Raw genomic sequence first — 110,238 nt, forward strand, 5'->3', positions numbered from 1 at the left:
GCGCGCGTCGAGCCGCAGGGCGGCGTGCTCGACCAGGCCGATCAATATGTTCACGCCCAGCGAGAAGTTGCCGCTCATGACGATGGCGATCTTCTCGGCGGCGGCCTCGATCTCGGCCTCCTGCTCGGGCGCCAGCCCGGTGGAGCCGATCACCAGGGCCGGACCGCCCGCCTCGGCGCAGGCCTTGGCCAGAGCCACCGAGGCCTCGGGCGTCGAGAAGTCGATGATGACGTCGCACAGCTTCAGATCGACGGTCTCGCCGCGATCGAAACGGGCGGCGACCACCACGTCCTCGCGGGCGTCCAGAACCTGAGACACGGCGCGGCCCATGCGGCCCCGGGCGCCGGAGATGCCGGCGTGGAAGATGTCGCTCACGCGGTCTCTTTCGGATTGTCGGCGTCGCCGCCCAGGATGTCGGCCCAGAAGCGCTTGGCCTTGCCGGCGAAGCTGGTGTTGCGCGGGGTCTGGCTCTCGCCCAGCGACGCGGCCAGTTCAGCCAGCAGCTCCTTCTGGCGGGCGTTCAGATCCGTCGGCGTCTCGACGAACAGCTCGACCACCAGGTCGCCGCGGCCGCGCCCGTTCAGGTGCGGCATGCCCTTGCCCTTGATGCGGACGGTCTTGCCGGTCTGGGCGCCCGCAGGCACCTCGACCGGGGCCTTGCACTTCCCGTCGCAGGCGTCCGAGATCAGGCAGGGCGCGTCCACAACGCCGCCCAGGGCCGCCACCGTCATCGGCACCGGCACCGTGACCAGCAGATCCAGGTTGTCGCGCTCGAACAGTTCGTGCGGCGTGACCGACAGGAAGACGTAAAGGTCGCCGCGCGGCCCGCCGCGCTGGCCCGCCTCGCCCTCGCCCGACAGGCGGATGCGCGAACCGTCGTCGACGCCCGCCGGCACCTTGAGGCTGAGCTTGCGGGTCTTGCGGACCTGGCCGTGGCCCCGGCAGGTGGTGCAGGGGTCGGCGATCATCTCGCCCGAGCCGCCGCAGCGGGGGCAGGTGCGCTCGACCTGGAAGAAGCCGTTGGCCTGACGCACCCGCCCGGCGCCGCCGCAGGTGTTGCAGATGGTCGGCTTGGTGCCCGCCTTGGCGCCCGAGCCGTCGCAGACCTCACAGCTCATCAGGGTCGGGATGGCGATCTCGACCTCGGCGCCCTGATAGGCTTGCTCCAGCGTGATCTCAAGGTCGTAGCGCAGGTCCGAGCCGCGGCGCGGCCCGTGGTTCTGGCGTCCGCCGCCGCCCCGGCCGCCGAAGGCGTCTCCGAAGGCGTCGCCGAAGACCTGGGAGAAGATGTCGTTGATGTCGTGGAAGCCCGCGCCGCCCTGGCCGAACGGGTTGCCCCCGCCCGCGCCGCCACCGTTGACGCCGGCATGGCCGAAACGATCATAGGCCGCGCGCTTCTGCTCGTCGGACAGGACGGTGTAGGCCTCGGAAATCTCCTTGAAGCGGGCCACGGACTCTTCAGAGCCGCCGTTGCGGTCAGGGTGGTGTTCCATCGCCAGCTTGCGATAGGCGCTCTTGAGCGCGGCCGCATCGACCGTCTGCTCGACCCCCAGAATCTCGTAATAGTCACGTTGCGCCATCAGGCGTTCGTCCTCTTACTTTCCCGCCGCTTCAGGCCTCTCTTGATCGGAGGCGCTCCGTTTGCGGATGACCGGCAGCCTGCCTGATGACATGGGCGCCCGGTCCAATGATGCAAGTTTCATGAAACGGCCCCGCCTGCCGTCTGACAAGCGGGGCCGAACATTAGCCAGGCGCCGTCTTAGGCGTCCTTCTTCTCGTCCGCGTCCGAGACTTCCTCGAACTCGGCGTCGACCACGCCGTCGTCGGCCGGTTGGCCCTCGGCGCCGCCTTCAGCCCCGCCCTGCTGGGCGGCGTACATGGCCTCGCCCAGCTTCATCGAGGCCTGAGCCAGGGTGTTGGTCTTCTCGCGGATGGCCTCGGGGTCCGTGCCGTCCTTGGCCGACTTCAGATCGTCCAGGGCCGACTGGATGGTCGCCTTGGTCGCTTCGTCGATCTTGTCGCCGTGCTCGGCCAGGGCCTTCTCGGTCGAGTGGACCAGGCTGTCGGCGCCGTTCTGGGCCTCGACCAGCTCCTTGCGGGCCTTGTCGGCGGCAGCGTTGGCCTCGGCTTCCTTGACCATCTGCTCGATGTCCGCGTCCGACAGGCCGCCGTTGGCCTGAATGCGGATCGACTGCTCCTTGTTGGTCGCCTTGTCCTTGGCGGTGACGTGGACGATGCCGTTGGCGTCGATGTCGAAGGCGACCTCGATCTGCGGCATGCCGCGCGGCGCCGGCGGGATCCCCATCAGATCGAACTGACCCAGGATCTTGTTGTCGGCGGCCATCGGACGCTCGCCCTGGAAGACGCGGATCGTCACGGCCGACTGATTGTCGTCAGCGGTCGAGAAGGTCTGGGCCTTCTTGGTCGGGATGGTGGTGTTGCGCTCGATCAGCGGGGTGAACACGCCGCCCAGCGTCTCGATGCCCAGCGTCAGCGGGGTCACGTCCAGCAGCAGCACGTCCTTGACGTCGCCTTGCAGCACGCCCGCCTGAACGGCGGCGCCCAGGGCCACGACCTCGTCCGGGTTCACGCCCTTGTGCGGCTCCTTGCCGAAGAAGGCCTTCACGGCCTCCTGCACCTTGGGCATGCGGGTCATGCCGCCGACCAGCACCACTTCGTCGATGTCCGAAGCCTTCAGGCCGGCGTCGGCCAGGGCCTTCTTACACGGCTCGATGGTGCGGGCGACCAGGTCGTCGACCAGGGCTTCCAGCTTGGCGCGCGACAGCTTGATGTTCAGGTGCAGCGGGCCCGACTGGTTCATGGTGATGAACGGCAGGTTGACCTCGTACTGGGTCGTCGAGGAAAGCTCCTTCTTGGCCTTTTCGGCCTCTTCCTTCAGGCGCTGCAGGGCCAGCTTGTCCGAGCGCAGGTCGACGCCCTGCTCCTTCTTGAACTCGTCGGCCAGGTAGTCGACCAGACGCATGTCGAAGTCTTCGCCGCCCAGGAAGGTGTCGCCGTTGGTCGACTTCACCTCGAACACGCCGTCGCCGATCTCCAGGATCGAGACGTCGAAGGTGCCGCCGCCCAGGTCGTAGACGGCGATCTTCTGACCGTCGTTCTTCTCAAGACCGTAGGCCAGGGCCGCTGCGGTCGGCTCGTTGATGATGCGCAGGACTTCCAGGCCGGCGATCTTGCCGGCGTCCTTGGTCGCCTGACGCTGGGCGTCGTTGAAATAGGCCGGAACGGTGATGACGGCCTGGGTGACCTTCTCGCCCAGATAGGCCTCTGCGGCCTCCTTCATCTTGCCCAGGGTGAAGGCCGAAACCTGCTGGGGCGAATAGTCCTTGCCGTGGGCCTGGACCCAGGCGTCGCCGGTCGGGCCCTTGACGATCTCAAAGGGCACCATGCCCTTGTCCTTGGCCACCACCGGGTCATCGAAATTGCGGCCGATCAGGCGCTTGATGGCGAAGAAGGTGTTGGCGGGGTTGGTCACCGCCTGACGGCGCGCGGGCTGGCCGACGAGGATTTCGCCGCCGTCCTGAATGGCGACCACCGACGGGGTGGTGCGGGCGCCTTCGGCGTTTTCGATGACCTTGGGGTTCTTGCCGTCCATGACGGCGACGCACGAGTTGGTCGTGCCGAGGTCGATGCCGATGATCTTGGCCATGGGCTTGTCTTTTTCACTCCTTGCGGCGGGCGATGCGGCGGCCTTGGATCAAGCGCCGCGCGTGACCGCCCCCTGATGGGCTTTTGAAATCATGCCGCGCCGGACGCGAGGCCCGGTGCGGCGGTGGACGAGGTCGGCGGACAAACCCCTAACGAAAAGGGGGTTATCGCCGGATTGGCTCGGATATGGGAAAGTCCGCAGGGCCCGCAAGGCCTTGTGTGCGGTTCGGGGCAGATTCCGCGCCTTATGGCGGACAAGGACGCATCGCGCCGCTAAATTCGGCCGATGACCTCGCAAATCCCGCCCCCAGCGCTTCCCGAAACCCCGACCGCCCTGCCCGGCTTTCGGCTGTGGCCCGGCCTGCTGGACGCGGCGGCGCAAGGCGAACTGCTGGCTCAGGTGCAGGCAGGGCTGGACGCAGCCCCCCTCTATCGGCCGACGACGCCCGGCGGACGGCCCTTTTCGGTGCGGATGAGCAACTTCGGCGCTGTGGGCTGGGTGTCGGACCGTCAGGGCTATCGCTATCAGCCCACACACCCGGCGACCGGAGCGCCCTGGCCCGCCATCCCGGCCCGCCTGCTGGACCTGTGGGACGCCCTGACGGGCTGGCCCGACCCGCCCGACGCCTGCCTGGTCAACCTCTATCAGGGCGAGGCGAAGATGGGCCTGCATCAGGACAAGGACGAACGCGACCTGACGGCGCCGGTGCTGTCGGTCTCTCTGGGCGATACGGCGGTGTTCCGCGTCGGCCCGGCCCCCGACGAAACCGGAAAGGGCGGCGCCACCAGCACGGTGCGCCTGGCCTCCGGCGACGTCTGCGCCCTGACCGGACCTGCAAGGCTGGCGCGCCACGGGATCGACCGGCTTCTGGCGGGCTCTTCGCGACTGCTGCCCGACGGCGGGCGGATCAATCTGACGCTGCGGGTCGCGGCCTAGACGGAAAGACTCGACGGCGGAGGGAAAGCCGAGTCACTGTCGCCGCTTCCACAGCGCCGACAGGAGACCCGCGATGACCCTGATCACCCGGCCCGAGGGCCTGAGCCCCGACCAGATCGCCCCCAGCCGCCGCAGCCTGGGCGTGGCGACCGCCGGCGGGCTGTTCTTCGCCGCCTACGCCCCCGCCGCCCTTAGCCAGTCGGCCCAGCCGATCGCCACCGACGCGGCGGGGCTGATCACGCAGGACGCAGCCTATCCAGCGCCTGACGGCTTCAGCCTGCCCGCCTATGTCGCCCGGCCCGAAGGCGCCGGCCCCTTCCCGGTCGTCATCGTCGTGTCCGAGATTTTCGGCGTGCACGAATACATCCGCGACGTCTGCCGCCGCCTGGCCAAGGCGGGCTACGCCGCCGTGGCGCCCGCCTTCTTCGTGCGCGTCCAGGACCCGGCCCCGCTCAGCGACATGCAGGCGATCCAGCGCATCGTCGCCGCCGCCAGCTACGATCAGGTGATGGGCGACATCAGCGCCACCCTGGACTGGATCGGCGCCCAGTCCTGGGCCAAGGCCGACCAGGTCGGCATCACCGGCTTCTGCTGGGGGGGCAAGGTGGTGTGGCAGGCGATGGCCCGCTTCCCGACGCTGGACGCCGGGGTCGCCTGGTACGGCCGCCTGTCGCCCGCCGCCAATGCGAGCGACGAACAGAAGGCGGCGGGCCGCCCCTGGCCCATCGACCTGGCGGGCGAACTTAAGGCGCCGGTGCTGGGCCTTTACGGCGGCCAGGACAGCGGCATTCCCAATGATACGGTCAAGGCGATGAACGAGGCGCTGAAGGCCGCAGGGCGGACCGACAGCCAGATCGTCCTCTATGACGACGCCCCGCACGGCTTCCACGCCGACTACCGCGCCTCCTACCGCGAGGCGGACGCCAAGGACGGCTGGCGGCGGCTGCTCGAACTGTTCGATTCGAAATTGAAGGGCTGACCCTTCTTCCCGCTCACCCCGCGGACGCCGTGGCCCAGTGCTTTGGCCGCAAGCGCCGCGCATGAAGTTCTCACTGGATCCCGGCTTCCGCCGGGATGAGCGGTTTATGTGTTGGCGAATACAAACCGGCCCGACACGCTTGCGCCGGGCCGTCGTCGTTGCAGCAGGCGAAAGCCTCAGGCCTTGGCGTCGAAATTCCCGCCGGTCGTGTTCGGATCGGCATAGGCGCCGCCCGTCGCGGGGCCGGAGCCCTTGGCCGCGACCACCACCATCGCGGCGCGCACGGTCCGGCCGAACAGGGCGTAGCCCGGCTGCAGCGTCTGGATGACGGCGCCGCCCGGCACGGTGTCCGAGGGCTGCTCCATCATCGCCTGATGCAGGTGCGGGTCGAAGGCGTCACCCGGCGCCGGGTCGACGCGGGTCAGGCCGTTGGCCTCAAAGGCCGACAGCAGGGACTTCTGCGTCAGCTCCAGCCCCGTCACCATGGCCGCCGTCGGGCCTTCGGCGTCCTTGGGCGCCGCCGCCAGACCGCGCTCCAGCGTATCGGCCACGCCCAGCAGATCCTTGGCGAAGCGCTGGATGGCGTAGGCGCGCGCGTCGTTCTGCTGCGTCTCGGCGCGACGCTTGGTGTTCTCGGCATCGGCCACGGCGCGCAGGGCGCGGTCCTTCCACTGATCGCGCTCGGCGATCAGGGCGTCGACCACGGCGTTTTCATCGCCTTCAGGCGCAGCTTCGCCTTCGTGGATGTCCTGCTCGAGTTGGTCCCGGGTCTCGTCGTTGATGTCGTTCACGTCTCTTGTCCGTCCAGAATCCGGCCCAGCACCCGGGCGGTATAGTCCACCAACGGTATGACACGGGCGTAGTTCAACCGCGCGGGCCCGATGACGCCGATGGCGCCCAGCACCCGCTGCCGGCCCGACATATAGGGCGCCGCGATCACGGCGGAACCCGAAAGCGAAAAGAGTCGCGTTTCCGCGCCGATATAGATGCGCACGCCCTGGGCCGCGCCGACATCGTCCAGCAGGCCGATCAGCTGTTCCTTCTGCTCCAGATCGTCGAACAGGACGCGCACCCGCTCCAGATCCTCGGCCGCGCGGGCGTCCTGCAGAAGGTTGCCGCGCCCGCGCACGATCAGGTTGCGGTCGTGGCCCGCGCCGCCTGCGCCGCCGCTCCAGGCGGCCAGTCCATCCTCGACCAGACGGGCGGCGGCGGCGTCCAGATCGCGCCGCGCGGCCTCCATCTCGGCCTTCATCTCATGGCGCGCCTCGGCCAGCGGACGGCCCTTCAACCGGGCGCTGAGGAAGTTAGACGCCTCCTGCAGGGTCGAAGGGGTGACGCCCGGCGCCAGGTTCATCAGCCGGTTCTCGACCACCCCGTCGTCGGCGACCAGCACCGCCAGCGCCTGTCCGCCGCCCAAGGCCACGAACTCGACATGGCGCACCCCGGCTTCGCGCACGGGGCTGGCGACGATGCCCGCCCCGCCCGCGAGACCCGACAGCAGCGACGAGGCCGCATCCAGCGCCTCCTCGACATTGCGCCCGCCGCCCTTGGCGCCCAGCACCGCCAGGCGGGCGTCGATCTCGCGCCGCTCCTCCTGACCGATGTCGCCGACTTCCAACAGGCCGTCCACGAATAGGCGCAGGCCCGCATGGGTCGGCGCCCGCCCGGCCGAGGTATGCGGCGAGGCCAGCAGCCCGGCCTGCGTCAACGCCTGCATGGTGTTGCGGATCGAGGCGGGCGACAGGTCCAGCCCGGCGCGCGCCAGGGTGTGCGACCCCACCGGCTCGCCCGTCTCCAGATAGGTCTCGACCACCCGGCGGAAGATGTCGCGCGCCCGCGCATCCAGCGTCGCCAGACCGGGCGAGGGGTAAAGCAGGCTCATGTCGGCGCCCTCCGTCCCGCCGGAACGGACGGGGCAGGCGCCGCAAACAGGTCAGGGCGGGACAGGCTCATGGTTTCAGGATAAGCACGCGCCATCCCGCTTCCAAGGAATTCCCATGCGCCCGTCCGAACGCACCCCTGAACAACTCCGCACCGTCACGCTGGAAACCGGCGTCAACCGCTACGCCGAGGGCTCCTGCCTCGTCTCCTTCGGCCATACCAAGGTGCTGGTGACGGCCTCGATCGAGGAGAAGGTGCCGGGCTGGATGCGCAACAGTGGTCAGGGCTGGGTCACGGCCGAATACGGCATGCTGCCGCGCGCCACCCACACGCGCGGCCGGCGCGAGGCCGCCGCCGGCAAGCAGTCGGGCCGCACCCAGGAGATCCAGCGCCTGATCGGCCGCTCCTTGCGCGCCGTGGTCGACCTGAAGGCGCTGGGCGAGCGTCAGGTGCTGATCGACTGCGACGTGATCCAGGCCGACGGCGGCACCCGCACCGCCTCCATCACCGGCGCCTGGGTGGCGATGGCCTCGGCGCTCAACTACCTCAAGGACGAGGGCGTGCTGACGACTGACCCGATCCTGGACCAGGTGGCGGCCGTGTCCTGCGGCGTGTTCAAGGATCTGCCGGTGCTGGACCTCGACTATGAGGAGGACTCCACCGCCGAGGCCGACAGCAACTTCGTCCTGACCGGGGCGGGCCAGATCGTCGAGATCCAGGCCACCGGCGAGAAGCGCGGCTTCAGCCGGGCCGAGTTCGACCGCCTGTTCGAATTGGCGGAAATCGGCTGCGCCGAGCTGTTCGCCCTGCAGCGCGCCGCCGTCGAAGCCGCCCGCCGATAAGACTTTTCGCGGAGCCGGATCGGGGTCATCGTCGTTGCCAAGGCGAACCCCGATCCGAAAGTCCGCACATGACCCGACTGTCTCTTCTGGCCTGCCTGTCCCTGAGCGGGCTGCTGATCGCCTGCCAGCCGCGCCCCGAACCGGCCACGTCGGCGCCGACGCCAGCGCCCGCCCCGGCCCGCGAACCCGAAGCCCGCCTGCCCGAAGGCCCGGATATGGCGCCCCAGCGCGTACCCATCGACGATCGCCCCTGCCGCGAGACCCTGGGCGAAGCGGCTTCGGCCCGTCTGGTCCAGCGCTGCGTCGCCGTCAGCCCCGCCACGCGCCCGCCCTGCAACGCCGCCAACCCCTGCGACCTGATCCAGAGCGAGATCGACCGCAGTTGCGCGATGTGGACCCGCGACGGCGAAACCGCGCCGAAAGAGTGCAAGAGCTGATCTTCTCCCTCCCCTTCATGGGGAGGGTGGCTGAGGCCGCGAGGCCGAAGCCGGGTGGGGGCGGCTTGGCAAATCAACCGCCGAGGCCAGGATCACCTGGCCCTCCCCACCCGGTCTCCGCTTCGCTTCGACCACCCTCCCCATGAAGGGGAGGAAGAAGGCGCGCTCAAGCAGGGAACCGCCGCGCGACAACCGATAGCGCCCAAAAGAAAAACCCCGGCGGATCGCTCCGCCGGGGCCTTCTTACTTCAGCAATGACGCCGAGGCTTAGTCGCGACGGCGACGGCCGCGGTCGCCGCCGTTGCGGTCGCCGTCACGCTTGGGACGCCCGCCCGTGTCTTCCGACAGCGGAGCTTCGCCGCGCTCAGCGCGCTCGGCGTTGATCTTGTCGGTGATGTCCTCGCCGGTTTCCTGATCGACGACCTTCATCGACAGCTTGGTCTTGCCGCGATCGTCGAAGCCCAGGAACTTGACCTTGACCTCTTGGCCTTCCGACAGGACGTCGGCCGGGTTGGCGACGCGTTCCAGAGCGATCTGGGACACGTGGACCAGGCCGTCCTTGGCGCCGAAGAAGTTCACGAAGGCGCCGAAGTCGACGACCTTCACGACCTTGCCGGTGTAGATCGTGCCGACTTCCGGCTCCGAGGCGATGGACTGGATCCAGGCCTTGGCGGCTTCGATCTTCTCCTGCTCGTTGGCGGCGATCTTGATGGTGCCGTCATCGCCGATGTCGACCTTGGCGCCGGTCTTCTCGACGATTTCGCGGATGACCTTGCCGCCCGAACCGATCACTTCGCGGATCTTATCGACCGCGATCTTGATGGATTCGATCTTGGGCGCGAACTCGCCCAGCTCGGCGCGCGGGGCCTCCATCGCCTTGGACATTTCCTCAAGGATGTGCAGACGGCCGGCCGAAGCCTGCGTCAGGGCCTGCTGCATGATCTCCTTGGTGATGCCGGCGACCTTGATATCCATCTGAAGGCTGGTGATGCCTTCCGAGGTGCCCGCGACCTTGAAGTCCATGTCGCCCAGGTGGTCTTCGTCACCCAGGATGTCCGACAGGATGGCGAACTCGCCCGACGGCTCCAGGATCAGACCCATGGCGATGCCCGAGACCGGACGGACCAGCGGCACGCCGGCGTCCATCAGGGCTAGCGACGAACCGCAGACCGTGGCCATCGAGGACGAGCCGTTGGACTCGGTGATCTCCGACACCAGGCGGATGGTGTAGGGGAAGTCTTCGCGCGACGGCAGCATCGGGCGGATGGCGCGCCAGGCCAGCTTGCCGTGACCGATTTCGCGACGGCCCGGCGAGCCCATGCGGCCCGCTTCACCGACCGAATAGGGCGGGAAGTTGTAGTGCAGCAGGAAGGACTCTTTGTAGGTGCCCGTCAGGCTGTCGATGTACTGCTCGTCCTCGCCGGTGCCGAGCGTGGCGACGACCAGAGCTTGCGTTTCGCCGCGCGTGAACAGCGACGAACCGTGGGTGCGCGGCAGGACGCCGACTTCCGAAACGATGGCGCGGACCTTGTCCAGGGCGCGGCCGTCGACGCGGTGGCTGTTCTCGATGATGTCGCGACGCAGGACGTCGGCTTCGCACTCCTTGAACGCGGCCGAGAACTTCGACGAGTCGACGCCGTCCGGCTTCTCGTCGGTCTTCACCAGGGCCTCGGCGGCCTTCTTCTTGGCGGCGTCCACGCCCGAGCGGCGCTCGTACTTGCCCGGGTGGGCGTAGGCGGCCTTGATCTCTTCGCCGACCAGCGACTTGATCGAGGCGACCACGTCCGAGTGGTCTTCGGCCTGGAAGTCGAACGGCTCCTTGGCGGCGTGCTCGGCCAGGTCGATGATGGCGTCGATCACCGGCTGCATGCCCGCGTGCGCGAACATCAGGGCCTCGAGCATCTTCTCTTCCGACAGCTCCTTGGCTTCGGATTCGACCATCATGATGGCGTCTTGCGTGCCGGCGACGACCAGATCCAGGGCGCTCTCGCCCAGGGTGTCGATGGCCGGGTTCAGCACCAGCTCGCCGTCGATCATGCCGACGCGCGCGGCGCCGATCGGGCCCATGAAGGGCACGCCCGAGATGGTCAGGGCGGCCGAGGCGGCGACCATGCCCAGGATGTCGGGGTCGTTCTCAAGGTCGTGCTGCAGCACGGTGACGATGACCTGGGTCTCGTTCTTGAAGCCCTTGACGAACAGGGGGCGGATCGGGCGGTCGATCAGGCGGGAGACCAGGGTCTCCTTCTCGGTCGGACGGCCTTCCCGCTTGAAGTAGCCGCCCGGGATCTTGCCGGCGGCGAACGTCTTCTCTTGGTAGTTGACGGTCAGCGGGAAGAAATCCAGGCCCGGCTTGGGCTGACGGCCGTAGACGACGGTGGCCAGGACCACGGTCTCGCCGTAGGTCGCCAGCACGGCGCCGTCGGCCTGACGGGCGATGCGGCCCGTCTCGAGGGTCAGCGGGCGGCCGGCCCACTCGATCGTCTTGCGTTTGATATCGAACATGTTTCGTCTTTCGTCTCCCGCGGGCGTATTCCCGTCGGGGGTGTGCGGAGCGTCAGGCCGTTCAGTCCTTAACGGTCCCCGTTGACCTGGCCGCGACGTCGCGGCCGGGCGGGTGATTGAGGACCGGATTCAAGGCCCTCGCGTCGGTTGCGCCGGTCAGACCCGCGGCGCGCGGGAAGCTTGCTACTAATAGCGGAACGAGGCGCGGACGTGACCGCCCGCGCCTCGTGGAGATTATCCGATCCGCAACCGGGGCGCCTTAGCGACGCAGGCCCAGCTTGGCGATCAGCGCCTGATAGCGGGCGCTGTCGGTCTTGTTCAGGTGGTCCAGAAGGCGACGACGCTGCGAAACCTGCTTCAGCAGGCCACGACGCGAGTGGTTGTCCTTCTTGTGCGTCTTGAAGTGCTCGGTCAGGTTGGCGATGCGTTCCGTCAGGATCGCGACCTGCACTTCGGCCGAACCGGTGTCGCCCGTCGAGCGGGCGTTGTCGGCGATGACTTCAGCTTTACGTTGAGCCGTAATCGACATCGGAGGTCCTTTCTTGCCCTATCGCTCGCCTCGCGGAGGCTCGCTGCTTGAGGGCGTTGGAGTTCCTGTCGGCAAGCGGTCGGCCTGCTTCAAGGGAGGTTGAAAACACGGTCGGGTTCAAGCCGACCGGCCCTGAGATTGCCGAGCGCGACCAGGGTTCCGCCCTCGAAGACCGAAACCAGCCGCGAGCCGGCGGCGAGCCGGGCCTTGAGCGTTTCAATCTGTCGGGGGAGCAGAACGATCGGCCGTCCCTGCCTCAAAGAGAGGGCGTCCTGATCCGTCACGGCCAACTCCGGGATGTCGTCCAGAGCGGTCGAAACGGGCAGCAAGCCCTCAAAGGCGGCGCCCTTATGCGCCAACTCTTCCAGAAAATCCAGCGTTACGGCGTTGTCGACCGAGAACGGCCCCACCCGCTCGCGCCGCAGGTCCGAGACATGGCCCTCGGCGCCCAGCATCAGAGCCAGGTCGCGCGCCAAGGATCGGACATAGACGCCCTTGCCCGTCCGCATGGTGATCTCGACGTGATCGGCGTCGGGCGCGGCCGTCACCGCCGCCTCATGAATGGTCACGCGGCGGGACTGCAGCTCGACCTCGACCCCCGCCCGCGCCAGATCATAGGCGCGCTCGCCATTGACCCTTACGGCCGAAAAGGCGGGAGGCGTCTGGTCGATCTCGCCGACGAAGGACGGCAGGGCCGCCGTCACCGCCTCCACCGAAGGCCGCACGTCGGAGCGGGCGATGATCTCGCCCTCGCGGTCGATGCTGTCGGTCGAAATGCCCCAGTGGATGGTGAAGCGATAGACCTTCTGCGCCTCCATCATGAAGGGCACGGTCTTGGTCGCCTCGCCCAGCGCGATGGGCAAAATGCCTGAGGCTAGCGGGTCCAGCGTCCCGGCATGGCCCGCCTTCTGGGCGTTGAACAGGCGACGGACCTTCGTCACCGCCTCGGTCGAGCCCATCTCATAGGGCTTGTCCAGACACACCCAGCCGTTGACGAGATCGCCCTTCTTGCGCCGCGCCATGAGTCAGTCTTCGCCCTGGTCGTCAGCCTGTTCGATGTCGGCGCGCACGCGCGGATCATTGAACAGGCGGTCCATGTGGCTGGCGGCGTCGAAGCTCTCGTCGTGGCGGAATTTCAGGTCGGGCGTGAACTTCATGTCGATGCGGCGGCCCAGCTGGCCGCGCAGGAATTTGGCGTGTTCGTTCAGCGCCTTGATGATGGCGCTCTCTTGCCCCGCCGTCTCGGCCGCCTCGACCCCGGCGCCCAGAGGCTCGACGAAACAGGTGGCGTGGCGCAGGTCCGGGCTCATCCGCACCTCGGTCACCGTGACGGAGACGCCCGCCAACGCCTCGTCATGAATCTCATGCTCGCGCATGACATCGACCAGGGCGTGGCGGATCAGCTCGCCGGCGCGCAGCTGACGCTGCGACGGGCCCAGCGGGCCGCTGGCGTTGCGGGTGTGTTGCTTGCGGGCCATCGGGGCTCCTCCTGCTCGCGCCGCCGGGGATCGGACGCCGGCTCTGAAACGCGAAGGGGCGGGGTCTAGTCGTCTGCGCCGCGCAAGTCCAGCTCCGCCGCGCGCTGTTCGGCGGTTCGCGCCGCCCGCATCACCGCGCCAGAGGTCAGGCTGCGCACCATCGGCATGGGCAGGCCGCCCGCGTTCAGCACCTCGGCCGTCCAGTGGTTGCACAGATGGCCGACCCAGAAGGTCTCCTGGCTGGCGTAGAAGACGGCGTCGTCGTCCGGCCTGCGCGCGGCGATGACCGCTCGCCCCTCCGCTTCCCGCTGGAGCGAGGACGCCACGCGCGCGCGCAAGGCGGTAAAGCCGTCGGACGACAGGCTCAGGGTCGTCCGTATCTCGTCGGACAGAAGGGCGGGATCGGCTGGATCCGGGTCCAGCATGACCACGGACGGATTGCCGCCCGGTTTGAAAAGGGCCCGCGCTCCGTCGGGCAGCCGCCGGCTGATCGGCCCTTGTTCGACATAGAAGGCGGCGTCGCCCCAGCCGATCCGCACCCAGTCGCCGGGCGGCAGGGCTCGCACCGCCCGCGCCAGCGCATCGTCTCCGCCCGCCAGCGCCGCGCGCGGGGCGGCCAGATCGGTGTGAAATCCGTTGTCGAGCAGATGGACGACGATCGCCGCCTGTGCGTCCTGGGGCGGAAACAGCGCCGGATCGCCCGGCCGCTGCGCCGTCCACAGACCAGCCAGCAGACCCAGAAGAACAGCGAGGCTCCAGCGGATCAGCACGCCCGCCTCGCCTTTAGTTGTTGCCGAAGGCCGCCGGAACATCGCGCGCAGGCGAAGAGCCCTGCATCGTCGCCCACTCGCCGCGATAGCTGTAGTTCAGGCTGACGCAGTGGCGGAACTGGCCGTCAGCCCAGCGGCCGACCGTCTCGATCGTCAGCGGATGGCCGGCTCGCACCCGGCCCACGACGATGTAGGCCTCATCGGCGCCCGGACACAGGGCGCGCGACAGGGCGCGGCCGTCGCCGTCGGCCAAGATGCTGTAGACGCCGCCGTCGGCGGCGCCCTGGGGCAGGACGCGCCGGACCTGGTCCGGTCCGCCGCGCTCGAACCGGGCCGAGCCGCGCGAGGTCGAGGAGAACAGGTTCCTCACCGAGGTGGCGCCGAACCAGCCGCGCTCCACCTCCAGCGTCACGCCGCGCGTCAGGGCCTGGGTCGGGCGGTCGCTGGCGTCAAACGACAGGAACCGCGTGTCGGCCACGGCGGGGGACGCGGCCGCGCCAGCCAGCGTGGCGATCAACAGAAGAGACGGTCCAGCACGTGACATTTGCGGTCCATTGTTCAGCGCCCCCCGACGCGATGGCCGAACCCTAAGGCCAACGCAAGGCCAGATGAAGCCTTCAATACGCGGCCGCTGGCGAGGCGGGCGTCGGTCCGGCATGATGCGCGCGCGAGCATACGGATCCCTGCCGAGGCATCCTTTCGCCCGTTCCTCCTCTTCATGATCCGAGCGCCGTGTTCAAAGACCCCTTCGACATCGACAACTACGCCCAGGACCCGGACCATTATCTGGCCGTGCCCTTCGTTCCCACGGAGGAAGACACCGTCGCCGCCATGCTGGCCCTGGCCGGCGTAGGACCGAAGGATCGCCTCTATGACCTCGGCTGCGGCGACGGCCGGATCGTCATCGCCGCCGCCCGCGACCGCGACGCCCACGGCATCGGCTTCGACATCGACCCAACGCGCATCGCCGACGCCATGGAATACGCCGGCTGGGCCGGGGTCGAGCACATGGTCGACTTCATCGAGGAAGACCTGTTCAGCGTCGATGTCCGCGAGGCCACCGTGGTCAGCCTGTATCTGCTGCAGTCGATCAATGTGGAGCTGCGCCCGCGTCTCCTCAGCCAGCTGAAGCCCGGCGCCCGCATCGTCTCGCACGCCTTCGACATGGGCGACTGGCCAGCGGATGAGCGGATCAAGGTCGCCGACGGCTACATCTACAAATGGACCGTTCCGGCCCCGGTCGCCGGACGATGGGACTGGACGCGCGAGGACGGGACGGCCTGCCGACTGGAGCTGGAGCAGACGTATCAACAGGTCACGGGGCGCGCCTGGCTGGGCGAGACGGAGGTCTCGATGAGCGCCGAACTGACCGGCGAACGGCTGGAGATCGAGTTGCAGGCCGACGACGCGGCCCCGGTCCAGCGCTTCATCCTGACCTTCTCGGACGGCGCGCTGAAGTCTGTCGTCGAGGACTAACTGCCAACGCAAGCCAAAGACAAAGGGCGCGGCTTCTTTCGAAACCGCGCCCCTCATGTTTCAGGCCGTGAGGCTCAAACGTCCAGATCTAGGCGTCCTAGTCCAGGGTGCGCTTGATCTCTTCGACGGTGAAGCACTCGATGTAGTCGCCTTCCTTGATGTCCTGGAAGCCCTGGAACTGCATGCCGCACTCCTGGCCCGAAGGCACCTCGTTGACCTCGTCCTTGAAGCGTTTGAGCGTGTTGAGCACGCCCAGCTCCAGAACCACCACGTCGTCGCGGATGATGCGGACGCGCGCGCCCTTGCGGACCACGCCTTCGGTGACGCGGCAGCCCGCGACCCGGCCGACCTTGGTGATGTCGAAGGCCTGCAGAACCTTGGCGTTGCCCAAGAAGGTTTCGCGCTGGAGCGGCGCCAGCATGCCCGAGAGCACGCCCTTAATGTCGTCCAGCAGGTCGTAGATGATCGAGTAGTAGCGGATCTCGACGCCTTCACGTTCGGCCAGATCGCGCGCCTGCTTCGAGGCCCGGACGTTGAAGCCCAGGATCGGCGCCCCGGCCGACTTGGCCAGGTTGACGTCGCTCTCGGTGATGCCGCCGGCGCCCGAATAGACGGTGCGGGCGCGGACCTCGTCGTTGCCCATCTTGTCCAGCGAGCCGACGATGGCTTCGGCGGTGCCCTGAACGTCGGCCTTGATAAGGACCGGCAGTTCCGAGACCTTCTTGGACTGCAGCTTGGACATCATGTCGACCAGCGACAGCGAGCCGCCCGAGACCTGCGTCTTCTCGCGCTTCACGCGCTGACGGTATTCGGTCAGTTCGCGGGCGCGGGCCTCGGATTCCACCACGGCGAAGACGTCGCCCGGCGACGGGGCCTCGTCCAGGCCGAGGATCTCGACCGGGACCGAAGGACCGGCTTCGGGCAGTTGCTCGTTGCGCTCGTTCAGCAAGGCGCGCGCCTTGCCCCAGGCCGAACCGGCCACGACGATGTCGCCGCGACGCAGGGTGCCGCGCTTGACCAGGACAGTCGCGACCGGGCCGCGACCCTTGTCCAGCTTGGCCTCGATGACCACGCCTTCAGCCGAACGCTCGGCGTTGGCGCGCAGGTCCATGACCTCGGCCTGCAACAGGATGGCGTCGGTCAGGCCGTTGAGATTGAGCTTCTCCTTGGCCGACAGCTCGATGATCTGGGTGTCGCCGCCCAGGCTCTCCGAGATGACTTCATACTGCAGCAGTTCGTTGACGACCTTCTGCGGATTGGCGTCCGGCTTGTCGATCTTGTTGACGGCCACGATGATCGGGGCTCCGGCCGCCTTGGCGTGCTGGATGGCCTCGACCGTCTGCGGCATGACGCCGTCGTCGGCCGCGACGACCAGGACGACGATGTCGGTGACGTTGGCGCCGCGCGCCCGCATCGCCGAGAAGGCCGCGTGGCCCGGCGTGTCCAGGAAGGTGATGCGTTGACCGTCGCCCAGCCGCACCTGATAGGCGCCGATGTGCTGGGTGATCCCGCCGGCTTCGCCCGCCGCCACGTCGGTGGTGCGCAGGGCGTCCAGCAACGACGTCTTGCCGTGGTCGACGTGGCCCATGATGGCCACGACCGGGGCGCGCACGTCGCCCGTGTCGGCGTCGTCGGCTTCGGCGATGAAGCCTTCTTCGATGTCGGATTCCGAGACGCGCTTGACGGCCATGCCGTATTCCTCGGCCACCAGTTCGGCGGTGTCGGAATCGATCACGTCGTTGATCTTCATCATCAGGCCCTGACGCATCAGGAATTTGATGATGTCGACGCCGCGCACGGCCATCCGGTTGGCCAGTTCGCCAACGGTGATGGTGTCGGGAATGACCACTTCACGCGGACGGTTGGGCGTTTCGGTCGAACCGCCGCGACGCTTTTCCTTCTCGCGTTCACGAGCACGACGCACCGAGGCCAGCGAGCGCATCCGCTCGACGGCGTCCTCGTCGCCTCCCGCCACCGAGTGGATGGTCAGGCGGCCTTCGCGGCGCTTGGGCTCGCCACGCGTGCGGCTGACGGCCTTGCCCGGCGCATTGTCGCCGAAACGCTTCTCGCGGTCGTCTTCCCGTCCGGCCGGGCGGGCGAAGCCGCCGCCGGCGCGGCTGGGACGGGCCACCTCGGGCTGGGCCGGGGGCTGGTTCGGGGCCGGACGACCGCCAGGACGCGCAGCGCCGGCGGCGCCGGTGCGGGCGCCGGGGGCCGGACGCGGGTTCAGAGCCGAATAGCGGACCGTCTGGGCCGGACGGGCGGGACGCTCGCCGCCCTCGCGGCCGGCTTCACGCGGCGCCGGTTCGCTGGCCTGCGGACGCTCGCCGCCCATGGCCTGTTCGCGGGCCGAGCGGCCGCCGAAGGCGGGACGTTCAAGCGGGGCGCGGCCTTGCGGAATCTTGGGCGCGCGCTGGCCGAAGTTGACGGCCGGGCGCTTGGGCGCAGCGGCCGCGGCCGGCTTCACCGGTTCGGGCTTGGCCTCGACCTTGGGGGGCTCGACCTTGGGGGTCTCAACCTTGGGAGCCACAGCCTTGGGCGTTTCGACCTTGGGCGCAGCAGCCTTGTCCGACGCCGGCGCGGCGGCGCCCAGCTTGGCTGCCTCGACGCGCGCGGCTTCAGCGGCGGCCTTGGCGGCAGCGGCTTCGGCGGCGGCCTTGGAGGCGGCGGCTTCAGCGGCGGCGGCCTGCTCGCGCTCAGCGGCCTCGGCGGCGGCCTTGGCGGCTACAGCCTGGCGTTGCTTTTCAGCCGCCTGCTGGGTGGCCAGAGCGATGGCGCGGCGACGCGCTTCCTGCTCCTCGGCCGACAGGCCTCCGCCCATCGGCTGACGCGGGGCCGCTGAACGCGGCGCGCCGCCTTCGGAACGCGGACGCGCGACCTCGAAGCCCTGCGGACGCTGATGCCCGCCCTGTGCGCCCGCCCGGCGCTTGGTCTCGACGACGACGGTCTTGGAACGGCCGTGGCTGAAGCTCTGCTTCACAGTGCCGGTCGAGACCGAACCCGTCGCGCGCGGCTTCAGGCTCAGCGGAGCGCGCGGCCCCGTCTGCGAAGGCGCGTTGGCAGGAGTCTTGCCGTCGTTGGAATTGTTGTTTTCGTCGCTCATCCGGTCGCTTTACTCAGGGCGGAGAATTCCGCCTTCGCCTGTCTCAATCACCCATAGCAGAATGCGGCCCCGCCTCCGTTGTTTCGGAAACAGGCCCGCCGCCGCTCAAACCCTAAGGCTCTCCATCCGGGGCGTCGCCCCGGTCGTCCTCTGCGCCGTGTTCGGGCCCCGCCCGGTTCCAGCTCTGGGGACAGAGAGGTCGAAATCCCGCCAACCGCTGAACCTCCAGGGTCCAGCGATCAGCCCGCCCGCCTTGCAGCAGGACGGCGTGTATCGCATTTTCCAGCCCAAGGGCCAAACTCAAATCGTCCGCGCTGAAAGCCCCGCAGATTTCGGGGGCGGGCGAGGCGTGTCTGGAGAGGGCCAGAAGCTTGCCGCGCCCGTCGGCCGAGCCGTCGGCGGCTTCGATCAGCCATGCGGCGCGGCCGCTGCGGATCGCCGCAGCGCATTTCTCGAAGCCAGAGATAAGCACGCCTTCGCGCCGGGCAAGACCCAGTTGGTCCAGACAGCGCCGAACCAAGAGCTTTTCGACCAGATCGGGCAGGTCGGCGGCGGGTTTCAGCGGCGCCTTGGCGGCGCGCGCGAACAGGTTCTTCTTGATCGCCGCCTCCAGGGAGGCGCGGTCGGCGGCGACCCACAGGCCCCGGCCCGGCAGCTTGCGCGCCAGATCGGGGACCACCGCGCCGTCCGGGTCGGCCACGAAACGGATCAGGCGAGATTCATCGAGGGCCTGGCGCGACGCCAGGTCCTGACGATCCCTATCGATCAACGTCTCGGACGACCTCATGGACAGCTGCGGCTCCCATCACATGTCGCGGGACTGGTCGTCGAGGTCGACGGCGGCGGCTTGCGCCTCGCCGTCGTCGCTCGCGTCGGCGGCCGGGGCGTCTTCGCCCTCGCCGTCGAGGTCGCCATCGAACTCGCCCTCGAACGTCTCTTCCTCGACGTACTCAGGCTGGGGCAGTTCCGAAGCGTCGATCCAGCCGGCGGCCACGCGCGCCTGCAGGATCAGCATTTCGGCGTCTTCCTGGCTCAGGTTGAAGCTTTCCAGCACGCCGGCGACCTTGACCCGCTCGCCGCCGCGCACTTCGTAGCCGCCGCGGATTTCGTCGGTGGCCAGATCGGCCAGATCCTCGACCGTCTTCACTCCGCCTTCGCCCAGCGCGACGGCGATGGCGGCGGTCACGCCCGGAACCTCAAGCACGCCGTCTTCGACGCCCAGAGCCACGCGCTTGGCGTCCAGCTCGGCCGCCAGACGATCCAGGTGCTCGCGAGCGCGGGTCTGCAGTTCTTCGGCGGTGTCCTCGTCGAAGCCTTCGATCTCCGCGATTTCGTAAGGCTCGACAAAGGCCAGGTCCTCGACCGTGGCGAAGCCTTCGGTGACCAGCAGCTGGGCGATCGTCTCGTCCACGTCCAGGGCTTCCTGGAACAGGGTGGTCCGCTCGGCGAACTCGCGCTGGCGACGCTCGCTGTCTTGAGACTCGGTGATGATGTCGATCTGCCAGCCGGTCAGCTGCGAGGCCAGGCGCACGTTCTGGCCGCGACGGCCGATGGCCAGCGACAGCTGTTCGTCCGGCACCACAACCTCGACGCGGTCGGCCTCTTCGTCCAGCACCACCTTGGCCACTTCGGCCGGGGCCAGGGCGTTGACGATGAAGGTCGGCTCGTCGTCGACCCACGGAATGATGTCGATCTTCTCGCCCTGCAGTTCGGCCACGACCGCCTGCACGCGCGAGCCGCGCATGCCCACGCAGGCGCCGACCGGATCGATCGAGCTGTCGTTCGACAGCACGGCCATCTTGGCGCGCGAACCGGCGTCGCGGGCGGCGGCGCGGATCTCGATCACGCCGTCATAGACTTCCGGCACTTCCTGAGCGAACAGCTTGGCCATGAAGCCGGGGTGGGCGCGCGACAGCATGACCTGCGGGCCCTTGGCCTCCGGGCGCACGTCATAGATGTAGGTGCGCACGCGGTCGCCGATGTTGAACACCTCGCGCGGGATCGACTGGTCGCGGCGCATGATGCCTTCGCCACGACCCAGGTCGACGATGGTGTTGCCGTATTCGACGCGCTTGACCGTGCCGTTGACGATCTCGCCGACGCGGTCCTTGAACTCTTCGTACTGGTTGGCGCGCTCGGCCTCGCGGACCTTTCCGGTCACGACCTGGCGGGCCATCTGCGTCTGGACGCGGCCGAACTCGAACGGCGGCAGGACCTCGACGTATTCCTTGCCGACCTCGGCTTCGGCGTCGCGCTTCACGGCGTCGCGCAGGCGCACCATGGCGCTGTCGTTGAACTCTTCCAGCTCGTCTTCAGGCTGCCAGTCGTCGGCGACGATGGTGACGTGACGCGTCAGGGTCAGCTCGCCGGTCTTGTGGTCGATCTTGGCGCGGATGTCGTGGTGCGCGCCATAACGCGACTTGGCGCCCTTCTGGATCGCCTCCTCGATCGCGTCGATGACGATTTCCCGGTCGATGCTCTTCTCGCGCGCGACGGCGTCGGCGATGGAGAGCAGTTCCAGGCGGTTGGCGGAGATTCCGGTCACGGCCATCAGGCGTCGTCCTTGGTGGAGTCTTGAGTGGAGTCGGAGTTTTCAGCGTCGGGCGCGCCCTCAGACGTATCTTGGGGCAGGCCGTCGTCTTCGGGTTCGCCGCGCGCCGCGCGCAAGGCGGCGCCGCGCTTCAGCAGTTCATCGGTCAGCACCAGCTTGGCGTCAGCCAGCCAGGCGAAGGGGATCAAGGCGGTCTCGTCCTCGCCGTCCAGGTCGATGGCGACGTTCTCGCCCTCGGTCCCGGCGACAATGCCTTTGAAGCGCTTGCGGCCCTCGACCATGCGGTCGGTCTCGAGGCGGGCCTCATAGCCCTCGAACAGGCTGAAATCGATCAGGCGGGTCAGCGGCCGGTCGATGCCGGGCGAAGAGACTTCCAGCAGGTATTCGCCCGCGATCGGATCGGCGGCGTCCAGCACCTCGGACACGGCGCGCGACAGGCGGGCGCACTCCTCGACCGAGATGTCATGGTCCGCCTGGCGCTCGGCCATGATCTGCAGACGACGACGCAGCGTCCCGCCCATCAGGCGCACGCGCACGACCGCCAGCCCCAGGCTCTCGGCCACGGGGTCGATCAGCTCAAGCAGAGCACGGTCTTCGGCGGTCTTGGCCCGCAAACGGCTACTCCAGAAAACAAAAGCGACGGTCCATCCGGGCCGCCGCTTGAAACGACGCCGTTGGACGTCGGTCTAACGATGTGAGCGGTCATATAGGCCAAAGCGGGGGCCGTGTCAGCCCCCGCCGTGGCATTGCCGCTAAGACCCGTCGTCAGGCCTGCTTCACGAACTCCAGGAAAATCGGATCGGTGTCGCCGAGCTTCTTTTCCTCATAGCGGGTCACGACGTGGTCTTCGGGCGCGGCGAACCAGTCGGCGCCCGTCTCGAGGCGCGTCAGGCCCGGCGTGCGCGCCAGCCGCTCCAGCGCCCAGTCGGCGTAGTCCAGCCAGTCGGTGACGAAGCGCACCTTGCCGCCGGGCTTCAGCAGGCGGGCGATCTCCACCGCCGTCTCGTCCTGCAGAAAGCGGCGCTTGTTGTGGCGCGCCTTGTGCCAGGGGTCGGGAAACAGGATCATCACCCGGTCCAGCGAGGCGTCCGGCAGGGCCGTCATCACCGCGCGGGCGTCGTCGGCGTGCAGGCGGACATTCTGAAGCCCGCCTTCCTCGACATGCCTCAGGGCCGAGGCGACGCCGTTCAGGAAGGGCTCGCAGCCGATCATCACCGCCTCGGGATGACGCGCCGCCTGGGCCGCCAGGTGCTCGCCGCCGCCGAAGCCGATCTCCAGCCACGCCGCCTTCGCGCCTGGCATCAGGGCCAGGGGGTCGATCAGCCCCTTGGCCGGGTCCGGCACGGCGATGCGCGGCATCAGGGTGTCGAACAGGGCCGCCTGCTTCGCCTTGATCGGCCGCGACTTGATGCGCCCGAAGGAGCGCAGCGGGCCATGCGCCTTGGCCCATTCGGGACGGTCCGCGTCGGACGGCTTGGGATCGGTCTCGTCGGTCATGGCGCGCGCTCTAGCGGCTAATGCCCGCGCACGCAAAGCCCCCTCGGTGCGGAAGGTTCAGCCCCACGGGCCGCGCGGCGGCGATGCACGACCGTCATCGGTCGTGGGCACGCTGGTCCCGCGGATCGGCGCGGCGGAGGGCGAAGGCGCCACGAAGGCCGCCGCCGGGCGCGTCCTCATGCCCATCTTCGCCCCCAGCTCCATCAGGGCGCGGACGCGGTTGCCGGTGGCCGGGTGGGTCGAGAACAGATTGTCCGCCCCCTTGCCGTTCAGCGGGTTGATGATGAACATATGGGCCGTGGCCGGATTGCGCTCGGCCGGGGCGTTCACTGCGCCGCGCGCATAGGCCTCGATCTTCTGCAGGGCCGAGGCCAGGGCCTGGGGGTCGTTGGCGATCTCGGCGCCGACGCGGTCGGCCTCGTATTCGCGCGCGCGGCTGATGGCCATCTGCACCAGACCCGCCGCCATCGGCGCCAGCAACATCAGGGCGATGGTCCCGATCATCCCGCCGGGGCGCTCGCGGTCGTCCCCGCCGCCGAAGAACATGGCGAAGTTGGCCAGCATGGCGATGGCGCCCGCCACCGTCGCCGTGACCGTCATGGTCAGGGTGTCGCGGTTCTTCACATGGGCCAGTTCGTGCGCCATCACCCCGCGGATCTCTTCGCGCGTCAGCATGTCCAGCAGCCCCGTCGTCGCAGCCACCGCCGCGTTCTGAGGGTTGCGCCCCGTGGCGAAGGCGTTGGGCTGATCGTTCGGAATGATGGTGATGTTGGGCAGGGGCAGGCCGGCGTCCTGCGCCATCTGCTTCACATCGGCGACATAGGCGCGCACCACGGCGTTGGGGTGGGTCTCGTCCACCGGCTGGGCGCGGTACATCTTCAGGACGATCTTGTCGGCGTTCCAGTAGCTGAACAGGTTCATTCCCGCCGCCACGGCCAGGGCGATCGCCATGCCCGTGGCGCCGCCGATCAGATAGCCGATCCCCATGAACAGGGCGGTCATCACGGCCAGCAGGGCGAATGTCTTCAGGTGGTTCATGCGAGCGTTCGAGCGAGCTAACGGGCTTCAGGGGTGGCGTGTTCGGCCGGAACGTCTATTTGAGCCCCAGTATCCCCGCTCTCAAGGCAGGCGACCTGTGACCGAACAGCCCACCCCCCCGACCGAAACCTCTGCCGAGGACGTCTTCAACGCCGACGTGCCCCACGCCACGCCGGAACGCCCGCTAAGCGAGGCCGCGCGCCGCGCCCTGCTGGAAGCGGCCGAACGCCGCGCCGCGGAAGACGACGCCGCCTTGCCCAACGAAGTCGGCGGCCGCAAAGGGCCCGAGCCGACCCGCTTCGGCGATTGGGAGAAGAAGGGCCTCGCGGTGGACTTTTAGGGCGCTGCCGCTCGCCGCACGGCGGCTCGCTGCTTGAGTTTTTTAGTGCGCTACCGCTCGCCGCACGGCGGCTCGCTGCTTGAGCTGACTTAAGACGCCATCTTTCGCGACGAGGGCGCGCTTGCTGCTTGAGTCGGCGACCGCGCTGTCGCCCAGTCTGCGGCTGCCCCAACCCGCGCTGGTTCCCTTGACGGGAGAATAATGAACGCTCCGACGAGATCCGCATTAACCTTTGCGGCCGAAACAAGGAGCGCAGCCATGAAGGCTCTATTCTACGCCGCCGCCGGCGCGGCGATGCTGATCGCCGGCGCCGCCGAGGCCCATCAGGCCGGCGCCCGCTATAACGCCGCCGCAGGCTACGCCCGCGGTCCCGTGGTTCAGAGCCGCGCCCAGACCTGGTACAGCGACACCGGCTGGCAGGGCGGCTACGGCCCCGTCGAGAGGTACGGCTATGGGTACGGCTACGGCGGCGCCGGGGTGCGGCCGCCCGTCGTGGTCGCTCCGTCGCAACCGCCGATCCAGCAGGGCGGCTATGGCTATTCCGGCGTCACCCGCTCCATGCCCTTCGGCTATCCGGTCGACGGCTACGGCCGCTATCCGTGGGCGCGCTATGGCTATGGCGGCTACGGCGGCCAATACAGCGGCGGCCATCCACAGCAAGGCTATTACCACCAGGGCCATCACCAGGGCGCCTACGCCGCCCCGCAGCCCTACCGTTCCGAGCCGATCTACGTCAGCCAGCCGCCCGTCTATGTTTCGCAGCCGCCCGTCTATGTGGAGTCGCCGCCGATCTATGTGCAGCCGGCCCCGGTCTACGTCGAACCGGCCCGCGTCCACGTCGCCCCGCCGCCGGTCCATGTCGCCGCCGCTGACGTGCGCGTCGCCCCGGCCCAGGTCGAAGTGGCCCGGCCCGACGTCTATGTCGAACCGCCGCGCGTCGAGACGGCCCCGCCGGTCGTGAACTTCGATCAGGGCTACTACGCCGTGCCGCCCGCCCCGCCGTCTCCGCCGTCGCCGACCGAGCGGCCCTACCGCCAGGAACGCGGCGAGCGCGGCTGATCACGAAAAAGGCGGCGTCTGCGGACGCCGCCCTTTCTGTTTCACGTGAAGCACGATCCCCTTCGGGATCAGTCCTCTAACCATCAGACCAGCGCAATCTCCTGCGTAATCGCCTGAGCCGCCGCGCGCGGATCGGCGACGGCGGTGATCGGACGGCCGATGACCAGATGGGTCGCTCCCGATTGCAGGGCGCTGGCGGGGGTCGCCGCGCGCGCCTGATCGTCCATGGCTGCGCCGGCAGGCCGCACGCCCGGGGTGACGATCAAGAAGTCCTCGCTGCCGGCCTCGACCGCAATCCGCCGCGCCCGCCCCGCCTCGTGCGGGCTGGAGACGACGCCGTGGACGCCCGCCTCCAGCGCCTGGCGCACCCGCAGCTCCACCAGTTCGGCGGCCGACAGGCTGTGATCGTCCGCCCTCAGATCGTCGTCGGTCAGGCTGGTCAGGACGGTCACGCCCAAGATCTTCAGGTCCGAGCCCGCCGCGCCGCGCGCCGCCGCCGCCATCACCTGCGGCCGGGCGTGGACCGTCAGCAGGTCGCAGCCCGCATTAGCCAGCGCCGCCGTCGCCTTCTCCACCGTCGCGCCGATATCGTGCAGCTTCCAGTCGAGGAACACCTGGGCGCCGGACGCCTTCAACTCGCGCGCCAGCGCCATGCCGTCCGAGGCGAACAGCTGAAGCCCCACCTTGTAAAAGCCGACCGCATCGCCGATCCGCTCGACCAGAGCCCGCGCCTCATCGGTCGTCGGCACGTCCAGGGCGCAGATCACGCGCGGATCGAAAGGACGATTGGGTCGGTCTGCGGACATTTCCAGCTCTCGGCGGCTTGCAGGCGCGCGCGGATGCCCCGATAGGTGGGGCAAGGAGTCGCGGTCGCGCGGCGGGTTTTAAGGGCGGGATGGAGCAATGAACGCGGTCGATCTGGGGGTCAACCTGTTCGTGGCGCTGTTCGCCCTGCTGGACCCCATCGGCAATGTGCCGATCTTCGCGGCGGCCACGGCGGGCGCCTCCCTGCGTCAGCGGATCAGCGTCTCGGCCATGATCTGCCTGTTCGCCGTGGTCTTCCTCGGCTTCTTCTTCTTCACCGGCCTGGGCCTGCTGCAGTTCTTCGGCATTTCGCTGGCGGCCTTCCGCATCGCAGGCGGCATCCTGCTGCTGTTGCTCGGTCTGGACATGGCGCGCGAGGACTTCCTCGCCATCTTCGCCGACGCCGACGCCGCGACCGACGCCAAGGACGTGCGCGGCTACGCCAAGCGCCGCTTCAAGCGGCTGATCGTGCCCTTCGCCATTCCGCTGATGATCGGGCCCGGCGCCATCTCGGCGGTGATCATCAACGCCGGCGAGGCGGCCAAGCTGGGCCTGGTCGGCACCGTCTCCTCCCTGGTCGCCATGATCGCCGCCTGCGTGGTCACCTTCCTGTGCTTCTCGGCCACGGGGCCGATCAGCCGCATCCTCGGCGACGTGGGCATGGCCATTGTGGTGCGGGTGCTGGGCCTGATCCTGTGCGCCCTGGCGATCCAGTTCATTCTGATGGGTCTGGGCGAGGCTCTGCCGGGCATGTTCAGCGCCGGCGTCACCGCCCCCTATCCGGCGGGCGGCCAGTAGCCGCTAGAGGCGGTCCAGCCGCCTGGCGTGGCCGCCGACCATCTTCAGCGCCATCGTGTCGGGCAGCATTCCGCCCAGGGCCGCCAGCACATTGTTCATCACGCCCGGCGTCACGCGCGGGCGGTTCGCCTCGACCGCGTCCCAGCCGATGCGCGCGACGCGATCGGCGTCCATCCACATCCATTTCGGATAGGCGGCCGAGACCTGCTCGCGCGAGCCGTTGACGTCGTGGAACTCGGTATAGGTGTAGCCGGGGCACAGGGCGGTGACGTGCACGCCCGTCCCCTGCATCTCCAGCCACAACCCTTGCGACGCTTTGATCAGGAAGCTCTTGATCGGGCCGTAAAGGGTGTCGCCGCCGGTCGCGGGCATCTGCCCGGCCAGGGAGGCGACGTTCAGCACCCGGCCCCAGCCGCGCGCGGCCATGCCCGGCAGCAGCACACGCGACAGTTCGACCGGCGCGCTCAGCATGACGCGGATCATGGCGGCGTGGTCGGCCGGGTCGGTGCTCAGAAAGCCGGTGGTGCGGCTGAAGCCTGCGTTGTTGATCAGGCCGTCGACGGCCAGGCCCCGCGCCGCGATCGTCTCGACCAGACGGCCAGGCGCGTCAGGGTCAGCCAGATCAGCAGGAAGGACGGCGATCGCGACGCTGTACGCAGCGCCCAGTTCCTCGGCCAGGCTCTGCAGCGGCCCTTCGCGACGGGCGGTCAGGATCAGGTCGTATCCGCGCCCGGCGCAGACGCGGGCCAGCGCCGCCCCTATGCCCGCCGAGGCGCCGGTGATCAGAATGGTGCGGCGCCCCTCCCCCACGGACGGCCCGTCAGGCTGCGTCGGCGTTGGGACAGGACGGATGCGGCGCGAAGGCGCGCAACACCTCAGGATCTTCTTCCAGCAGGTCGGCGATGGTGATCTTCGACAGGGCCGCGCCCGCCGCCTGATCCGCCGCCGTCAGAGCCTTGGCGACCTGACGCGGAATATGTTCGCCGATCGGGCAGCCCTTGGCCCCTGCAGGCGGAGAGCCCAGATGGGCGCAACCGTTCACCGCCCGCAGCACCTCGTCCAGACAGATGGTCTCAGGGCGCCGCAGCAGCCACGACCCGCCAGAGGCGCCCGGACGCGTTGCGATCAGCCCCGCCTTGGCCAGCAGGGCGGTCACCCGGCGGATCACCACCGGATTGGTCGGCACCGAGGCGGCCAGGACGGCGCTCGGCTCGGCCTCGGTCGCCGCATAGGCGCCCTTGTGGGCCAGATAGGCCAGGGCGTGGGCGGCGACGGGAAAACGTTGGCTGTCAGACATCAGTGTTCATGCTCCAGACCGATAGGTAGGCCTTCCGCACCCGTTTCACAAATCGATCTGCAATAATAACTGTTCCAAATGGCGACCGCCGCCCGCCTACTCGGGTCGCGCCGCCGCGACGGCCGCCCGCACGGCAGCGCGCCATCCTGTCAGCAGACGCGCTCTTTCCGCTGGCTCCATGCGCGGCGTCCAGACGGCGGGCGACTCAACAGGCGCGGTCCACAGCGCGGACGTCAGGCCCACCCCATAGGCCGCCAGCCGCGCCGCCCCCATAGCCGTCATTTCCTGAAAGGCCGGGCGCTCGACCTCGACCTCGCAGATATCGGCGACGAACTGCATGGCGAAGGCGTTGGCGGTGACGCCGCCGTCGACCTTGAGCCGTTTCAGCGGCGGCGCGCCGTCCTTCTTCAGGGCGTCCAGCAGGTCGCGGGTCTGGTAGGCCAGGCTCTCCAGCGCCGCGCGGACCATATGCGCCGGGCCGCTGTCGCGCGTCAGACCGACGATGGTGCCGCGCGCCTCCGGCTCCCACCACGGCGCGCCCAGACCAGTAAAGCCAGGAACCAGATAGACCCCGCCGTTGTCCTTCAGCGACTGGGCCACGGCCTCGGACTGGCGCGAGTCCGACAGCACCCTCAGCCCGTCGCGCAGCCACTGGATCGCCGAGCCAGCCGAGAAGATGGACCCCTCCAGCGCATAGGCCGCCTCGCCGCCGGCCGCGTAGCCTAGCGTGCCGAGCAGCCGCGAGGTCGAGGCCACCGGCGCCGCGCCGACATTGGCGACCAGGAAGGCGCCGGTGCCATAGGTGATCTTGGCGTCGCCCGGCTTCAGCGCCCCGTGGCCGACCAGAGCCGCCTGCTGGTCCCCCGCCGCGCCGTGGATCGGCAACGCCCACCCGAACAGAGCCGGATCGGTCTGGCCCAACAGGGCGTCGCAGTCCCTGATCTCGGGCAGGGCCCCGAGCGGCACGCCGAACAGGGCGCACAGGTCCGGGCGCCAGGCGCGCGTCGTCAGGTCCATCAGGCTGGTGCGGCTGGCGTTGGTGGCGTCGGTGACGTGGCTCTTGCCGCCCGTCAGCTTCCAGATCAGCCAGGCGTCGATGGTGCCCAGCTTGACCTCGCCCCGCGCCGCCCGCTCGCGCGCGCCGGGCACGGCGTCCAGCAACCAGGCGTATTTCGAGGCCGAGAAATAGGGATCGAGGATCAGGCCGGTCGCCGCCTGGACCATCGCCTCATGCCCTGCCGCCGCCAGCTTGCCCGTCGCCTCGGCCGTGCGCCGGTCCTGCCAGACGATGGCGCGATGCAAGGGCTCGCCCGTCGCCGCGTCCCAGAGCACCGAGGTTTCGCGCTGGTTGGTGATGCCGATGGCGGCGAAACGGCCGACGCCGCCCGCCTTCCTGACGACTTCGCGACAGGTCTGAAGCGTCGCGCGCCAGATCTCGGCCGCGTCATGCTCGACCCAGCCGGAGTGCGGAAAATGCTGCGCCAGCTCGATCTGGCTGACGGCGACGGCGCTGAACGCGCCGTCTTTCTTTGCGCCTATCGGGCCTTGCCCTACTTGAGGCTGTGACACTTCAAACGCGATCGCCCGCGTCGAGGTCGTGCCCTGGTCGATGGCGAGGATCATGTTCGCATGCATGATGGCACTTATGCAGAGCGCGCGTCCGCGCGTAAGAGGGAACCATGCATACGCCCAGCATCGAAGGCGTCGTCGACGCCGCCCGCCAGATCGCCCCCGCCGCCGTTCGCACGCCGCTGATCGAGCATCCGGCCCTGAACGAGGCCGTCGGCGGGCGGGTGCTGCTGAAGGCGGAGACGCTTCAGGTCGCGGGCGCCTTCAAGTTCCGCGGGGCCTATAACCGCATCAGCCGACTGACCGACGAAGAGAAGACGCGCGGCGTCGTCGCCTATTCCTCGGGCAACCACGCCCAAGGGGTCGCGGCCGCCGCCAAGGCCGTCGGGACCCGCGCCCTGATCGTCATGCCGTCCGACAGCCCGGCGGTGAAGGTCGAGGGGGTGCGCGCCTTTGGCGGCGAGGTGCGCTTCTACGACCGCTGGACCGAGAGCCGCGAGGCCATCGGCACCGAGATCGCGGCGGAACGCGGCTGCGTCCTCGTCCCGCCGTTCGACGATCCCTTCGTCATCGAGGGGCAGGGCACCGTCGGGCTGGAGATGCTGGAGCAAGGGGGCGCGCCGATGGACCAGCTGCTGTGCGGCGCCTCGGGCGGCGGGCTGATCGCCGGCATCAATCTGGTCATGGCCGAACAGAGCCCGGACACCCGCGTCATCGTGGTCGAGCCGGAAGCCTTCGACGACACTCGCCGCTCGCTGGCGGCCGGGATGCGCGTCGGCCATCCCGAGGGCGCGCCGTCGATCTGCGACGCCCTGATGGCGCCCATGCCGGGCGAACTGACCTTCCCCATCAACCAACGCCTGTCGGGCGCGGCGACCGTCACCGACGCCGAGGTCGCCGAGGCCATGCGCTTCGCCTTCCGCTGGCTGAAGCTGGTCATCGAACCGGGCGGCGCCGTGTCCCTGGCCGCCCTTCTGTCAGGCAAGGTCGCGGGCGAGGGCCTGACCACCGGCGTCGTCCTGTCCGGCGGCAACGTCGACCCCGGCCTGTTCAGCGCCGTCATCGAGGGGCGGTTCGAGGGATGACCTCGCTGGCGCGGGCGGGAAGATAGCGGCTAAGCTGACGCCCGTCTCTAAGGGGAGCGTCATCCATGACCAAGGCCAGCGAACTTCAATCCATGATCGATCAGGACGTCGGCGTCAGCCGCTGGTTCGACCTGGATCAGGCGCGCATCGACGCCTTCGCTAGCCTGACCGAGGACGAGCAGTTCATCCACGTCGATCCCGAACGCGCCAAGGCGACCCCCTTTGGCGGGACCATCGCGCATGGCTTTCTGACCCTCAGCCTCGCCTCGGCCATGAGCATGGAGGCCGTCGCCCCGCTGGATGATCTGGTCATGTCGGTCAATTACGGCTTCGACCGCCTGCGCTTTCTCGCCCCGGCGCCGTCGGGATCGCGCGTGCGCGGCCGCTTCAAACTGCTGTCAGCGGAAGACAAGGGCGCCCAGGACGGCATGACGCGTTGGCTGCTGAAGCACGAACTGACCATCGAGATCGACGGCGGCGACAAGCCCGCCCTGATCGCCGAATGGCTGACCATGCATGTGGTGAAGTCCTAGGCCTTTTCCCCCAGACACCTCAGCGCCACCTCCAGATTGCGCAGGCCGTCCTCGCCCGAAACCGCCGCCGTCTCGCCGGTGCGGATGGCGTGGAGGAAGGCCTCGTGCTCCTTCTTGAGCGGTTCGGCGGGCCAGGAATTCAGCATCCGCGTCGAGTAGGAGCCGTCCGGCTGCTGGCCGAAATACTCGGTCACCTGGCGGGTGATCAGATCGGCGACGATGAAGCGGTTCTTGGTCGCCACCTGCAGCACGCGGGTCTTGTAGGGCGTGACCCAGTTGGTGGTGATGTGGGCGATCACCCCATTTTCCATGCGGAACTGCAGCAGGGCCGAATCCTCGCGCGAGGCGTGGGCGTGGCCCAGCAGGGACTGGACCTCGGTCATCTCCGAGCCCGTCAGGTGACGGATGATGTCGATGTCGTGCACCGCCAGGTCGATGACCACCCCCACCTCGCCCATGCGCGGCGGGAAGGGGCCGACGCGGGTGATCTGGATGGAGATGATCTCGTCGCCGTCGATGGCGCGCTTGACCGTCTCGACCGCCGGGTTGAAGCGCTCGACGTGGCCGACCATCAGCACGCGGCTGTTGGCCTTGGCCGCGTCGATCATGGCCTGGGCGTCGGCCACGGTGGCGGCGATGGGCTTTTCGACCAGCACGTGGACGCCGGCGTTCAGCAGGGCCACGCCCAGTTCGGCGTGATAGCGGTTCGGGGTGGCGATGACGGCGGCGTCCAGGCCGGCGGCGACGAAGGCCTCGGCCGTCGTCACGGCGGTCGCGCCATAGGCGGCGGCCACGCCCTCGGCCGTCACGGCGTCGGGATCGAACACCGTCGTCAGTTCGACGTCGCGCAACTCGGCCAGGACGCGGGCGTGGTTGCGACCCATGACGCCGGCGCCGGCGACGCCGATCTTGAGGGGGGTCTGGTGGATGGTCATGCGGATCAGGCCTTGAAGCTGGCGACGGCGGCGATGATGCGGTCCTGCGTCTGTGCGTCGAGGTCCGAGTGCATCGGCAGGCTGATGACCACGTCCTTCAGCCGCTCGGTGACGGGCAGGCCCCCGACGCCGCGCGGGAAATGCTCATAGGCGGGCTGCACGTGCAGCGGGATCGGATAATAGACCGCCGTCGGCACGCCTTCGGCCTTCAGGTGCGCGGCCAGGGCGTCGCGGTCGGGATGCTCGACCGTGTACTGCGCCCAGTTGGAGACATTGCCCGCCGGGACGTCCGGAACCTTGGCGACGTGCGGGCGCAGGCCCTCGTTGTAGCGGGCGGCGGCGGCGTTGCGCCACTCGATCTCCTGGCCGAAGACCTTCAGCTTCTCGATCAGGACGGCGGCCTGGATGGTGTCCAGGCGGCTGTTCAGGCCGATGCGCATGTTCAGGTATTTGGGGTCGTGGTCGAAGGTCCGGTCCTTCAGGTCGACGCCGACCGCCTTGCCGTGGACGCGGATGGAATCCATCAGCTGGGCCAGGTCGTCGTCATTCGTCAGCACCGCCCCGCCGTCGCCGTAGCAGCCCAGCGGCTTGGCCGGGAAGAAGCTGGTGGTGGTCACGTCGGCCCATTTCAGCGGGTGCGCGCCGTCGATCGTGCAGCCGAACCCCTGGGCCGAGTCCGAGATCAGTTTCAGATCATATTTGTCGCAGATCGCCTTGATGGCCGGATAGTCGGCCGGCTGGCCGAACAGGTCGACGGCGATGACCACGCGCGGCGTCAGGCGGCCCTCGGCCTTGATGCCCTCGATGGCGCGCTCCAGGGCGGCCGGATCCATGTTGTAGGTGTTCTCGTCCACGTCGACGAAGACCGGCTCGGCGTCGAACCAGGGCACGACCTCGGCGGTGGCGGCGAAGGTGAAGCTGGGGACAAAGACCGCATCGCCCCGCCCGATCCCCCAGGCCATCAGCGGCAGGGCCAGGGCGTCGGTGCCGTTGGCGCAGCCCAGGGCGTGCTTGGCCTTGCCGAAGGCGGCCAGGTCGGCCTCGAACTGGCGCACCTGCGGGCCCATGACCCAGGCGCCGCCGACCACGGCCTCCTGGACGGCGGCCTCGATCTTGCCGGCGAGGCGAAGGCGCTGGGCCTGGAGGTCGATGAAGGGAATGGTCATTGCGATGTCGCTCTCTCGATAGGGCCGGCGCGGCGGGGGATCGTCTTCCGGGGCGCGGACGCGAAGGCGGGTCGTCTGTGTCAGGCTGCGTCCTACCAAAGCGGCGGGGTGCTGAACAAACCCTCCGGGGTCACTTCGCGTTGCGCGATGCAACGAAAGGGCCGCTTGGCAAAGCCATGGGCGCCGCCTAATCCGGGATCATGCGCTTCGACCCCGCCGCCAAGGAACAGGTTCGCGACTGGCTGTTCGGCCAGGCCCTGCCGCTGTGGGCGCGAGCCGGGGTCGACGCCGACGGACGTTTCTTTGAGAAGGTGGATTTCGACGGGCGGGCCGTCACCGGCGTTCCGCGGCGCACACGGGTTCAGGCGCGCCAGATTCATGTCTTCACCGAGGCGTCGGCGCTGGGCTGGAGCGAGGGCGAGGCCATCGCCCGCGCCGGACTGGACGCCCTGATCGACGGCGCCCGGCGCGACGACGGCCTGTGGGTGCGCGCCACGGACGATGCGGGCGCGGTCATCGACGCCACGCCGGACCTGTATGACCTGGCCTTCGTCCTGTTCGCTCTTGCGGGCGCGCATCGGGTGCTGAAGGACAAACGGGCGCGGCCTCTGGCGCTGGCGACCCTGGCCGCCATCGAGGCGCAGATGGCCGACCCGGAATACGGCGGCTGGCAGGAGGCGCTGCCGCCCGTTCTACCGCGCCGCCAGAACCCGCACATGCACATGCTGGAGGCCTTGCTGGCCTGGCAGGCGACCGCGCCTGATCCTGCGTTCGAGACGGCGGCCCGGTCTGTGCTGGACCTGTTCAACCGGCGCTTCTTCGACCGCGAACACCTGATGCTGGGCGAGTTCTATGGGCGCGACTGGAGCGTGCGCCCGGGGTCCGAAGGCCAGTGCATCGAGCCGGGCCATCACATGGAATGGGTCTGGCTGCTGAGCGAGGCGGCGCGCCTGGGCCTGCCCGATCACGGCGCAGCGGCGCGCGCGCTTTACACCAGCGCCCTGACCTGCGGGGTTCGCGCCGATGGTCTGGCCGTGCGCGAGATCGATCGGATCGGCCAGGTCCGCGACGCCGGCGTGCGCCTGTGGGCCCAGACCGAACTGCTGCGGGCCCTGCATCTGCGCGGCGATCAGGAACGAGCGGCCCGTCTGGTCGACCGCCTGTTCGAAACGCACCTGGCGACGCCGCGCGCCGGCCTGTGGTTCGACGCCTTTGACGCCGACGGCCGGGCGCAGGACGCGGCCGTCCCCGCCTCGACCTTCTATCATCTGATGACGGCCTTCTCGGCCCTGCTGACGGAGCCATCATGAGCCGACCCATGAAACGTCCAGGAGCCTTTCTGGATCGCGACGGCGTGCTGATCGTCGACAGCGGCTATCCGCACCGGCCCGACCAGCTGGTGCTGATCCCCGGCGCCGCCGAGGCGGTGAAGCGGCTGAACGACGCGGGCTATGTCGCCGTCATCGTCACCAACCAGTCCGGCGTGGCGCGCGGCATGTTCAGCGAAGAGACCATGCATGAGTTCAACCGCCAGCTGATCCAGCGGCTCGCCGAGGGCGGCGGGCGCATCGACGCCGTCTACGCCTGTCCCTTTCACTCCGAGGCGGCGGATGAGCGCTATCGCCACCCGCACCATCCCGACCGCAAACCCAATCCGGGCATGTTGCTGAGGGCTGCGGCCGAATATGATCTGGACCTGTCCCGCTCGCTGATGATCGGCGACCAGCCGTCGGACATGGAGGCAGCGCGGCGCGCGGGCGTAGCGGGCCATCACTTCACCGAGGGCGACCTGGATCAATTCGTGCGCGATCTGCTGCCCGGCTGATCGCTATTCCGCATCCGATGAATTAACGTCGTCCGCCGTAGATTGACTGTTCGGAGACGCCCCATGTCGATGACCACCCCGTTGGCCGACCGCTATGTCGAGCGCCGCTGGACTTCGCCCGACGGCCTCAGCCTCTACGCCCGCGACTACGCCCCGGCCGAGGGTCCGGCGCGCCTGCCGGTCATCGCCATCCACGGCCTGACGCGCAACAGCGCCGATTTCGGCGTCATCGCCGGGCTGATCGCGCACAGCGGGCGCCGCGTCCTGGCCGTCGACGTGCGTGGGCGCGGCCGGTCGGACCGGGCGCCCGACCCCATGACCTACACGCCGGACGTCTACGCCAAGGACGTCGTCGCCCTGATGGAGCAGACGGGGATCGAGAAGGCGGTCTTCCTCGGCACCTCGATGGGCGGGCTGATCACCATGGCGCTGACGGCGCTGAAGCCCAAAGCCATCGCCGCCGCCATCCTGAACGACGTCGGCCCCGAAGTCGCCGCCGAGGGCCTGGTCCGCATCGCCGCCTATACCGGCCAGCCGGTCGTGATCGACAGCTGGGACGACGCTGCAGCCTACGCCCGACGCATCAATGAGGCGGCCTTTCCCGATTATACGGATGCGGACTGGGCCGCATTCTCGCGCCGAATCTTCCGCGAGGGGACCGAAGGCGCGCCGGTGCTGGACTACGATCCCGACATCGCAGCGCCGTTCAAGGCGGCCGGGTCCAAGGCCCTGGTCCCCAACCTGTGGCCATCGTTCCGGGCTCTGGCGCGCAAAAAGCCGACCCTGCTGGTGCGCGGCGGAACCTCGGACCTGCTCAGCCCCGCCATCGTCGATAAGATGAAGAAGGCCGCGCCCAGCCTCGCCTACGCCGAGATCCCCGGCGTGGGCCACGCCCCCATGCTGGACGAACCCGAGGCGCGGGCGGCCATCTTCGAGTTTCTGGCGGGGGTGGGCTGATCCTGCCTTCCGTCAGCCGGGACCGCCCGAGGCGCTGCCGCCAGCTGTTGAAACTCCGGGCTCCCGGCGGTCCCGGATAGCCCTGCGGGCTTCCGGGACGACGGGGTCACGAGCTCTCGGGCCTCAAGTAGCGCAAAGCGCGATAGGCCCGCTTACAACGAGCCTCAAGTAGCGCGAATGCGCGGTAGGCCTCTTAAATCAAGCCTTCTTGACGAACTCCGTGCGCAGGACCAGGCCGCGCACCTTTTCGACGTTGGCTTCGATTTCATCGGGATCGCCGGTCAGGCGGATGTTCTTGACCATCGTGCCGCGCTTCAGCGTCACCCCGCCCGAGCCCTTGACCTTCAGATCCTTGATCAGGGTCACGCTGTCGCCGTCGGACAGGATGTTGCCGTTGGAGTCCTTGGTGACGTCGTCGCTCATGATCAGTCCTGCCTGCAATAGAGAGAAGGCCGCCGCTTCCGCGACGGCCCGTCCCCTATGGCCTATTCGCCCTGCCGCGCCTGGGCAAGGGCGATGCGCGCCTGAAGCTGCTCATCCTGAGCCGTGGCGGCGGAAATGGTGTTGAAGCGCTCGATCTCGAGACCCGAGTTCTGGATGGCGGCGGCCATCTGAGCCTGCTGCTCCTCATTGGGCTGGGCTCCGTTCAGGGCGCGGGCGATGCCAGAGATTTCAGCCATGGCGGCGGCGAACTGACGGATTTCGGCGTCCGTCACGCCAGCGCCTACCGAGCCAGGCGCGGACGGAGCGGCGCCAGCCACGGCGGCGCGCGCCTGCAGGACCGGATCCGCCGAGACGGCGGCCGAGATGGCGTTGAAGCGCTCGACGGCCAGGCCCGAGTTCTGCACGGCGGCGGCCATCTGGGCTTGTTGCTCCTCGGTGGGCGTTCCGTTCTGGACGGAGGCGGCCACGCTCGAGACCGTCTTCATGGCGGCGGCGAACTGGACCAGTTCGGCGTCGGTGGGCTCGCCCGCGGGCGCGGGCGCGGCGGCGGGCGCCGGTTCAGCGGCGTCCTGCGCCAGAGCGGGCGCGGAGGTCAGAAACAGGGCGGCCAGAATGGCGGTCGGGGCGGCGGCCGTTGCAAAACGCATGGCGTATCCTTCTCCAGTCCCGAACGCTCAGCCCCTAGGCTGACCCGGACAGGTCCGGGCTCTCCCGCACGACCGGGCTATGTCAGTCTCACAGAGGGCGGGGAGGTCGAAACGCTAACCCGCGTGATGCCGGCGGGTAAACCCCGAAACGGCGCTTTCAACCCTCAGGCGTATTGGCGTCCAGTTCGTCCAGCCAAACCCGCGCCGAGGAATCCGACGGCGCGCGCCAGTCGCCGCGCGGCGACAGCGACCCGCCGGTGACCACCTTGGGACCGTTCGGCACGGCCGAGCGCTTGAACTGGCTGGTCTGGAAGAAGCGGACCAGGAACTTGCGCAGCCAGCCCTTGATGGTCGGCAGGTCATAGGCGACCCGCTCGCCCTGCGGCAGGCCGACCGGCCAGCGTCCCGTCGCCGCGTCGCCCCAGGCCTGATGCGCCAGGAAGGCGACCTTAGACGGCTTGAAGCCGAAGCGGCTGATGTAGAACAGGAAGAAGTCGTTCAGCGCGTAGGGACCGACGATGCTCTGCGTCGACTGGATCGCCCCGTCGGCGCCCGCTGGCACCAGCTCCGGCGAGATCTCGGTAGCCAGAATGGCGTGCAGGGTCCGCGTCGCGGCCTCGCCCACCAGACCACGCTCGGCCACCCAACGGATCAGGTGCTGGATCAGGGTCTTCGCCACCCCGCCGTTGACGTTGTAGTGGCTCATGTGGTCGCCGACGCCATAGGTGCACCACCCCAGCGCCAACTCCGACAGGTCCCCGGTGCCCAGAACGAAGCCGTGGTTCTGATTGGCCAGCCGGAACAGATAGTCGGTGCGCAGGCCCGCCTGCACGTTCTCAAAGGTGATGTCGTGCACCGGCTCGCCGTTCGAGAAGGCATGGCCGATGTCGCGCAGCATCTGTTCGGCGGCGGGCCGGATGTCGATCTCGGCGCCCGTCACGCCCAGCGCCGTCATCAACTTCCAGGCGTTGGACTTGGTCCCCTCGGACGTGGCGAAACCGGGCATGGTGAAGGCCAGAATGCCCGTGCGCGGCAGCTCGAGCCGGTCAAAGGCGCGACAGGCGACCAGCAGGGCTTGGGTCGAATCCAGCCCACCCGAGACGCCGATCACCAGGGTCTTGGACCCCGTCGCCGTCATCCGCCGCATCAGCCCCTGGACCTGGATGTTGAAGGCCTCGAAGCAGTCCTGATCCAGCCGCGCCGCATCGTCCGGCACGAAGGGGAAGCGGTCCAGCGGGCGGATCAGTGCGTCGGCCGGCCCCTCCCCCGCCTCGAACGGAACCACCGTCGCGGCCTCGCCCTCGATCCGGGCGCAGTCGGCGAAGGTGCCGTTGCGTAAGCGGTCCAGACCGATGCGGTCCACGTCCACATCGGCGATCGTCAGATGGCTATGCATCGCGAACCGCTCGCCCTCGGCCAGCCGCGCGCCCAGCTCATGGATGGTCGCCTGACCGTCCCACGCCAGATCGGTGGTGCTTTCACCCCAGCCCGAGGCGGCGAAGACATAGGCCGACAGGGTGCGCGCCGACTGGCTGGCGCACAGCAGGGCGCGCTCGTCGGCCTTGCCGATGACGATGTTGGAGGCCGACAGGTTGCACAGGATGCGCGCGCCTGCGAGCGCAGCCCGCGTCGACGGCGGCAGCGGCGCCCAGAAGTCCTCGCAGACCTCGACGGCGAAGACGAAGCCCGGCCGGTTGGTCGCCTCAAAGATCAGGCCCGGGGCGAAGTCGACACGCTCGCCATTGAGGACGACAGCGTCCTCGCTACGGCTGGCGGCGGGCGCGAACCAGCGCTTCTCGTAGTATTCGCGATAGTTGGGCAGATAGGTCTTCGGCACCACGCCCAGCACCTCGCCCCCGCCCAGCACCACGGCGCAGTTGAACAGGGCGTCGCCGTTGCGGATCGGCGCGCCGATGACGGCGGTCACGCCCGCCTCGTCCGCGACCGCCGCCAAACGGGCGATCCGGCGCTCGACCTCTTCCAGCAGGGCCGCCTGCAGGTGCAGGTCGTCAATGGCGTAGGCGCTCAGCGACAGTTCGGGGAAGACCAGCAGGTCCACGCCCTTCTCGCCCGCCTGACGGATCAGCCGTTCATGCTCCTCGGCGTTGGCGGCCGGGTCGGCGATGTGAACCACCGGCGTGGCGGCGGCGACGCGCACGAAGCCGTGGCGGCTGGGGGCGTGGAAGGAACTGTTCGAGGCCATCAATCCATCCGCTCATCCCGGCGGACGCCGGGATCCAGTGAGAGCCGCCAAGCGCGGCGCCCGATCTCTAAGACCGTTCGATCAATATAGGGTTGCGGCCCGAAGCCAAAGCACTGGGTCCCGGCGTCCGCCGGGATGAGCGGCAGCGGGAAGTTCGTGACCTGCGAACCGCCGTCGGCTAAGGCTCACACCATGAGCGATACGCCCAAAAAAGGCTGGTTTCAGCGGCTGAGCGCGGGTCTGTCCCGATCCTCCAAGCAGATGACCGATCAGGTCGTCTCGACCTTCGTGAAGGAGCCCCTCTCGGAGGAGGCGCTGGAGCGGCTGGAGGAACATCTGATCGAGAGCGATCTCGGCCCCGCCGCCTCGGCCCGCATCGTCGAACGCTTCCGCGCCCTGCGCTTCGGCAAGACCTCTGACGAGCGCGAGGTCAAGGAAGCCTTGGCCGAGGCCGTGGCGGCCGAACTGACGCCGCGTCAGGCGACGTTCGATCCCCTCAGCGGGCCCAAGCCCTATGTGGTCCTGTTCGTCGGCGTGAACGGCTCGGGCAAGACGACGACCCTGGGCAAGATCGCCTCGGACCTGACAGGCAAGGGCGCCAAGGTGATGATCGTCGCCGGCGACACCTTCCGCGCCGCCGCCCGCGAGCAGCTGAAGGTCTGGGCCGACCGCGCGGGCGCTCATTTCGAAAGCCGCCGCGACGGCGCCGACGCCGCCGGCCTGGCCTTCGACGCATACGCCAAAGCCAAGGCGGAAGGCTTCGACGTCGTCCTGATCGACACCGCCGGGCGGCTGCAGAACAAGTCGACCCTGATGGACGAACTGCTGAAAATCGTGCGCGTGCTGAAGAAGGTCGATGCGGACGCCCCGCACGAAACCCTGCTGGTGCTGGACGCCACCGTCGGCCGCAACGCGCTGGAGCAGGAAAAGATTTTCGGCCGCACCGCCTATGTCTCGGGCGTGGTGATGACCAAGCTGGACGGCACGGCGCGCGGCGGCGTCCTGGTGCCGGTGGCCCAGGCCTCGGACGCCCCGATCAAGCTGATCGGCGTCGGCGAAGGGGTCGAGGACCTGCAACCTTTCGACGCCCGCGCGTTTTCCCGATCGCTGGTCGGGCTTGAGGACTGATCCATGACTGAAGCGACTCAGAGCAAACGTCCGCAATGGATCCGGCAGGCCGTCGACTTCGGCGCCCTGGTCGCCTTCATGGCCGCCTATTTCATCACCCGCGACATGATCAAGGCGACGTGGGTGCTGGTCATCGCCTCGATGATCGCCCTGGCCGTCGGCTTCGTGCTGGAGCGGCGCCTGGCGCCCATGCCCCTGATCACCGGCGGCTTCGCCCTGGTGTTCGGCGTCCTGACCATCGTCACCGACGACGACCTGTTCGTGAAGCTGAAGCTGACGGTGCAGAACGGTCTGCTGGCCGCCGTCCTGCTCGGCTCGCTGCCGCTGAAGAAATACCCGTTCAAGGCCCTGCTGGGCTCGGCCATCAAGGTGACCGACGAGGCGTGGCGCAAACTGACCTTCCGCTACGGCCTCTACTTCCTGGCCGTCGCCATCGCCAACGAAGTGTTCCGCAGCCCGACCGCCGTCACCGCCATCTGGTCGGCGCTCAACCTGGGGACGCCCGATCCCAACGGCGTCTGGACCGCCTTCCGCGGCGTGCTGTGGATCGCGGCCTCCATTTTCGGCCTGTCGCAGGTGCCGCTGATCCTGAAGAACATGACCAAGGACGAGGAGCCGGGCCCCGTCTCGCCCGACACGGGCCTTTAGGGTTGGGTCTCACTTCTCCCGTCATCCTCGGGCTTGACCCGAGGATCGGATTGTCCGCCTGCGCGACGTCGGAACGCAAAAGCGCGCCGCTAGGCTCGATCCTCGGGTCAAGCCCGAGGATGACGGAGGCATAGCAGGATTCGATCATCCATTTCCGGGCCTCAAGTAGGGCGAAGCCCGATAGGCCCACCAACAAAGGCCTCAAGCAGCGCGAAGCGCGGTAGGCCTGCTTAAATGTCTTCAAACCGTCAGCGTTTGCGTCGTCAAAGCGTTAAGCCAGACTGTTAGCTGTCGCAGCATCATCCGGCCACGGCCGGTATCGGGCTGTTCGGGAACGAAGACGATGATCAAGTCGGGCAAGCAGGCGAAGATCAAGGGCGGGCTGGCGGAATCGCCGAGCCACCTGATTCACCGGGCGCTGCAGCTGGCGCTGGACATCTACGCCGAGGAAGCCGGGCCGGACGGGTTGACCCAGCGCCAGTTCGCCGTGCTGGAGGCCGTGGCCGCCCGCTCGGGCCTGACGCAGACCGACCTGGTCAAGGCGACCGGGATCGACCGCTCGACCCTGGCGGATCTGGTGGCGCGCATGACGACCAAGGGCCTGCTGGAGCGCGAACGCTCGACGCTGGACGCGCGCGCCAAGGCCGTTCGCCTGTCGCCTGAGGGCGAGGCCGCCCTCATCGCCGCCCGCCCGCGCGTCGAGGCCGCCGACAAGCGGATCATGGGCCTGCTGCCCAAATCCAAGCGCGACAGTTTCCTGGACCTGCTTTGCAGCCTCTCCGACGCCGCCGACGCCGCACCCGAACAAGTCCGCGCCGAGGTCAAGGCGGCGAAGAGAGCCGCCAAGGAAGCCAAGAAGGCGGAAAAGGCCGCCCGCAAGGGCGACGACCGGGTCAGGAAGAAGAAGAAGGGCGCGACCGAAGCCGTTTCAGATGAGCCGCAGACCGACGATGCAGCCGATGTCGTCGTGGTCCCGCTCAAGGGCGCCGCTGAGGTCTAAGTTCTTCCTTTCCGCTCATCCGGCGGACGCCGGGATCCAGTGCTTTGGCGGCAACTGCAGCCCTAGCCGAGCAGCCGACTTTTTTCCGCAGAGCGCGTGGATCTTACTGGATCCCGGCGTCCGCCGGGATGAGCGGCAAATTCTGCCCGCGCCCTAAACCCGAATGTCCAGCAGCGAGCCGGGGCGTTGCAGGCGCGAGGGCGCCGCCGTCTGTTCGACCTGGGCCGTGGCCGTAACGCCCGCTCGCGCCGTCTCCTCAGCCGCAATCGGCGCCGCCAGCCCCATGGCCTGACGGAAGAAGGCCGACTGGGCCGTTCTCAGGGCGTGGGCCGCGCCGCCCGCCTGGGGCGGAAAGGCCGGCCGCTCGGACGAAATCGCGGACATGGGCTGAGGATGCCCGCGCTTCGTCTAGATATGGTTAATGCGCAATTCACCCTGTTTCGGGCGGTCGCCTCAACGCGCTGGAGTGTTCAGGGCGTCGGTCAGCGTCTTCAGATCGGCGTCGGTCAGGATCGGCCCCGAGGACTTGGCGACGATGGTCCCATAGGCGTCGACGGCGAAGCTCTCGGGCACGCCCGAGACGCCCAGGTCGAGCCCGGCCCGGCCCTCGCGGTCGACCAGCACCAGACGATAGGGGTCGCCCAGCTCGTCCAGGAAGGCGTCGGTGGCGACGGGGTCGTCCTTATAGGCCACGCCGACCACGGCGATCCCCTGCTCCTTCAGCTCCATCAGCTGCGGATGCTCCAGGCGGCACGGCGCGCACCAACTGGCGAAGACGTTGACGATCATCGGCTTGCCCACGCCCGCCGTCTTCAGGTCCAGAAGGTCGTCGCTGGCCTTGCCGTCCGACAGGATGGGCAGGACCGTCGTCTCGGGGATGAGCTGACCGACCAGCGCGTCGGGACGATAGGTCGGCCCGGCGGCAGGGTCGCCCGCCATCCGGTCCATCTGCGTCATCAGAAAGACGCCCAGCGCGACCAGAACGACGATGGGCAGCAGGGCCAGCCAGCGCTTCATTTGCGCGCCGCCTCCAGCCGCGCCAGCTCCCGCTTCCAACGGCGGGCGGCGATCAGGGCGCGCGCTGACAGGGCGGCCAGCACCACGGCGCTGATCCCCCAAGCGGGCCAGACGAAGGCGCCGTAGGGGCTCATGTCCAGATCAAGCATGAGACAACTCCATCAGGCTTCCAGCGCCGCGCGGGCGCGAAGGGTCAGAACACGACGGCGACGGACCTCGGTGCGGATCGACGTCAGCCAGATCGCCCCGAACAGCACGGCGTAGGCCGCCATCATCGTCAGCAGGGCGGGCAGGAAGACCGGGTCCACGCTGGTCCCGCCGGAGCGCAGCAGCGACGCGGGCTGGTGCAGGGTGTTCCACCAGTCGACCGAAAACTTGACGATCGGCAGGTTGATCAGGCCGACCAGACCCAGCACCGCCGCCGCTCGCGCCGCCTTGGCCTCATCGTCGATCGAGGCGCGCAGGGCCATGTAGCCGAGGTAGAAGAGGAACAGCACCAGCACCGAGGTCAGGCGCGCGTCCCACACCCACCAGGTCCCCCACATGGGCTGGCCCCACAGGGCGCCGGTGACCAGGGCCAGGGCGGTCAAGGCCGCACCCGGCACGGCGGCCGCCCGCGCCGCCGCGTCGGCCAGCGGATGGCGGAACACAAGGGCGAAGAAGCTGGACACGCCCAGCGCGCCATAGGCCATCAGGCCCAGGCTGGCGGCCGGAACGTGGATGAACATGATGCGGACGGTGTCGCCCTGCTGATAGTCGCCCGGCGCGGAGAAGCTGAACCACGTCCCGAGCAGCAGCAGGCCAAGCGCGCAGATCCACAACACCGGAACCAGGGGGCCGGTGAAGCGCATGAAGCGGTCGGGATTGGCGAGGCCGAACATGGGCCGCCGATTACGCGCCCCAGCGCCCCACGGCAAGCGGGCGGCGCCTTCGACCCTTTGTCGCGGCTCTTAGAGGCTCAGGCCGTGCTGCGCCGCCAGGTCTTTCAGCCCCACCATCGGACGCGGCCCCCAGTGGGCGATGACTTCCGACGCGGCCAGCGAACCCAGAGCCCCGGCCTGCGCCAGAGACAGGCCGCGCGACAGGCCCAGCAGCACGCCCGCCGCGTACTGATCGCCGGCGCCCGTGGTGTCGACGACCTTCTCGACCGGATAGGCGGCGACCTCGACCCGCTCGTCGCGGCGGAACAGGACCGAACCGGCGGCGCCGCGCGTCACGGCCGCCACCTCGGCGATGCGGCCCAGGTGGGCGGCGGCGTGGTCGAAATCCTCGGTCTCGAACAGGGCGTGCAGCTCGGCCTCATTGGCCAGGACGATGTCGGCCGAGGTCTCGATGAACTCCAGCAGCTCGGCGCGCCAGCGATGCACGACGAAGCTGTCGGACAGGGTGATGGCGACCTTGCGGCCCGCCGCATGGGCGGCGGCGGCGGCGGCCTCAAAGGCGGCGCGGGCCGGGGCCGGGTCGAACAGATAGCCTTCCAGATAGACGATGGCGCTGTCGCCGATCACACTCGCGTCCACGTCCGCCGTGGTCAGTTGGTTGGCGGCCCCCAGGAAGGTGCACATGGTGCGCTGGCCGTCCGGCGTGACGTTGATCAGGCAGCGGCCGGTGCCGAAGCCCTTGCCTGCGCCGTCTTCCAGCACGGGAGTGTCGAAGTGGACGCCGACGGCGCGGATGTCGTGGCTGAAGACCTCGCCCAGCGTGTCCTTAGCCACCTTGCCGATATAGGCGGCGCGCCCGCCGAACGAGCCGACGCCCGCCACGGTGTTGCCCGCCGATCCGCCCGAGGCCTCGACCCCGGCGGCCATGGCGTCATACAGGGTCGCGCTCTGTTCCTCGTCGACCAGCTGCATCGAGCCGGGGACCAGGCCCTTGGCTTCCAGGAAGGCCGGTTCGCACGGCGCCAGGACGTCGACGATGGCGTTGCCCAGGGCGCAGACGTCGAAGCGGGCGTTTTGGGCGAAGGCGGGCAGGGACTGGGTCATCTTCGCCCCATAGCGGGGCAGGCGGCCGCGCGCCAGAGCGCCGGCCCCGCCGTCGTGCGAAAAGCGGCCCTTCACGCCGATCCGGCAGCGGCCTAAAGCCGATGGACCTGTTGCACACCGCCCTGCCGGGCCATGCGGAGCCGCGCCCATGACCGACGTCGCCGTCCTGACCCCCGACCCGGCCGACCCCACCTATTCGACTCTGTGGCCGGGCGTGCTGGACCGGCTGGGCGAGGCGCTGGCGACGGCGGGGATCGCGGCGTGGCCGACGCCCTGGACCGACCATGTCGAGAACGCCCGGGCCCTGATGGACTTCCCCCTGGTCCTGCCGCTGCTGGTCTGGGGCTATCATCAGGGCCACGACCGCTGGGTCCAGGCCTGCACGACCTGGGCCGAGGCGGGCGCGCCCCTGGCCAATCCGGCCGCGACCCTGCGCTGGAACGCCGACAAGCGCTATCTGGCCCGCCTGGCGGAAAAGGGCGTCGCCGTGCCCGAGACGATCTTCGCCGACCACGTCGACGCTGCGGTTCTGGAAGCCGCCTTCGCCGCGACAGGCGCCGAGACCCTGATCGTCAAGCCGACCGTCTCGGGCGGCGCCTGGCGCACCCTGCGGGTGGCGGCGGGCGACCTGCTGGACGCGGCCCTGGCCGACGCCCCTGTCGGCGGAACGATGATCCAGCCCTATCTCAAGGCCATCGAGACCGAGGGCGAGACCTCCCTGCTCTATTTCGGCGGCGAACTGAGCCACGTCGTGAACAAGCGCCCCGGCGCGGCGGGCGAGTTCCGCATCCAGACCCAGTACGGCGGACAATACCAGGCGCTGAAGGCCGCGCCTCAGGGCGCGCTCGATCTGGCCGAACGCACCCTGGCCGTCATCGACGAAGACCTCCTCTACGCCCGCATCGACATGACGAAGGGCGACGACGGCGACTGGGTGCTGATGGAGGCCGAACTGATCGAGCCGGACTTCTACCTGGCCGCCACGCCTGAAGCTGGCGCCCGCTTCGGTCAGGCGGTGCGGGCGCGGCTGGAGCGCTAGGCCTACACGCCCATGAAGCTGGCCCGCGACGGGCACAGGTCCGAGATCACGCATCCCGCGCACTTCGGCCGCTGCGCCAGGCAGGTGTAGCGGCCGTGCAGGATCAGCCAGTGGTGCGCCTTGGGCAGCCAGGCCTCGGGCACCACCTGGTGCAGCTGGGCCTCGACCTTGTCCGGCGTCGCCGCGTTGGCCAGCCCCAGCCGGTGCGAGACGCGGAAGACGTGGGTGTCCACCGCGATGGCCGGCTCGATGCCCAGTTCGTTCAGCACCACGCTGGCGGTCTTGCGCCCCACGCCCGGCAGAGCCTGCAGGTCGGCGCGGTTCAGCGGCACCTCGCCGCCGTGCTTCTCGACCAGCATCCGCGCGGCGGCGATGACGTTCTTCGCCTTGGTGCGATACAGGCCGATCGACGAGATCAGCGGGATCAGCCCCTCCTCGCCCAGGGCCAGCATCTTCTGCGGCGTGTCGGCCACGGCGAACAAGGCGCGCGTGGCCTTATTGACCCCCACGTCGGTCGCCTGGGCCGACAGGGCGACCGCCACCACCAGGGTGTAGGGATTGACGAATTCCAGCTCGGTCTTGGGGTCGGGCATGACGCCGGAAAGGCGGACGAAGACCTCCTCCACCCGATCCTCATCCGGCGGCCAGGCGATGATCGCCCCGACGGGGGCCGTCTTCGGCTGGCGCGAGCGCTTGCCGGGCGGCGGGGTCAGGCCGGCCTTCTGAACGGCCTTCTTCTGGCGGGACGCGGATTTCAACGGAGCCATGCCCCCGCTTCGCCTCCCCGGCGCGCGGCGTCAACGTCGCCCCCGCGACACGCTGCGACAAAAAGGCGCGGTTCGGGGTTGTATTCTGGACGTCGCCGTCCATTTTACGCGCGAAATTCCAAGCGAGCTGTCTCCCCATGGCCCTCCCCGCCGCGCTCAAGAAGCGTCTGCCCCTGATCGTCGCCGGCGTCGTCGGCCTCGGCCTCATCGCCGGCGGCGTGGTCTGGTGGCAGGGCAAACAGCGCTGGGAAGCCACCGACAACGCCTTCGTCCAGGCGGACACCGTGGCCGTCAGCCCCCGCATCAACGGCGAGGTGATCGAGGTCCTGGTCAAGGACAACCAGCGCGTCGAGGCCGGTCAGGTGCTGGTCCGGCTGGACGACGCCGACGCCCGCGCCGCCCTGGCCCAGGCCGAGGCCAATCTGGCGGCCCTGAGCGCCGCCGTAGCCAATGTCGACGCCCGCGCCGAGCAGGAACGGGCCACCGTCGCCGCGCGCGCCGCCGCCGTGACCCAGGCCGAGGCCCAGGCCAATCTCGCCCGCGCCGAGGTCGACCGCTACGGCAAGTTGGCCGCCCAGGGCTGGGTGTCGCAGCAGCGCATCGAGACCCAGCGCGCCACGGCCGAAACCGCCCGCGCCTCGGTCGCCCAGGCCCAGGCCGCCCTGACCGCCGAACAGCGCGCCGTCGCCGCCCTCGGTTCGTCCCGCCAGCAGAGCGTGGCCGCCGTGGAGCAGGCGCGCGCCCGGGTCGAACAGGCGAAGCTGACGCTTGAGCGCACGGTGATCCGCGCCCCGGTGGCGGGCGTCGTCGGGGCGCGCGGCGTGCGCGCGGGTCAGGTCGTTCAGGCGGGCGGCCAGCTGATGTCGGTGGTGCCGCTGACGGACGCCTATGTGGTCGCCAACTTCAAGGAGACGCAGGTCGGGCGCATGCGCCTGGGCCAGGCGGTCGAGATCAAGGCTGACGCCTTCCCCGGCCGGTCGCTCCAAGGCCGGATCGACAGCTTCGCCCCGGCCACCGGCTCTGAGTTCGCCCTGATCCCGGTCGAGAACGCCACCGGCAACTTCACCAAGATCACCCAGCGCGTCCCGGTCCGCATCGCGGTCGAGCACGACGACAAGGGTCAGCCGATCGCCCTGCGCCCCGGCCTGTCGGTCGAGGTCAAGGTCGATCTGAAGAGCCAGGGCGGCGCCGCCTTCGCCGAAGCCGCCAACCCGAGCCCCACCCCGTGACCGACGCGGCCGCGTCATCGGCCCCGGCAGCCCAGCCCGAGATCAACTGGACGGTCCTGCTGCTCGGCTTCGCCGGCATGGTCATCGGCCAGTTCATGGCCATTCTGGACATACAGATCGTCGCCGCCTCCCTGCCGCAGATTCAGGCCGGGGTCGGCGCTTCGGCCGATGAGATCAGCTGGATCCAGACCGCCTATCTGATCCCCGAAGTCGTGATGATCCCCCTGTCGGGCTATCTGTCGCGGCTATGGGGCACGCGAAAGGTGTTCCTCGCGTCCTGCTTCGGCTTCCTGATCATGAGCGTCATGGTCGGCCTGTCGTCCTCCATCGAGATGATGATCGTCTTCCGCGCGCTGCAGGGGTTTGTCGGCGGGGCGATGATCCCGACCGTCTTCGCGGTGGCCTTCACCGCCTTCCCACCCGAAAAGCGGGTGACGGCCAGCGTCATCATGGGGCTGATCGTGACGCTGGCGCCGACCGTCGGCCCGACGCTGGGGGGCCATCTGACGGAATGGCTCAGCTGGCGCTGGCTGTTCTTCATCAACGTCTTTCCCGGCGTGATCGTCCTGTTCCTGGTCGGGCGCTACGCCCATTTCGACAAGGGCGACCCCAGTCTGGCCAAGGGCTTCGACTGGTGGGGCCTGATGCTGATGGCGGCCTTTCTGATGGGCCTGCAGTTCGTGCTGGAGGAAGGCGCCAAGGAGGACTGGTTCGCCGACGACCGGATCCTGCTGCTCAGCGTCGTCGCCGCCGTCTGCGGCCCGGCCTTCATCTGGCGCTCGCTCAGCTATCGCAATCCGATCGTGGAGCTGCGCGCCTTCGGCAACCGCAACTTCGTGGTGGGGGTGTTGATGACCTTCATCGTCGGCGCGGCCCTGTTCGGCGGCACCTTCCTGCTGCCGCTGTTTCTGGGCCGGGTGCGCGGCTATTCGGCGGCCGAGGTGGGCACCACCATGGTGGTCTCGGGGCTGGCCATGTTCGCCGCCGGCCCCATCGCCGGGCGGCTGGTGCGGGCGGTGGATGCGCGCATCCTGATGTTCGTCGGCTTCATGCTGGCCGCCTGGGGCATGTGGGACGCCCGAGTCGTGACGGATGAGTGGGGCTTCTGGGAGTTCGCCGGCATTCAGGCCATGCGCGGCGCGGGGGTCATGCTGGCCATGATCGCCTCGCAGCAGGTGACGATGGCCACCCTGCCGCCGCATATGGTCAAGAACGCCTCGGGCCTGGTGAACCTGGCGCGCAACGTCGGCGGGGCCTTCGGCCTGGCCATCCTCAACACCTCCCTGACCCAGAACACCGCCCTGCACATGGCCGAGCTGACCAGCGCCATCGACCAGACCCATCAGGGGGTGCGCGACATGATCGCCGGCATGGCCGTGCGCTTTTCAGGCTCCATCGACCCGCAGGCCTCGGCGATGAAGGCGGTCTATGGCCTGTTGCAGAAACAGGCGACGACCCTGGCCTTCGGCGACGCCTTCGCCCTGCTGGCCATCGGCTGCGCCTGCGCGGGCTTCCTGACCCTGCTGTCCAAGCCCGCCAAACCCAACGCCGCCGCCGCTTCTTCGGACGTCCACTGATGCCCCGCGCCCGCGGCCAGATCGACGAGCAAAAAAGCCAGGCCATCCTTCAGGCCGCCGCCAGCCTGTTCGTCGAAAAGGGCGCGAAGGCCTCGATGAGCGAGATCGCCCGTCGCGCCGGCGTCTCGAAACAGACCCTCTACAACCGCTTCGCCTCCAAGACCGAGATCGGCCGGGACTTGGCGGCCCAGCGCTCGGACGCCGTCACCGCCCCCCTGGCCTCGGGCGCCGAGCCCGAAGCGGTGCTGGCCGCCATCGCCGAGACCCTGATCAGCAAGATCTGCACAGGCGGCAAGGGCGCCGCCCTGCGCGGCGTGGCCCTGGTCTCGCCCGAGGCGCCCGAGCTGGCGCGCGTCATCTATGACGCGGGACCGGGCGAGAGCGTCCGGCGCATCGCCGCCTGGCTGAAGGTCCAGGACGAGGCGCGCCGCCTGAGCGTTCCCGACCCTCTGGCCGCCGCCGAAATGTTTACCGGCATGGCCCTGGGCCACGGCCATCTGCGCTCGGTGCTGGGCCTGCCGCATCCCGACATCGCCGACCTGCCCGCCCGGGCGCGCGACGTCGCCCGCCGCTTCGTCCGCGCCTTCGCCCCGGAATAGGCGATTGCGCCGGATTGGACCTGACGGCGGATCAGCGTAAAGCCGCCCGAAATCCCTTCATTCCGCCCGCCGGAGCCGTTTCCCATGCTGATCCACCTGTCGTCCTGGCCTGAAATCGACGAGCGCCTGAAGTCCGGCGCCCTGTTGTCCAAGACGGTGATCGTGCCGATCGGCTCGAACGAACAGCACGGGCCGACCGGCCTTTTGGGCACCGACTGGCTGTGCCCCGAGATCATCGCCCACGCCGCCGAGAAGGGCGACGACAGCCTGGTCGTCACGCCGACCTTCAACATCGGCATGGCCCAGCACCACCTGGCGTTTCCGGGCACCATCACCCTGCGCCCGTCGACCTTTATGGCGGCGATCGCCGACTGGGTGTCGTCGCTGACGCGCCACGGCTTCGAGCGCATCTATTTCCTCAACGGTCACGGCGGCAACGTCGCCACCATCGAGGCCGCCTTCGCCGAGATCTACGCCGACTGGTCCTTCACGCCCGAGCCCTGCGCCGAGCGCCCGCCCTTCGTGCTGAAGCTGCGCAACTGGTGGGACCTGCCGGGCGTGCAGAAGCTGTGCGAGGACATCTTCCCGACGGGCCACGGCAGCCACGCCACCCCGTCCGAGATCGCCGTGACCCAGGCGGGCTATCCCGACCGGATCAAGACCGCCGCCTATGAGCCGAAGATCGCCCCCTTCGGCCCGATCCGCGACGCCAACGACTATCGCGCCCGCTTCCCCGACGGCCGCATCGGCTCGGACCCGGCCCAGGCGACCCCGGAAAAGGGCCAGCGCATCATCGACGCCGCCGTTCCGGCCCTGATCCGCGATCTGACCAACTTCGCACAGGAAGTCTTGCCGGTCGCCTGAAACAGGCTCAGGGTCGCTGCATGAGCCCCATGCAGAAGACCGCCCGCAACGCCCTGCGCAACGCCCAGGCCGGTCAGGAACTGGCCGAGGCCTCGGCCGCCGTGATCACGCGGCGGCTGGGGATCATGGGCGAGGCGATGGCCGATCCGCTGGGCGCCGATCACGCCGAGCTGGGCCGCATGGGCGCCGAGAAGGTCGAGGCCATGGCGGCCTCGGCCGGGGCGGCCTATGCCGGGGCGATGGATCTGGCCGAACGGGCGGGCCGCGCAGCCGCGCGCGAAGGGGCCGAGGCCGCCGACTGCCTGGCCAGACTGGCGCGCGCCGACACCCCCTTCGCCTTCGCCGCCGCCCAGGGCGACTGGGCGATGGGCGCCTGGAGCCGGGCGATGAGCGACGGCTGGGCCTTCTACGGCGCCGCGCTGAAAGCGCAGGGACAGGCCCTGGCGCCGGTCCACGCCAAGGCCACCGCCAATGCGCGGCGCCTGAAACGCTAGTCGTCTTCAGGCTCGCGCCGGCGTGATGGAACGCCCTGCGGCATCCGCGGATTGCCTTTGCATCGCGGCAAAGGAGATCACTATGGCCGAGAAAGACCCTAAGGACCCTCACCCCGGCATGATGGGCGACGGCACCGAAGAACAGAACCTCAACCAGCCGGGCGATCCGTCCAAGCGGATCACCGAAGAAGAGGTCGACGACGCCTTCACCAAGGATCCCAAGCTGGTGCCGAAGGAATAGGCCGCGCTTACGCCGTCCGAATAACCCCGTCCCGCGCCTCGACCGGCCAGGGCGTCAGCTTGCCGCCTGCGCAGGGCCCGGCGACGCAGGACCCTGACAGCGGCTCGAACGCCGCTCCGTGCCAGCCGCACAGGATCAGCGACCCGTCCGGCGTCAGATAGCGGTCCAGCTCCACCGCGATGGGAAAACCCGCGTGGGGGCAGCGATCTACCCAGCCCGCGACCTGGCCGTCCTTCTTCACCACGAAGCCGTGGAAGAAGGCCTCGCCGATCTGCAGCACGAACCCGCGCGAGCCGGGGTCGGCGATGTCGGCCTCCAGACACAGGGCCACGTTCGGCGGGGTCTTCCAGACCCGCTTGCGCTCCTGCGTTTCAGCCGCCGGACCCTCTTGCGCCACTATTCGCGCTCGGGCTTCAGCGGGCGGCTCATCAGGCTCTCGATGGCCTGATCCACGGTCATCTCGCCGGCCAGCACCGCCGCCGTCGCCTCGCAGATGGGCGTATCGACGCCCAACTTGCGGGTCAGCTCGCGCACGGCGGGCGCGCTCTCATAGCCCTCGGCTACCGAGCGTTTGCCGGCCAGCGCCTGCTCGACGCTCAAACCCTGTCCCAGCGCCAGGCCCAGGCTCATGTTGCGCGATTGCGGGCTGGAGCAGGTCAGCACCAGATCGCCGACGCCACACAGCCCCGCCACGGTCTCGGCCTTGCCGCCCAGGGCCGTGGCCACGCGGACGATCTCGGCATAGCCGCGGGTGATGACGGCGGCGTGGGCGCTGCGGCCCAGTTCGCGGCCCTCGACGATGCCGCAGGCGATGGCCAGGACGTTCTTCAGCGCTCCGCCCGTCTCGGCCCCGATCAGGTCATCGGCGAAATAGGGACGGAAGACCGGGCCCGACAGGGCGCCCGCCAGGGCCTCGGCCATCTCCAGGTCGGCGCAGGCCAGGGTCACGGCGCTGGGCAGGCCGCGCGCCACTTCGGCGGCGAAGCTCGGCCCCGACAGCACGGCGGCGGTGGCCGACGGGATCGTCTCGGCCAGCACGTCGGTCATCAGCTTCAGCGAGCCGCGCTCAATGCCCTTGGAGCACAGGATGATCGGCAGACCCGGCCGGGCGTAAGGCGCAAACGCCGTCAGCGTCGCCCGCATATGCTGAGCCGGCGGCACGGCCAGAATCAGATCGCAGTCGGCCAGATCCGCCAGATCCGAGGTGACGTTGATGGCCGAATCCAGCTCAACCCCCGGCAGGAAGGCGTCGTTCATCCGGCGCGCGCGGATGCTCTCGATCACCTCAGGCTCGCGCGCCTGCAGGATGACGGCCAGACCCGCCGCCGCCGCGCTCTGCGCCAGGGCCGTGCCCCAGGCGCCGCCGCCAATTACGCCTGCAGTATGAAATTCCATATCTTCTCCGGTCCCCCGACCCCCGCAGGGCTTCAGGCCGCTTTAAGCCTTTGCGCCCTTGCGGCCCGTTTTCTTGTGAACAGGATCGACGCTCGCGCGCGTCTCGTCCAGTGGCCATCTTGGCCGGGCGGCGACATCGATGTCCGAGACCAGGCCTTTCTCCAGCCGCTCGGCCCCCGCCAGGGCGATCATCGCCGCATTGTCGGTGCAATAGGCCATCGGCGGCGCCAGGAAGGCGAAGCCGTGCTTCGTCGCCAGATCCTCCAGAGTCCGCCGGATCGTCTTGTTCGCCGCCACGCCGCCCGCCACCACGAACAGGCGATGTTCGTGCGCCTCGGCGTAAGCCTTCATCGCCCGTTCAGAGCGCTCAGCCAGCTGGCGCGCGATCGCCTTCTGCACCGCATCGGCCAGATCCGCCCGGTCCTGCTCCGTCTCGCAGGTTTGGGCCAGGCGCGACGCCGCCGTCTTCAGCCCCGAGAAGGAGAAGTCGCAATCCTTGCGCCCCAGCAGCGCCCGCGGCAGATCAAAGCGCGACCCGTCGCCTGACGCCGCCAGCTTCTCCAACGCCGGGCCGCCCGGATAGCCCAGCCCGAGGGCCTTGGCGATCTTGTCGAAGGCCTCGCCGGCCGCGTCGTCGATGGTGGTGCCCAGCCGGCTCATATCGCCGATGCCGCGCACTTCCAAGAGCTGGCAATGCCCGCCCGAGACCAGCAGCAGCAGGAAGGGATAGGTCGTCTCCGCCCCCAGCCGCGCCGACACCGCATGACCTTCCAGATGGTTGACCGCGATCAGCGGCAAGCCCCGCGCCAGCGCCGCCGCCTTGCCGTAGGACAAGCCGACCATGACCCCGCCGACCAGGCCCGGCCCCGCCGTCGCGGCCACGCCGTCCAGCGCGCTCCAGTCCAGCCCGGCCTCGCTCATGGCCCGGCGCGTCACGCCGTCGATCATCTCCACATGGCTGCGGGCGGCGATTTCCGGCACCACCCCGCCATAGGCCGCATGATCGTCGATCTGGCTGTGAATGACGCTGGACAGCACCTGGGCGCCCGCCGGCGACAGACGCACCACCGAAGCGGCGGTCTCGTCGCAGCTGGTCTCCAGACCCAGCACGGTCAAACCGTCCCGCTCCGGTCCGGTTGCCCCGTCCGCCGCCCTGCTATAGTCCGCGTCCATTGTCATCGGGCGGAGTTAGCGGCCCGCCCCCCCTTTCGCAACGGCGTCTCGACGTGACTCAACCTCTCCTGCGCATCGGCACCCGGCGTTCGCGCCTGGCTCTGGCCCAATCCGGCATGATGCAGCGCGCCATCGGCCGCGCCCTGGGCGTGCCCGAGGCTGAGATCGAAACCCTTGTCCCCCTGGTCGAGATCGTCACCACCGGCGACCGCATCCAGGACCGCCGCCTGCTGGAAGTCGGCGGCAAGGCACTATTCACCAAGGAGATCGAAGAGGCCCTGCTGGACGGCCGCGTCGACGTCGCCGTTCACTCGATGAAGGACGTCCCCGCCGAACAGCCGCCCGGCCTGGCCATCGCCGCCGTGCCCGAGCGCGAAGACCCTCGCGACGCCTTCATCAGCGAGCGCTACGCGACCTTCGCCGACCTGCCGCAGGGCGCCCGCTTCGGCACCGCCTCCCTGCGTCGTCAGGCCCAGGCCCTGGCCCTGCGGCCCGACCTGAAGATCGAGATGCTGCGCGGCAACGTCGACACCCGGCTGAAGCGTCTGCGCGACGGCGACTTCGACGCCGTCCTGCTGGCCTGTTCGGGCCTTAATCGCCTGGGCCTGGGCGAAGTCATCCGCCAGCGCCTGCCGCTGGACGCCTTCCTGCCCGCGCCGGGCCAGGGCGCCCTGGCCCTGCAGACGCGCGAGGACGACGTGAACGCCGCCTGGACCCACGCCCTCAACCACGCGCCCACCGCCCTCTGCGTCGCCGCCGAGCGCGGGGCCATGACCGCGCTGGAAGGCTCCTGCCGCACCGCCATCGGCGCCTACGCCCACATCGCGGACGGCCGCCTGCACCTCTGCACCGAAATGCTCAGCCCCGACGGGTCGGGCCGCTGGACGCGCTCGGGCGAGATCGCCGCCCCTGCCGACCTGACCCAAGCCGACCTTTCCGCCGCCCGCGCCCTCGGTCTCGATCTCGGCGGCCAGGTCCAGGCCGTGGCCGGCGATCAAAAGATCGCGCTCTAGAGCCGTGACGCCGATCCGCCGCGTCTGGGTCACGCGCGCCAAGCCGGGCGCCGCCCGCACGGCGGACCGGCTGACGGCGCTGGGCTTCGAGCCCGTGGTCGTTCCGCTCCTGACGCTCGCCCCCCTGCCCGGCGCGCTGAACGCCGCTCCGGAGCCTGAGGCCGTCGCCGTCCTCGCCCTGACCAGTCCCAACGGCGTCGAGGCCTTCGCTCCCCTGATCCCGCGCTTTCGCGACCACCCCGTCTTCGCCGTCGGCGACGCCACCGCCGAGGCCGCCCGCGCCGCAGGCTTCGCCGACGTGCGCTCCGCCGCCGGCGACATCCACGCCCTCGCCCGCCTGATCGCCGCCGAAGCCCCGCCCGGCCCGCTGCTAGCGCCTGGCGCACGCGAGCCGGCCGGCGACCTGCCCGCCCTGCTGCCCGGCCGCCCGGTCCAGCGCCTGCCCGTCTACGCCGCCTTCGAGACGCATGCGCCCGCGCCCGGCGCCTTCGACGCGGTAATGCTGCATTCCCCGCGCGCCGCCCGCGCCTTGGCGACCGACCTGCCCCGCGCCGCCTCATCCGGCCGCCTGGCCGTCTGCATTTCCGACGCGGCCGCCGCGCCCCTACGCCCCTTTGATTTCACGCAAATCCGCATCGCCGCAGCGCCCGATGAACCGTCGATGCTATCGGCTCTTGGCAAGCCCGCCGCGCCCGTATAAAGAGCCCTCCTCGCTCGCTCGCGCCTCCATACGCGGACGACGCCGGGGCCGCTTTAGCTCAGCTGGTAGAGCACCTCATTCGTAATGAGGGGGTCAGGTGTTCGAGTCACCTAAGCGGCACCACTCTCCATTCACCGCTATGCAACCGCCTTCACGCCTTGCGGCGGCCGTTTGGCCGTCACGCCGCCAGGGCGCGGATGGGGCTAGTAGGGACGAGGTCGCTGGGCGCGAAGCTGCGGATCTCGCGATTGCCGCGATAGAGGTCTATGCGCTCCAGACGCGGCCAGTCGCGCGCGACTTCATTGACGCCACGCACGGCCTCGATCTCCGTGGCACCCGACAGGACGCACAGCTCCGGCGTCATGGCCTCGGGCGTGTGGATCAGACAGTAGAAGACGTCCATCGGCGCACTCCCAACCTTCACTCGCCGTCCCTTGCCGAAGACTGATGACAGGGAAGCGGTTGGAAGTGCGACGCTTTGGAGAAACCCAAACCTGCGGCTGAAGGCAGCCTAGCTGGTGAAGAATTGCTGGGTGCCGTGCGCCTCGATCGCGCCCGCCAGACGGCCCAGGGCGTGGATGTAGGCCGCGGTGCGCAAGGTGACCTGTTTGTCCTCGGCGATGGACCACACGGCGTCGCCTTCAGTCTCGATGATGGTCTTGAGGCGCGACTGCACCTCGTCCAGCGTCCAGTAGTAGCCTTGGCGGTTCTGGACCCATTCGAAATAGGACACCGTCACGCCGCCGGCGTTGGCCAGAATGTCCGGCAGGACGATAACGCCCTTTTCGGCCAGGATGCGGTCGCCCTCGGGCGTGATGGGGCCGTTGGCCAGCTCCAGCACGACCCTGGCCTGAACCGAGCCCGCGTTGCCGTCGTGGATCATGTCCTCCATCGCCGAGGGAGCCAGGACATCGCATTCTACAGCGATCAGTTCTTCCGGCGAAATGACCTTGCCGCCGTGTTCGGCCTGCACCACCGAACGACCGGCCGCCTTGGCCGCCAGCAGGGCGTCCACGTCGAGGCCGGACGCTGCGTAGACGGCCCCGCCCGAGTCCGACACGGCGACGATCTTGGCGCCGATGCTGCGGAACAGGCGCGCCACGTGCTGGCCCGCATTGCCGAAGCCCTGAACCGCCACGCGCAGACCTTCGGTCGGCAGGCCCAGTCGTTCGGTCAGGTGACAGATCAGGTAGAAGCCGCCGCGCGCCGTGGCGTCCTCGCGCCCGACCGAACCGCCCAGGGCGATCGGCTTGCCGGTGATGACAGCGGGCGCCGCCTGACCCTGAATGGACGCGTATTCATCGGCCATCCAGCCCATGATCATGGCGTTGGTGTAGACGTCCGGCGCCGGAATATCGCGATCGGGGCCGATGATGCCGGCGAAGGCCTGGACATAGGCCCTCGACAGCCGCTCCAGCTCCGCCTTGGACAGGCTCTTGGGATCGACCTGCACCGCCCCCTTGCCGCCGCCGTAGGGCAGGTTGGTCACGGCGCACTTCACCGTCATCCAGAAGGCCAGGGTCTCGACCTCCTCGGCGGTGGAGGCCGGATGAAAGCGGATGCCGCCCTTGGTCGGGCCGCGCGTGTCGTCATAGCGACAGCGCCAGGCGAGGAAGGATTTGCGCGACCCGTCGTCCATGCGGATCAACAGTCGGACCTTCATGGTCTCGCGCGGATACTTCAGCTTCTCCAGCACATCGCTATCGATCTGCACGTGGCGCGCCGCCTCGTCGAGACGGGTCAGGGCCGCGTCTAGGATGTTTGGATTCGGCATGTTTGTTCCAAATCTATAGGCATAAGCTCGCCCCCACCGTAGAAACGAGCCAGTTTTCTGACCAAGAAAGGATTTTGCTGCCACATCGAATGTTGCAGCGCAATAGTTCGCGTGCGTCTGCGAGACGCGTCACGCCCGGAAAAAGGCGGCGGGGGCCGCCTGGTCGTCAGGACAGATGCCGTCTTGCACGTATAAGCATATCTTTATATGTCTGAGGACATTGTCGTCACGCAGGAGCCTGCCTTGGCCCGTTCGTCGTTCCTCTTCACCTCCGAGAGCGTTTCGGAAGGCCACCCTGACAAGGTCGCCGATCAGATCTCGGACGCCATCGTCGACCTGTTTCTATCCAAGGACCCCGAGGCTCGGGTGGCCTGTGAAACCCTGACGACGACCAATTTGGTGGTGATCGCCGGCGAGATCCGCGGCCAGGGCATTATGGATACGGAGGGCAACTGGGCCCCCGGCGTCGAACAGGAAATCGAGGATACGGTGCGCGGCGTCGTGCGCGACATCGGCTATGAACAGGACGGCTTCCACTGGAAGACGCTGCAGTTCCAGAACCGCCTGCACCCGCAGTCGGCCCACATCGCCCAGGGCGTCGACGCCGGCGAGGACAAGGACGAGGGCGCGGGCGATCAGGGCATCATGTTCGGCTACGCCTCGAACGAGACGCCGGAACTGATGCCGGCCACCCTGGCCTACAGCCACAATATCCTGAAGGCCCTGGCCGAGGCCCGTCACTCGGGCGAGGAGCCGGGCCTGGAGCCCGACGCCAAGAGCCAGGTGACCCTGCACTACGAAAACGGCCGCCCGGTGCGCGCGACCTCCATCGTCGTCTCGACCCAGCACAAGGCGAACCTGAGCCAAGACCAGGTCGCGGCCATCGTGAAGCCCTATGTCGAACAGGTGCTGCCGGACGGCTTCATCACCGCCGAGACCGAGTGGCACATCAACCCGACCGGCACCTTCGTCATCGGCGGGCCTGACGGCGACGCCGGCCTGACCGGGCGCAAGATCATCGTCGACACCTACGGCGGCGCGGCTCCGCACGGCGGCGGCGCCTTCTCGGGCAAGGACCCGACCAAGGTCGACCGCTCGGCCGCCTACGCCTGCCGCTACCTGGCCAAAAACGTGGTCGCCGCGGGCCTGGCCGACCGCTGCACCATCCAGATCAGCTACGCCATCGGCGTGTCCAAGCCCCTGTCGGTCCACGTCGACCTGCACGGCACGGGCAAGATCGACGAGGCGGTGCTGGAGCGCGAACTGCCCAAACTAATCGGCGGCGCCTCGCCGCGCGCCATCCGCGAGCACCTGGGCCTGAACAAACCCATCTATCGCCGCACCGCCGCCTACGGCCATTTCGGCCGCACGCCGGACGCCGACGGCGGCTTCTCCTGGGAAAAGACCGACCTGGTCGACGCCCTCAAGGCCCTGGCCGCCTGACTCTTCTAAACGGCTGAAAATCCAGCCTGAAACGGGGGCGTCGCGGATCAGTTCGCGGCGCCCTCGACGCATTGGCGGGCCGGCGCCCCAATCCCGCGCTTGCATCGCGGCGCGTCTGGTCCTTTAAGCGCGCCGAACGCCTCCCCCAAGCGTCCCCTGACCCTTGCGTCTCCTGAAAGGATTCCCCGACCGATGAGCAAGCCCGCCCCCAAGAAAGTCGTCCTCGCCTATTCGGGCGGGCTGGACACGTCGATCATCCTGAAGTGGCTCCAGGAGGAGTACGGCGCCGAGGTCGTGACCTTCACCGCCGACCTGGGTCAGGGCGAGGAGCTCGCCCCCGCCAAGGAAAAGGCGCTGAAGCTGGGCATCAAGCCCGAGAACATCTTCATCGACGATCTGCGCGAGGAATTCGTGCGCGACTTCGTCTTCCCGATGTTCCGCGCCAACACCGTCTATGAGGGCCAGTATCTGCTGGGCACCTCGATCGCCCGCCCGCTGATCTCCAAGCGCCAGATCGAGATCGCGCGTCAGGTCGGCGCCGACGCCGTCTGTCACGGCGCCACCGGCAAGGGCAACGACCAGGTCCGCTTCGAGCTGGGTTATTACGCCCTGGAGCCCGACATCCGCGTGATCGCCCCCTGGCGCGAGTGGGACTTCAAGTCCCGCGAGGCGCTGCTGGACTTCGCCGAGAAGCACCAGATCCCGATCTCCAAGGACAAGCGCGGCGAGGCCCCCTTCTCGGTCGACGCCAACCTTCTGCACTCCTCGTCCGAGGGCAAGGTGCTGGAAGATCCGGCCGTCGAGGCGCCCGAGTTCGTGCACCAGCGCACCATCTCGCCGGAAGCCGCCCCGGACACGCCGACCGTCATCACCATCGCCTATGAAAAGGGCGATCCGGTCGCCATCGACGGCGAGGCCCTGTCGCCCGCCGCCCTGCTGACCAAGCTGAACCAGCTGGGCCACGACAACGGCGTCGGCCGTCTGGACCTGGTCGAGAACCGCTTCATCGGCATGAAGTCGCGCGGCGTCTATGAGACCCCCGGCGGGACCATCCTGCTGGCCGCCCACCGCGGCATGGAGTCGATCACGCTCGATCGCGGCGCCATGCACCTGAAGGACGAGCTGATGCCGAAATACGCCTCGCTCATCTACAACGGCTTCTGGTTCAGCCCCGAGCGCGAGATGCTGCAGGCCGCCATCGACCACAGCCAGCAGAAGGTGTCGGGGACCGTCCGCGTCAAGCTCTACAAGGGCAACGTCACCATCATCGGCCGCGAAAGCCCCAACAGCCTGTACGACCAGGATCTGGTGACCTTCGAAGAAGGCGTCCAGGCCTATGACCACAAGGACGCCGAGGGCTTCATCAAGCTGAACGCCCTGCGCCTGCGCGTCCTGGCCAAGCGGGACGGCCGCGAGGGTTAATCGCCCTTCCGAAAACCCAAGCCTACCGGGGCCGGGCGATTCTCAGGATCGCCCGGCTTCTGTCATCCGCGACCCAGATGGAGCCGTCCGGCGCCGTCGCCATCGTCACCGGCGAGCCGCGCGGATGGCGCCCGGCGACCTTGTCCCAGCCCGGCGTCAGCACCTTGCCGTTCACGCTGGGCGCCCCGGCCGGATAGGGCAACGCCCCGCGCGGATAGACGGCGTAGCGCCCGCCGATGTCGGTCAGGGGCCGCCCCTGCCCGTCCGTCTCGACCGCCACGATACGCCCGGCCGCGCGGCGGAAGCCGTGCCAGGTCATCAGCAGCCGCCCCTGCAGCTCGGGGAACATCGCCCCCTCGTAATAGATCAGGTCCAACGGCGCCGCGTGCGGCGGCAAGAGGGCGATCGGCCGTTCGCGCTCATTGCAGCGCGCCTGACGCGCGGGCCAGCCCGGCAGGGGCGTGGCCAGATCGACGCAGTAGGGCCAGCCGTAATGGCGCCCCTGGGTCAGGACGTTCACCTCGTCATAGGGGTGGTTCGGCGTGTCCAGATCGACCGAGTTCTCGGCCTGAAGCACCGTGCCAGACGGGTGCCGCACCAGGGCGATGGAGTTCCTCAAGCCTGAGGCGAAGACGGTGCTGTCTTCCGCCCAGCGGCCGTTCTCCAGATAGGCATGGCGACGCACCTGCGCCGTCGCCGCATCTTCCACGCAGGCCCCGCGCGCATCCGTCTTCGGCTTGCCCGCCGCGTCGAGGCAGCGGTCGCTGGGCGCCCCGACATTGACCAGCAGGTCGCCGTTCGCGTCGAAGACGAAGCTGGACAGCGGGTGGCGGTTGTCGTGCAGACGGTTGTCCGGCAGGTCGCCGATGACGGTGCGGACGCTGGCCTGCGCATCGGCCGCATCGGGGTCCAGCGTCAGGATGCGGTTCATCTCGGACACATAGATGCGCCCGTCCGGTCCGCGCTTGACCGTGTGCGGCATGGACAGGCCGCTCGCCAGCCGTCGCCAGCGCGCCGCGCCGTCGGCCGCAAAGGACAGCCGCCACACCGCCCCCTTGCCCGCCTCCCAGGCGCCCAGGTCCGTGACCAGCCAGTCGCCGCCCTCCAACGGCATCAGGCCGCGCGGCATCCGCGGGCCGTCCTGCCCGCCTCCCCAACCTGGGCCCTGCCAGACCAGCCCCAGACAATAGCCCGGCGCCATCCGCACCTGAGTCGCCGGGCGGCCGTCGCAGTCGCCCTGGACCACATAGCCTCGCGCCCCCGACTGCGCCCGGGCGTCAGGCGCGAACGCCGCCAGCGACAACAGGACGGCGGCGGCGATCAGACGGATTTTCATGACGGTCAGGCCAGGTCCTGGATCTCTTCGTCGGTCAGTTCGCCGGGCACGATGGTGACGGGCAGTTTTCGGCCGGTGAAGGCGGCGCCCTGTTTCAGCACCGCCGAAATCAGCGGGCCGGGACCGCGACCGTTGGCCCCGGCGGCCAGGATCAGGATCTTGATGTCGGGGTCGTCGCCGACGGCCTTGCGGATGGCGGCCTGGGGATCGCCTTCCTCAATCAGATAGACGGGCGGGGCGCCCGAGGTTTCGGCGACCTTCTCGCCCAGCCGGGTCAGCAGGTTTTCCGCCTCTTCGCGCTGCTGACGGCGGATTTCATCGCGGACGCCGGACCAGTGCTCGTCCGATCCGCCGGGCAGGGCGCGCAGCAGCACCACATGGCCCCCGGTCGAGCGCGCACGGCGCGAGGCGTAGGCCAGGGCGGCGCCCAGCTCGGGACTGTCGTCGACGACGACGAGGAACTTCCTGGGCATGGGCCCTCCGGTTCACTGAACAGCAAGGCGCCACCTAAACCGACCCCGCCCCAAACGCCAAGGCCCGCCCGCCTCGCCACACGACGAAACGGACGGGCCCTGATTTGCCGCAGCGAATGGTCGCGCTCCGAAAAGCGCTCAAGCAGCGAGCCGCCGCGCGGCGGCCGATAGCGCCAAAAAGGCGCTCAAGCAGCGAGCGACCGCGTCGCGAGCGTAGCGCGTGACGCCGGGCTCTCGCCCGGCATCACCTTGCTTAAGAAGCCGAAGCCAACACCTCGCGGATCGCTCCATTCGCAATGGTCAGCTTGGCGAAGGTCCAGCCGGAGCCCGAGGTCTCGATCTCGTCGACCGAGCCGCGCAGGGCCTCCACCTGATCCATGCGGGCGCCGATCCAGGCGTCGACCGCCTGTTCCGCGCTTTCCTGGCCGACGCCCGCCGCCTGGGCCGAGGCCTTGGCCACGGCGCGGGTCAGCTGCTGCTGCTCGGTCATCAGGTCCTGGATCAGGCGACGCACCGCCAGGCGATCGAAGTGATCGGCCGACGGCACCGACCCGGCCGCCACGCGCAGGCGGTCGAAGTCGAAGGCGGCGCCGACCTGGTGATAGACGCGGGCCATGGCCGGGGCGTCCCAGCCCAGCTCGTTCGCCAGGTCGCCGATGTCGGCCGTGGCCACCATCGGACGCAGCATGGCGATGTCGCGGGCCAACTCTTCGGGCGCGCCCAGGCCGATGAAGGTCTGGACCCGGTCTTCGTAGCGAGCGTGCTCATAACGCGACAGCACCGCGGGACCCGCCGCGCGCAGGGCGTCGGCGGCCGGCTGGTAGGCGGCGATCATGCCGCCGACCGTCGTCTCGGTGCGGGCCGCGCGGCGCGCCAGCCAGAAGGTCTGGCGGCGCAGGACCAGGGCGATCTCCTGATACAGGGCCGTCTGGGCCTCGGCCGGGATCTTCAGGTCCAGGGCCTCGACCGCCTTCCAGGCCTCATCGAGGCGGAAGACGTGACGCGCGGTCTCGAAGGCCGTGACCATGGCGGCGGTGTCGCACTCCGCCGCCGCCCGCAGGCGGTCGGGGAAGGTCGGCCCGGCCATGTTGACGATCTCGTTCGACAGCACGGTGGCTATGATGTCGCGACGCAGGCGGTGACCCTTCATGTCCTCTTCGAACTGGGCCAGCGGGGTGGGGAAGTAGTCGACCAGCATCCGCTCGAAGAAGGCGTCGTCCGGCGCCGCCGAGGCGACGATCTCGTCGAACAGTTCCAGCTTGGAATAGGCGGTCAGGACCGCCAGTTCCGGCCGCGACAGGGCCTGGCCCTGCAGCTTCATCTCGGCCATGCGGGCGTCGTCGGGCAGATATTCCACCGCCCGGTTCAGCTTACCGATAGAGACCAGGTGCTGCATGAAGGCCTGCTGGGCGTCCAGCGCTGCTGCGCCTTCGGCCTGTTGCAGGGTCAGGGCCAGGGTCTGGTCGTAGTTGTGACGCAGGACGTTGTGCGCCACCTCGTCGGTCATCGACTTCAGCAGGGCGTTGCGGTCTTCGGCCTTCAGGTGGCCCGAGGCGATGGCGCCGCCCAGCAGGATCTTGATGTTCACCTCCTGGTCGGAGGAGTCCACGCCGGCCGAGTTGTCGATGGCGTCGGTGTTCAGACGCACGCCCGCGCGCGCCGCCTCGATGCGGCCCAGCTGGGTCATGCCCAGGTTGGCGCCTTCGCCGATGATCTGGGCGCGGATGTCGCCGCCGTTGACGCGGATGGCGTCGTTGGCCTTGTCGCCGACCTGCAGGTTGGTCTCGCCCGAACCCTTGATGTAGGTGCCGATGCCGCCGAAGTAGAGCAGTTCGGCACGGGCCTTGAGGATGGCCTGCATCAGGGTGACCGGATCGACCGTGTCCGCCTCGATATCCAGCAGGTCCTTGATCTGCGGGGTCAGGGTGATCGACTTGGCCGAGCGCGAGAAGACGCCGCCGCCTTCCGAGATCAGGCTCTTGTCATAGTCCTGCCAGCTGGTGCGCGGGGTCTCGAACAGACGCTTGCGCTCTTCCCACGACGTGGCCGGATCCGGGTTCGGGTCGATGAAGATGTCGCGGTGATCGAAGGCCGCCACCACCTTGGTCGCCTTGGACAGCAGCATGCCGTTGCCGAAGACGTCGCCGGACATGTCGCCCACGCCGACCACGGTGAAGGGCTCGGTCTGGATGTCCTTGCCGACCTCGCGGAAGTGGCGCTTGACCGCTTCCCAGGCGCCGCGCGCGGTGATGCCCATTTCCTTGTGGTCGTAACCGGCCGAGCCGCCGCTCGCGAAAGCGTCGTCCAACCAGAAGCCGTAGGACTGGCTCACGCCGTTGGCGATGTCCGAGAAGGTCGCCGTGCCCTTGTCGGCGGCCACGACCAGATAGGGGTCGTCGCCTTCCCAGGCCACGACATTGGCGGGGCGCACCGGGGCGGCGTCGCCGACGATGTTGTCGGTGATGTCCAGCATGCCGGACAGGAAGGTCTTGTAGGCGCGGATGGCCTCGGCCTGCATTTCCTCGCGCGTGCCGCCGACCGGCAGTTGCTTGGGATAGAAGCCGCCCTTGGAGCCGACCGGGACGATGACCGAGTTCTTGACCTGCTGAGCCTTCACCAGACCCAGGACCTCCGTGCGGAAATCGTCGCGACGATCCGACCAGCGCAGGCCGCCGCGCGCCACCGGGCCGAAGCGCAGGTGCGAGCCCTCGATGTGCGGCGCCCAGACGAAGATCTCGCGGAAGGGCTTGGGCAGGGGTAGGTCGGCCAGTTCCTGACCGGCGATCTTGATCGAGATGTGCGCCTTCGGATGACCCTCGGCGTCGAGCTGATAGAAGTTGGTGCGCTTGATCCCGTCGATCAGGGCCGCGATCCGGCGCAGGGCGCGGTCGTGATCCAGGCTCTTCACGTCCTGCAGCAGGGTCTCGATCTTGGCGTCCAGTTCGGCGACCGAAGCCTCGCGCTCGGCCACCGAACCGCCGTGGGCCGGGTCGAACTTGGCCTTGAACAGCGACAGGATGGCGCGGGCCACGTCGGGATATTCGCGCAGGGCCGCTTCCTGCACCGCCTGCGACGGGTCCAGTCCGGTCTGCTGACGATAGCGGGCCAGGGTGCGGATCAGGGCCGCCTCGCGCCAGTCGACGCCCAGCTCGAGCACCAGACGATTGAAGCCGTCGCTCTCGGTGCGGCCGTTCCACACGGCCTTGAAGGCCTCTTCGAACGGGGTCTTGAGATCGGCGAACACCAGGTCGGCGCCGCGCGGGTCTTCCAGCAGGAAGTCGTGGATGTAGATCGGCTCCTGACCGATCGTGCGCACCACGTGGTCGGATTCCTCCAACGTCTTCAGGCCCATGTCGGCCAAGATCGGCAGGACGTCCGACAGCGGCACGGCCGAGCCGCGACGATACAGCTTGAAGCGGAACTGCAGGTTGGTCTCGTCGGCGGTGCGGAAGGCGCGCACCGCTACAGGCTCGGCGTGGACGCCATCGGCGGCCGCGCCGTCGTTGAGACGGTCGAACTGCTCCAGATCGGCCACGGCCTCGGCCGCGTCATAGCGGTCGCGGAAGGCGACGCCGAAGCCCTCGGCCCAGCGGGCGCTGGTCGGGCCGACGGCGGCCTCGTCGACCCCGGCCTGGCGCAGGGCGCGCTCGAAGCGGTCGATCCAGCTGCGGCCGGCCTCGGCCACCTCGGCTTCCAGCGCCTTGAGGTCGGGGACCGGATGCTCGCCCGGCGTCACGCCGATGATGTAGTGGACGCGGGTCAGCGGCTGGTCCGACATCTGCGGATAGGCGGCCGACACCCGGCCGCCCCAGGCCTGGGCCAGGATGGCGCCGATACGCTGGCGCAGGCCGGCGTCGTAGCGCTCGCGCGGGACGAAGCACAGCACCGAGACGAACCGGTCGAACGGATCGCGGCGCGTGAACAGGCGGATGCGCGGGCGGTCATACAGGTGCAGGATGCCCAGCGCCGTATCCAGCAGCTCGTCCTCGCCGATCTGGAACAGCTCGTCGCGCGGATAGTTTTCGAGGATGGTGCGCAGACGCTTGTGGTTGTGGCTGCCCGGCGCCTTGTCGGCGCGGGCCAGGGCGTTCTCGACCTTGCGGCGCAGCAGCGGCACCTCATGGGCCATGACGTCGTAGGCTTCATGGGTGAATAGGCCGACGAAGCGCGTCTCGCCCACGGCCCGACCCTGATCGTCGAAACGCTTGACGCCGATGTAGTCCATATAGGCGCGGCGGTGCACGCGAGAGCGCATGTTGCCCTTGGCCACCGTGACCGGCTCGCTCTCGTTCAGCTGGGCCTGCATGGCGGGCGTCAGCACGGCCGGCTCATTGGCGCGGCGCAGGACGCGGCGCTCGGGGTCGCTGAGGACGCCCAGACCGTCGGTGGACTGGTTCAGGGGCGCCTCGGCCTCATAGGTTCCGTCGGGGCCGCGCGGATAGTCGTACTGGCGCGCGCCCAGGAAGACGAAGTGGTCGTCCTTGACCCAGCGCAGGAAGGCGAGATTTTCGGCCAGCACCTCGGCGGCCACGCCCACCGGCGGATGGGCTTCCAGGCGGGCGATCTCGGCGCCCATCGCCTCCAGCATGGCGGCGTGGTCGCGCACGGCGGCGCGCACGTCGGCCAGAGCCGCGGCCAGGCCTTCGCCCAGGGCGTCGCGGCGCTCCTGCGGCAGGGGGTCGATGACGACGATGATCAGGGAGTCGCGGCGTCCGGCCTCGACTTCGACGATCGGGTGGAACAGGGCGCGGACGGTGACGCCCGCCTCAGCCAGTTCGCCCAGCACGCTGTCGACCAGGAAGGGGCCGTCGTCCTGCAGGATCAGGACCTGATCATAGCCCGTGTTGACGCCGTGTTCGTCGACCAGAGGACCGACGGTGATGCGGGCGGGCTCGCCTGCCTTGCGGGCCTGGGCGCCGCGCCAGGCGCCGGCCAGCAGGACCGCCAGATCGTCGCCGCCCAGTTCGGGCGTCTCATCGGCGGCGTAGTCGTCGAAGGCCTGGGCCAGCAGCGCCTTTTCGGGCGCTCCCGGCGGCGCCGCAATCCGCGCATAGGCCGCTTCCAGCGCTCCCAAGTCAGCGGGAACGGCGGGAACGATGCGCGAAGCAGCGGACATGACGACAGTCTCAAACGGCGCGGTGGAAAACCGCTGGGGAAAACCGCGGCACCTTAGCGCGCCCGGCGAGAACGGCTAGGCCGCTTGAGCCCCGAAACGCATGGATTTTCAGTGTGCAGCGCACCATGTGGCGCAAGAGGCCCAGTTGTGGACGATTTTGCGAGCCACCCCCACGCAGCGCAGCAGCAAAAGCCCCATTTCCGCCATCTTCTGACGGAAACCGCCCGACGGCAGAGTGTCGACCTAGCCCCAGAAACGAACAAGGCCGTCGAACGATGTCCGACGGCCTGCTCGGTCCGGCGCTCAGGAGGGGGAGGGGAAGCGCCGGCCTCAGACGCCGCGGCCCGGGAGGGGGAGGGGAGGGCCGCGTCGTGTGAGGATGAGATAGGCGGCGATTGCGGCCTTTCAAGGACAATTGAAGGATTATTTCAGGCTTCTATCCTGCGGCGGGACGTCGCGGCCCAAAATCCTTCCGAGCCAGGAAGAACCGCCCTTTGGCTGATTTTCCTTGCCGGGTTTGCGGGCATAGGGCTCGCCGTCGCCCGACAGCAGGACGGCGATCCAGCGCGACCCCTTGAACTCGGCCAGGATGGCCATGGCCATCACCGCCAGCGGCGTCGACAGGAACATCCCCGCCACGCCCCACAGCTTGCCCCAGAAGGCCAGGGCCAGCAGCACGACGATGGGGTCGATGTTCTGATTGTCGCCCTGCATCCGCGGCTGCACCAGATTGCCGACCACGAACAGCAGCACCTGAAGCCCGACGAACAGGACCGCCGCCGGCCAATAGCTTTCGAACTGGACCAGGGCGAACAGGGGCGGGGCGCAGCCTGCGACCGCGCCGCCCAGCACCGGGATAAAGCCGATGATGAAGATGACGAAGGTCCAGAACTCCGCGTTCTGCAGCCCCACGGCCCGCATCAGCACCCAGGCGACGGCGCAGATCATGGCCCCGGTCACGGCCTGAACCCACAGATACCCCTCGACCCCGCTGCGCACGCGCTCGAACACTTCCAGCGCCTCCTGACGCGGGCCGCGTTCGGGGAACATGCCGACCATCTTCTTTCGGAAACCCGCCTGAGACGCCAGCAGGAAGCCCAGATAGATCATGACGAAGAAGGCGCCGGTCGCGGCCCCCTGAACCTGGAAGGCGGCGCTGGTCAGCCAGCCGCGCACGTCGATCCCGGCGATCATGTCGTGAAGGGTCGGCGGATCGCTGAACCCGACCAGGGCGGACACGTCGCGGCTGATCTGGTCGATACGGGGGCCGATGCTGCCCGCCACGCCCGAGGCGTCGGTGAAGAAGCCCGCAGCGCCGTCGACGATGATCCAGATCGACAACAGGAAGCCCAGCACCACGACGAGCAGGGCTGCGGCGCCGGCGAAGCGCGGCGGGATCGGCGTGCGGCGTTCGATGGCCCGCTTCACCCCGTCGATCATGATCATCAGGAACATGGCCATGGCCAGAGGGGTCAGGATGTCCCTGAGCCAATAGAGGGCCGCTCCTGCGGCCACGACGGCGATCAACACCACCGCAGTGGAAGCTGGCGAAGAATGATTGACGGTGATCGGAAGCTTCATGGCGGGACTGTCGTGCTGGCTTGAACCCGCGTCAATCGCTGTAAACCGCCGAGGTTCCGCCTTGCAGCGGCGGCGCGGTCGATTAAGCATGGCTCGCCACGCAGGAGACCCGCTGATGACCGACGCCCCCGCCCTGTTCCTCGGCCAGTCCCTTGAGGGCGCGCCCGAACGCCTGCTGTTGAACCGGGCCAATCGCCACGGCGTCGTGGCGGGCGCCACCGGCACCGGCAAGACCGTCACCCTGCAGATCATGGCCCAGGGCTTTTCCGAGGCGGGCGTGCCGGTCTTCTGCGCCGATGTGAAGGGCGACCTGTCCGGCATCAGCCAGGACGGCGGGCTTGAGAAGTTCGCCGAGCGGGCCGGCAAGATGGGGCTGACGCTGAACGGCAGGTCAGCGCCCGTCGTGTTCTGGGACCTATACGGCCAGAAGGGCCACCCGATCCGCGCCACCATTTCCGACGTCGGTCCGGTGCTGCTGGCCCGGATGCTGGAGCTGAACGACGTGCAGGAGGGGGTGCTGACCGTCGCCTTCCACGTCGCCGACAAGGAAGGCCTTCTGCTGCTGGACCTGGAGGACCTGCGCGCGCTGCTGGCCTATGTCGGGGAGAACGCTCAAGCGATCGGCCGCGAGGTCGGCAACGTCTCGCCGACCTCCATCGCCGCCATCCAGCGGGCTCTGCTTCAGCTGGAGCAGCAGGGGGGCAAGGCCTTCTTCGGCGAGCCGGCCCTGCGGCTTGAGGACATGATGCGCACCGCCCTGGACGGCCGGGGCCAAGTGAACGTGCTGGACGCTACGCGGCTGATGAACAGCCCGCGCCTGTACGCCGCCTTCCTGCTGTGGCTGCTGTCCGAGCTGTTCGAGCAGCTGCCCGAGATCGGCGACCCGGAGAAGCCGCGACTGGTCTTCTTCTTCGACGAGGCGCACCTGTTGTTCAACGATGCGCCCAAGGGCCTGCTGGAAAAGGTCGAGCAGGTGGTGCGGCTGATCCGCTCCAAGGGCGTCGGCGTCTATTTCGTCACCCAGAACCCGGCAGACATTCCCGACAGCGTCTTGGCCCAATTGGGCAACCGGGTGCAGCACGCCCTGCGCGCCTATACCCCCGCCGAACAGAAGGGTCTGCGCGCCGCCGCCCAGAGTTTCCGCGCCAATCCCGCCTTCGACACGGCCGAGGCCATTCAGGCGCTGGGCGTGGGCGAAGCGCTCGTTTCAACTCTGGATGAGAAGGGCGCCCCCACCGTGGTGGCCCGGACCAAGATCCGTCCGCCCGACTCGCGCCTGGGTCCGGCGACCGAGGCTGAACGCGCCGCGACCATGGCCGCCAGCCCGGTGCGGGGCGTCTATGACACGGCGATCAACCGCGAGTCGGCCGAAGAGGTGCTGAAGGCCCGCCGCGCCCAGGCCGACCGTATCGAAGCTGAAACGGCCGCCGCCGCCGCCCAGGCCAAGGCGGCGCAAAAGGCCGCGCGTTCGGCGCCGGCGCCGCGCGCTCCGGCCACGCCCCGTCCCCGCGCGCCGTCCAACCGGCAGACCCCGGTCGAAGCCCTGACCAAGTCCGTGCTGCGCACCGCCGGATCGACCATCACCCGCGAACTGCTGCGCGGCGTTCTGGGCAGTCTGAAGAAGCGCTAAAAGCCTAGCTCAGTTCGACCGGGCGGCCGTCTTTATAGACGTCCGTGACCTTGATCCCGGCCAGCCGGTCGGGATCGATCGTCACCGGGTCTGCATCCAGAAGCACCATGTCCGCCAGCTTGCCCGGCGCCAGCGAACCCTTGCGGTCGTCCTCATAATGCTGCCAGGCGGCCCACAGGGTCATGGCCTTCAGGGCGACCTCGACCGGCACCCGCTCGTCCGGCCCCAGGATGTCGCCCGAGCGGGTGCGGCGCGTCACCGTGGCCGACAGCACGCGCAGGGCGTCGGGATTGGCCACCGGCGCGTCGTGGTGGCTGGTGAAACGCATCCCGCGCCGCCAGGCCGAGCCGCAGGGCGAGATGGCCTCGGCCCGCCGCGGCCCCAGCACGGAATCCCGGTGCCAGTCGCCCCAGTAGAAGGTGTGCATGGGGAAGAAGGAGGGGACGATGCCCAGGGCCTTCAGCTCGTCCAGCTGATCCGTCCGCGTCGTCTGGCCGTGGATCAGCACCGGTCGGCGGTCGCGCGCGCCATGCTTGCGGCTGGCTTCGCGCACGGCGGCGATCATCAGATCGATGGCGGCGTCGCCGTTGGCGTGGACTTCAATCTGCCAGTCGTTGGCGAAAGCCAGGTCGACGGCGTCCAGCGCCTGTTGCTCCGTCACCGCCGGATAGCCGCGCCAGGAGGCGGGCTGGCCCTCGGGCGGGACGAAGTAGGGCTGGGACAGCCAGGCCGTCTTGGCCTGCGGCGAGCCGTCCAGCGTCAGCTTGACCCCGCCGATCCGAAAACGGCCCTGGTAATTTCGCCGGTATAGAGGCGTGGCCATGACGTCGGTCGAGGTCAGGATGTCGGGAAAGGACAGGATGTCGATGGGCAGAGCGCCCGCCTCGGCCAGGCCCGCCATCATGCGGCAGGTATCTGTGGACGAGCGCCCGTCCTGGGCCGTGGTGTAGCCGAAACGGGCGTAGTAGCGCGCGCCCTCGACGATCATCTGACGGTTGGCCTCGGCGTCCAGTCGCGTGAACAGGGCGCCCATGACGGCGAACAGGGCGGTCTCCTCCAGCACGCCGTCCGGCTCGCGCGAGCCGTTCTTGCGCCGGAACACGCCGCCGGGCGGGTCGGCCGGGTCCGCCCCCACGCCCGCAGCGGCCAGGGCTGCGCCGTTGGCCGCGCCCAGGTGCCCCGACTGGTGCAGGAACAGCACCGGCACGGAGTCGGAGATGGCGTCCAGTTCGTCGCGTGTGGGGTGCCTCCGCTCCTGCAGCTGTGAATCGTCATAGCCGAAGCCGATGACCAGGCCCGTGTCACGGACCAGGGCCGCATGACGGCTCATCCAATCGCGCGTGATCCGTTGCAGGGCGGCGATGTCGTTCCCCTCGCCGTCAGGCGCCGGCAGGAGGTTGGCGTAGCGGGCCTGCAATCCCACCATCGAGACATGGCCGTGCGGATCGAAGAAACCGGGCAGCAGGGTCCGCCCGTCAAGATTGACCCGGCGCGCGGCGCGCCCCGCCGCGGCCTGCACCTCCTCCAGCGAGCCGACCGCCACAATAGCGGCGCCGCGCACCGCCAAGGCCTCAGCCGTCGGTCGCGCATCATCAATGGTGCGGATGGAGCCGCCGTGGAAGATCGTCGTCGCGGCGGTCTGAGCCTGTGCAGGGCCGCCGAGCGCCAGGCCTGCCGAGACGGCGCCCGTCATGAATAATCGACGATCCATCGCATATGCAGCAGCCTGCCTCATGACGCTCTCCTGACACCCGTCCACGCCTGTAGTAGCAACCCGCCGCGATATCGAGAGGTTCCTAGCCGCGCGGGATCAGCCGCCACATGCGCAAGGGGTGGCGCACCGCGCCCGCCTCGTGCCCCGCCGCATCGCCCCGGCCGATATAGAGATCCGCACGCACCGGGCCGCGAATGGCCGAGCCAGTGTCCAGCGTCATGACCAGGCCGCGATAGCTGGCGCGGGCGCCGCGCAGATTGCCGCCGTCGGCCTCGATCCAGGCCGCCTCTCCATAGGTCCAGCGCGACGGGTCCACCGCCACTGAGCGCCGCGCAGGCAAGGGCACGCCCGCCGCGCCCGTCGCCTCGTCGCCGTCATCAGGCTTGGTGGTGAAGAAGATGTAGCGCGGGTTCAGCGCCATCACGCGGCGCGCCTCCGGACCGCGATGGGCCGCCAGCCAGGCGCGGATGGCCTCGCCGGACGTGCCGTCGCGCGGCAGCAGGCCTTCATCGGCCATCGGACGAGCGATGCCGACGAACTTCGCCCCGTTGTCGGCGGCGTAGGCGGCGCGCAGCCGGGCGCCGTCGGGGAAGGTCAGGGTGCCCGAGCCCTGGATCTGCAGAAAGAACAGATCCTCCGCCTTCATCCAGGCCAGGACCGACGACTGGGCCGAGCCGGCCTCGATGGCGGCGCGGTCGCCGACGCTGGACAGATTGGCCGGACGGCTCAGCACGGGCGCGTCGAACTCGGCGTCGGGCGTGCGGCGAGCCGGATATTCAGGGGCGAAATAGGCCGTCAGCAGGCCGCGTCCGCCGTCGTCGGTCTGGACCTCGGTCGCCGCGAAACGGCTTTCCAGGAAGGCGCGGGCGTCGCTGGGGTTGGCGCGGGCGACCAAGGCGCGGGCGTCGCGGCAGGTCTCGACCGCGATGCGCGACGGGCCGCAACCGGCGGCATAGGCGCGCAGGGCCGCCAGATGGTCTTCCTCGGCCCAGCCGGGCAGGGCCGCCAGATTAAGCGCGCCCGCAACCGGCGGGGGCGTCGGCTGGTCGACGGGCGGCGTAGGTCCGGGGGTCGGAATCGGGCGCGGCGTGGAGGCGCAGGCCGCCGCCAAAAAGGTCAGGGCTGCGACGCCCGTCCAGGAAAGCGGAGCCGTAAGGAAACGGGCCGCGCCCGTCTGATCGAGGGACGCGGACCGGGCGACCATCAGGCGGTCGCCGGCTCGACGCGGGCCAGGGCCCAGTTGGGGTCGGACGTTCCCAGTCGCCGTTCAAAGGTCCAGATTTCGGCGGTGCGGCGTTCCTCGGTGACGGTCTCGCCGCCCGACGGGGTCAGGGAGCCGCGCACCTCGGCCAGGAAGCGCACCTTGGCCAGGGCGCGGTCGCCCTCGGCGGTGGCCAGCTCAAGATCGGCGCGCGGGGCGTGGACCAGTTCAGCGCTCTCGGCGTCGCCGCGCGCTTCACGGGCGGCGATGCCCGCCTCGAACGAGCCCATGACCTTGTCGGTCAACAGGGGACGCAGGGCCTCGCGGTCGCCCTTGGCGTAGGCGCCCACAATGGTCTCATAGGCCTGACGCGCGCCCTCCAGAAAACGGTGGGGGTCGAAGTTCGGATCACGCGCCTTCAGTCCCGCGATCGCCGCCGTCAGAGCCGGATCGACGACAGGCCCCTTGGGCGCCTCGGCCGCGCCGCCCAGCGCCGCCGGAACCGCAAGCGGTTTCGGATTATCCTCGGGCTGACGGCCGACCTTCTTGCCCAGCACATTATAGAGCTGGAACAGCAGAACCGCCGCGATAACGGCGAAGATCACGATCTGAAAGGTCACCGGCACGGTGGGTTCCTCGAATTAGTCAGGCCGCCTGTCGCACGTCAGAAGGCGCCCCTTAGGCTCTCCTCCCAAGCGAAAAGGCCGGGCGTACAATGTGATTAGGGGTCGATCCGGGCGGGCGCAAGGCGAAGCAGGAGGCGAACGCCGGTCTCGACGTTGCGACACAGGGTCTCGTCATGCTACCGCCGCCCCTCATGCCTGCTCGACGAACGAGCGGGACGCCTCATTTCTGCAAGACGGTTTCCATACCCATGACCGACGCCACGCCGCCCGCCGACGCCAACGGCCAGACGCCCGACCAAGCCCAGCCGCAGGACGGCCAGCCGCAAGGCCCCGGCTTCCGCATCCTGGCCCAGTACGTCCGCGACCTGTCGTTCGAAAACCCCAAGGCGCCGGACAGCCTGCGCATCGACGGCAAGCCCGCCATCGACATGGGCGTCGAGATGAACGCCCAGGGCCGCCCCGACGGCCTGTTCGAGGTCGACCTGAAGCTGTCGATCAAGGCCACGGCCGACGACAAGTCGCCGGTGTTTCACGTGGAACTGCTCTACGGCGGCCTGTTCGCCCTGCAGGGCGTCCAGCCCCAGGACATCGAGCCCCTGCTGCTGATCGAATGCCCGCGCTACCTCTTCCCCTTTGCGCGCCAGATCATCGCCCAGGCGACGGCGGACGGCGGCTTCTACCCGCCCTTCATGGTCGATCCGATCGACTTCGCCGCCATCTACATCGCCCGCCAGCAGCAGATCGCCGGCGCCCCGGTCGAAACCGGCCAGGCTTGATAAAGGGTCGCTAACACGAGGCGTGCGGCACCTCGCTGCTTGAGCGATTTTGGGTCGCTATCGCAGGACGCGCGGCGGCCTGCTGCTTGAGCGACGATTTACGGGGAAGGGGCGACCGAAACGGCGCCCCTTTTTCGCGGGGCGCATGCAGTCAGGCGGCTTCTTCGGTCTCGATCTCGACCGACACGCCGTAGCCCGCCCACAGGCTGAAGTCCTTGATCGTCGCCTTGAGGAAGGCCAGATGCGCCGCCTCTTCCTCGGCTGTGACGAAGGAGGGCAGGGGGCGCGGCCGGGCGCCGTAGGCGGCGCGCACCGCGGTCTCCGCAGGACCGCCGCGCGTCGAGGTCAGGTCCAGCGCCCGCTCCTTGCCGCCGCGCAGCTCCAGATACACTTCGGCCAGCAGGCGGGCGTCGATCAGGGCGCCGTGCAGGGTCCGCTCGACCAGGCTGATCTTGTAGCGCTTGCACAGCGCGTCCAGCGAGTTGGCCATGCCCGGGAACCGCTTCTGGGCCAAGGCCAGGGTGTCGATCCAACGGTCCTGCGGCGGCGGCTTGCGGCCGATGCGGCCGATCTCGAAGTCGATGAAGTTGCGGTCGAAGTTGGCGTTGTGCGCGATCAGCGGCGCATCGCCCAGGAACTCCATCAGGTCGTCGACGACCTCATGAAATTTGGGCGCGTCCTTGACCTTGTCGTCGGTGATGCCGTGCACCTTGATGGCGTCGGGCGGGATCAGCCGTTCGGGGTTGATGAAGCGGTGAAAGGTCCGCCCCGTCGGCAGCAGGTCCTCGATCTCGATACAGCCCACCTCGATCAGCCGGTCGCCGGTCTTGGGATCGAAGCCGGTGGTTTCAGTATCGAGGACGATTTCGCGAGCCATGCCCCTTAATGCCGGGGATCGGCCCCAAACGAAAGAGCGCCGCGCGGCGGCGTCCACGACGGCGACAGGACTGTCCCCACGATCCGGCGCATCTGGTCGCGCGCCGCCTCCAGACCTCGACCCGTGTCGATGAGGAAGTCGGCGCGGGCGCGCTTTTCGGCGTCCGGCGTCTGGCGCGACGCGATGGCGTCGAACCGCTCGCGCGTCATGCCCGGTCGGGACAGAACGCGCTGGGCCTGCACCTCGGGTTCGGCGGTGACCACCACCACGGCGTCGACGGCGGCGTCGCCGCCCGTCTCGAACAACAGGGGAATGTCCACGACCGCCAGACGCGCGCCCTGCGCCCGCGCGGCCGTCAGCGCCTGCGCGCGGTCCGTGGCGACCAAGGGATGGACGATGGCTTCCAGTCGCTGAAAGGCGGTCTCGTCGCGCCCCAGAGCCTCGGCCAGCCGCACCCGATCGACAGCGTCATCCACGACCACGCCGGGAAAGGCCTGCGCCAGCGGCGCCACGGCCGCTCCGCCCGGCCCATAGAGCCGATGAACGGCGGCGTCGGCGTCCCAGATCACCGCGCCTTCCTCGGCGAACATCTTCGCCGTCGTCGATTTTCCCATGCCGATGGAGCCGGTCAGCCCCAGAACGATCATGCGGCGTCGTCCAGATGGGCCATAGCCACGGCGCGCAGATCCAGCGGCGGAGGCGGAACGCCGAAAATCGCCTCGAACGACGGTCCGGCCTGACCGATCAGCATGGCCAGGCCGTCGACCGTGATCAGCCCTCGCGCCTGCGCCGCCGCCAAAAAGGGCGTGAGCACCGGCTTATAGGTCATGTCCATCACGACCGCGTCGGCCTTCAGGACGCTGAGGTCGATGGTCGGCGGCGCGCTCAGGGCGTTGATGACCAGATCGGCCGTCGCCAGCACCCCTTCGTCCTCGGCGACCGCCACCGCGGCGCCCAGATCGGCGGCCAGGGCTTCGGCGCGGCTGCGCGTGCGGTTCAGGATCGACAGGCGCGCCCCGGCCTGAACCAGGGCGCCCGCGACCGCGCGAGCGGCGCCGCCTGCGCCCAGCATGACGACATGGGCGCCGTTCAGCTCAAAGGCCGGCGCCTGTTCCGCCAGGGCGTAAAGCACGCCGGCCCCATCGGCGCTGTCGGCCCGGACGCGGCCGTCTTCAAACACCAGGATGTTGGCTGAACCGGTCGCCTTGGCCGCCGGGGCGATGTCGTCGGCCAGGGCGAAGGCCTGCTCCTTGAACGGCGCCGTGACGTTGAGTCCGTGGATCAGGCCCGCCCGCCCGGCGGCGACCAGGGTGCGGAAACCATTGGGGTCCTTTGGCTGAAAGGCGACATAGGAGCCGTCGACCGCTCCCGCTTCCAGCCAGGCGTTATGCAGGATCGGGCTCAGGGAATGGCCGATCGGGTTGCCCACGACCCCGCCCAGGCGCACCTGTCCCGTGATGCGCGCCGAACGAGCCGCCGGTTCCGTTTCTATCTTCATGACGCAATTACCCCCGCACGCCTCAACTCTGTGAGGACGGGCCATAACGGCAATCCGAGAACAGTGAAATAGTCGCCGTGCACGGCGTCGAAAAGTTGCGCCCCCATGCCTTCGAGCCGGTAGGAGCCGACGCAGGCCAACAGGCCGTCGCCTTCCGCCGCGAGATAGGCGTCCAGAAAGGCGTCGGAGAAGGCCCGGACCTTCATTTCGGCCGTATCCAGCCCGCTCCAGACGACCTGGCCCTTGTGCGCCAGAGCCGCGCCGGAATGCAGATGGTGCGAACGGCCGCGCATGGCAGACAGGCGCGCTCGCGCCGCCTCCAGAGTCGGCGCCTTGGACACCAGCCCGCCGTCAAAGGCCAGGGTCTGGTCCGCCCCCAGCACCCAGGCCTCAGGATCATGACGCGACACCGCCAGCGCCTTGGCCCGGGCCAGCTCCACCGCCAGCTCAGCCGGATCGACGCCCGGCGTCTTCAGCGCGTCTTCGTCCACATCAGCGACTTGGACGACGAAGGGCACGCCGGCGTTTTCCAGCATGGCGCGTCGGGCGGCGCTCTTGGAGGCCAGGATCAGTCGTTCATGAGAGGCCTCGGTCACATCGGGGCTCCCAGCCTGCGGCTGCGCCGCTCGCTCAACAGGTTGATGATGGCGGCGGCGGTTTCCTCGACCGAGCGCCGGGTCACGTCGATGGTCGGCCAGCCGCGCCGTTCAAAGGCGCGCCGCGCCTTGATGGTCTCTTCGCGCACGGAGTCATGGTCGACATAGGCCGAGGCGTGGCCAGCGTTCAGCCCGTCCAGGCGATTGCGGCGGATCTGCACCAGGCGGTCCGGCGAAACGGTCAGACCCACCACCAGCGGGTTCCTCAGCGCCGTCAGCCGCTCGCCGTCTTCCTGACCCGGAACCAGCGGAACATTGGCCGCCCGGATGCCCCGGTGAGCCAGATAGATGCAGGTCGGCGTCTTGGACGTCCGGCTGACGCCGCACAGGACGACATCGGCCTGTTCCAGCTGCTCCAGCGTTCCTTGTCCGTCATCATGGGCGATGGCGTAGTCCAGCGCGCTCATCCGGTTGAAATAGCCGGTATCCAGCGCGTGTTGGGCGCCCACCCGCGCCGAAACATCCGCCCCCAGATAGCGCGACAGGGCGCCGACCAGCGGGTCCAGCGCCCCGATCTGCGGCATCTGCAGCTGACGGCAGCCTTCCTCCAGCTGCTCGCGCAGCTCCCGATCGACCAGGGTATGCAGCACCACGCCGGGCGCCGCTGCGATTTCTTCCAGCACCCGCTCCATCTGCTTGTTGGATCGCACCAGGGCGTAGATGTGCTCGATGGGAATGACGCCGTCGAAGCGGGCGATCACCGCCTTGGCCATCGCGTTCAAGGTCTCGCCCGTCGAATCCGAGACGAGGTGGACATGAAAATAGGTGGCCAGACGCGAAGCGCCGGGAGGACGGGCAGGGCTCATGAGGACGGCGTCTCCTTCTGGGCGACGGTCGGATCATCCCCGCGCCCTGTTGAAAAGCCGGGGCGCCGTTCGTGAAAGACCGGGCGCCGAATCCTGTAGCAAGCCCCGTCGCCGGTCGCGAGCGGGGATCGCGGGCGCCGTTGTTGCGATCGGCGCCGGATTCGTCCGCCTGGGCGCCGAGATTTCATCCCATGCTGTGGGCAGGAGCGCCTGTCCAAATTCGGCGCCCGTAGATTCACCCACAACGGCGCCCAGAGGCAAACCCGAGTCCCGCGGGTGTTTCACGGCTTATCCCCATGACTCACACCCCCGCGGGCGACGGCGCGGAATCTTTCGCCTCGAAACGGGGACAAGACGGAGTCCGACCGGGACGGTCCAGGGTTATCCCCGCGCTCCCCGGCCCTGCTTCCAACCACTAATTCTTTCAATTCTTAAATCTGAATAGGGATTGAGGCTTGGGGGTGTGCATCCTAAAGCCCAAGACATGAGCACGCCCCTTTTGATCAAGGCTCTCCAGGGCCAAACCCTTTCCCGCCCGCCCGTGTGGTTCATGCGTCAAGCTGGGCGCTACCTGCCGGAGTACCGGGCTTTGCGAGCCCAGGCGCCGGACTTCATCGCCTTCTGCCTGAATCCGGAGATGGCGGCCGAAGCGACCCTGCAGCCGATGCGTCGTTTCGGCTTCGACGCCGCCATCGTTTTCGCCGATATCCTGCTGATCCCCGGCGCCCTGGGGCAGAAGGTGTGGTTCGAGGCGGGGGAAGGGCCGCGTCTGGGCGCCTTGCCGTCAGTGCAGTCGATGGCCGATAAGGCTCAGCAGGCTGGAGAGGCCCTCAAGGCCGTGGGCCAGACGCTCAGCCTGGTGCGCGCGGAACTGGAGCCTGAACGCGCCCTGATCGGCTTTGCGGGCGCGCCGTGGACCGTAGCCACCTATATGCTGGACGGCGAGCACCGGACGATGGGCAAGGGCGAGCGCGGTCTGGCGCGGACCTACGCCTATACCCAGCCCGAGATCGTCTACGGCCTGCTGGACGTGCTGGTGGAGTCCACCGCCCACTATCTGAAGATGCAGCAGGACGCCGGCGCCCAGGTGCTGAAGATCTTCGAGAGCTGGGCCGAGGGCCTGCCCGACGATCTGTTCGAAAGCCTGGTGCTGAAACCGCATCAGAAGCTGGTCGCCCGCGCCCGCGAACTGGGCGTCACCGTGCCCCTTATCGGCTTCCCGAGGGGCTCTGCGGCCCTGGCTGAACGCTATGCGCGCGAATGCGAGGTGCAGGGTGTGGCGCTGGACACCGCCTGTCCGCTGGAAGTCGGCCAGCGCGTGCAGAAGATCAAACCCATCCAGGGCGCGCTGGACCCTCTGCTGCTGCGCGCAGGCGGCGAGGCGTTGGACCGCCGCGTCGATCAGCTGATGGAGGCCTGGGGCCAGGGGCCGTGGATCTTCAACCTCGGCCACGGCATTCTGCCGGACGTCCCGATCGCCCATGTCGAGCAGGTGCTGAAACGGATCGGCGCCCAATGAGCCGGACCGCCACGAACGACGAGGGACGACCCAACCGGCGCGTGGCGGTCGTTCTGACCAATCTGGGCGGTCCTGATCGCCCAGAAGCGGTCAAACCCTTCCTGTTCAACCTGTTCAACGATCCGGCCATCATCGGCCTGCCGGAGATCGTGCGCACGCCGCTCGCCCGGTTGATCTCCAGCCGCCGCGAGACCTCGGCCCAGGCCAACTACGCCTTGATGGGCGGCGGCTCGCCCCTGCTGCCCGAGACGCAGAAACAGGCGGAGGCCCTGTCGCGCGCCCTGGCGGACGCTTCGCCGGGCGACGACAGCCGGGTCTTCATCGCCATGCGATACTGGCATCCCCTGACCGAAGAGACAGCGGCGGCGGTCAAGGCCTTCCAGCCCGATCAGATCGTTCTTCTGCCCCTGTATCCGCAGTTCTCGACCACCACGACGGCCTCGTCGCTGAAGAAGTGGACCGAGTGCTACGACGGACCGGGCGAGACCCACGTCGTCTGCTGCTATCCCGACGCGGACGGCCTGATCGAAGCCCAGGTCCGCCTGATCCGGCAGACGCTGGACAAGGCTGAAGGGAAGCCGGTGCGGGTGCTGTTCTCGGCCCACGGCATCCCCGAGAAACTGGTCACCGCGGGCGATCCCTATCAGGCTCAGGTCGAGGCGACCGTGGCCGCTGTGGTCGAGCGGATGGGCCTGAGCGACTGGGCCATCTGCTACCAGAGCCGGGTCGGCCCGCTGAAATGGCTGGGCCCCGCCACGCCGGACGCCATCGAACAGGCGGCCAGAGACGGCGTGGGCGCGCTGGTCGTGCCGATCGCCTTCGTCTCGGAGCATATCGAGACCCTGGTCGAGCTGGATATGGAATACGGCGAACTGGCCCATAAGGTCGGTTGCGCCCCTTATTTGCGCGCGCCGACGGTCAGCGCCGACCCGGTTTTCATCACCGCCCTGACTGATGCGGTCGGTCGGGCGCTGGAGACGCCGGGAACGGCCCCGCAGGGGGCCTCAAGGGGTGGACCATGCGCCCACTTGAAAGCCTGCCCGTCCGGCTGTTCAAAGGGCTCCAGGGCGGCCTGAGGGGAGCGACATGGACTATTACAACCTGGCCCGCGGGCTTCACATTCTCGCGGTGATCGCCTGGATGGCGGGAATGCTCTTCCTGCCGCGCCTGTTCGCCTATGACGCCGAGCAGAACGCCAAGCCTGAACCCCTGCGCGGCGAGATGCAGGCCCTGCTGCGCGTGTGGCAGACGCGGCTGCTGCGCATCATCATCAATCCGGCCATGATTCTGGCCTTCATCTTCGGGGGCTGGCTGCTGTGGCTACGCAGCGGCGACGGCGCCGACTGGTCTTTCGCGCATCAGCCGTGGATGGTGACCAAGCTGATCGGCGTCTTCCTGCTGGCCAGTTGGCACGGCTTTCTGGCGGGGCAGCGCAAGAAGATCGCGGCGGGTACTTCCAAATACTCCGGTCGTTTCTGGCGCATGACCAATGAGATTCCCTTCGTTCTGGCCATCATCATGGTGCTGTCGGTGACGATGGAGTGGAGTTTCTGAGAGCCCTGACGCGAGCGACGCGGTCGCGCGTTGCTTGAGGGCCTTGACCCGCATGGGTCTTTCGTGGTTCCGCTTCGGTGAACCGTGCGGCCGATCCGTGCAGCGCGGTCCCTCTCTTTTCGCGACGCCTGCCGGTTTGAGCCTGCGGGAGCCCGTCGCCCTCCCTCCCAGCCCCTGCGGCTGAAGCCATTACGACCTTTCTGCTCCTGGCCGCCCCTTGGCGTCCGGGCGCGCGAACGAGCACGCCATCATGACCGATACGCCTGAGACGCCGGAAACCGAAGTCACTGAAAATGCAGTGGAAACGCCTGTTGAGCGGCCGCGTCGCACCCTGAGCCTGGGCGGCAGCCGCACGGCGGCGCCGGTCGAGGAGGTAGAGCCCGAAATCGCCGTTCACGCTGTTTCCGACGATGACGACCACGGCGTCGACACCACGGCGGAGGATGACGACGAGGACGATGACGGCGAACCCATCGTTCCCAACGGCCGCATCACGCTTCAGGAACTGAACGAGAAGACGCCGGAAGACCTGGTCGCCTTCGCCGAGGGTCTGGACATCGAGAACGCCGGCAACCTGCGCAAGCAGGACCTGCTGTTCGCCATCCTGAAGACCCTGGCCGACGAAGAGGTCGAGATCATCGCCTCGGGCGTGCTGGAGATTCTGCCGGACGGCTTCGGCTTCCTGCGCAGCCCCGACGCCAACTATCTGCCGGGCCCGGACGACGTCTATGTCTCGCCGTCGCAGATCCGCCGCTTCGGCCTGCGTTCAGGCGACACGGTGCACGGCGCCGTGCGCGGCCCGCGCGAGGGCGAACGCTACTTCGCCCTGCTGAAGGTCGATACGATCAACTTCGAAGATCCGGAGATGGTCAAGACCAAGGTCCTGTTCGACAACCTGACGCCGCTCTATCCCGAAGAGCGCCTGCACATGGAAATCCAAGACCCGACGCTGAAAGACCGCTCGGGCCGGGTCATCGACATCGTCGCTCCGCTGGGCAAGGGCCAGCGCTGCCTGATCGTCGCCCCGCCGCGCGTGGGTAAGACGGTGATGCTGCAGAACATCGCCAAGTCGATCGAGCGCAACCACCCCGAAGTCTTCCTGATCGTCCTGCTGATCGACGAACGCCCGGAAGAAGTCACCGACATGCAGCGCACTGTGAAGGGCGAGGTCGTCGCCTCGACCTTTGACGAGCCCGCCTCGCGCCACGTCGCTGTGGCCGAAATGGTGATCGAAAAGGCCAAACGCCTGGTCGAGCACAAGAAGGATGTGGTGATCCTGCTGGACTCCATCACCCGTCTGGGCCGCGCCTACAACGCCACGGTCCCGTCGTCGGGCAAGGTGCTGACCGGCGGCGTCGACGCCAACGCCCTGCAGCGGCCCAAGCGCTTCTTCGGCGCCGCGCGCAACGTGGAGCAGGGCGGCTCGCTGACCATCATCGCCACGGCCCTGATCGACACCGGCAGCCGTATGGACGAGGTGATCTTCGAAGAGTTCAAGGGCACCGGCAACTCGGAAATCGTCCTGGACCGCAAGGTCGCCGACAAGCGCATCTTCCCGGCCATCGACGTGCTTAAGTCCGGCACCCGCAAAGAAGACCTCATCACGCCGAAGGACCAGCTGGCCAAGACCTATGTCCTGCGCCGCATCCTCAACCCGATGGGCCCGCAGGACGCGATCGAATTCCTGCTCGACAAGCTGCGCCAGTCCAAGAACAACGGCGACTTCTTCCAGTCCATGAACACCTGATACTGGCCCTAGCGCCGCCCGCGCGGCGGGCGGCTGCTTGAGGGCCTGTTTCACGTGAAACAGGAGCGCGGGTCATGAAGCTGAACATTGAGATCGACTGCACTCCGGCCGAGGCTCGCGCCTTTCTGGGCCTTCCCGACGTGACGCCGCTCAACGACCATTTGGTCGCGGAAATGCAGAAGCGCATGGACGCCAACATGGCCGCCATGCAGCCGGACGAATTGATGAAGACCTGGACCAGCTTCGGCGTTCAGGCCCAGGACCAGTTCCGCCGCCTGATGGAAGCCGCCGTCACGGGCGCGCCCAAGCCGTGAGGCTCCTGTTCCCCTCCTTACGAAGTGGGGAGGTGGATCGGCGGCGCAGCCGACGAGACGGAGGGGCCGTTCCCTTCCGCGCTGGCCCCTCCACCACTTCGTGGTCCCCCTCCCCATGGAATGGGGAGGAGAAGGTATGATCGACACCATCTTCGCCCTCGCCACGCCGCCGGGCCGCGGCGCCGTCGCCATCCTGCGCCTCTCCGGCCCTGGCACGGAGGCGGCCCTGTCAGCGCTGGGGGCAGGGGGGCTGACCCCGCGTCTGGCCTCGGTGCGCAGCCTGCGCCACGACGGCCGTCTGATCGACGAGGCCCTCATCCTGCGCTTCGTCGCCCCGCGCTCCTATACCGGCGAGGACTCGGCCGAGCTGCACCTGCACGGCGGCCGCGCCGTCGTCGAGGCGGCCAGCACCGCCCTGATCGCGCTCGGCCTGCGTCCCGCCGATCCGGGCGAGTTCACCCGTCGCGCTTTTCAGAACGGCCGCATGGATCTGGCCCAGGCTGAGGCGGTCGCTGACCTCATCGACGCTGAAACGCAAGCCCAGAAATCTCAGGCCCTGGGCCAGCTCGACGGCGCCCTGTCGGCCGCCTACGCCGGATTTCGCCGCGACCTGTTGAAGGCCCTGTCGCTGGTCGAGGCCGAGATCGACTTCCCGGACGAGGAAGTGCCTGACAATCTGGCGCGCACGGCCGGGCCGGTGCTGGACGCTCTGTCGACCGATCTTCGCGCGGCCCTGGCCGATTCCGATCGCGGGCGGCGGGTGCGCGAGGGCTATCGCATCGTCCTGATCGGCGAGACCAATGCGGGCAAGTCGTCCCTGTTCAACGCCCTGGTCGCGCGCGAAGCGGCCATCGTCACCCCCATCGCTGGAACGACGCGCGACGTGCTGGACGCCGACATCATGATCGGCGGTTACGCCGTCACCCTGTCCGACACGGCCGGTCTGCGCGACAGCGACGATCCGGTCGAGGCCGAGGGCATCCGCCGCGCCCGTGCGCGCGCTGAGGGCGCCGACCTGCGCCTGTGGGTCCGCTCGCCCTCCACCGAAGGCGCCGAGGACCCGGCCGCCGCCTTCCTGCGCCCCTCCGATCTTCAGGTGCTGAACAAGGCCGATCTGGGCGCCGTGGCGCCGGCGCCGGACCTCGAAGCCCTGAGCGTCAGCACGGCGACCGGGCAGGGGCTGGCCGAACTGCATCAGTGGATCGCCGCCCGGCTGGCGCGCGACCTGTCCGGCGCCGATTTCCCGGCCGTCACGCGTGAACGCCATAGACGTCGCCTGGCCGAGGCTTTGGCTGCCGTCGAGGAGGGCCGCCGGGCGCTCGATCTGGCGCCGGAAATGGCCGGCGACGACCTGCGCCGCGCCGCTGACGCCTTGGCTCGGGTCACCGGCGCCATCGGCGTCGAGGACATCCTGGGCGAGGTCTTCTCCTCCTTCTGCATCGGCAAATAGGCCCGGCTTTCGCCTGTTTCACGTGAAACAACGGTTCCTCAGCCGGTGGCGATTTCGGTCCAGATGGACTATGTGAACGCCATGAGTTCGAGCTGCGATCACACCTTCGACGTCGTCGTCATCGGCGGCGGCCACGCCGGTTGCGAGGCTGCGACGGCCGCTGCCCGCGCGGGCGCCCGCACCCTGCTTCTGACCCAGAAGCTGGAGACCATCGGCGAGATGAGCTGCAACCCGGCGATCGGCGGCCTGGGCAAGGGCCATCTGGTGCGCGAGATCGACGCCCTGGACGGCCTCATGGGCCGTCTGGCCGACGTGTCGGGCATTCAATTTCGCATGTTGAACCAGTCCAAGGGCGCCGCCGTGCGCGGCCCGCGCAGCCAGATCGACCGGCGCCTGTACCGTGAGGCTATGCAGGCCGAACTGGCGGACTATCCCAACCTGACCTTGATGGCGGGCACGGCCGAGGGGCTGACCCTGAACGGCGACCGGGTGGTCGGCGTCACGACCGGGGCGGGGGAGACCATCCGCGCCGGCGCTGTGGTGCTGACGACTGGCACCTTCCTCAACGGCGTCATCCATCGCGGCGATTTGCGCATTCCGGCCGGCCGTTATGGCGAGGATCCCTCGACGGGCCTGGCCGGCGACCTGCACGCCGCGGAGCTGATGATGGGCCGGCTGAAGACCGGCACGCCCGCGCGACTGGACGGCCGCACCATCGCCTGGGAGCGGCTGGAGATGCAGGCGGCGGACGACCAGCCCGTGCCCTTCAGCTTCCTGACCGACCGCATCGAGGTGCCCCAGATCGCCTGCGGCGTGACCCACACGACCGAAGAGACGCACCGCATCATCGCTGATAACCTCGGCGAAAGCGCGGTCTATGGGGGCCGGCTGTCCGGGCGCGGCCCACGCTACTGCCCCTCGATCGAGGACAAGGTGGTGCGCTTCGCCGACAAGACCAGCCACCAGGTGTTCCTGGAACCGGAAGGTCTGGATGATCCCAGCGTCTATCCGAACGGCATCTCGACCTCGGTGTCCGACGCGACTCAGCTGGCCTTCCTCCACACCATGCCGGGTCTGGAGCAGGTCGAGGTGTTCCGCTTCGGCTACGCCATCGAGTACGACTATGTCGATCCGCGTGAGCTGACCCCGGCGCTGGAGGTCAAGAAGCGGCCTGGCCTGTATCTGGCCGGCCAGATCAACGGTACAACCGGCTATGAGGAGGCAGGCGCACAAGGGCTTATCGCCGGCCTGAACGCCGCCCGCGCCGCCGCCGGTTCTGATCCGCTGATCCTCGGCCGAGATCAGGCCTATATCGGCGTGATGATCGACGACCTGGTGACGCGCGGCGTGACCGAGCCCTATCGCATGTTCACCAGCCGGGCCGAGTATCGTCTGACCCTGCGCGCCGACAACGCCGATCAGCGGCTGACGCCGATCGGAATGGAAGCGGGTATCGTCGGCGCAGAGCGGGCGAAGATTTGGCAGGAGAAGGCGGACCTTCTGGACGCAGCCAATCGTGTTTCACGTGAAACGCTGTTCACGCCCAAGGAAGCGGGGGCGCTGGGCATCACGGTCAACGCCGATGGTCAGCGTCGCTCGATCCGTGACCTGCTGGCCTTCCCGAACGTGACGCTGGATCACTTCACTGCGATCCACCCCGAAATCGCCGACTGGTCCACCGCAGTTCGCGAGCAGGTCGAGATCGACGCCGTCTATGCCGGCTATCTCGACCGTCAGGCCCAGGACGCCGAGGCGCTGCGACGGGAGGAGGGGCTCGCCCTGCCGCGCGACCTTGACTATGCCGCCATCGGCGCTCTGTCGAATGAGGTGCGCGAGAAGCTGGCTATGATCCGTCCCCTGACGCTGGGGCAGGCCGGCCGGATCGAAGGCATGACGCCGGGCGCGCTGACGGCGCTTCTGGCTCACGTGAAGAAGGTGAAGGACGTGGACGCAGATCTCGCGGCGGTCGTCGCCTGATGTCCGACGCTATCGACGCCTTTCGGGCCCAGACCGGGGCCAGCGACGCCAACATCGCCGACCTGACGACCTTCCTGGCCATGCTGACCGAGGCGAACGAAGTCATGAACCTGGTCGGTCCGGACACCCTTCCGGACTTTTGGAACCGCCACGCCTGGGACAGCGCCCAGCTTCTGGATCTGGCGCCAGAGGCGAAGAGCTGGGCCGATCTGGGCGCCGGGGCGGGCTTTCCGGGCGTGGTCCTGGCGATCTTGCTGAGGGGCAGGCCAGGCGCCCACGTCTGGCTGGTCGACAGCCTCGGCAAGCGCTGCCGTTTCCTGCAAACCATTGTCGACGCCTTGGAATTGCCCGCCACCGTGGTCAACGGCCGGGCCGAGGAGCAGGCGATCACGGTTGATATCGTCACGGCGCGGGCTGTGGCGGCGATGGAGAAGCTGTTGGGTTATGCACAGCCCTACTTCCAACGCGGTGCAAAAGGCCTGTTCCTCAAGGGAGAGAAGGCCGAGGCTGAGTTGAAAGAGGCCCGTCGGGTCTGGCAGTTTGAAGCCGAGCTCGCTGTCTCGCGCAGCGATCCGCGCGGCCGCATCGTTTCACTGAGGGGTCTTCGCCGTGTCCGTTGAGTCCGTTAAGCCGTCCTCGGTTCATCGCACCCGCGTTCTGGCGGTTTCCAACCAGAAGGGCGGCGTAGGCAAGACCACGACCGCCATCAATCTCGGCACGGCGCTGGCCGCGATCGGCGAGAAGGTGCTGATCGTGGACATGGACCCCCAGGGCAATGCCTCGACCGGCCTGGGTGTTCCACGTGAAACACGGCGGGTGACCATTTACGACGTTATCGTCGACGGTCGCCCCGTCGACGAGGCGGCGATCGAAACAGCCGTGCCTGGCCTGTTCATCGTCACCGCCGACCCGGACATGTCGGGCGTCGAGATCGAGCTCAGCCAGTCGGATCGCCGCTCCTATCGGCTACGCGACGCCCTGGCGAAGCAGGGCGGCAACGGTCATTCCCGGTATGACTATGTCCTGATTGACTGCCCGCCGTCCCTGAACCTGCTGACGTTGAATGCGATGGCCGCGGCCGACGCCGTTCTGGTGCCGCTGCAGTGCGAATTCTTCGCCCTGGAGGGTCTGACCCAGCTGATGCGGACCATCGAGATGGTGCGTCAGAGCCTGAACCCGGCGCTGGAGATTCAGGGCCTAGTCCTGACCATGTATGATCGCCGCAACGCCCTGTCGGGCCAGGTGGCGGCTGATGTGCGCGCCCACTTCGGCGACAAGGTCTATGACAGCGTCATTCCCCGGAACGTGCGGGTGTCCGAGGCGCCGTCGTTCGGCAAGCCGGCCTTGATCTACGATCTGAAATGCGCGGGCAGTCAGGCCTATCTGAAGCTGGCGCGTGAACTGGTCGCGCGCGAGCGCCAACGTCGTCAGGCCATCGCGGCCTGATCAACCTGATAAGTAAACGGAAACAGCATCTTGTCCGAACGTCAGCGTGGTCTGGGCCGGGGTCTCTCGGCGCTTTTGGGTGAAAACGCGCAGGAAGCGGTCGCCGTCGATGCGGCCGGCCCGGCGCCCGCGGGCGTGCAGCGCGCGCCCATCGAGGCGCTGAAGCCCAATCCCGATCAGCCGCGCAAGATCTTCGCCAAGACCGATCTGGACGAACTGACGGCCTCGATCCGCGACAAGGGCGTGCTGCAACCGATCCTCGTGCGGTCGCAGCCGGGCGAAGCGGGCGTGTGGCAGATCATCGCCGGCGAACGCCGCTGGCGCGCCGCCCAGGCCGCCCGCCTGACCCAGGTGCCGATCGTCGTGCGCGAGATGGACGACATCGAGGTGCTGGAAGTCGGCGTGATCGAAAACGTCCAGCGCGCCGACCTGAACCCCATGGAAGAGGCCAACGCCTACGCCGTGTTGATGGAGCGTTTCGGCCGCACCCAGGACGCGCTGGCGGGCGTGGTGGGCAAGAGCCGCAGCCACGTGGCCAACACCCTGCGCCTGCTGCAACTGCCCGAGTCGGTGCGCGAGCATGTGGTGCGCGGCGAGCTGTCGGCCGGCCACGCGCGCGCCCTGATCACCGCCCCGAACGCCGAACAGCTGGCGGCGGAGGTCATCGCCAAGGGCCTGAACGTGCGCCAGACCGAGGCCCTGGCTCGTCGTGCGGCCGACGGCCCGAAGACGCCCAAGGTCCGAGCCGCGCCGAACGGGGAGGGCGCCGCCGACATCGCCGCCCTGGAGCAGGATCTGTCCGACGCCCTGGGCCTGGAGGTTTCGCTGGCCGACAAGGGCGGCAAGGGCGAGATCACCGTCAAATACGGCACTCTGGAGCAGTTGGACGACCTGTGCCGCCGCCTGATGCGCGGCTAAGAGGCTCTTTCCGGCGCTGTTCGTGTTAGGGTGGCGCCATGACTGAGAAAACTGAAAAACCGAGCGCCGCAGATGCGCTGAAACGCGCCCTGGCGGCCAAGCAGGCGACGAGCCGCAATACGGGCGCCTTCGGCGGGGCGGCCGGCGCCGCCACGACCGAGAAATCCATGCAGCGCCAGTCTGTGGCGCAGAACAAGCCGGCCTTCCGGCGCGCATCGAAGCGCGGCTGACGCGGCGTCTCCTCCCCACCTTGTGGGGAGGCGGATCGACGCCGAAGGCGACGAGACGGAGGGGCCGCTTGGGTCCGCCGGAGAAGCCCCTCCACCGCTACGCGGTCCCCCTCCCCATTGCATGGGGAGGAAAGCCTAGCCCTCAAGCAGCGCGAAGCGCGTTAGGGCGACGCTTAAAGCCCCATGCGCTTGGCGCGGGCGGCGATTTCCAGCAGCAGGCGTTCGGCGATCAGGGCCTCGGGCATGCCCGTGGTCTTGGTCATGACGTCGGCGGTGTTGACGCTGTCCTGCACCTCGTCGAGCAGTTCGAGGCGCCAGCCGCGCGCCTGGCGCAGCAGTTCGGCCTCCTGTTTCCAGAAGACGCCGGCGGCCTTGGCGGCCTCCTTGGCGCCGGCGCCGTTGGCCTGCAGGATATTGATCCGGCGCAGCTTTCCGAGATGAAGCGAGGCCATGCGCACGGCCATGACGGCGCTTTCGCCCTCGGCCAGGGCGCGGCGCAGGCCCGCCTGCGCAGGGCCGGGGCGGCCGCCGAACGCCTGTAGGGCGGCGTCGGACAGGGAGGCGTCGGGTTCAACCCCGAGGTGGGCGTCCATTTCCTCCACGTCGATGGTGCGGCCGGAGCCGGGGCCGATGTAGAGGATCAGCCGTTCGATCTCCTGGCGCATCAGGCCGCGTTCGCGGGGCAGGCGGGCGACGAAGCGATCCAGCGCGTCCGAGGTCAGGCCCACCTTGTCGGCGCCGAGGGCCTCGCGCGTCATGCGGGCGACGTCGCCGACCTCGTCCTCATAACAGGCGATGGCGACCGCGCCCTGGGCCTTTTCGGCGGCCTTGCGCAGGGCGGATTCGCGGCCTAGCGCCCCGGCCTCGATCACCAGCATGGCGTCGGGATTGTAGGCCCCCTCGGCGTGGGCGCTCAGGGCGGCGGCCACGGCCTTGTCGACGCCGCCCTTGGCGTCGCCCATGCGCACCCGCACCAGACGCCGCCCGCCGATCATGCTCAGCGCCGTCAGCGCCTCTTCCAGCCGAACCGGGTCGCCGTCGATATCGGCTTCGGTCAGCAGGGTGACGTTGAACGGGTCGTTCAGATCCGGCGTGATCGTCTTGCACAGCGTCAGGGCGCGTTCGGTCACGCCCGAGCGGTCCTTGCCGTGGATGACGGCGGCGCGAACGCCGGCGTCCGGCGCCTTCAGAAAGCGGTCGACGTCAGGCCGCCGGGACAGGATCATGCGCCGGCCTTCAACGCCCCGCCAGGACGCGCATCATGTCCAGGCGGATCAGTCGGGCCAGGTCGGCGGCGGCGCGGTCCTCGCCGTCCTGCTGGGCGGCGATGGCGGCGTAGGGCTGGTCGGCGGCGGCGTAGGTGATGGTGGTGGTCTGCACGCCCTTGAGGGTTTCGCCGCCCGCGACGGGGGTCAGGGACCAGGCGGCCCTGACGGTCAGTTCATAGCGGCTGGCGGTGTCGTCGATGCGGCGGCCCAGCGGGCGGCGCTTGTGCTCGACGTCGGTGGCCAGGCGATAGAGCGGCGCCTGGGCGCCGTCGCGTCCGAAGGCGTCCTCCAGCTGTTCGCGCAGGCGATAGCCCAGCCGGTCGTCGGGCGTCGTTACGGCGATGCGCGACAGGGCGCCGCTGACCCCCGCTTCGCCATACAGGGGCGTAAAGCCGCAGCCGGACAGCAGAACCGTCCCGGCCAGCGCCAGCAGGAGACGACGCCCGCTGCGCATCAGCCGGCCACCAGATTGACGATACGGTCAGGCACGACGACCACCTTGCGGATGCTGAGGTTGTTGGCGGCAAGGTAGGCCTGAACCGTCGGATTGGCGAGAGCGGCGGCCTCGACCGTCGCATTGTCCGAACCGCGCGGCAGGACGACCTCGCCGCGACGCTTGCCGCCGATCTGGACGGGCAGGGTGACCTGGTCGTCGGCGGCCAGGGCCGGGTCATAGACGGGCCAGGGCGCGTCCAGAACCATTCCGGCCTCGCCCAACTGGGTCCAGCATTCCTCGGCCAGGTGCGGGGTGAAGGGCGCCATCAGCCGCGCCAGGGCGGACAGGGCGGTCTTCTTCGCCTCGGCGCCCGCCTTGTCGTGCTGGCGGATGGTGGCCAGGAAGGCGTAGAGCTTGGCCACGGCCGAGTTGAAGCGGAAGTGCTCGACGCCCTCGCTGACGGCCTTGATGGCCTTGTGCGTCTCGCGGATCAGGGCGGCGTCCACATCGGCGTTGGCCGGAGCGGCGGCGTCGTATGAGGCGTATTCGCCCCAGACGCGCTGCACGAAGCGGGCGGCGCCCTCGACCCCGCCGGTCGACCACTGGATGTCACGCTCGGGCGGGCTGTCGGACAGGATGAACAGGCGGCCGGCGTCCACGCCATAGGCGGCGATGATGTCCTGGGGCGCGACCACGTTCTTCTTGGACTTGGACATCTTTTCGATGTCGCCGATCGTCACGGCGGCGCCGGTCGACAGGCGGGTGGCCACGCGTTTGCCGTCCACGGTTTCGATGCGGACGTCCGAAGGCTCGACCCAGCGCGGCTTGCCGCTGTCCTCATGGCCGTCGAAATAGGTCTCGTGGACCACCATCCCTTGGGTGAACAGCCCAGCGAACGGCTCCTTTACGTCCATCAGGCCGGCGTCCGACAGGGCGCGGGTGATGAAGCGGGCGTAGAGCAGGTGCAGGACCGCGTGCTCGACGCCGCCGATGTATTGATCGACGGGCAGCCATTTGGCGGCGGCGGCCTTGTTGATCGGCTCGGCCGCCTTGGGATCGGCGAAGCGGGCGAAATACCAGCTGGAGTCCACGAAGGTGTCCAGCGTGTCGGTCTCGCGCCGGGCGGCGGCGCCGCATGACGGGCAGTCGACATGCTTCCAGGTCGGGTGACGGTCCAGCGGGTTGCCGGGCACGTCGAAGGTGACGTCCTTGGGCAGTTCGACCGGCAGCTGGTCGGCCGGGACCGGCACGACGCCGCAGGCCTCGCAGTGGATGACCGGGATGGGGCAGCCCCAGTAGCGCTGGCGGCTGACGCCCCAGTCGCGCAGGCGATAGATGGTCGCGCCCTGGCCCATTCCGGCGGCCTCGATCCGGCGGATGGCCTCGGCCTTGGCGGCCTCGATGTCCAGGCCGTTCAGGAAGTCGGAATGGAAGATGACGCCCGGGCCGGTATAGGCCTCGTCGGCCACGGCGAAGTCGTCGCCCGCGCCTTCGGGGCGGACGACCGGGATCACCGGCAGGTCGTATTTGCGGGCGAAGTCCAGGTCGCGCTGGTCATGCGCCGGACACGCGAAGATGGCGCCGGTGCCGTAGTCGGACAGGATGAAGTTGGCGATCCACACCGAGATCTCGGCCCCGGTGAAGGGGTGGATCACCTTCAGCCCCGTGTCCCAGCCGATCTTCTCGGCCTGTTCGATGTCGGCCTGGCTGGCGCCGCCCTTGCGGCATTCGGCGACGAAGGCGGCGACCTTGGGGTCGGCCTCGGCCAGTTGCTTCGAGATCGGATGATCGGGGGCCAGACCCATGAAGCTGGCGCCGAACAGGGTGTCGGGGCGGGTGGTGTAGATCTCCAGTCCGTCATCGAAACCAGCCGGGGCGGCGCCCGCCCAGGCCCACTTCATCTGCAGACCCTTGGACCGGCCGATCCAGTTCTCCTGCATCAGACGGACCTTTTCAGGCCAGCGCCCTTCCAGCTCGCACAGGCCGTCGATCAGATCGTCCGCATACTGAGTGATGCGCAGGAACCACTGGTTCAGCTTGCGCTTCTCGACCACGGCGCCCGAGCGCCAGCCGCGGCCGTCGATGACCTGCTCATTGGCCAGGACGGTGTTGTCGACCGGGTCCCAGTTGACGACGCCGTCCTTGCGATAGACCAGGCCGCGCTTGAACAGCTCCAGGAACCAGGCCTGCTGCTTGCCATAGTATTCGGGGTCGCAGGTGGCGAACTCGCGCGACCAGTCCAGCGACAGGCCCAGAAGCTTGAGTTGGTCGCGCATCGTGGCGATGTTGGACCAGGTCCAGTCGCCAGGGTGGACGCCGCGCTCCATGGCCGCGTTCTCGGCCGGCATGCCGAAAGCGTCCCAGCCCATCGGGTGCAGCACGTCGAAGCCCTGCGCCCGCTTCCAGCGCGCCACGACGTCGCCCATGACGTAGTTGCGGGCGTGGCCCATGTGGATGTTGCCCGACGGATAGGGGAACATCTCCAGCACATAGTATTTCGGACGGCCGGTGTCGGCGTTGGACACCGAGAAGGCGTCGGCCTCGGCCCATCGGGCCTGCTGGCGGGGTTCGGCTGTCTTGGGCTCGTAGCGGGCCACGGCGTATCCTGAGGTCTCGCCTCAGGCGCGAAGCTTGAGGCGGCCCTGAGGTCTGCGTTGAACGGCGAAGGGGGGGAGAGGCGGCGCCTTAGCGACGGGCCGCGTTGGCGAGGTTGAGCTGGCGCGCCTTGGTCAGGATGGCGTTCTCCAGATCGGTTTCGGTCTGGGCCGCGACCGGGGCCGAAACCCAGCCGCCCGAGGCGTCCTTGACTTCCTTGGTCACGGCGACGTTCAGGGCGTCGGCGCGTAGGCGGCGGTCCAGGATGAAGACGGTCGCCTTGAAACGCTCGTTCGGTGTCTGCGGATTGACGTACCAGTCATAGTTCACCACCCCGCCCCAAGGGTCGGCGCTGGCCAGCGGCATGAAGGAAAGGGTGTCCAGGGTGGCGCGCCACAGATAGGCGTTCACGCCGATGCCCAGCTGGGCTTCCATGCTGGGCGTCTTGGCCTTGGAGCCGCCGCCGACGAAGGGCAGGCTAGAGCAGCCGCCGAGCAGCAGTCCCGAGGCGATCAGGGCGACCGCAGCGCCGCGAACAAGAGCCATTCCATAGTCTCCGTAAAGGGGTGGACGACGTACACCGGGCGCTTCCGAAAGGCCCCCGAGGGGCGATCATCGAAAGAGACCGCGCGCGCACGCGCCGCAGCGACGCTCTATAACACGCTCAAAAGGGGCTATGACAAGGCGAACCGGCGTTCCTGGCCGCCAATATCGACGGCAAAAGGCCGGAACGGCGTGACGCAGGCGCCACAGGGGCCGCCGGAGTCGCCCCGAACCGTGATCGCGGGGCTTCCATGCGTTGACCCCGGGGCGCGAGTCCATATCTTATCCCCAGGTCGGATGGTTCCGGCTCGTCAATAACGGATCGACGGCTCAAGTCGGTCTTCTTGGGTAGGTGGAATGCGTTTCGTCGCCGTCATCGCTGCATGCGCGGGCGCCCTGGCCTTGGCCGGGATGGCGGACGACGCCTCGGCGCAGACGCGCGCCCGCACGCCTTCCGTCAATCTCAGCGATATCGCCGCCCAGTCCTCGACCACGCCTGCGACCCCGGCCCAGCGCCGCGGCCTGCGCTTCAACGAGAACGGCCGCTGGGGCCTGAACTTCAACCTGAACCAGCCGGTCGGCCGCGAAGCCGACTGGGGCGATGTCGAGGCCGGGGCCTATTACCGCCTCAGCCCGCGCCTGCGCGTCGGCGCCGCCGCCAACCTGGCCTCGCCTGAAGTCGACCCGGCCCGCGCGCCCGAAAGCGCCGCCGACCGCCGCGCCGCGCCGCGCGTGCGGCTCGAGACCATCTTCAAGTTCTAAGCCCTAACCGGCGAAAGCCGTCTGGATCGCCTCTACGCCCGCCAGGCCGGATGCCCCCGACGCCGCCAATAGCGGCGCATTGAGCGCCGTGATCCCGCCCAGAGCGTAGACCGGGCAGAGGGCCAGGGCGGCAAGGGCTGAAAATCCCTCTACGCTCAGGGGCGCTTTGACTGAAGAAGCGCCGCCCGCCGGAAAGACCGGCGACAGCACAAGGGCGTGCAGATCGCGCGCCCCCCGCACCGCTGCCGGGGAATGGGCCGCCCCGGTCAGCAGCCAGTCCGGCCGTCGTCCCGACAGGGACCAGGCGGCCGACAGCGCCCGCTCGGGCAGGTGCACGCCGTCCGCCTCGATCTGCTCTGCCAGGTCGGCGTCCAGTCCCACCAGCAGCTGAACCCCCGCCCTGTGCGTCGCCTCGCGCAGGCGCCGTCCGGTCTCTAGTCGATCCGCGGCGCCGAAGTGACGGAAGACCACGCCTGCGCCGGCAGGCAGGCGGGCGGCCGTCTCCCACGGACGGGGCGTGCGCGCCGGGTCGGTGAAGAACAGCAGGGGGGGCAGGGGGCGGCCGCCCTGCGGCGCCGTGCGCGCCAGGGCGCAGGCGGCGTCCCACAGGCTTTGCGCTTCTTCGGACAGGGTGTCAGACAGGGGCATCATGACCGTCCCTAATCCCGCCGCCGCCGTTTCGTCCATCGCTGACCGCTTCGCCCAGGTGCGGGGCCGCATCGCCGAGGCGGCCAAGGCGGCCGGCCGCGACCCGGCCTCGGTGGTGCTGACCGCCGTGTCCAAGACCCAGGGGCCCGAGGCGCTGGAGGCGGCGCTGGACGCCGGCCAGCGCGTGTTCGGCGAGAACCGGGTGCAGGAGGCGCAAGGCCACTGGGCGGCCCGTCGCGCCGCCCTGCCGGATCTGGAACTGCGCCTGATCGGCCCTTTGCAGACCAATAAGGCGCTGGAAGCGGTTGAACTGTTCGACGTCATCGAGACGCTGGACCGCGAACGGCTCGCCGCCGCTCTAGCGGCCGCCATGACGCGGGCCGGGCGGCGCCCCAGCGTGCTGGTTCAGGTCAACACCGGCGCCGAGCCGCAGAAGGCCGGGGTTCTGCCCGACGACGCCGACGCCCTGATCGCCGTCGCCCGCGACCGATACGGCCTGAAGGTCGAGGGGCTGATGTGCATTCCCCCTGTTGATGAAGACCCCACGCCGCATTTCGCCCTGCTGGCCGCGATCGCGGCGCGCAACGGCCTGGGCGTGCTGTCGATGGGCATGAGCGGCGATTATCCTGCAGCCATCGCGGCGGGCGCGACCCATGTTCGGGTCGGTTCGGCCCTGTTCGGGGAACGAAATAAAGCGCCGGCGCCCTCTTAGGACGCAATATCCTGTCCGGCGCCCTTGGCGTTCGGCTCAAGCCTCGCCATTCTAAAGAGACCATGCGCACGCCCAAGACCATTCTGATCATCGACGACGACGACGACCTGCGCGAGGCCTTGGCCGAGCAGCTGGCGCTTCACGAGGAATTCCGCCCGGCCCAGGCCGCGACGGCGACCGACGGCGTGCGTCAGGCCAAGGAGGCGCGCGCAGACCTCATCCTGCTGGACGTCGATCTGCCCGACATGGACGGCCGCGAGGCCTGTCGCCTGATCCGCAAGGCGGGGATCTCGACCCCGGTCATCATGCTGACGGCGCAGTCGTCGGACTCCGACGCCATTCTGGGCCTCGACTCCGGCGCCAACGACTACGTCACCAAGCCCTTCCGGTTCGCCGTCCTGCTGGCGCGCATCCGCGCCCATCTGCGCAGCCACGAACAGTCCGAGGACGCCGTCTTCCAGGTCGGCCCCTATGAGTTCCGTCCGGCCTCCAAGCTGATGGTGGACGACAAGGGCAAGAAGGTCCGGCTGACGGAAAAGGAAACCAACATCCTGAAGTACCTCTATCGCGCCGGGGCCAAGCCGGTGTCGCGCGAAGAGCTGCTGACCGAGGTGTGGGGCTACAACGCCGGGGTCACCACCCACACGCTGGAAACCCACATCTACCGCCTGCGTCAGAAAATCGAGGCCGAGCCGGGTCAGGCGCGGCTGCTGTTGACCGACGCCGGCGGCTACCGCCTCCAGCCCTGATCTGCCCATGAGCGAGCGTCGCCCGACCCCGCCGCTGGTGGCGCTTCGGGCGTTCGACGCGGCGGCCCGCCACGGCAGCTTCCGTGAGGCCGCCGAGGAGCTGGGGGTCACCCCCGGCGCCGTCAGCCGCCATGTGAAGGCGCTGGAGATGCGGCTGGGCCTGCGCCTGTTCGACCGCTTCAACCGGTCGGTGCGGCTGACCGCCGACGGCGTGCGCCTGGCTCAGGGCGTCGCCGACGCCTTCGAGCGGCTCGAAAGCGCCTTGGACGCCGTGCGGCCCGGCCGTTCGCGCCAGTTGCGGATCAGCGCCCTGCCGTCGCTGGCCAGCAAATGGCTTTCGCCGCGTCTGCATCGGTTCAGCGAAGACAATCCCGACCTCGACCTGATCGTCTTCGCCGAGGACCGCATCGCCGACCTGTCCAACGGCGAGGCGGACGTAGCGCTGCGCTATGGCGAAGGCCCTTATCCGGGCAAGGTGGCGCGGCGGCTGGTCAATGAGCGCCTGATCCCGGTCTGCGCCCCGTCCTTCGCGGCCGCGCGGCGGTTGAACCAGCCGTCCGATCTGCTGGACGTGGTGCTGATTCACGAGACCTGGCACGACATGCCCTATGCGAACCGACTGGGCTGGAAGGCCTGGTTCGAAAGCGCCGGGGTCGAGGATCCGCGCGTGAACCATCTGCGCGGCCCCCACTTCAGCCACAGCCACCTGGCGCTGGAGGCCGCCCTGTCGGGGCGGGGCGTGGCCCTGACCTCGGCGCCTCTGGCGGCGGACGAGCTCCGCGAAGGGCGGTTGATCCAGCCGGTCGACCACGCCCTGACCAATGATCTGGCCTATTGGGCCGTGGTCCTGCCCGAACGCGCCGATGAGCCGAAGCTGCGCCGCTTCCTCAACTGGATCGTGGCGGAATCGAGGCCAGATCGGGACGCAGAGCCGGATCAGGTGAGTTAAGCTCACGCGATGCAGCCGAACCGTGGTTTGTCGTTCGCGGTCGCGCTTCCTATCTTGAGGCCGTTCGGATCTCCCCCGCCGAAAGGAACTCAATCATGAAACTCGTGCATCCCCGCGCTTCGGGCTTCTCGTTCGAAGGCGTCGTCGTCTTCACCGGCAGCGTCACCCTGATCCTGCTGGGCGTCCTGGCCGGCGCCGCCCTTTTGGGCGCTGCCTGACATCAGCTCAACGCGGGCGCCATTCGCTGAGAAGGGCGCCCGTGGCTCCATCCTCGAAGGCCAGCCGGTCCAGCCGCAGGGCGGCGACGCAGACCGGACGGCTTTCGGCGTCCTTCTGGACGCAGTGGACGGCCTTTCCGTCCGCAAAGGCGGTCAGCCGCCCCTCCAGCCGCAGCGCATAGCCGCCCGGCGCCGGCGTCGGAGCGACGCCCTTGTCTCCCCGAATGACGTGGACATAGGCCTGGCCCTGGCGGCGGCCCAGGCGCGAGCCGTCCGTCTCGAACACAGCGGCCAGCCCTGAGGTGCGTTCCGTCTGAACGGACGGCTGAGCCGCAGGCGAAACGACACCGTCGGCCTCGGACCTGCTTTCTGCTTCAGCGTCTTGCGCTGGCTGGCGCGCCGTCGGCGCGGTCTCGCCGGGGCGACAGGTTTCCAGCCCGCTCCAGGGACGGGCGATCCAGAAGCCTTCGACCGCTTCCCAGGCACTGGGAGGCGCCGCGTCGTCCGCGCCCGCGGTGACGACCAGGCCGGACGTGGCGAGATCCTCGGGCAGAACTCTCAGCATCAGGCTGCCGTCGTCGCCGCGCACCAGCGCCGGCAGGCCCGGCTGCGTCCGTTCGGCCGGTGCTGCGCCCTCGCATCCGAAAGGAAGGCGCACCGATACGGTCCGTCCGCTCAGGGCCGCGTCGCGGACGCGGCCGTCGGCCGTGGCGGTTCTCGCTTCGGTCAGGGCGGCCAGCAGGGCGGCGCGGTTCAGGGTTGAGTCCAGCACGACCGTGGGCGGGGCAGGCGCCGGAGCTTCGGGCGCGGCGGGCTCGGACGGCTTCTGGCACGACGCCAGAAGGGGCAGGGCGGCCGCTAGGGCGATCGGCGCGGCGAGACGGGTCGTTGTGATCGACATGGAAGCAGCCTAACACGGGAATGACGGATTGGCGCCCCGGCCCGCGAACGGGTCCGGCGTCTGGCGGAACAGGGGCTCTTGCGCGGGTGACGCTGGACCAGATTATCGCTCTTGTCGTCCTGGTCGTCGTGGTCGGGGTGATGATTCATGGACGTCTGCGCTCCGATGTGGTGGCGCTCAGCGGCGCGGCGGCGCTGCTGCTGTTCGGCGTGGTGCGCCCGGTCGAGGTTCAGGGCGCCTTCGCCAGCCCGGCCATTATGGCCCTGGCGGGGCTGTTCGTCATCGCCTACGCCATGGAGTTGTCGGGCCTGCTGGCCTGGCTGATCCGCAAGGCCAAGGGCATGACCCGCCTGTTCGGGCGACACGCCGTGTGGATCGTGATCGGCCTGTGCGGGGCGGTCGGCGGTTTTCTCAACAACACGCCGGTGGTGGTGCTGGCGGCGCCGGTGGTCCGCGACATGGCCCTGTCGCTGGGCCTGTCGCCCAAGCGATTCCTGATGCCGCTCAGCTATGCGGTGATCATGGGGGGGCTGCTGACCCTGATAGGCACCTCGACCAATCTGCTGGTCAGCGACATGGCCCGCAATACGGGTCAGCCGGTCTTCTCCCTGTTTGAAATCACGGGCGTGGGTCTGTGCATCGCCACGGTCGGCGGCCTTTATCTGTATTTCATCGGCTCGCGCGTGCTGGAGAAGACCGCCGCGCGCGATGAGGCCGAAATGGCGGCGCGCCGGGAAGCCGAGGAGGCCGGTAAGGGCAAGCGCAGCCTGCTGTCGTCCTTCCGTCTGCCGTGGCTGATGGAGCAGCGCGCCAGCCCCGGCGGGTCGGGCGATGCGGTGCTGGGCAATGTCGATCTGTATGAAAAAGGCGCTGAGCGGCCGCTGGAGCTGAAACGCGCCCTGGCGTCTCTGGCCGTTTTCGCCGCCGTGGTCGTGGCCTCGGCCTTTGGCCTAGCGCCCATTGCGGCGGCGGCTTTCGCCGGGGCGGTGGCCCTGATCCTGATGCGGGTGATCACCGCCGAGGAGGCCTATGCCGGGCTGAGGCCTGAAATCCTGTTGCTGGTCGCGGGCATGGTGGTCATCGGCTCGTCGCTGGAGGTGACGGGCCTGGCCCAGGCGGGCGCCGACGCCCTGATCGACGTGATCCGCCCCTATGGGCCGTGGGCGGCGCTGTTCGTATTTTACGGGGTGACGCTGTTCGCGACGGACATCCTGTCGAACGCCACGGTGGCGGTGCTGTTCTCGCCGATAGCCGTAGCCATAGCGGCGGCGCTGGGCGTGGATGCGCGACCGTTTCTGGTGGCGGTGATGATGGCGGCCTCGGCCGCCTTCGCCACGCCCTTCAGCTATCAGACGAACGTGCTCGTCTATCAGATGGGCAATTACAGCTACATGGACTTCGTGAAGGTCGGCCTGCCGCTGAACCTGATCACCTGGGCCACGGGCATGGCGGCGATCCCGATCTTCTTCCCGTTCTGAGGCGGCCTTAGATGTCCAGGTCCATCACGACCGGGGCGTGGTCGCTGGGCCGCTCCCATTCGCGCACCGTGTCGAGGATGCGGGCGCTGCCCTTGACCACGGCCGGAGTCAGGCCCGGCGAGGTCCATAGGTGATCGAGGCGCAGGCCCCGGTTTGACTTGCGGAAATCCTTGGCGCGATAGCTCCACCAGCTGGCCAGCTTAACCGGGTCTGGGATCTGATCGCGTAGAACGTCGGTGAAACCGCCCGCGTCCTGAAGCCGGTACAGGGTCTCGACCTCGCCGGGGGTGTGGCTGACCACCTTGGACATGAAGCGGTGGTTCCAGACGTCGTTCTCGCCCGGCGCGATGTTGAAGTCTCCGGCCAGGACCAGAGGCCGCTGGCGATCGCGGGTCTTCATCTCGGCGGTCAGCCGTTCATAGAAGTCCATCTTGTGATCGAACTTGGGGTTCAGCGCCCGGTCCGGCAGATCCCCGCCCGCTGGAATGTAGAAGTTCTGCACCTCCACCCCTTCGACCACGGCGGAGACGCAGCGGGCGTGGCCCTCGCGGCAGACGTCCAGCTTCGGGCTGTCGACGATGGGCAGTCGGCTGGCGATGGCCACCCCGTGCCAGCCCTTCTGGCCGCCGATCCGCAGGTAGGGCAGGCCCATGTCGATGAAGGCCTGACGCGGAAACTGGTCCTCGGTGCATTTGATTTCCTGCAGGCACAGGACGTCCGGGGCGTGTTCGGCGACGAAACGGGCGACCTGATCGATGCGCAGGCGGACCGAGTTGATGTTCCAGGTGACGATGCGAAGGCTCATGACCGGGGGCCTTAGCAGGTCATGCCGCCGGGGTCTAAACGCCACGAAAAAAGCGCCCGGAACAGCGTCCGGGCGCATGAAGTTCGTCTCTCTCGCCGCCAGGCGGGGATGAATCCGTGGCGGGCGGGACGGCCGCCGCCGTCCTGTGCCCAAAGTGTCACGCCGAGAGAAAAAGGTCAAACTGTCACAAATTCGCCCTGCTTCCCTCTCGGCGCCGGATCAGTTGCGCCGGTTTCGCCGGGTGGGGTCGCGCAGCTGGAAAAGGCTGGAGGCCAGGCCGGGGGCGGGCTGCAGAGTCGTCAGCTGCACGCGCGTGCGCGAGCCTTGGGCGTCGGTGATGGTCCACTCCTGCAGACGCACGGGCGACCCGGCGAAAGCCAGGATGACCGATCCTTCGTTGGGGCGGCGCGCGTCGCGGGCGGTGATGGCGAAGGCGCCGGAGTCCATGCGCGTCACGCGGTCGATCTTGACGCCCTGATCCAGCCGGACCTCGCGCGCCAGGAAGGTCGATAGCGGCGTCTGGCCCAGCGGCGCCTGGCGGAAAACGTTCAGGCGCGGGTCCCAGCGGCTGACGTTGTTCCCGTCGGCCACCACCAGCAGGCCTGCGGGCTCGGTGTATTCAAACCGCATCTTGCCGGGGCGCTGCAGATAGTAGCGGCCGGTGCGGCGCTGGTTGTTCGGGCCGGTCTCGACGAAGGTCCCCTGAGCCGTCGTCATGGCGGTCAGATAGGTCTGGGCCTGACGCAGCACGGCCTGATCCTCGGCGGACAGCCCGGCCTGCGCCAGGACGGCGGCGGGCGCGGCGGCGAGCGCCGCTACGGCGGCGGAGCCGAGGCCGAAGGCGCGGCGGGAAATGCTCATGTCTTTTCTTCTCCCGTTCTGAACGGTTTTCGACCCGATGAGGATGAGGACTTCATCCGGCAGGCTGATGACGCCAGCCTGACCATATTCCGGCGCTCCGATGAAGCGGCGTTCATTGTTTAGTGTCCTAGCGCTCGCCGCGCGGCGGCTCGCTGCTTGAGGACGTGAGGCGTTTAAGCGTCGACTGAACCGCAGGGTTCCCAAGCGTGCGCTCGTGATTGGCGCTGAAGCAGCGAGCCGCCGCGCGGCGAGCGATAGCGCCCGGCGGCAAAGCCGCCGCTTCGGCGAAGCCGATCACACCATAGGCGGCGGTCCGGCCAGCACCTCGCGCTTGCCCGCATGATTCGCCGGGCTGACGACGCCTTCCTGCTCCATGCGTTCGATCAGGGTGGCGGCGCGGTTGTAGCCGATCTGCAGACGGCGCTGGACGTAGGAGGTCGAGGCCTTGCGGTCGCGCGTGACCACGGCCACGGCGCGGTCATACAGGTCGTCTCCGGTGCCGCCGCCTTCATCGCCCATGGCGCCGTCGCCGTCGCCGTCAGGCTCGTCGGTGATCAGGTCGAGGTATTCCGGCTCGGCCTGGGCGCGCAGATGCTTGCAGACCTCTTCGACTTCCTGGTCGCCGACGAAGGGGCCGTGCAGGCGGGTGATGCGTCCGCCGCCCGCCATATAGAGCATGTCGCCCTGGCCCAGGAGTTGCTCGCCGCCCTGTTCGCCCAGGATGGTGCGGCTGTCGATCTTCGACGTGACCTGGAAGGAGATCCGGGTCGGGAAGTTGGCCTTGATGGTGCCGGTGATGACGTCCACCGACGGGCGTTGCGTGGCCATGATCAGGTGGATGCCCGCCGCGCGGGCCATCTGGGCCAGACGCTGGACGGCGCCTTCGACGTCCTTGCCCGCGACCAGCATCAGGTCCGCCATCTCGTCCATGACCACGACCAGATAGGGCATGGGCTCGGGGCGGATCTTCTCGCTCTCGTAGACCGGGCGGCCCTGTTCATCGAAGCCGGTCTGGACGGTGCGTTCGAAATGCTCGCCCTTTTCCTGGGCTTCGCGGGCGCGCTCGTTGTAGCTGGCGACGTTGCGGACGCCGAGCTTGGACATCCGGCGATAGCGGTCCTCCATCTCGCGCACGGTCCACTTCAGGGCCACGACCGCCTTCTTGGGATCGGTCACGACCGGCGCCAGCAGGTGCGGGATGCCGTCATAGACCGACAGCTCCAGCATCTTGGGGTCGATCATGATGAAACGGCACTCGGCGGGCGAGTGGCGATACAGGATCGACAGGATCATGGCGTTGACCCCGACCGACTTGCCCGAACCGGTGGTGCCCGCGATCAGCAGGTGGGGCATCCGCGCCAGATCGGCGACATAGGGCTCGCCGCCGATGGTTTCGCCCAGCGCCAGCGGCAGCAGGTGGCTCTTCTTGTCGTATTCGCCCGAGGCCAGAAGGTCGCGCAGGAAGACGGTCTCGCGCTTGGCGTTGGGCAGTTCGATGCCGATGGCGTTGCGGCCCTGAACCACGCTGATGCGGCAGGCGCGGGCCGACATGGAGCGGGCGATGTCGTCCGCCAGGGCCACGACGCGGCCGTGCTTCACGCCGGGCGCCGGCACCAGTTCATACAGTGTGACGACGGGGCCGGGGCGGATCTGGTCGATCTGGCCGCGCACGCCGAACTCCTGAAGCACGCCCTCCAGCATCTTGGCGTTGGCCTTCAGCGATTCCTCGTCGACGGCGCCGCCGCGCTGGCCGGGCTTGGCCAGAATGCCCAGCGGCGGCAGCTCGAAGCCGCCCTCATTGGCGAAGTCGAAGGCCTGCTGATCGGCGTCGCTGCGCACGGGCTTGGGCGCCTTGACCGCCGCGACCTTGGGCTCGGCCGGACGGTTCTGGCGGGCCGAGGGCGGGGCGATGGGGGCGGGGGCCGCGTCCTCCCATGGCGGGGTATAGGCGTCAGGCTGATCGGCGTCGGGCTCGTCATAGGCGGCGGCGACCGGAGCGCTAGAGGCGGGCGCAGGGCCGTCGGCCTCCATCTCGTCCGCCTCAGGCAGACGGTGGCGCGGCTTGCGGGCCGGGGCGGCGGCTTCGGCGACGGCGCGCCGCGCCTTGCCCGGCTTGGCGGCTTTGGGCGGTCGGGCGGCGCGGGCCTCGGCGCCCTTCTGGGCGGCCCAGCCGGCGGTGTCGGTGAAGTCGCGCAGGCGCAGGCCCACGGTATAGGCCAAGCTCCACAGCGCCAGCGCCAGGAACAGCAGGCCCAGAATAATGCGCGCGCCGGGGACCTTCAGCGCGCCCAGACCGTTGGCGGCGAGGCCCGTGACGGCGTCGCCCCACAGCCCGCCCATGCCCGCCGCCAGCGGCCACCTGGCGGGCGCCGCCGGGGCCGACAGGGCGGCCGACAGCAGCAGCACGCCCGCGACGGCGCAGAAGATCTTGAACGGGGTCGGCTGCAGACGGTGCTGCAGGGCGTCGCCGATGGCCACGGCCAGCCCGAAGGCGATCAGCAGCAGGACGGCGGGCCAGGCCGCCAACCCTAGAGACTGCATGATCAGATCGGCGAAGGTCGCGCCTGCGCCGCCCAGCCAGTTGGTCGGCGCCTGCGCCGATGCAGCGTTCCAGCTGGGGTCCGCCGGGTTCCACGAGATCAGGGCCACCAGCAGCAGCGCGGCCAGCATGGCCTGCAGCACCCCCCTGAACCGCACGGCGAAAGGCGCCGCCCAGACGATGCGGGCGGTGCTCCAGACGCGTTGACCGAGCGCGAGGGCGGCGGACATGAAGGCGGACCTCCGAAGACGGGACTCCGACCCCTTGTGCCGTCCAGAAGGTTAAAGCGGCATTTACCAGCTTGGCCTTTGCAAGCCGCGATGAGCCCTTATGTCCCAGTAAGCGCGCGGGCTTGCGGTGGCGTGACGCGCGATAGGGGCCTAGAACATCATCATGAGCGGATCGGACGACTACGACATCATCATCGCCGGCGCAGGGCTGGTCGGGGCGACCTTTGCACTGGCGGCGGCGCAGGGCGGCCTGCGCCCCGTCATGGTGGACCCTCAGCCCTTTGACGCCCAGATGGCCCCGACCTTCGATGGGCGGGCGACGGCGATCTCCTACGCCAACTTCCGCATGTTGAAGGCGTTGGGGCTGGGCGAGGCGCTGGAGCCGCACGCCTGCCGCATGGACCGCATCCTGGTCACGGACGGCCGCCGCCCCGGCGCCGCCAGCCGCAAGCCGTCGGCGTCCTATATCCGCTTCGATGCGGACGAGATCGGCGACCGCAACGGCGGCGAGCCGCTGGGCTATATGGTTGAGAACCGCCGCCTGCGTTCGGCGCTGGCCGAGCTGGTGAACGCTCAGGGGCTGGAGGTCCGCGCCCCCGCCGCCGTGGCTGATGTGGCGGTCGGGCCGGGCCGGGCGACGGTGACGCTGAAAGACGGGTCGACCTTGTCGGCGCCGCTTGTGATCGGCGCCGAGGGCCGCAACTCGACCGTGCGCCGCGCGGCGGGCATCGACGTTTTCGGCTGGACCTATCAGCAGAGCGGCGTCGTCTGCACCGTGCGCCTGGAGAAGCCGCACGGCAACGTCGCCCATGAGTATTTCCTGCCCGACGGGCCCTTCGCCATCCTGCCGCTGACGGAGAACCGGGCCAATCTGGTCTGGACCGAGAGCACCCGCCGGGGCGAGGCGCTGCGCTCGGCCTCGGATGAGGCCTTCCACGCCCATTTGACGCGCCGCTTCGGCGATTTTCTGGGCGAGCTGACGATCGAGGGACCGCGCTTCGTCTATCCGCTGTCGCTGCAACTGGCCGAGGGGCTGACGGCGCCGCGCATGGCCATCATCGGCGACGCCGCCCACGGGGTGCACCCGGTGGCGGGGCAGGGCTTGAACATGGGCCTGAAGGATGTCGCCGCCCTGTCCGAGGTGCTGACCGAGGCCGCGCGCATCGGCGAAGACATCGGCTCGGAGCTGGTGCTGGAGCGCTACGCCCGCTGGCGTCGGTTCGACACGGCGGCGCTGGCGGCGGGGTTCGACGGCTTCGTGCGCCTGTTCTCCAACGACATCGCCCCGGTGCGGCTGGCCCGCGATCTGGGCATGGCGGCGGTCAACCGCATCGCTCCCCTGCGCCGCGCCTTCATGCATGAGGCGGGCGGGGCGACGGGGGATCTGCCTCGGCTTCTCCGAGGAGAAGCTCTGTAAGGGAGGCCCTATCGCTCGCCGCGCGGCGGCTCGCTGCTTGAGGGCTTCTCCTCCCCATGAAATGGGGAGGTGGCGCGGCGCGTAGCGTCGTGACGGAGGGGCCGCTGGGTCCGCCCGGCCTAGCCCCTCCACCGCTTCGCGGTCCCCCTCCCCATTGCATGGGGAGGAAAGATAGAGCTCAGTCCAGCGGGCGGGCGTCTTCGGCCAGCATGATCGGCACGCCGTCGCGGATGGGGAAGGCCAGTTTGGCGCCCGCCGAGACCAGTTCGTTGCGCTCGCGGTCATAGGTCAGGCGGCCGCGCGTGACCGGACACACCAGCACCTCCAGCAGGCGGGGATCGACCGAGACGGGGGTGTTGAAGGCGTCGCTCATAATTTAAGTGCCCTATCGCTCGCGCCGCGAGCGCTTGCTGCTTGAGGGCGCCGGGCGCCCGGATTGCTGCCGCACGGCGCGGCTGTGTGGGTGGCGTTTTAGCGTCTGGAGCTTGCTGAGACTACTGCATCGCCGGACCCGGCTCGTCGTCGTCGGGGGCGACGGCTTCGATGCGGAGCAGGGCGGTGAGGGCGGCCTCGCGGTCGGTCAGGGTCAGGGCCTCCAGCAGAGCCTGTTTCTCGGGCGGATCAAAAGGCAGGCCCATGGCCAGGCTGTTGACCAGCGCCTCCTGCGGGGCGGCGCGGGCGGTGTCCCAGTCGATGTCCAGACCGCGCCCGGACAGATAGGGCGCCAGGGCCGACAGGAAGGGCTCGCGGTCGAAGGCCTCGTCGGGATCGGGCGCGCTCAGGTCCGTCTCATAGGGCTGGAAGTCGGCGCGCACCTGGCGATAGGGGGTGCGCACCTGCATCTCGGTGGCCACGGCGAAGCGGCACACCCCGGTCAGGGTGATCAGATAGCGCCCGTCCGAGGTCTCGGCGAAGCTGGTGATCCGCCCGGCGCAGCCGACGCGGGTCAGGGGCGGGTTCTCGCCCGCGGCGCCGACCGGCTGGATCAGGCCGATCATCCGGTCCCCCGCCATGGCGTCGTCCACCATGTTCAGATAGCGAGGCTCGAACACGTTCAGCGGCAGCTGGCCCCGCGCCAGAAGGATGGATCCCGGCAGCGGAAAGACCGGGATCACCTGGGGAAGTTCGCTGGCCTTGACGTAGCCCTGAGCCATGATCGCGCCGTTAGGAGAACAGAATGGAGGACAGGCGTCGTCGGCCGTCGCGGGCGACTTCGCTGTTGGGGCCGGCGGCCTCGAACACGGTCAGCAGCTGCTTGCGGGCGGCCTGTTCGTTCCAGTCGCGGTCGGCCTGAACGATGGCCAGCAGGTGGTCGACCGCCCCTTTCAGGTCGCCCGCCGAGGCCAGGGCCTGGGCCAGGTCGAAGCGGGCTTCGTGGTCGTTCTTGTCGGCGGCGAGCCGGGCTTCGAGTTCGGCGGTCGCGCCGGTCGGCGCGGCCGAGGCGAGCGACAGCTGGGCGCGCACGGCCTGGACCGCCGGATCGGCGGAATCGGCGGGCGCCATGGCGATGGTCTGGGCGGCCTGTTCGGCGTCGCCCTCGGCCAGGTAGACGCGGGCCATGCCGGCGATGGCCTTCTGGTTGCCCGGCTCCATCGTCAGCACATGAGCGAAGGCCTGAGCGGCGCCGCCCAGATCATTCAGGGTCAGCGACTCCTCGCCCAGCGACAGCAGCTGTTCGACGTCGGTGTTGACGCCTTCGCCGCCGGTCAGCTTGTCGATGAAGGCCTTGATCTGGCTGTCGGGCACGGCGCCCTGGAAGCCGTCCACCGGCTGGCCGTTGACGAAGGCGTAGACGGTCGGGATCGACTGCACCCGCAGCTGGCCCGCATAGGCCGGGTTGGCGTCGACATCGATCTTGACCATCTTCACCGCCCCCTTGGCGGCGCGCACGGCCTTCTCCAGCGCCGGGCCCAGCGTGCGGCACGGGCCGCACCAGGTGGCCCAGAAGTCGACGATGACCGGCTGATGCTTCGAGGCCTCGACCACGTCCTGCATGAAGGAGGCGTCCGTGCCGTCCTTGATCAGGTCGGGCGGGGTGGTCAGCGACGGGTCGGCGAAGGTCATGGTCGGGTCCGCAAGGCAAGACGAAGGAAGGTAACGGATCAGATGGCGTCGGGATGCGTGCGCATCAAGCCGCAAGCGCGCCTTGCCGCATGGGAAGGCGAGGGGATCGGAAAAAACAGAGTCCAATTCGTCTGAATCGTCTGAAATCTCCTTCAACGGGAGAGACAGTCTAGCACAGGCGCAGAGGGGGGATGGTTGATTGCCCTGCCGCATCCTTCTCCCCTTGTGGGAGAAGGTGGCTCGCGTAGCGAGACGGATGAGGGGTGTCGGCGCTCCGTCGCCCCCTCAGGCTGGTTTGTGACGAAAACGCGCTACGGCGGCGTTCACACCCCTCATCCGAGCGCCTGACGGCGCCCACCTTCTCCCACAAGGGGAGAAGGAAACTATAGCCGGTCCATGCGTAGCCAGCGGGCGTCTTTTAAAGGTCCGCAACGGGTCGAAAGTGGGCATAGGCCCCAATCCTTGAAACGGACGCCCGCCTCCACTCAATCCAGGGCGCCAAAGTCCACCACGATCGGGTCGCGGTCCAGAAGGGCCAGGACCTGGCGGAAGCTGTCCTGATCGAGCGCGGTGGTCGCGGTGTTGATCAAGGGATGGAAGTTGACGACAGCGGCCTCCCACAGGCGCCGGTCCAGCACGAAGGTCACGCGGCGCTCCAGGTCGTTGATCAGGCCCAGCGCCGTGACCGAGCCGGGACGCACGCCCAGCGTCTCCCACAGCAGGCTCTCGTTGCCGAAGGACAGGCGGTCCGAGCCCATCGCC

109 protein-coding genes and 1 tRNA gene (2 of these 110 cut by a window edge) are annotated in these 110,238 nt (G+C 68.8%); 48 read left to right on the forward strand and 62 right to left on the reverse strand.

The features are described from left to right. From dapB to dnaK, 3 genes are all read right to left on the reverse strand, one after another. Window positions 1-375: the start of a 4-hydroxy-tetrahydrodipicolinate reductase gene (dapB, locus tag PIB44_RS00515; RefSeq protein ID WP_025976348.1), read on the reverse strand. 375 nt of this gene lie to the left of the window's left edge; the window shows 375 of its 750 coding nt (coding positions 1-375); it begins with the start codon at window positions 373-375; its stop codon lies beyond the left edge, outside the window. Then, complete coding sequence (gene dnaJ, locus PIB44_RS00520) at window positions 372-1,580, reverse strand: molecular chaperone DnaJ (protein ID WP_278070069.1); 1,209 nt, start codon at window positions 1,578-1,580, stop codon at window positions 372-374. The genes dapB and dnaJ overlap by 4 nt, the downstream gene beginning before the upstream one ends. 179 nt (window positions 1,581-1,759) lie before the next feature. Further along, window positions 1,760-3,667 carry a molecular chaperone DnaK gene (gene dnaK / locus PIB44_RS00525; RefSeq protein WP_025976350.1) on the reverse strand — a complete coding sequence of 636 codons (1,908 nt, stop codon included), beginning with the start codon at window positions 3,665-3,667 and terminating at the stop codon, window positions 1,760-1,762. 285 nt (window positions 3,668-3,952) lie between these two features. Here dnaK and PIB44_RS00530 point away from each other — a divergent pair, with 285 nt between their 5' ends. Then, window positions 3,953-4,603, forward strand: a complete 651-nt coding sequence (locus PIB44_RS00530) for an alpha-ketoglutarate-dependent dioxygenase AlkB (RefSeq protein WP_278070070.1) — start codon at window positions 3,953-3,955, stop codon at window positions 4,601-4,603. Between the two features lie 73 nt (window positions 4,604-4,676). After that, window positions 4,677-5,582 (forward strand): dienelactone hydrolase family protein, encoded by a 906-nt coding sequence (locus PIB44_RS00535; RefSeq protein WP_278070071.1) that lies wholly within the window; start codon window positions 4,677-4,679, stop codon window positions 5,580-5,582. 176 nt (window positions 5,583-5,758) lie between these two features. Here PIB44_RS00535 and grpE read toward each other — a convergent pair whose 3' ends face one another. Both grpE and hrcA read right to left on the reverse strand, forming a co-directional pair. Continuing rightward, on the reverse strand, window positions 5,759-6,373 hold the full coding sequence (grpE, locus tag PIB44_RS00540; RefSeq protein WP_025976353.1) for a nucleotide exchange factor GrpE: 615 nt from the start codon (window positions 6,371-6,373) through the stop codon (window positions 5,759-5,761). Then, complete coding sequence (gene hrcA, locus PIB44_RS00545) at window positions 6,370-7,464, reverse strand: heat-inducible transcriptional repressor HrcA (protein ID WP_278070072.1); 1,095 nt, start codon at window positions 7,462-7,464, stop codon at window positions 6,370-6,372. Before hrcA ends, grpE begins: the two co-directional genes overlap by 4 nt. A gap of 115 nt (window positions 7,465-7,579) precedes the next feature. Between hrcA and rph the strand changes: the two genes are divergently transcribed. Together rph and PIB44_RS00555 are read left to right on the forward strand one after the other, a co-directional pair. After that, window positions 7,580-8,305 carry a ribonuclease PH gene (rph, locus tag PIB44_RS00550; RefSeq protein WP_025976355.1) on the forward strand — a complete coding sequence of 242 codons (726 nt, stop codon included), beginning with the start codon at window positions 7,580-7,582 and terminating at the stop codon, window positions 8,303-8,305. Window positions 8,306-8,373: 68 nt separating this feature from the next. Next, a complete protein-coding gene (locus tag PIB44_RS00555; protein ID WP_278070073.1) occupies window positions 8,374-8,742 on the forward strand; it encodes a hypothetical protein in 369 nt (122 codons plus the stop codon). 267 nt (window positions 8,743-9,009) lie between these two features. On the opposite strand, the gene pnp is transcribed toward PIB44_RS00555, so the two are convergent. The 6 genes from pnp to PIB44_RS00585 form a co-directional block, all read right to left on the reverse strand. Next, window positions 9,010-11,244 (reverse strand): polyribonucleotide nucleotidyltransferase, encoded by a 2,235-nt coding sequence (gene pnp, locus PIB44_RS00560; protein WP_278070074.1) that lies wholly within the window; start codon window positions 11,242-11,244, stop codon window positions 9,010-9,012. 259 nt (window positions 11,245-11,503) lie between these two features. Then, on the reverse strand, window positions 11,504-11,773 hold the full coding sequence (rpsO, locus tag PIB44_RS00565) for a 30S ribosomal protein S15 (protein ID WP_003166644.1): 270 nt from the start codon (window positions 11,771-11,773) through the stop codon (window positions 11,504-11,506). Between the two features lie 89 nt (window positions 11,774-11,862). Next, window positions 11,863-12,795, reverse strand: coding sequence for a tRNA pseudouridine(55) synthase TruB (gene truB / locus PIB44_RS00570; protein ID WP_278070075.1), 933 nt, complete (start codon window positions 12,793-12,795; stop codon window positions 11,863-11,865). 3 nt (window positions 12,796-12,798) lie between these two features. Beyond that, complete coding sequence (rbfA, locus tag PIB44_RS00575) at window positions 12,799-13,251, reverse strand: 30S ribosome-binding factor RbfA (RefSeq protein WP_119413236.1); 453 nt, start codon at window positions 13,249-13,251, stop codon at window positions 12,799-12,801. 65 nt (window positions 13,252-13,316) lie between these two features. After that, complete coding sequence (locus tag PIB44_RS00580) at window positions 13,317-14,021, reverse strand: DUF2459 domain-containing protein (RefSeq protein ID WP_278070076.1); 705 nt, start codon at window positions 14,019-14,021, stop codon at window positions 13,317-13,319. 13 nt (window positions 14,022-14,034) lie between these two features. Next, complete coding sequence (locus PIB44_RS00585; protein ID WP_253120819.1) at window positions 14,035-14,538, reverse strand: hypothetical protein; 504 nt, start codon at window positions 14,536-14,538, stop codon at window positions 14,035-14,037. 215 nt (window positions 14,539-14,753) lie between these two features. On the opposite strand from PIB44_RS00585, the gene PIB44_RS00590 reads away from it, so the two are divergent. Next, entirely contained in the window at window positions 14,754-15,497 is a 744-nt protein-coding gene (locus PIB44_RS00590; RefSeq protein ID WP_253120821.1) for an SAM-dependent methyltransferase, read from the forward strand. Between the two features lie 97 nt (window positions 15,498-15,594). Here the strand turns inward: PIB44_RS00590 and infB are convergent, their stop codons facing one another. The 6 genes from infB to htpX all read right to left on the reverse strand — a co-directional run bounded on the left by infB (window position 15,595) and on the right by htpX (window position 23,686). Continuing rightward, window positions 15,595-18,600, reverse strand: coding sequence for a translation initiation factor IF-2 (gene infB / locus PIB44_RS00595; RefSeq protein ID WP_278070077.1), 3,006 nt, complete (start codon window positions 18,598-18,600; stop codon window positions 15,595-15,597). Between the two features lie 112 nt (window positions 18,601-18,712). Continuing rightward, a complete protein-coding gene (locus PIB44_RS00600) occupies window positions 18,713-19,387 on the reverse strand; it encodes an RNA-binding protein (RefSeq protein ID WP_278070078.1) in 675 nt (224 codons plus the stop codon). A gap of 18 nt (window positions 19,388-19,405) precedes the next feature. Further along, window positions 19,406-21,151, reverse strand: coding sequence for a transcription termination factor NusA (nusA, locus tag PIB44_RS00605; protein ID WP_278070079.1), 1,746 nt, complete (start codon window positions 21,149-21,151; stop codon window positions 19,406-19,408). Further along, entirely contained in the window at window positions 21,151-21,765 is a 615-nt protein-coding gene (gene rimP, locus PIB44_RS00610) for a ribosome maturation factor RimP (RefSeq protein ID WP_025976366.1), read from the reverse strand. The genes nusA and rimP overlap by 1 nt, the downstream gene beginning before the upstream one ends. Window positions 21,766-21,916: 151 nt before the next feature. Then, window positions 21,917-22,648, reverse strand: coding sequence for a tRNA (guanosine(46)-N7)-methyltransferase TrmB (gene trmB / locus PIB44_RS00615; RefSeq protein WP_134581907.1), 732 nt, complete (start codon window positions 22,646-22,648; stop codon window positions 21,917-21,919). 57 nt (window positions 22,649-22,705) lie between these two features. After that, window positions 22,706-23,686, reverse strand: coding sequence for a zinc metalloprotease HtpX (gene htpX / locus PIB44_RS00620; RefSeq protein ID WP_134581908.1), 981 nt, complete (start codon window positions 23,684-23,686; stop codon window positions 22,706-22,708). 97 nt (window positions 23,687-23,783) lie between these two features. Here htpX and PIB44_RS00625 point away from each other — a divergent pair, with 97 nt between their 5' ends. Together PIB44_RS00625 and PIB44_RS00630 are read left to right on the forward strand one after the other, a co-directional pair. Then, complete coding sequence (locus PIB44_RS00625) at window positions 23,784-24,026, forward strand: DUF1674 domain-containing protein (protein WP_134581909.1); 243 nt, start codon at window positions 23,784-23,786, stop codon at window positions 24,024-24,026. A 258-nt stretch (window positions 24,027-24,284) separates the two neighbouring features. After that, complete coding sequence (locus PIB44_RS00630; RefSeq protein ID WP_278070080.1) at window positions 24,285-25,085, forward strand: hypothetical protein; 801 nt, start codon at window positions 24,285-24,287, stop codon at window positions 25,083-25,085. A gap of 83 nt (window positions 25,086-25,168) precedes the next feature. Here PIB44_RS00630 and pyrF read toward each other — a convergent pair whose 3' ends face one another. Further along, window positions 25,169-25,891, reverse strand: a complete 723-nt coding sequence (gene pyrF / locus PIB44_RS00635; protein WP_278070081.1) for an orotidine-5'-phosphate decarboxylase — start codon at window positions 25,889-25,891, stop codon at window positions 25,169-25,171. Window positions 25,892-25,988: 97 nt separating this feature from the next. Here pyrF and PIB44_RS00640 point away from each other — a divergent pair, with 97 nt between their 5' ends. Continuing rightward, a complete protein-coding gene (locus PIB44_RS00640) occupies window positions 25,989-26,687 on the forward strand; it encodes a MarC family protein (RefSeq protein WP_025976373.1) in 699 nt (232 codons plus the stop codon). Between the two features lie 3 nt (window positions 26,688-26,690). On the opposite strand, the gene PIB44_RS00645 is transcribed toward PIB44_RS00640, so the two are convergent. The 3 genes from PIB44_RS00645 to glpK all read right to left on the reverse strand — a co-directional run bounded on the left by PIB44_RS00645 (window position 26,691) and on the right by glpK (window position 29,619). Then, window positions 26,691-27,497 carry an SDR family NAD(P)-dependent oxidoreductase gene (locus PIB44_RS00645; protein WP_278070082.1) on the reverse strand — a complete coding sequence of 269 codons (807 nt, stop codon included), beginning with the start codon at window positions 27,495-27,497 and terminating at the stop codon, window positions 26,691-26,693. A 10-nt stretch (window positions 27,498-27,507) separates the two neighbouring features. After that, a complete protein-coding gene (locus PIB44_RS00650; protein ID WP_024354298.1) occupies window positions 27,508-27,984 on the reverse strand; it encodes an Rrf2 family transcriptional regulator in 477 nt (158 codons plus the stop codon). A gap of 96 nt (window positions 27,985-28,080) precedes the next feature. Next, complete coding sequence (gene glpK, locus PIB44_RS00655; RefSeq protein WP_376787723.1) at window positions 28,081-29,619, reverse strand: glycerol kinase GlpK; 1,539 nt, start codon at window positions 29,617-29,619, stop codon at window positions 28,081-28,083. A gap of 44 nt (window positions 29,620-29,663) precedes the next feature. On the opposite strand from glpK, the gene PIB44_RS00660 reads away from it, so the two are divergent. Both PIB44_RS00660 and PIB44_RS00665 read left to right on the forward strand, forming a co-directional pair. Then, window positions 29,664-30,638 (forward strand): threonine ammonia-lyase, encoded by a 975-nt coding sequence (locus tag PIB44_RS00660; protein ID WP_278070083.1) that lies wholly within the window; start codon window positions 29,664-29,666, stop codon window positions 30,636-30,638. 65 nt (window positions 30,639-30,703) lie between these two features. Further along, window positions 30,704-31,171 (forward strand): MaoC family dehydratase, encoded by a 468-nt coding sequence (locus tag PIB44_RS00665; protein WP_278070084.1) that lies wholly within the window; start codon window positions 30,704-30,706, stop codon window positions 31,169-31,171. On the opposite strand, the gene PIB44_RS00670 is transcribed toward PIB44_RS00665, so the two are convergent. Together PIB44_RS00670 and PIB44_RS00675 are read right to left on the reverse strand one after the other, a co-directional pair. After that, a complete protein-coding gene (locus tag PIB44_RS00670) occupies window positions 31,168-32,106 on the reverse strand; it encodes a Gfo/Idh/MocA family protein (protein WP_278070085.1) in 939 nt (312 codons plus the stop codon). The genes PIB44_RS00665 and PIB44_RS00670 overlap by 4 nt on opposite strands. A 5-nt stretch (window positions 32,107-32,111) precedes the next feature. After that, the gene (locus PIB44_RS00675; protein ID WP_278070086.1) at window positions 32,112-33,272 is read right to left on the reverse strand and encodes a DegT/DnrJ/EryC1/StrS family aminotransferase; all 1,161 of its coding nucleotides are present in this window, start codon (window positions 33,270-33,272) and stop codon (window positions 32,112-32,114) included. 200 nt (window positions 33,273-33,472) lie between these two features. On the opposite strand from PIB44_RS00675, the gene PIB44_RS00680 reads away from it, so the two are divergent. The 3 genes from PIB44_RS00680 to PIB44_RS00690 all read left to right on the forward strand — a co-directional run bounded on the left by PIB44_RS00680 (window position 33,473) and on the right by PIB44_RS00690 (window position 36,054). Continuing rightward, a complete protein-coding gene (locus PIB44_RS00680) occupies window positions 33,473-34,582 on the forward strand; it encodes an AGE family epimerase/isomerase (RefSeq protein WP_278070087.1) in 1,110 nt (369 codons plus the stop codon). Between the two features lie 8 nt (window positions 34,583-34,590). Continuing rightward, on the forward strand, window positions 34,591-35,097 hold the full coding sequence (locus PIB44_RS00685) for a D-glycero-alpha-D-manno-heptose-1,7-bisphosphate 7-phosphatase (RefSeq protein ID WP_278070088.1): 507 nt from the start codon (window positions 34,591-34,593) through the stop codon (window positions 35,095-35,097). Between the two features lie 63 nt (window positions 35,098-35,160). After that, window positions 35,161-36,054, forward strand: a complete 894-nt coding sequence (locus PIB44_RS00690; protein WP_278070089.1) for an alpha/beta fold hydrolase — start codon at window positions 35,161-35,163, stop codon at window positions 36,052-36,054. A 198-nt stretch (window positions 36,055-36,252) separates the two neighbouring features. On the opposite strand, the gene PIB44_RS00695 is transcribed toward PIB44_RS00690, so the two are convergent. The 3 genes from PIB44_RS00695 to PIB44_RS00705 all read right to left on the reverse strand — a co-directional run bounded on the left by PIB44_RS00695 (window position 36,253) and on the right by PIB44_RS00705 (window position 39,348). After that, window positions 36,253-36,477: an alkylphosphonate utilization protein gene (locus tag PIB44_RS00695; protein WP_025976383.1), complete on the reverse strand. Its 225-nt coding sequence runs from the start codon at window positions 36,475-36,477 to the stop codon at window positions 36,253-36,255. Window positions 36,478-36,539: 62 nt separating this feature from the next. Continuing rightward, window positions 36,540-37,145, reverse strand: a complete 606-nt coding sequence (locus PIB44_RS00700; protein ID WP_278070090.1) for a DUF4168 domain-containing protein — start codon at window positions 37,143-37,145, stop codon at window positions 36,540-36,542. 157 nt (window positions 37,146-37,302) lie between these two features. Further along, a complete protein-coding gene (locus PIB44_RS00705) occupies window positions 37,303-39,348 on the reverse strand; it encodes an NAD(+) synthase (RefSeq protein ID WP_278070091.1) in 2,046 nt (681 codons plus the stop codon). Between the two features lie 192 nt (window positions 39,349-39,540). Here PIB44_RS00705 and ftsY point away from each other — a divergent pair, with 192 nt between their 5' ends. From ftsY to PIB44_RS00720, 3 genes are all read left to right on the forward strand, one after another. Next, on the forward strand, window positions 39,541-40,476 hold the full coding sequence (ftsY, locus tag PIB44_RS00710) for a signal recognition particle-docking protein FtsY (RefSeq protein WP_025976386.1): 936 nt from the start codon (window positions 39,541-39,543) through the stop codon (window positions 40,474-40,476). Between the two features lie 3 nt (window positions 40,477-40,479). Then, complete coding sequence (locus PIB44_RS00715; protein ID WP_025976387.1) at window positions 40,480-41,124, forward strand: inner membrane-spanning protein YciB; 645 nt, start codon at window positions 40,480-40,482, stop codon at window positions 41,122-41,124. A 343-nt stretch (window positions 41,125-41,467) separates the two neighbouring features. Next, on the forward strand, window positions 41,468-42,124 hold the full coding sequence (locus tag PIB44_RS00720) for a MarR family winged helix-turn-helix transcriptional regulator (RefSeq protein WP_278070092.1): 657 nt from the start codon (window positions 41,468-41,470) through the stop codon (window positions 42,122-42,124). A 153-nt stretch (window positions 42,125-42,277) separates the two neighbouring features. On the opposite strand, the gene PIB44_RS00725 is transcribed toward PIB44_RS00720, so the two are convergent. The 5 genes from PIB44_RS00725 to PIB44_RS00745 all read right to left on the reverse strand — a co-directional run bounded on the left by PIB44_RS00725 (window position 42,278) and on the right by PIB44_RS00745 (window position 45,126). Next, window positions 42,278-42,508 (reverse strand): hypothetical protein, encoded by a 231-nt coding sequence (locus tag PIB44_RS00725; RefSeq protein WP_278070093.1) that lies wholly within the window; start codon window positions 42,506-42,508, stop codon window positions 42,278-42,280. A gap of 69 nt (window positions 42,509-42,577) precedes the next feature. Then, complete coding sequence (locus PIB44_RS00730) at window positions 42,578-43,141, reverse strand: DsbE family thiol:disulfide interchange protein (RefSeq protein ID WP_134581923.1); 564 nt, start codon at window positions 43,139-43,141, stop codon at window positions 42,578-42,580. Then, window positions 43,138-43,290: a heme exporter protein CcmD gene (gene ccmD / locus PIB44_RS00735; RefSeq protein ID WP_003166605.1), complete on the reverse strand. Its 153-nt coding sequence runs from the start codon at window positions 43,288-43,290 to the stop codon at window positions 43,138-43,140. Before ccmD ends, PIB44_RS00730 begins: the two co-directional genes overlap by 4 nt. Before the next feature lie 12 nt (window positions 43,291-43,302). Next, window positions 43,303-44,022 carry a heme ABC transporter permease CcmC gene (gene ccmC / locus PIB44_RS00740; protein WP_278070094.1) on the reverse strand — a complete coding sequence of 240 codons (720 nt, stop codon included), beginning with the start codon at window positions 44,020-44,022 and terminating at the stop codon, window positions 43,303-43,305. A 69-nt stretch (window positions 44,023-44,091) separates the two neighbouring features. After that, entirely contained in the window at window positions 44,092-45,126 is a 1,035-nt protein-coding gene (locus tag PIB44_RS00745; RefSeq protein WP_278071014.1) for an adenosine kinase, read from the reverse strand. Between the two features lie 148 nt (window positions 45,127-45,274). On the opposite strand from PIB44_RS00745, the gene PIB44_RS00750 reads away from it, so the two are divergent. After that, window positions 45,275-46,165 (forward strand): ATP-grasp domain-containing protein, encoded by an 891-nt coding sequence (locus PIB44_RS00750; RefSeq protein WP_278070095.1) that lies wholly within the window; start codon window positions 45,275-45,277, stop codon window positions 46,163-46,165. A gap of 2 nt (window positions 46,166-46,167) precedes the next feature. Here the strand turns inward: PIB44_RS00750 and nth are convergent, their stop codons facing one another. Then, the gene (nth, locus tag PIB44_RS00755; protein WP_278070096.1) at window positions 46,168-46,932 is read right to left on the reverse strand and encodes an endonuclease III; all 765 of its coding nucleotides are present in this window, start codon (window positions 46,930-46,932) and stop codon (window positions 46,168-46,170) included. 137 nt (window positions 46,933-47,069) lie between these two features. On the opposite strand from nth, the gene PIB44_RS00760 reads away from it, so the two are divergent. The 6 genes from PIB44_RS00760 to PIB44_RS00785 all read left to right on the forward strand — a co-directional run bounded on the left by PIB44_RS00760 (window position 47,070) and on the right by PIB44_RS00785 (window position 51,936). After that, window positions 47,070-48,161 (forward strand): HlyD family secretion protein, encoded by a 1,092-nt coding sequence (locus PIB44_RS00760; protein WP_278070097.1) that lies wholly within the window; start codon window positions 47,070-47,072, stop codon window positions 48,159-48,161. Continuing rightward, window positions 48,158-49,738: a DHA2 family efflux MFS transporter permease subunit gene (locus PIB44_RS00765; protein WP_278070098.1), complete on the forward strand. Its 1,581-nt coding sequence runs from the start codon at window positions 48,158-48,160 to the stop codon at window positions 49,736-49,738. Before PIB44_RS00760 ends, PIB44_RS00765 begins: the two co-directional genes overlap by 4 nt. Continuing rightward, window positions 49,738-50,337 (forward strand): TetR/AcrR family transcriptional regulator, encoded by a 600-nt coding sequence (locus PIB44_RS00770; RefSeq protein WP_278070099.1) that lies wholly within the window; start codon window positions 49,738-49,740, stop codon window positions 50,335-50,337. Before PIB44_RS00765 ends, PIB44_RS00770 begins: the two co-directional genes overlap by 1 nt. Window positions 50,338-50,421: 84 nt before the next feature. Further along, a complete protein-coding gene (locus tag PIB44_RS00775; RefSeq protein WP_278070100.1) occupies window positions 50,422-51,201 on the forward strand; it encodes a creatininase family protein in 780 nt (259 codons plus the stop codon). 20 nt (window positions 51,202-51,221) lie between these two features. After that, window positions 51,222-51,695, forward strand: coding sequence for a phasin family protein (locus PIB44_RS00780; RefSeq protein WP_278070101.1), 474 nt, complete (start codon window positions 51,222-51,224; stop codon window positions 51,693-51,695). Between the two features lie 82 nt (window positions 51,696-51,777). Beyond that, on the forward strand, window positions 51,778-51,936 hold the full coding sequence (locus PIB44_RS00785) for a hypothetical protein (RefSeq protein WP_227157275.1): 159 nt from the start codon (window positions 51,778-51,780) through the stop codon (window positions 51,934-51,936). Between the two features lie 7 nt (window positions 51,937-51,943). Here the strand turns inward: PIB44_RS00785 and PIB44_RS00790 are convergent, their stop codons facing one another. From PIB44_RS00790 to tsaD, 3 genes are read right to left on the reverse strand one after another with little or no spacing between them, the layout of a single operon-like run. Continuing rightward, the gene (locus PIB44_RS00790) at window positions 51,944-52,333 is read right to left on the reverse strand and encodes a Rieske (2Fe-2S) protein (RefSeq protein WP_278070102.1); all 390 of its coding nucleotides are present in this window, start codon (window positions 52,331-52,333) and stop codon (window positions 51,944-51,946) included. Further along, window positions 52,333-53,331 (reverse strand): NAD(P)H-dependent glycerol-3-phosphate dehydrogenase, encoded by a 999-nt coding sequence (locus PIB44_RS00795; RefSeq protein ID WP_025976401.1) that lies wholly within the window; start codon window positions 53,329-53,331, stop codon window positions 52,333-52,335. Before PIB44_RS00795 ends, PIB44_RS00790 begins: the two co-directional genes overlap by 1 nt. 42 nt (window positions 53,332-53,373) lie before the next feature. Next, window positions 53,374-54,510: a tRNA (adenosine(37)-N6)-threonylcarbamoyltransferase complex transferase subunit TsaD gene (tsaD, locus tag PIB44_RS00800; RefSeq protein WP_278070103.1), complete on the reverse strand. Its 1,137-nt coding sequence runs from the start codon at window positions 54,508-54,510 to the stop codon at window positions 53,374-53,376. 110 nt (window positions 54,511-54,620) lie between these two features. Here tsaD and hemC point away from each other — a divergent pair, with 110 nt between their 5' ends. The 3 genes from hemC to PIB44_RS00815 all read left to right on the forward strand — a co-directional run bounded on the left by hemC (window position 54,621) and on the right by PIB44_RS00815 (window position 56,340). Next, the gene (hemC, locus tag PIB44_RS00805) at window positions 54,621-55,517 is read left to right on the forward strand and encodes a hydroxymethylbilane synthase (protein WP_278071015.1); all 897 of its coding nucleotides are present in this window, start codon (window positions 54,621-54,623) and stop codon (window positions 55,515-55,517) included. A gap of 4 nt (window positions 55,518-55,521) precedes the next feature. Continuing rightward, a complete protein-coding gene (locus PIB44_RS00810; RefSeq protein ID WP_278070104.1) occupies window positions 55,522-56,217 on the forward strand; it encodes a uroporphyrinogen-III synthase in 696 nt (231 codons plus the stop codon). Window positions 56,218-56,264: 47 nt separating this feature from the next. Continuing rightward, window positions 56,265-56,340, forward strand: a tRNA-Thr gene (locus PIB44_RS00815). Window positions 56,341-56,395: 55 nt separating this feature from the next. Here the strand turns inward: PIB44_RS00815 and PIB44_RS00820 are convergent. Next, the gene (locus tag PIB44_RS00820) at window positions 56,396-56,620 is read right to left on the reverse strand and encodes an oxidoreductase (protein ID WP_278070105.1); all 225 of its coding nucleotides are present in this window, start codon (window positions 56,618-56,620) and stop codon (window positions 56,396-56,398) included. Between the two features lie 108 nt (window positions 56,621-56,728). Continuing rightward, on the reverse strand, window positions 56,729-57,991 hold the full coding sequence (locus PIB44_RS00825; RefSeq protein ID WP_278070106.1) for a Glu/Leu/Phe/Val family dehydrogenase: 1,263 nt from the start codon (window positions 57,989-57,991) through the stop codon (window positions 56,729-56,731). 243 nt (window positions 57,992-58,234) lie between these two features. Between PIB44_RS00825 and metK the strand changes: the two genes are divergently transcribed. Continuing rightward, window positions 58,235-59,434 (forward strand): methionine adenosyltransferase, encoded by a 1,200-nt coding sequence (gene metK / locus PIB44_RS00830; RefSeq protein ID WP_278070107.1) that lies wholly within the window; start codon window positions 58,235-58,237, stop codon window positions 59,432-59,434. A 192-nt stretch (window positions 59,435-59,626) separates the two neighbouring features. Next, on the forward strand, window positions 59,627-60,856 hold the full coding sequence (locus PIB44_RS00835; RefSeq protein WP_046652712.1) for an argininosuccinate synthase: 1,230 nt from the start codon (window positions 59,627-59,629) through the stop codon (window positions 60,854-60,856). A gap of 22 nt (window positions 60,857-60,878) precedes the next feature. Here the strand turns inward: PIB44_RS00835 and PIB44_RS00840 are convergent, their stop codons facing one another. The 4 genes from PIB44_RS00840 to PIB44_RS00855 form a co-directional block, all read right to left on the reverse strand. Further along, window positions 60,879-62,192, reverse strand: a complete 1,314-nt coding sequence (locus PIB44_RS00840; protein ID WP_278070108.1) for a PQQ-dependent sugar dehydrogenase — start codon at window positions 62,190-62,192, stop codon at window positions 60,879-60,881. Between the two features lie 5 nt (window positions 62,193-62,197). After that, complete coding sequence (locus tag PIB44_RS00845) at window positions 62,198-62,665, reverse strand: universal stress protein (RefSeq protein ID WP_278070109.1); 468 nt, start codon at window positions 62,663-62,665, stop codon at window positions 62,198-62,200. 253 nt (window positions 62,666-62,918) lie between these two features. Then, the gene (locus PIB44_RS00850) at window positions 62,919-67,781 is read right to left on the reverse strand and encodes an NAD-glutamate dehydrogenase (RefSeq protein WP_227157920.1); all 4,863 of its coding nucleotides are present in this window, start codon (window positions 67,779-67,781) and stop codon (window positions 62,919-62,921) included. A 423-nt stretch (window positions 67,782-68,204) separates the two neighbouring features. Beyond that, window positions 68,205-69,362, reverse strand: coding sequence for an AI-2E family transporter (locus PIB44_RS00855; RefSeq protein ID WP_134581942.1), 1,158 nt, complete (start codon window positions 69,360-69,362; stop codon window positions 68,205-68,207). Between the two features lie 115 nt (window positions 69,363-69,477). Here PIB44_RS00855 and PIB44_RS00860 point away from each other — a divergent pair, with 115 nt between their 5' ends. Continuing rightward, window positions 69,478-70,992: a helicase HerA-like domain-containing protein gene (locus PIB44_RS00860; protein WP_278070110.1), complete on the forward strand. Its 1,515-nt coding sequence runs from the start codon at window positions 69,478-69,480 to the stop codon at window positions 70,990-70,992. Between the two features lie 4 nt (window positions 70,993-70,996). Here the strand turns inward: PIB44_RS00860 and PIB44_RS00865 are convergent, their stop codons facing one another. The 3 genes from PIB44_RS00865 to timA all read right to left on the reverse strand — a co-directional run bounded on the left by PIB44_RS00865 (window position 70,997) and on the right by timA (window position 74,527). Next, entirely contained in the window at window positions 70,997-72,727 is a 1,731-nt protein-coding gene (locus PIB44_RS00865) for an amidohydrolase (protein WP_278070111.1), read from the reverse strand. 61 nt (window positions 72,728-72,788) lie between these two features. Further along, entirely contained in the window at window positions 72,789-73,910 is a 1,122-nt protein-coding gene (locus tag PIB44_RS00870; protein WP_278070112.1) for an MltA domain-containing protein, read from the reverse strand. Then, window positions 73,910-74,527, reverse strand: a complete 618-nt coding sequence (gene timA / locus PIB44_RS00875; protein ID WP_278071016.1) for a TIM44-related membrane protein TimA — start codon at window positions 74,525-74,527, stop codon at window positions 73,910-73,912. Before timA ends, PIB44_RS00870 begins: the two co-directional genes overlap by 1 nt. A 254-nt stretch (window positions 74,528-74,781) precedes the next feature. Here timA and secB point away from each other — a divergent pair, with 254 nt between their 5' ends. Continuing rightward, entirely contained in the window at window positions 74,782-75,309 is a 528-nt protein-coding gene (gene secB / locus PIB44_RS00880; protein ID WP_278070113.1) for a protein-export chaperone SecB, read from the forward strand. Window positions 75,310-75,460: 151 nt separating this feature from the next. Here the strand turns inward: secB and dnaQ are convergent, their stop codons facing one another. The 5 genes from dnaQ to PIB44_RS00905 are packed head-to-tail and all read right to left on the reverse strand — an operon-like array spanning window position 75,461 to window position 79,146. Then, complete coding sequence (gene dnaQ / locus PIB44_RS00885; RefSeq protein WP_025976420.1) at window positions 75,461-76,186, reverse strand: DNA polymerase III subunit epsilon; 726 nt, start codon at window positions 76,184-76,186, stop codon at window positions 75,461-75,463. Between the two features lie 5 nt (window positions 76,187-76,191). Beyond that, complete coding sequence (coaE, locus tag PIB44_RS00890) at window positions 76,192-76,833, reverse strand: dephospho-CoA kinase (RefSeq protein WP_278070114.1); 642 nt, start codon at window positions 76,831-76,833, stop codon at window positions 76,192-76,194. Next, on the reverse strand, window positions 76,830-77,684 hold the full coding sequence (aroE, locus tag PIB44_RS00895; RefSeq protein ID WP_278070115.1) for a shikimate dehydrogenase: 855 nt from the start codon (window positions 77,682-77,684) through the stop codon (window positions 76,830-76,832). The genes coaE and aroE overlap by 4 nt, the downstream gene beginning before the upstream one ends. After that, window positions 77,681-78,280: a Maf family protein gene (locus PIB44_RS00900; RefSeq protein ID WP_278070116.1), complete on the reverse strand. Its 600-nt coding sequence runs from the start codon at window positions 78,278-78,280 to the stop codon at window positions 77,681-77,683. The genes aroE and PIB44_RS00900 overlap by 4 nt, the downstream gene beginning before the upstream one ends. Further along, the gene (locus PIB44_RS00905; protein ID WP_278070117.1) at window positions 78,277-79,146 is read right to left on the reverse strand and encodes a pyruvate, water dikinase regulatory protein; all 870 of its coding nucleotides are present in this window, start codon (window positions 79,144-79,146) and stop codon (window positions 78,277-78,279) included. The genes PIB44_RS00900 and PIB44_RS00905 overlap by 4 nt, the downstream gene beginning before the upstream one ends. A 484-nt stretch (window positions 79,147-79,630) precedes the next feature. Here PIB44_RS00905 and hemE point away from each other — a divergent pair, with 484 nt between their 5' ends. The 11 genes from hemE to PIB44_RS00960 all read left to right on the forward strand — a co-directional run bounded on the left by hemE (window position 79,631) and on the right by PIB44_RS00960 (window position 90,301). Next, entirely contained in the window at window positions 79,631-80,665 is a 1,035-nt protein-coding gene (gene hemE, locus PIB44_RS00910; protein ID WP_278070118.1) for a uroporphyrinogen decarboxylase, read from the forward strand. Beyond that, a complete protein-coding gene (hemH, locus tag PIB44_RS00915) occupies window positions 80,662-81,741 on the forward strand; it encodes a ferrochelatase (RefSeq protein WP_318035482.1) in 1,080 nt (359 codons plus the stop codon). Before hemE ends, hemH begins: the two co-directional genes overlap by 4 nt. Before the next feature lie 10 nt (window positions 81,742-81,751). Further along, window positions 81,752-82,219, forward strand: a complete 468-nt coding sequence (locus PIB44_RS00920) for a CopD family protein (protein ID WP_278070119.1) — start codon at window positions 81,752-81,754, stop codon at window positions 82,217-82,219. 250 nt (window positions 82,220-82,469) lie between these two features. Continuing rightward, on the forward strand, window positions 82,470-83,966 hold the full coding sequence (rho, locus tag PIB44_RS00925; protein WP_278070120.1) for a transcription termination factor Rho: 1,497 nt from the start codon (window positions 82,470-82,472) through the stop codon (window positions 83,964-83,966). A gap of 74 nt (window positions 83,967-84,040) precedes the next feature. Next, complete coding sequence (locus PIB44_RS00930) at window positions 84,041-84,280, forward strand: DUF6489 family protein (RefSeq protein ID WP_134581953.1); 240 nt, start codon at window positions 84,041-84,043, stop codon at window positions 84,278-84,280. 136 nt (window positions 84,281-84,416) lie between these two features. Further along, window positions 84,417-85,730: a tRNA uridine-5-carboxymethylaminomethyl(34) synthesis GTPase MnmE gene (gene mnmE / locus PIB44_RS00935; RefSeq protein ID WP_278070121.1), complete on the forward strand. Its 1,314-nt coding sequence runs from the start codon at window positions 84,417-84,419 to the stop codon at window positions 85,728-85,730. Between the two features lie 63 nt (window positions 85,731-85,793). Beyond that, the gene (mnmG, locus tag PIB44_RS00940) at window positions 85,794-87,707 is read left to right on the forward strand and encodes a tRNA uridine-5-carboxymethylaminomethyl(34) synthesis enzyme MnmG (RefSeq protein WP_278071018.1); all 1,914 of its coding nucleotides are present in this window, start codon (window positions 85,794-85,796) and stop codon (window positions 87,705-87,707) included. After that, window positions 87,707-88,327, forward strand: coding sequence for a 16S rRNA (guanine(527)-N(7))-methyltransferase RsmG (gene rsmG / locus PIB44_RS00945; RefSeq protein WP_278070122.1), 621 nt, complete (start codon window positions 87,707-87,709; stop codon window positions 88,325-88,327). The genes mnmG and rsmG overlap by 1 nt, the downstream gene beginning before the upstream one ends. Continuing rightward, the gene (locus PIB44_RS00950; protein ID WP_278070123.1) at window positions 88,317-89,153 is read left to right on the forward strand and encodes a ParA family protein; all 837 of its coding nucleotides are present in this window, start codon (window positions 88,317-88,319) and stop codon (window positions 89,151-89,153) included. The genes rsmG and PIB44_RS00950 overlap by 11 nt, the downstream gene beginning before the upstream one ends. Window positions 89,154-89,183: 30 nt before the next feature. Continuing rightward, window positions 89,184-90,071 (forward strand): ParB/RepB/Spo0J family partition protein, encoded by an 888-nt coding sequence (locus PIB44_RS00955; protein WP_278070124.1) that lies wholly within the window; start codon window positions 89,184-89,186, stop codon window positions 90,069-90,071. A 38-nt stretch (window positions 90,072-90,109) separates the two neighbouring features. Further along, on the forward strand, window positions 90,110-90,301 hold the full coding sequence (locus PIB44_RS00960; RefSeq protein ID WP_025976435.1) for a hypothetical protein: 192 nt from the start codon (window positions 90,110-90,112) through the stop codon (window positions 90,299-90,301). A gap of 173 nt (window positions 90,302-90,474) precedes the next feature. Here the strand turns inward: PIB44_RS00960 and holA are convergent, their stop codons facing one another. The 4 genes from holA to PIB44_RS00980 all read right to left on the reverse strand — a co-directional run bounded on the left by holA (window position 90,475) and on the right by PIB44_RS00980 (window position 95,146). Further along, a complete protein-coding gene (gene holA, locus PIB44_RS00965) occupies window positions 90,475-91,527 on the reverse strand; it encodes a DNA polymerase III subunit delta (RefSeq protein WP_278070125.1) in 1,053 nt (350 codons plus the stop codon). 10 nt (window positions 91,528-91,537) lie between these two features. Then, window positions 91,538-92,023, reverse strand: coding sequence for an LPS assembly lipoprotein LptE (lptE, locus tag PIB44_RS00970; RefSeq protein WP_029972332.1), 486 nt, complete (start codon window positions 92,021-92,023; stop codon window positions 91,538-91,540). Then, the gene (leuS, locus tag PIB44_RS00975) at window positions 92,023-94,602 is read right to left on the reverse strand and encodes a leucine--tRNA ligase (protein ID WP_278070126.1); all 2,580 of its coding nucleotides are present in this window, start codon (window positions 94,600-94,602) and stop codon (window positions 92,023-92,025) included. The genes lptE and leuS overlap by 1 nt, the downstream gene beginning before the upstream one ends. 88 nt (window positions 94,603-94,690) lie before the next feature. Continuing rightward, a complete protein-coding gene (locus tag PIB44_RS00980) occupies window positions 94,691-95,146 on the reverse strand; it encodes a DUF3576 domain-containing protein (RefSeq protein ID WP_025976439.1) in 456 nt (151 codons plus the stop codon). 354 nt (window positions 95,147-95,500) lie between these two features. Here PIB44_RS00980 and PIB44_RS00985 point away from each other — a divergent pair, with 354 nt between their 5' ends. Continuing rightward, complete coding sequence (locus tag PIB44_RS00985; protein ID WP_025976440.1) at window positions 95,501-95,905, forward strand: NtrZ family periplasmic regulatory protein; 405 nt, start codon at window positions 95,501-95,503, stop codon at window positions 95,903-95,905. A gap of 3 nt (window positions 95,906-95,908) precedes the next feature. Here the strand turns inward: PIB44_RS00985 and PIB44_RS00990 are convergent, their stop codons facing one another. Further along, window positions 95,909-96,556 (reverse strand): thiamine phosphate synthase, encoded by a 648-nt coding sequence (locus PIB44_RS00990; protein WP_278070127.1) that lies wholly within the window; start codon window positions 96,554-96,556, stop codon window positions 95,909-95,911. Between PIB44_RS00990 and PIB44_RS00995 the strand changes: the two genes are divergently transcribed. The 4 genes from PIB44_RS00995 to PIB44_RS01010 all read left to right on the forward strand — a co-directional run bounded on the left by PIB44_RS00995 (window position 96,555) and on the right by PIB44_RS01010 (window position 99,181). Next, window positions 96,555-97,265, forward strand: coding sequence for a YggS family pyridoxal phosphate-dependent enzyme (locus PIB44_RS00995; RefSeq protein WP_278070128.1), 711 nt, complete (start codon window positions 96,555-96,557; stop codon window positions 97,263-97,265). The two genes, PIB44_RS00990 and PIB44_RS00995, sit on opposite strands and share 2 nt — an antisense overlap. A gap of 62 nt (window positions 97,266-97,327) precedes the next feature. Then, entirely contained in the window at window positions 97,328-98,014 is a 687-nt protein-coding gene (locus PIB44_RS01000) for a response regulator transcription factor (protein WP_003168277.1), read from the forward strand. Between the two features lie 7 nt (window positions 98,015-98,021). Beyond that, a complete protein-coding gene (gene gcvA, locus PIB44_RS01005; protein WP_278070129.1) occupies window positions 98,022-98,963 on the forward strand; it encodes a transcriptional regulator GcvA in 942 nt (313 codons plus the stop codon). A 95-nt stretch (window positions 98,964-99,058) separates the two neighbouring features. Beyond that, the gene (locus PIB44_RS01010; RefSeq protein WP_003168275.1) at window positions 99,059-99,181 is read left to right on the forward strand and encodes a hypothetical protein; all 123 of its coding nucleotides are present in this window, start codon (window positions 99,059-99,061) and stop codon (window positions 99,179-99,181) included. Window positions 99,182-99,188: 7 nt separating this feature from the next. On the opposite strand, the gene PIB44_RS01015 is transcribed toward PIB44_RS01010, so the two are convergent. After that, complete coding sequence (locus tag PIB44_RS01015; RefSeq protein WP_025976444.1) at window positions 99,189-100,082, reverse strand: hypothetical protein; 894 nt, start codon at window positions 100,080-100,082, stop codon at window positions 99,189-99,191. A gap of 86 nt (window positions 100,083-100,168) precedes the next feature. Here PIB44_RS01015 and PIB44_RS01020 point away from each other — a divergent pair, with 86 nt between their 5' ends. Beyond that, on the forward strand, window positions 100,169-101,560 hold the full coding sequence (locus PIB44_RS01020) for an SLC13 family permease (protein WP_134581965.1): 1,392 nt from the start codon (window positions 100,169-100,171) through the stop codon (window positions 101,558-101,560). A gap of 7 nt (window positions 101,561-101,567) precedes the next feature. On the opposite strand, the gene xth is transcribed toward PIB44_RS01020, so the two are convergent. The 3 genes from xth to PIB44_RS01035 all read right to left on the reverse strand — a co-directional run bounded on the left by xth (window position 101,568) and on the right by PIB44_RS01035 (window position 105,995). Continuing rightward, entirely contained in the window at window positions 101,568-102,365 is a 798-nt protein-coding gene (gene xth / locus PIB44_RS01025; protein ID WP_278070130.1) for an exodeoxyribonuclease III, read from the reverse strand. Window positions 102,366-102,584: 219 nt separating this feature from the next. Next, entirely contained in the window at window positions 102,585-103,226 is a 642-nt protein-coding gene (locus PIB44_RS01030) for a LolA family protein (RefSeq protein ID WP_134581967.1), read from the reverse strand. Window positions 103,227-103,520: 294 nt separating this feature from the next. After that, window positions 103,521-105,995: an FtsK/SpoIIIE family DNA translocase gene (locus tag PIB44_RS01035; protein WP_278070131.1), complete on the reverse strand. Its 2,475-nt coding sequence runs from the start codon at window positions 105,993-105,995 to the stop codon at window positions 103,521-103,523. 163 nt (window positions 105,996-106,158) lie between these two features. Here PIB44_RS01035 and PIB44_RS01040 point away from each other — a divergent pair, with 163 nt between their 5' ends. Next, window positions 106,159-107,412, forward strand: a complete 1,254-nt coding sequence (locus PIB44_RS01040; protein ID WP_278070132.1) for a UbiH/UbiF/VisC/COQ6 family ubiquinone biosynthesis hydroxylase — start codon at window positions 106,159-106,161, stop codon at window positions 107,410-107,412. A gap of 178 nt (window positions 107,413-107,590) precedes the next feature. On the opposite strand, the gene PIB44_RS01045 is transcribed toward PIB44_RS01040, so the two are convergent. From PIB44_RS01045 to PIB44_RS01060, 4 genes are all read right to left on the reverse strand, one after another. Next, window positions 107,591-107,785, reverse strand: coding sequence for a Trm112 family protein (locus PIB44_RS01045; protein ID WP_003166576.1), 195 nt, complete (start codon window positions 107,783-107,785; stop codon window positions 107,591-107,593). Between the two features lie 121 nt (window positions 107,786-107,906). Continuing rightward, complete coding sequence (locus PIB44_RS01050) at window positions 107,907-108,566, reverse strand: LON peptidase substrate-binding domain-containing protein (protein ID WP_278070133.1); 660 nt, start codon at window positions 108,564-108,566, stop codon at window positions 107,907-107,909. A 10-nt stretch (window positions 108,567-108,576) separates the two neighbouring features. Beyond that, window positions 108,577-109,476 (reverse strand): thioredoxin, encoded by a 900-nt coding sequence (gene trxA, locus PIB44_RS01055; protein WP_253120924.1) that lies wholly within the window; start codon window positions 109,474-109,476, stop codon window positions 108,577-108,579. A 485-nt stretch (window positions 109,477-109,961) separates the two neighbouring features. Further along, window positions 109,962-110,238, reverse strand: partial view of a prolyl-tRNA synthetase associated domain-containing protein gene (locus PIB44_RS01060; RefSeq protein WP_278071019.1) — the 3' end only. It continues 278 nt past the right edge of the window; the window shows 277 of its 555 coding nt (coding positions 279-555); its start codon lies beyond the right edge, outside the window; its stop codon occupies window positions 109,962-109,964.

Origin of the sequence: Brevundimonas sanguinis, from assembly GCF_029636725.1 — a bacterium.
Lineage (GTDB): Bacteria > Pseudomonadota > Alphaproteobacteria > Caulobacterales > Caulobacteraceae > Brevundimonas > Brevundimonas sanguinis.

Bases quoted from the DNA above. Each gene is read 5' to 3' on its own strand.
- PIB44_RS01030 (WP_134581967.1), bottom strand. From the start codon at position 103,226: ATGAGCATTTCCCGCCGCGCCTTCGGCCTCGGCTCCGCCGCCGTAGCG.
- PIB44_RS00980 (WP_025976439.1), bottom strand. From the start codon at position 95,146: ATGGCTCTTGTTCGCGGCGCTGCGGTCGCCCTGATCGCCTCGGGACTG.
- glpK (WP_376787723.1), bottom strand. From the start codon at position 29,619: ATGCATGCGAACATGATCCTCGCCATCGACCAGGGCACGACCTCGACG.
- ccmD (WP_003166605.1), bottom strand. From the start codon at position 43,290: ATGCTTGATCTGGACATGAGCCCCTACGGCGCCTTCGTCTGGCCCGCT.
- PIB44_RS00680 (WP_278070087.1), top strand. From the start codon at position 33,473: ATGCGCTTCGACCCCGCCGCCAAGGAACAGGTTCGCGACTGGCTGTTC.
- PIB44_RS00770 (WP_278070099.1), top strand. From the start codon at position 49,738: ATGCCCCGCGCCCGCGGCCAGATCGACGAGCAAAAAAGCCAGGCCATC.
- hemC (WP_278071015.1), top strand. From the start codon at position 54,621: ATGATGCAGCGCGCCATCGGCCGCGCCCTGGGCGTGCCCGAGGCTGAG.
- nusA (WP_278070079.1), bottom strand. From the start codon at position 21,151: ATGGCCGTGACCGGAATCTCCGCCAACCGCCTGGAACTGCTCTCCATC.
- PIB44_RS01035 (WP_278070131.1), bottom strand. From the start codon at position 105,995: ATGTCCGCCGCCCTCGCGCTCGGTCAACGCGTCTGGAGCACCGCCCGC.
- rph (WP_025976355.1), top strand. From the start codon at position 7,580: ATGCGCCCGTCCGAACGCACCCCTGAACAACTCCGCACCGTCACGCTG.
- hrcA (WP_278070072.1), bottom strand. From the start codon at position 7,464: ATGAGCCTGCTTTACCCCTCGCCCGGTCTGGCGACGCTGGATGCGCGG.
- PIB44_RS00985 (WP_025976440.1), top strand. From the start codon at position 95,501: ATGCGTTTCGTCGCCGTCATCGCTGCATGCGCGGGCGCCCTGGCCTTG.
- PIB44_RS00725 (WP_278070093.1), bottom strand. From the start codon at position 42,508: ATGTCCGCGATTTCGTCCGAGCGGCCGGCCTTTCCGCCCCAGGCGGGC.
- rbfA (WP_119413236.1), bottom strand. From the start codon at position 13,251: ATGGCCCGCAAGCAACACACCCGCAACGCCAGCGGCCCGCTGGGCCCG.
- tsaD (WP_278070103.1), bottom strand. From the start codon at position 54,510: ATGACAATGGACGCGGACTATAGCAGGGCGGCGGACGGGGCAACCGGA.
- PIB44_RS00555 (WP_278070073.1), top strand. From the start codon at position 8,374: ATGACCCGACTGTCTCTTCTGGCCTGCCTGTCCCTGAGCGGGCTGCTG.
- PIB44_RS00840 (WP_278070108.1), bottom strand. From the start codon at position 62,192: ATGAAAATCCGTCTGATCGCCGCCGCCGTCCTGTTGTCGCTGGCGGCG.
- PIB44_RS00845 (WP_278070109.1), bottom strand. From the start codon at position 62,665: ATGCCCAGGAAGTTCCTCGTCGTCGTCGACGACAGTCCCGAGCTGGGC.
- PIB44_RS00930 (WP_134581953.1), top strand. From the start codon at position 84,041: ATGAAGCTGAACATTGAGATCGACTGCACTCCGGCCGAGGCTCGCGCC.
- PIB44_RS00675 (WP_278070086.1), bottom strand. From the start codon at position 33,272: ATGACCATTCCCTTCATCGACCTCCAGGCCCAGCGCCTTCGCCTCGCC.
- hemE (WP_278070118.1), top strand. From the start codon at position 79,631: ATGAGCACGCCCCTTTTGATCAAGGCTCTCCAGGGCCAAACCCTTTCC.
- PIB44_RS00630 (WP_278070080.1), top strand. From the start codon at position 24,285: ATGAAGGCTCTATTCTACGCCGCCGCCGGCGCGGCGATGCTGATCGCC.
- pnp (WP_278070074.1), bottom strand. From the start codon at position 11,244: ATGTTCGATATCAAACGCAAGACGATCGAGTGGGCCGGCCGCCCGCTG.
- truB (WP_278070075.1), bottom strand. From the start codon at position 12,795: ATGGCGCGGCGCAAGAAGGGCGATCTCGTCAACGGCTGGGTGTGTCTG.
- PIB44_RS00720 (WP_278070092.1), top strand. From the start codon at position 41,468: ATGATCAAGTCGGGCAAGCAGGCGAAGATCAAGGGCGGGCTGGCGGAA.
- PIB44_RS00820 (WP_278070105.1), bottom strand. From the start codon at position 56,620: ATGGACGTCTTCTACTGTCTGATCCACACGCCCGAGGCCATGACGCCG.
- xth (WP_278070130.1), bottom strand. From the start codon at position 102,365: ATGAGCCTTCGCATCGTCACCTGGAACATCAACTCGGTCCGCCTGCGC.
- PIB44_RS00865 (WP_278070111.1), bottom strand. From the start codon at position 72,727: ATGAGGCAGGCTGCTGCATATGCGATGGATCGTCGATTATTCATGACG.
- PIB44_RS01045 (WP_003166576.1), bottom strand. From the start codon at position 107,785: ATGAGCGACGCCTTCAACACCCCCGTCTCGGTCGATCCCCGCCTGCTG.
- PIB44_RS01040 (WP_278070132.1), top strand. From the start codon at position 106,159: ATGAGCGGATCGGACGACTACGACATCATCATCGCCGGCGCAGGGCTG.
- PIB44_RS00695 (WP_025976383.1), bottom strand. From the start codon at position 36,477: ATGAGCGACGACGTCACCAAGGACTCCAACGGCAACATCCTGTCCGAC.
- PIB44_RS00855 (WP_134581942.1), bottom strand. From the start codon at position 69,362: ATGAAGCTTCCGATCACCGTCAATCATTCTTCGCCAGCTTCCACTGCG.
- PIB44_RS00780 (WP_278070101.1), top strand. From the start codon at position 51,222: ATGAGCCCCATGCAGAAGACCGCCCGCAACGCCCTGCGCAACGCCCAG.
- htpX (WP_134581908.1), bottom strand. From the start codon at position 23,686: ATGAACCACCTGAAGACATTCGCCCTGCTGGCCGTGATGACCGCCCTG.
- PIB44_RS00665 (WP_278070084.1), top strand. From the start codon at position 30,704: ATGACCAAGGCCAGCGAACTTCAATCCATGATCGATCAGGACGTCGGC.
- PIB44_RS00990 (WP_278070127.1), bottom strand. From the start codon at position 96,556: ATGATGCCCCTGTCTGACACCCTGTCCGAAGAAGCGCAAAGCCTGTGG.
- trmB (WP_134581907.1), bottom strand. From the start codon at position 22,648: ATGACCGACGAGACCGATCCCAAGCCGTCCGACGCGGACCGTCCCGAA.
- gcvA (WP_278070129.1), top strand. From the start codon at position 98,022: ATGAGCGAGCGTCGCCCGACCCCGCCGCTGGTGGCGCTTCGGGCGTTC.
- nth (WP_278070096.1), bottom strand. From the start codon at position 46,932: ATGGCTCCGTTGAAATCCGCGTCCCGCCAGAAGAAGGCCGTTCAGAAG.
- PIB44_RS00715 (WP_025976387.1), top strand. From the start codon at position 40,480: ATGACTGAAGCGACTCAGAGCAAACGTCCGCAATGGATCCGGCAGGCC.
- PIB44_RS00750 (WP_278070095.1), top strand. From the start codon at position 45,275: ATGACCGACGTCGCCGTCCTGACCCCCGACCCGGCCGACCCCACCTAT.
- PIB44_RS00870 (WP_278070112.1), bottom strand. From the start codon at position 73,910: ATGGTCGCCCGGTCCGCGTCCCTCGATCAGACGGGCGCGGCCCGTTTC.
- mnmG (WP_278071018.1), top strand. From the start codon at position 85,794: ATGGACTATGTGAACGCCATGAGTTCGAGCTGCGATCACACCTTCGAC.
- ftsY (WP_025976386.1), top strand. From the start codon at position 39,541: ATGAGCGATACGCCCAAAAAAGGCTGGTTTCAGCGGCTGAGCGCGGGT.
- PIB44_RS00850 (WP_227157920.1), bottom strand. From the start codon at position 67,781: ATGTCCGCTGCTTCGCGCATCGTTCCCGCCGTTCCCGCTGACTTGGGA.
- hemH (WP_318035482.1), top strand. From the start codon at position 80,662: ATGAGCCGGACCGCCACGAACGACGAGGGACGACCCAACCGGCGCGTG.
- PIB44_RS00835 (WP_046652712.1), top strand. From the start codon at position 59,627: ATGAGCAAGCCCGCCCCCAAGAAAGTCGTCCTCGCCTATTCGGGCGGG.
- rpsO (WP_003166644.1), bottom strand. From the start codon at position 11,773: ATGTCGATTACGGCTCAACGTAAAGCTGAAGTCATCGCCGACAACGCC.
- secB (WP_278070113.1), top strand. From the start codon at position 74,782: ATGACCGACGCCACGCCGCCCGCCGACGCCAACGGCCAGACGCCCGAC.
- PIB44_RS00920 (WP_278070119.1), top strand. From the start codon at position 81,752: ATGGACTATTACAACCTGGCCCGCGGGCTTCACATTCTCGCGGTGATC.
- holA (WP_278070125.1), bottom strand. From the start codon at position 91,527: ATGATCCTGTCCCGGCGGCCTGACGTCGACCGCTTTCTGAAGGCGCCG.
- PIB44_RS00825 (WP_278070106.1), bottom strand. From the start codon at position 57,991: ATGCCGAATCCAAACATCCTAGACGCGGCCCTGACCCGTCTCGACGAG.
- PIB44_RS00640 (WP_025976373.1), top strand. From the start codon at position 25,989: ATGAACGCGGTCGATCTGGGGGTCAACCTGTTCGTGGCGCTGTTCGCC.
- PIB44_RS01015 (WP_025976444.1), bottom strand. From the start codon at position 100,082: ATGTCGATCACAACGACCCGTCTCGCCGCGCCGATCGCCCTAGCGGCC.
- PIB44_RS00760 (WP_278070097.1), top strand. From the start codon at position 47,070: ATGGCCCTCCCCGCCGCGCTCAAGAAGCGTCTGCCCCTGATCGTCGCC.
- rsmG (WP_278070122.1), top strand. From the start codon at position 87,707: ATGTCCGACGCTATCGACGCCTTTCGGGCCCAGACCGGGGCCAGCGAC.
- pyrF (WP_278070081.1), bottom strand. From the start codon at position 25,891: ATGTCCGCAGACCGACCCAATCGTCCTTTCGATCCGCGCGTGATCTGC.
- PIB44_RS01000 (WP_003168277.1), top strand. From the start codon at position 97,328: ATGCGCACGCCCAAGACCATTCTGATCATCGACGACGACGACGACCTG.
- lptE (WP_029972332.1), bottom strand. From the start codon at position 92,023: ATGCGCAGCGGGCGTCGTCTCCTGCTGGCGCTGGCCGGGACGGTTCTG.
- mnmE (WP_278070121.1), top strand. From the start codon at position 84,417: ATGATCGACACCATCTTCGCCCTCGCCACGCCGCCGGGCCGCGGCGCC.
- PIB44_RS00730 (WP_134581923.1), bottom strand. From the start codon at position 43,141: ATGAAGCGCTGGCTGGCCCTGCTGCCCATCGTCGTTCTGGTCGCGCTG.
- PIB44_RS00705 (WP_278070091.1), bottom strand. From the start codon at position 39,348: ATGGCCTCGAACAGTTCCTTCCACGCCCCCAGCCGCCACGGCTTCGTG.
- dnaK (WP_025976350.1), bottom strand. From the start codon at position 3,667: ATGGCCAAGATCATCGGCATCGACCTCGGCACGACCAACTCGTGCGTC.
- dnaQ (WP_025976420.1), bottom strand. From the start codon at position 76,186: ATGGCTCGCGAAATCGTCCTCGATACTGAAACCACCGGCTTCGATCCC.
- PIB44_RS00650 (WP_024354298.1), bottom strand. From the start codon at position 27,984: ATGTCTGACAGCCAACGTTTTCCCGTCGCCGCCCACGCCCTGGCCTAT.
- PIB44_RS01010 (WP_003168275.1), top strand. From the start codon at position 99,059: ATGAAACTCGTGCATCCCCGCGCTTCGGGCTTCTCGTTCGAAGGCGTC.
- PIB44_RS00535 (WP_278070071.1), top strand. From the start codon at position 4,677: ATGACCCTGATCACCCGGCCCGAGGGCCTGAGCCCCGACCAGATCGCC.
- trxA (WP_253120924.1), bottom strand. From the start codon at position 109,476: ATGACCTTCGCCGACCCGTCGCTGACCACCCCGCCCGACCTGATCAAG.
- coaE (WP_278070114.1), bottom strand. From the start codon at position 76,833: ATGATCGTTCTGGGGCTGACCGGCTCCATCGGCATGGGAAAATCGACG.
- rho (WP_278070120.1), top strand. From the start codon at position 82,470: ATGACCGATACGCCTGAGACGCCGGAAACCGAAGTCACTGAAAATGCA.
- ccmC (WP_278070094.1), bottom strand. From the start codon at position 44,022: ATGTTCGGCCTCGCCAATCCCGACCGCTTCATGCGCTTCACCGGCCCC.
- PIB44_RS00530 (WP_278070070.1), top strand. From the start codon at position 3,953: ATGACCTCGCAAATCCCGCCCCCAGCGCTTCCCGAAACCCCGACCGCC.
- infB (WP_278070077.1), bottom strand. From the start codon at position 18,600: ATGAGCGACGAAAACAACAATTCCAACGACGGCAAGACTCCTGCCAAC.
- PIB44_RS00685 (WP_278070088.1), top strand. From the start codon at position 34,591: ATGAAACGTCCAGGAGCCTTTCTGGATCGCGACGGCGTGCTGATCGTC.
- PIB44_RS00670 (WP_278070085.1), bottom strand. From the start codon at position 32,106: ATGACCATCCACCAGACCCCCCTCAAGATCGGCGTCGCCGGCGCCGGC.
- PIB44_RS00860 (WP_278070110.1), top strand. From the start codon at position 69,478: ATGACCGACGCCCCCGCCCTGTTCCTCGGCCAGTCCCTTGAGGGCGCG.
- PIB44_RS00795 (WP_025976401.1), bottom strand. From the start codon at position 53,331: ATGGAATTTCATACTGCAGGCGTAATTGGCGGCGGCGCCTGGGGCACG.
- aroE (WP_278070115.1), bottom strand. From the start codon at position 77,684: ATGAAGATAGAAACGGAACCGGCGGCTCGTTCGGCGCGCATCACGGGA.
- PIB44_RS00905 (WP_278070117.1), bottom strand. From the start codon at position 79,146: ATGAGCCCTGCCCGTCCTCCCGGCGCTTCGCGTCTGGCCACCTATTTT.
- PIB44_RS01050 (WP_278070133.1), bottom strand. From the start codon at position 108,566: ATGGCTCAGGGCTACGTCAAGGCCAGCGAACTTCCCCAGGTGATCCCG.
- PIB44_RS00690 (WP_278070089.1), top strand. From the start codon at position 35,161: ATGTCGATGACCACCCCGTTGGCCGACCGCTATGTCGAGCGCCGCTGG.
- PIB44_RS00700 (WP_278070090.1), bottom strand. From the start codon at position 37,145: ATGCGTTTTGCAACGGCCGCCGCCCCGACCGCCATTCTGGCCGCCCTG.
- PIB44_RS00995 (WP_278070128.1), top strand. From the start codon at position 96,555: ATGACCGTCCCTAATCCCGCCGCCGCCGTTTCGTCCATCGCTGACCGC.
- dnaJ (WP_278070069.1), bottom strand. From the start codon at position 1,580: ATGGCGCAACGTGACTATTACGAGATTCTGGGGGTCGAGCAGACGGTC.
- PIB44_RS00785 (WP_227157275.1), top strand. From the start codon at position 51,778: ATGGCCGAGAAAGACCCTAAGGACCCTCACCCCGGCATGATGGGCGAC.
- PIB44_RS00745 (WP_278071014.1), bottom strand. From the start codon at position 45,126: ATGACCCAGTCCCTGCCCGCCTTCGCCCAAAACGCCCGCTTCGACGTC.
- PIB44_RS00960 (WP_025976435.1), top strand. From the start codon at position 90,110: ATGACTGAGAAAACTGAAAAACCGAGCGCCGCAGATGCGCTGAAACGC.
- PIB44_RS00660 (WP_278070083.1), top strand. From the start codon at position 29,664: ATGCATACGCCCAGCATCGAAGGCGTCGTCGACGCCGCCCGCCAGATC.
- PIB44_RS00600 (WP_278070078.1), bottom strand. From the start codon at position 19,387: ATGAGGTCGTCCGAGACGTTGATCGATAGGGATCGTCAGGACCTGGCG.
- PIB44_RS00775 (WP_278070100.1), top strand. From the start codon at position 50,422: ATGCTGATCCACCTGTCGTCCTGGCCTGAAATCGACGAGCGCCTGAAG.